At 42.1% G+C, this 115,343-nt stretch carries 119 protein-coding genes and 1 pseudogene; 43 read left to right on the top strand and 77 right to left on the bottom strand.

Translation table 11 applies throughout. From position 1 onward, the window contains the following. Positions 1 to 319 precede the first annotated feature (319 nt). From rplQ to PSH48_RS15985, 18 genes are all read right to left on the bottom strand, one after another. Entirely contained in the window at positions 320 to 721 is a 402-nt protein-coding gene (gene rplQ / locus PSH48_RS16070) for a 50S ribosomal protein L17 (RefSeq protein ID WP_004589197.1), read from the bottom strand. A gap of 39 nt (positions 722 to 760) precedes the next feature. Beyond that, positions 761 to 1,747: a DNA-directed RNA polymerase subunit alpha gene (locus tag PSH48_RS16065; protein ID WP_004589198.1), complete on the bottom strand. Its 987-nt coding sequence runs from the start codon at positions 1,745 to 1,747 to the stop codon at positions 761 to 763. Between the two features lie 24 nt (positions 1,748 to 1,771). Beyond that, entirely contained in the window at positions 1,772 to 2,392 is a 621-nt protein-coding gene (gene rpsD / locus PSH48_RS16060; protein ID WP_004589199.1) for a 30S ribosomal protein S4, read from the bottom strand. 21 nt (positions 2,393 to 2,413) lie between these two features. Then, positions 2,414 to 2,800, bottom strand: a complete 387-nt coding sequence (gene rpsK / locus PSH48_RS16055) for a 30S ribosomal protein S11 (RefSeq protein WP_002959471.1) — start codon at positions 2,798 to 2,800, stop codon at positions 2,414 to 2,416. Positions 2,801 to 2,812: 12 nt separating this feature from the next. Further along, positions 2,813 to 3,169 (bottom strand): 30S ribosomal protein S13, encoded by a 357-nt coding sequence (rpsM, locus tag PSH48_RS16050; protein WP_004589200.1) that lies wholly within the window; start codon positions 3,167 to 3,169, stop codon positions 2,813 to 2,815. Between the two features lie 125 nt (positions 3,170 to 3,294). Next, on the bottom strand, positions 3,295 to 3,408 hold the full coding sequence (rpmJ, locus tag PSH48_RS16045; protein ID WP_002959476.1) for a 50S ribosomal protein L36: 114 nt from the start codon (positions 3,406 to 3,408) through the stop codon (positions 3,295 to 3,297). A 22-nt stretch (positions 3,409 to 3,430) separates the two neighbouring features. Further along, positions 3,431 to 4,759, bottom strand: coding sequence for a preprotein translocase subunit SecY (secY, locus tag PSH48_RS16040; RefSeq protein ID WP_004589201.1), 1,329 nt, complete (start codon positions 4,757 to 4,759; stop codon positions 3,431 to 3,433). Between the two features lie 10 nt (positions 4,760 to 4,769). Continuing rightward, positions 4,770 to 5,204, bottom strand: a complete 435-nt coding sequence (gene rplO / locus PSH48_RS16035; protein ID WP_004589202.1) for a 50S ribosomal protein L15 — start codon at positions 5,202 to 5,204, stop codon at positions 4,770 to 4,772. A 4-nt stretch (positions 5,205 to 5,208) separates the two neighbouring features. After that, entirely contained in the window at positions 5,209 to 5,391 is a 183-nt protein-coding gene (gene rpmD, locus PSH48_RS16030; protein WP_004589203.1) for a 50S ribosomal protein L30, read from the bottom strand. A 2-nt stretch (positions 5,392 to 5,393) separates the two neighbouring features. Next, positions 5,394 to 5,900: a 30S ribosomal protein S5 gene (rpsE, locus tag PSH48_RS16025; protein WP_004589204.1), complete on the bottom strand. Its 507-nt coding sequence runs from the start codon at positions 5,898 to 5,900 to the stop codon at positions 5,394 to 5,396. A 9-nt stretch (positions 5,901 to 5,909) separates the two neighbouring features. After that, positions 5,910 to 6,260, bottom strand: a complete 351-nt coding sequence (gene rplR / locus PSH48_RS16020; RefSeq protein WP_004589205.1) for a 50S ribosomal protein L18 — start codon at positions 6,258 to 6,260, stop codon at positions 5,910 to 5,912. Positions 6,261 to 6,269: 9 nt separating this feature from the next. After that, entirely contained in the window at positions 6,270 to 6,803 is a 534-nt protein-coding gene (rplF, locus tag PSH48_RS16015; RefSeq protein ID WP_004589206.1) for a 50S ribosomal protein L6, read from the bottom strand. A gap of 13 nt (positions 6,804 to 6,816) precedes the next feature. Next, positions 6,817 to 7,209: a 30S ribosomal protein S8 gene (rpsH, locus tag PSH48_RS16010; protein WP_004589207.1), complete on the bottom strand. Its 393-nt coding sequence runs from the start codon at positions 7,207 to 7,209 to the stop codon at positions 6,817 to 6,819. A gap of 21 nt (positions 7,210 to 7,230) precedes the next feature. Beyond that, positions 7,231 to 7,536 (bottom strand): 30S ribosomal protein S14, encoded by a 306-nt coding sequence (gene rpsN / locus PSH48_RS16005; protein WP_004589208.1) that lies wholly within the window; start codon positions 7,534 to 7,536, stop codon positions 7,231 to 7,233. 10 nt (positions 7,537 to 7,546) lie between these two features. Next, positions 7,547 to 8,086 (bottom strand): 50S ribosomal protein L5, encoded by a 540-nt coding sequence (gene rplE, locus PSH48_RS16000; RefSeq protein ID WP_004589209.1) that lies wholly within the window; start codon positions 8,084 to 8,086, stop codon positions 7,547 to 7,549. Between the two features lie 16 nt (positions 8,087 to 8,102). Next, positions 8,103 to 8,417 (bottom strand): 50S ribosomal protein L24, encoded by a 315-nt coding sequence (rplX, locus tag PSH48_RS15995; protein ID WP_004589210.1) that lies wholly within the window; start codon positions 8,415 to 8,417, stop codon positions 8,103 to 8,105. Between the two features lie 10 nt (positions 8,418 to 8,427). Beyond that, a complete protein-coding gene (gene rplN, locus PSH48_RS15990) occupies positions 8,428 to 8,796 on the bottom strand; it encodes a 50S ribosomal protein L14 (protein ID WP_004589211.1) in 369 nt (122 codons plus the stop codon). 276 nt (positions 8,797 to 9,072) lie between these two features. After that, positions 9,073 to 11,043, bottom strand: a complete 1,971-nt coding sequence (locus PSH48_RS15985) for an AsmA family protein (RefSeq protein WP_273611868.1) — start codon at positions 11,041 to 11,043, stop codon at positions 9,073 to 9,075. A 230-nt stretch (positions 11,044 to 11,273) separates the two neighbouring features. Here PSH48_RS15985 and PSH48_RS15980 point away from each other — a divergent pair, with 230 nt between their 5' ends. The 4 genes from PSH48_RS15980 to PSH48_RS15965 all read left to right on the top strand — a co-directional run bounded on the left by PSH48_RS15980 (position 11,274) and on the right by PSH48_RS15965 (position 14,175). Beyond that, positions 11,274 to 11,693, top strand: coding sequence for a hypothetical protein (locus tag PSH48_RS15980; RefSeq protein ID WP_058403570.1), 420 nt, complete (start codon positions 11,274 to 11,276; stop codon positions 11,691 to 11,693). 8 nt (positions 11,694 to 11,701) lie between these two features. Further along, positions 11,702 to 11,902, top strand: a complete 201-nt coding sequence (locus PSH48_RS15975) for a helix-turn-helix transcriptional regulator (RefSeq protein WP_273608131.1) — start codon at positions 11,702 to 11,704, stop codon at positions 11,900 to 11,902. Positions 11,903 to 12,047: 145 nt separating this feature from the next. Beyond that, on the top strand, positions 12,048 to 13,211 hold the full coding sequence (locus PSH48_RS15970; protein ID WP_273611867.1) for a hypothetical protein: 1,164 nt from the start codon (positions 12,048 to 12,050) through the stop codon (positions 13,209 to 13,211). 277 nt (positions 13,212 to 13,488) lie between these two features. Beyond that, positions 13,489 to 14,175 (top strand): TorF family putative porin, encoded by a 687-nt coding sequence (locus tag PSH48_RS15965; RefSeq protein WP_004589216.1) that lies wholly within the window; start codon positions 13,489 to 13,491, stop codon positions 14,173 to 14,175. A 278-nt stretch (positions 14,176 to 14,453) separates the two neighbouring features. Here the strand turns inward: PSH48_RS15965 and PSH48_RS15960 are convergent, their stop codons facing one another. Beyond that, a complete protein-coding gene (locus PSH48_RS15960) occupies positions 14,454 to 18,032 on the bottom strand; it encodes an ABC transporter permease/M1 family aminopeptidase (RefSeq protein WP_273611866.1) in 3,579 nt (1,192 codons plus the stop codon). Positions 18,033 to 18,041: 9 nt separating this feature from the next. After that, positions 18,042 to 18,923, bottom strand: coding sequence for an ABC transporter ATP-binding protein (locus PSH48_RS15955; protein WP_029773142.1), 882 nt, complete (start codon positions 18,921 to 18,923; stop codon positions 18,042 to 18,044). 185 nt (positions 18,924 to 19,108) lie between these two features. Here PSH48_RS15955 and PSH48_RS15950 point away from each other — a divergent pair, with 185 nt between their 5' ends. Continuing rightward, on the top strand, positions 19,109 to 19,786 hold the full coding sequence (locus tag PSH48_RS15950) for a nitroreductase family protein (RefSeq protein ID WP_029773143.1): 678 nt from the start codon (positions 19,109 to 19,111) through the stop codon (positions 19,784 to 19,786). A 6-nt stretch (positions 19,787 to 19,792) separates the two neighbouring features. Here PSH48_RS15950 and PSH48_RS15945 read toward each other — a convergent pair whose 3' ends face one another. Continuing rightward, positions 19,793 to 20,101 carry an ArsR/SmtB family transcription factor gene (locus PSH48_RS15945; RefSeq protein WP_004589220.1) on the bottom strand — a complete coding sequence of 103 codons (309 nt, stop codon included), beginning with the start codon at positions 20,099 to 20,101 and terminating at the stop codon, positions 19,793 to 19,795. A 99-nt stretch (positions 20,102 to 20,200) separates the two neighbouring features. Here PSH48_RS15945 and PSH48_RS15940 point away from each other — a divergent pair, with 99 nt between their 5' ends. From PSH48_RS15940 to PSH48_RS15930, 3 genes are all read left to right on the top strand, one after another. Beyond that, the gene (locus tag PSH48_RS15940; protein WP_004589221.1) at positions 20,201 to 20,389 is read left to right on the top strand and encodes a YgaP family membrane protein; all 189 of its coding nucleotides are present in this window, start codon (positions 20,201 to 20,203) and stop codon (positions 20,387 to 20,389) included. Next, a complete protein-coding gene (locus PSH48_RS15935; RefSeq protein ID WP_004589222.1) occupies positions 20,389 to 20,733 on the top strand; it encodes a rhodanese-like domain-containing protein in 345 nt (114 codons plus the stop codon). Before PSH48_RS15940 ends, PSH48_RS15935 begins: the two co-directional genes overlap by 1 nt. A 66-nt stretch (positions 20,734 to 20,799) precedes the next feature. After that, positions 20,800 to 22,578, top strand: coding sequence for an alkaline phosphatase D family protein (locus PSH48_RS15930; protein ID WP_273611865.1), 1,779 nt, complete (start codon positions 20,800 to 20,802; stop codon positions 22,576 to 22,578). On the opposite strand, the gene PSH48_RS15925 is transcribed toward PSH48_RS15930, so the two are convergent. Next, positions 22,575 to 23,114, bottom strand: a complete 540-nt coding sequence (locus PSH48_RS15925) for a PH domain-containing protein (protein WP_273611864.1) — start codon at positions 23,112 to 23,114, stop codon at positions 22,575 to 22,577. The two genes, PSH48_RS15930 and PSH48_RS15925, sit on opposite strands and share 4 nt — an antisense overlap. A 227-nt stretch (positions 23,115 to 23,341) precedes the next feature. Between PSH48_RS15925 and PSH48_RS15920 the strand changes: the two genes are divergently transcribed. Next, positions 23,342 to 24,091, top strand: a complete 750-nt coding sequence (locus tag PSH48_RS15920; RefSeq protein WP_273611863.1) for a MipA/OmpV family protein — start codon at positions 23,342 to 23,344, stop codon at positions 24,089 to 24,091. Between the two features lie 88 nt (positions 24,092 to 24,179). Here the strand turns inward: PSH48_RS15920 and PSH48_RS15915 are convergent, their stop codons facing one another. The 5 genes from PSH48_RS15915 to PSH48_RS15895 all read right to left on the bottom strand — a co-directional run bounded on the left by PSH48_RS15915 (position 24,180) and on the right by PSH48_RS15895 (position 32,926). Next, positions 24,180 to 28,484 carry an alpha-1,6-glucosidase domain-containing protein gene (locus tag PSH48_RS15915; protein WP_273611862.1) on the bottom strand — a complete coding sequence of 1,435 codons (4,305 nt, stop codon included), beginning with the start codon at positions 28,482 to 28,484 and terminating at the stop codon, positions 24,180 to 24,182. A 22-nt stretch (positions 28,485 to 28,506) separates the two neighbouring features. After that, the gene (locus PSH48_RS15910; RefSeq protein WP_273611861.1) at positions 28,507 to 31,380 is read right to left on the bottom strand and encodes a TonB-dependent receptor; all 2,874 of its coding nucleotides are present in this window, start codon (positions 31,378 to 31,380) and stop codon (positions 28,507 to 28,509) included. A gap of 166 nt (positions 31,381 to 31,546) precedes the next feature. After that, the gene (locus PSH48_RS15905; protein WP_273611860.1) at positions 31,547 to 32,164 is read right to left on the bottom strand and encodes a LysE family translocator; all 618 of its coding nucleotides are present in this window, start codon (positions 32,162 to 32,164) and stop codon (positions 31,547 to 31,549) included. Then, positions 32,165 to 32,347, bottom strand: a complete 183-nt coding sequence (locus tag PSH48_RS15900) for a hypothetical protein (protein WP_273611859.1) — start codon at positions 32,345 to 32,347, stop codon at positions 32,165 to 32,167. Between the two features lie 180 nt (positions 32,348 to 32,527). Continuing rightward, entirely contained in the window at positions 32,528 to 32,926 is a 399-nt protein-coding gene (locus PSH48_RS15895) for a DUF3224 domain-containing protein (RefSeq protein ID WP_029773150.1), read from the bottom strand. A gap of 91 nt (positions 32,927 to 33,017) precedes the next feature. On the opposite strand from PSH48_RS15895, the gene PSH48_RS15890 reads away from it, so the two are divergent. Further along, positions 33,018 to 34,796: an ABC transporter transmembrane domain-containing protein gene (locus PSH48_RS15890; protein ID WP_273611858.1), complete on the top strand. Its 1,779-nt coding sequence runs from the start codon at positions 33,018 to 33,020 to the stop codon at positions 34,794 to 34,796. On the opposite strand, the gene PSH48_RS15885 is transcribed toward PSH48_RS15890, so the two are convergent. Continuing rightward, the gene (locus PSH48_RS15885) at positions 34,793 to 35,425 is read right to left on the bottom strand and encodes an OmpA family protein (RefSeq protein WP_004587548.1); all 633 of its coding nucleotides are present in this window, start codon (positions 35,423 to 35,425) and stop codon (positions 34,793 to 34,795) included. The genes PSH48_RS15890 and PSH48_RS15885 overlap by 4 nt on opposite strands. A 215-nt stretch (positions 35,426 to 35,640) precedes the next feature. On the opposite strand from PSH48_RS15885, the gene chrA reads away from it, so the two are divergent. Next, the gene (gene chrA / locus PSH48_RS15880) at positions 35,641 to 36,795 is read left to right on the top strand and encodes a chromate efflux transporter (RefSeq protein WP_273611869.1); all 1,155 of its coding nucleotides are present in this window, start codon (positions 35,641 to 35,643) and stop codon (positions 36,793 to 36,795) included. Here the strand turns inward: chrA and PSH48_RS15875 are convergent. From PSH48_RS15875 to speA, 4 genes are all read right to left on the bottom strand, one after another. Next, positions 36,755 to 38,011 (bottom strand): mechanosensitive ion channel family protein, encoded by a 1,257-nt coding sequence (locus PSH48_RS15875; RefSeq protein WP_029773670.1) that lies wholly within the window; start codon positions 38,009 to 38,011, stop codon positions 36,755 to 36,757. The genes chrA and PSH48_RS15875 overlap by 41 nt on opposite strands. After that, on the bottom strand, positions 38,008 to 38,928 hold the full coding sequence (locus PSH48_RS15870) for an acetyltransferase (protein WP_273611857.1): 921 nt from the start codon (positions 38,926 to 38,928) through the stop codon (positions 38,008 to 38,010). The genes PSH48_RS15875 and PSH48_RS15870 overlap by 4 nt, the downstream gene beginning before the upstream one ends. A gap of 28 nt (positions 38,929 to 38,956) precedes the next feature. Next, entirely contained in the window at positions 38,957 to 39,835 is an 879-nt protein-coding gene (locus tag PSH48_RS15865; protein ID WP_064384605.1) for an acyltransferase, read from the bottom strand. Between the two features lie 64 nt (positions 39,836 to 39,899). Beyond that, positions 39,900 to 41,780, bottom strand: coding sequence for a biosynthetic arginine decarboxylase (speA, locus tag PSH48_RS15860; RefSeq protein WP_029773672.1), 1,881 nt, complete (start codon positions 41,778 to 41,780; stop codon positions 39,900 to 39,902). 197 nt (positions 41,781 to 41,977) lie between these two features. On the opposite strand from speA, the gene speE reads away from it, so the two are divergent. Further along, positions 41,978 to 42,841 carry a polyamine aminopropyltransferase gene (speE, locus tag PSH48_RS15855; RefSeq protein WP_054983340.1) on the top strand — a complete coding sequence of 288 codons (864 nt, stop codon included), beginning with the start codon at positions 41,978 to 41,980 and terminating at the stop codon, positions 42,839 to 42,841. Between the two features lie 54 nt (positions 42,842 to 42,895). Here speE and PSH48_RS15850 read toward each other — a convergent pair whose 3' ends face one another. Together PSH48_RS15850 and PSH48_RS15845 are read right to left on the bottom strand one after the other, a co-directional pair. Then, positions 42,896 to 44,122: a hypothetical protein gene (locus PSH48_RS15850; protein WP_273606540.1), complete on the bottom strand. Its 1,227-nt coding sequence runs from the start codon at positions 44,120 to 44,122 to the stop codon at positions 42,896 to 42,898. Next, a complete protein-coding gene (locus PSH48_RS15845; protein ID WP_273606541.1) occupies positions 44,112 to 44,735 on the bottom strand; it encodes a methylamine utilization protein in 624 nt (207 codons plus the stop codon). The genes PSH48_RS15850 and PSH48_RS15845 overlap by 11 nt, the downstream gene beginning before the upstream one ends. Before the next feature lie 159 nt (positions 44,736 to 44,894). On the opposite strand from PSH48_RS15845, the gene PSH48_RS15840 reads away from it, so the two are divergent. Next, on the top strand, positions 44,895 to 46,937 hold the full coding sequence (locus PSH48_RS15840) for a glycoside hydrolase family 97 protein (protein WP_273606542.1): 2,043 nt from the start codon (positions 44,895 to 44,897) through the stop codon (positions 46,935 to 46,937). A 45-nt stretch (positions 46,938 to 46,982) separates the two neighbouring features. Here the strand turns inward: PSH48_RS15840 and envZ are convergent, their stop codons facing one another. Beyond that, entirely contained in the window at positions 46,983 to 48,299 is a 1,317-nt protein-coding gene (envZ, locus tag PSH48_RS15835) for a two-component system sensor histidine kinase EnvZ (protein ID WP_273606543.1), read from the bottom strand. 5 nt (positions 48,300 to 48,304) lie between these two features. Then, complete coding sequence (ompR, locus tag PSH48_RS15830; protein ID WP_004587537.1) at positions 48,305 to 49,024, bottom strand: osmolarity response regulator transcription factor OmpR; 720 nt, start codon at positions 49,022 to 49,024, stop codon at positions 48,305 to 48,307. 450 nt (positions 49,025 to 49,474) lie between these two features. Between ompR and greB the strand changes: the two genes are divergently transcribed. The 4 genes from greB to PSH48_RS15810 all read left to right on the top strand — a co-directional run bounded on the left by greB (position 49,475) and on the right by PSH48_RS15810 (position 53,557). Continuing rightward, entirely contained in the window at positions 49,475 to 49,948 is a 474-nt protein-coding gene (gene greB, locus PSH48_RS15825) for a transcription elongation factor GreB (RefSeq protein WP_004588245.1), read from the top strand. A 132-nt stretch (positions 49,949 to 50,080) separates the two neighbouring features. Next, entirely contained in the window at positions 50,081 to 50,392 is a 312-nt protein-coding gene (locus PSH48_RS15820; protein ID WP_029774183.1) for a hypothetical protein, read from the top strand. 50 nt (positions 50,393 to 50,442) lie between these two features. Next, complete coding sequence (locus tag PSH48_RS15815) at positions 50,443 to 51,024, top strand: CBS domain-containing protein (protein WP_004588243.1); 582 nt, start codon at positions 50,443 to 50,445, stop codon at positions 51,022 to 51,024. A gap of 211 nt (positions 51,025 to 51,235) precedes the next feature. Beyond that, positions 51,236 to 53,557 (top strand): Tex family protein, encoded by a 2,322-nt coding sequence (locus PSH48_RS15810; protein ID WP_054983335.1) that lies wholly within the window; start codon positions 51,236 to 51,238, stop codon positions 53,555 to 53,557. 83 nt (positions 53,558 to 53,640) lie between these two features. Here PSH48_RS15810 and PSH48_RS15805 read toward each other — a convergent pair whose 3' ends face one another. From PSH48_RS15805 to bioH, 3 genes are all read right to left on the bottom strand, one after another. Next, complete coding sequence (locus tag PSH48_RS15805) at positions 53,641 to 54,501, bottom strand: putative metalloprotease CJM1_0395 family protein (protein WP_273611856.1); 861 nt, start codon at positions 54,499 to 54,501, stop codon at positions 53,641 to 53,643. Positions 54,502 to 54,506: 5 nt separating this feature from the next. Further along, a complete protein-coding gene (locus PSH48_RS15800) occupies positions 54,507 to 54,815 on the bottom strand; it encodes a hypothetical protein (protein ID WP_004588240.1) in 309 nt (102 codons plus the stop codon). A gap of 88 nt (positions 54,816 to 54,903) precedes the next feature. Then, entirely contained in the window at positions 54,904 to 55,641 is a 738-nt protein-coding gene (gene bioH / locus PSH48_RS15795) for a pimeloyl-ACP methyl ester esterase BioH (protein WP_273611855.1), read from the bottom strand. Positions 55,642 to 55,714: 73 nt separating this feature from the next. On the opposite strand from bioH, the gene PSH48_RS15790 reads away from it, so the two are divergent. Beyond that, positions 55,715 to 56,392: a ComF family protein gene (locus tag PSH48_RS15790; RefSeq protein ID WP_273611854.1), complete on the top strand. Its 678-nt coding sequence runs from the start codon at positions 55,715 to 55,717 to the stop codon at positions 56,390 to 56,392. Positions 56,393 to 56,400: 8 nt separating this feature from the next. On the opposite strand, the gene PSH48_RS15785 is transcribed toward PSH48_RS15790, so the two are convergent. Beyond that, a complete protein-coding gene (locus PSH48_RS15785) occupies positions 56,401 to 58,956 on the bottom strand; it encodes a M14 metallopeptidase family protein (RefSeq protein WP_273611853.1) in 2,556 nt (851 codons plus the stop codon). Between the two features lie 146 nt (positions 58,957 to 59,102). On the opposite strand from PSH48_RS15785, the gene nfuA reads away from it, so the two are divergent. Next, positions 59,103 to 59,678: a Fe-S biogenesis protein NfuA gene (nfuA, locus tag PSH48_RS15780; RefSeq protein WP_096042447.1), complete on the top strand. Its 576-nt coding sequence runs from the start codon at positions 59,103 to 59,105 to the stop codon at positions 59,676 to 59,678. Between the two features lie 6 nt (positions 59,679 to 59,684). Then, entirely contained in the window at positions 59,685 to 59,954 is a 270-nt protein-coding gene (locus tag PSH48_RS15775; protein ID WP_024033900.1) for a hypothetical protein, read from the top strand. A gap of 9 nt (positions 59,955 to 59,963) precedes the next feature. Here PSH48_RS15775 and PSH48_RS15770 read toward each other — a convergent pair whose 3' ends face one another. Beyond that, positions 59,964 to 61,235, bottom strand: a complete 1,272-nt coding sequence (locus tag PSH48_RS15770; RefSeq protein ID WP_273611852.1) for an MATE family efflux transporter — start codon at positions 61,233 to 61,235, stop codon at positions 59,964 to 59,966. A 42-nt stretch (positions 61,236 to 61,277) separates the two neighbouring features. Between PSH48_RS15770 and PSH48_RS15765 the strand changes: the two genes are divergently transcribed. Then, positions 61,278 to 62,303, top strand: a complete 1,026-nt coding sequence (locus PSH48_RS15765; RefSeq protein ID WP_273611851.1) for a polysaccharide deacetylase family protein — start codon at positions 61,278 to 61,280, stop codon at positions 62,301 to 62,303. A gap of 3 nt (positions 62,304 to 62,306) precedes the next feature. Here the strand turns inward: PSH48_RS15765 and PSH48_RS15760 are convergent, their stop codons facing one another. From PSH48_RS15760 to PSH48_RS15700, 13 genes are all read right to left on the bottom strand, one after another. Then, positions 62,307 to 63,338, bottom strand: coding sequence for a protein-glutamate methylesterase/protein-glutamine glutaminase (locus tag PSH48_RS15760; protein ID WP_273611850.1), 1,032 nt, complete (start codon positions 63,336 to 63,338; stop codon positions 62,307 to 62,309). An 8-nt stretch (positions 63,339 to 63,346) separates the two neighbouring features. Further along, on the bottom strand, positions 63,347 to 63,970 hold the full coding sequence (gene cheD, locus PSH48_RS15755; protein WP_029774194.1) for a chemoreceptor glutamine deamidase CheD: 624 nt from the start codon (positions 63,968 to 63,970) through the stop codon (positions 63,347 to 63,349). Continuing rightward, the gene (locus tag PSH48_RS15750) at positions 63,954 to 64,784 is read right to left on the bottom strand and encodes a CheR family methyltransferase (protein ID WP_096740413.1); all 831 of its coding nucleotides are present in this window, start codon (positions 64,782 to 64,784) and stop codon (positions 63,954 to 63,956) included. The genes cheD and PSH48_RS15750 overlap by 17 nt, the downstream gene beginning before the upstream one ends. A gap of 60 nt (positions 64,785 to 64,844) precedes the next feature. Then, positions 64,845 to 67,550 carry a methyl-accepting chemotaxis protein gene (locus tag PSH48_RS15745; protein ID WP_273611849.1) on the bottom strand — a complete coding sequence of 902 codons (2,706 nt, stop codon included), beginning with the start codon at positions 67,548 to 67,550 and terminating at the stop codon, positions 64,845 to 64,847. A 48-nt stretch (positions 67,551 to 67,598) separates the two neighbouring features. After that, positions 67,599 to 68,084: a chemotaxis protein CheW gene (locus PSH48_RS15740; RefSeq protein ID WP_004588228.1), complete on the bottom strand. Its 486-nt coding sequence runs from the start codon at positions 68,082 to 68,084 to the stop codon at positions 67,599 to 67,601. Continuing rightward, positions 68,081 to 70,168 carry a chemotaxis protein CheA gene (locus PSH48_RS15735; RefSeq protein ID WP_273611848.1) on the bottom strand — a complete coding sequence of 696 codons (2,088 nt, stop codon included), beginning with the start codon at positions 70,166 to 70,168 and terminating at the stop codon, positions 68,081 to 68,083. The genes PSH48_RS15740 and PSH48_RS15735 overlap by 4 nt, the downstream gene beginning before the upstream one ends. 14 nt (positions 70,169 to 70,182) lie before the next feature. Then, a complete protein-coding gene (locus PSH48_RS15730) occupies positions 70,183 to 70,545 on the bottom strand; it encodes a response regulator (RefSeq protein ID WP_029773320.1) in 363 nt (120 codons plus the stop codon). Between the two features lie 8 nt (positions 70,546 to 70,553). Next, entirely contained in the window at positions 70,554 to 70,826 is a 273-nt protein-coding gene (locus tag PSH48_RS15725; RefSeq protein WP_004588224.1) for an STAS domain-containing protein, read from the bottom strand. A gap of 163 nt (positions 70,827 to 70,989) precedes the next feature. Beyond that, positions 70,990 to 71,607, bottom strand: a complete 618-nt coding sequence (locus PSH48_RS15720) for an SCO family protein (RefSeq protein ID WP_248443682.1) — start codon at positions 71,605 to 71,607, stop codon at positions 70,990 to 70,992. Continuing rightward, positions 71,604 to 72,533 (bottom strand): heme o synthase, encoded by a 930-nt coding sequence (cyoE, locus tag PSH48_RS15715; protein ID WP_024033912.1) that lies wholly within the window; start codon positions 72,531 to 72,533, stop codon positions 71,604 to 71,606. Before cyoE ends, PSH48_RS15720 begins: the two co-directional genes overlap by 4 nt. Before the next feature lie 12 nt (positions 72,534 to 72,545). Beyond that, the gene (locus PSH48_RS15710; protein WP_126008517.1) at positions 72,546 to 73,535 is read right to left on the bottom strand and encodes a COX15/CtaA family protein; all 990 of its coding nucleotides are present in this window, start codon (positions 73,533 to 73,535) and stop codon (positions 72,546 to 72,548) included. Positions 73,536 to 73,565: 30 nt separating this feature from the next. Then, entirely contained in the window at positions 73,566 to 74,060 is a 495-nt protein-coding gene (locus PSH48_RS15705) for a hypothetical protein (RefSeq protein ID WP_055255278.1), read from the bottom strand. Beyond that, on the bottom strand, positions 74,050 to 74,790 hold the full coding sequence (locus PSH48_RS15700; protein WP_273611847.1) for an SURF1 family protein: 741 nt from the start codon (positions 74,788 to 74,790) through the stop codon (positions 74,050 to 74,052). Before PSH48_RS15700 ends, PSH48_RS15705 begins: the two co-directional genes overlap by 11 nt. Before the next feature lie 14 nt (positions 74,791 to 74,804). Between PSH48_RS15700 and PSH48_RS21200 the strand changes: the two genes are divergently transcribed. Then, complete coding sequence (locus PSH48_RS21200; protein ID WP_085065488.1) at positions 74,805 to 75,116, top strand: DUF2909 domain-containing protein; 312 nt, start codon at positions 74,805 to 74,807, stop codon at positions 75,114 to 75,116. On the opposite strand, the gene PSH48_RS15690 is transcribed toward PSH48_RS21200, so the two are convergent. The 5 genes from PSH48_RS15690 to lexA form a co-directional block, all read right to left on the bottom strand. Further along, the gene (locus PSH48_RS15690; protein WP_004588217.1) at positions 75,016 to 75,891 is read right to left on the bottom strand and encodes a cytochrome c oxidase subunit 3; all 876 of its coding nucleotides are present in this window, start codon (positions 75,889 to 75,891) and stop codon (positions 75,016 to 75,018) included. The two genes, PSH48_RS21200 and PSH48_RS15690, sit on opposite strands and share 101 nt — an antisense overlap. A gap of 35 nt (positions 75,892 to 75,926) precedes the next feature. Then, positions 75,927 to 76,457, bottom strand: coding sequence for a cytochrome c oxidase assembly protein (locus PSH48_RS15685; RefSeq protein ID WP_004588216.1), 531 nt, complete (start codon positions 76,455 to 76,457; stop codon positions 75,927 to 75,929). Continuing rightward, the gene (gene ctaD / locus PSH48_RS15680) at positions 76,457 to 78,049 is read right to left on the bottom strand and encodes a cytochrome c oxidase subunit I (RefSeq protein ID WP_273611846.1); all 1,593 of its coding nucleotides are present in this window, start codon (positions 78,047 to 78,049) and stop codon (positions 76,457 to 76,459) included. The genes PSH48_RS15685 and ctaD overlap by 1 nt, the downstream gene beginning before the upstream one ends. Continuing rightward, positions 78,049 to 79,185, bottom strand: coding sequence for a cytochrome c oxidase subunit II (gene coxB, locus PSH48_RS15675; protein WP_004588214.1), 1,137 nt, complete (start codon positions 79,183 to 79,185; stop codon positions 78,049 to 78,051). Before coxB ends, ctaD begins: the two co-directional genes overlap by 1 nt. A 472-nt stretch (positions 79,186 to 79,657) precedes the next feature. After that, entirely contained in the window at positions 79,658 to 80,275 is a 618-nt protein-coding gene (gene lexA, locus PSH48_RS15670; protein ID WP_004588213.1) for a transcriptional repressor LexA, read from the bottom strand. A 177-nt stretch (positions 80,276 to 80,452) separates the two neighbouring features. Between lexA and PSH48_RS15665 the strand changes: the two genes are divergently transcribed. Further along, positions 80,453 to 80,893 carry a PaaI family thioesterase gene (locus tag PSH48_RS15665; protein ID WP_004589367.1) on the top strand — a complete coding sequence of 147 codons (441 nt, stop codon included), beginning with the start codon at positions 80,453 to 80,455 and terminating at the stop codon, positions 80,891 to 80,893. A 10-nt stretch (positions 80,894 to 80,903) separates the two neighbouring features. Here the strand turns inward: PSH48_RS15665 and PSH48_RS15660 are convergent, their stop codons facing one another. Continuing rightward, positions 80,904 to 81,284 carry a hypothetical protein gene (locus PSH48_RS15660; RefSeq protein WP_004589368.1) on the bottom strand — a complete coding sequence of 127 codons (381 nt, stop codon included), beginning with the start codon at positions 81,282 to 81,284 and terminating at the stop codon, positions 80,904 to 80,906. 231 nt (positions 81,285 to 81,515) lie between these two features. Here PSH48_RS15660 and PSH48_RS15655 point away from each other — a divergent pair, with 231 nt between their 5' ends. Further along, positions 81,516 to 81,767, top strand: a complete 252-nt coding sequence (locus PSH48_RS15655) for a DUF7218 family protein (RefSeq protein ID WP_029773325.1) — start codon at positions 81,516 to 81,518, stop codon at positions 81,765 to 81,767. Positions 81,768 to 81,910: 143 nt separating this feature from the next. Continuing rightward, a complete protein-coding gene (locus PSH48_RS15650; RefSeq protein ID WP_273611845.1) occupies positions 81,911 to 82,627 on the top strand; it encodes a hypothetical protein in 717 nt (238 codons plus the stop codon). Here the strand turns inward: PSH48_RS15650 and PSH48_RS15645 are convergent. Further along, on the bottom strand, positions 82,602 to 82,952 hold the full coding sequence (locus tag PSH48_RS15645; protein ID WP_054983318.1) for a VOC family protein: 351 nt from the start codon (positions 82,950 to 82,952) through the stop codon (positions 82,602 to 82,604). The genes PSH48_RS15650 and PSH48_RS15645 overlap by 26 nt on opposite strands. 126 nt (positions 82,953 to 83,078) lie before the next feature. On the opposite strand from PSH48_RS15645, the gene PSH48_RS15640 reads away from it, so the two are divergent. The 3 genes from PSH48_RS15640 (at position 83,079) to PSH48_RS15630 (ending at position 85,834) form a co-directional block, all read left to right on the top strand. Next, positions 83,079 to 83,738 carry an endonuclease gene (locus tag PSH48_RS15640; protein WP_273611844.1) on the top strand — a complete coding sequence of 220 codons (660 nt, stop codon included), beginning with the start codon at positions 83,079 to 83,081 and terminating at the stop codon, positions 83,736 to 83,738. 108 nt (positions 83,739 to 83,846) lie between these two features. Continuing rightward, positions 83,847 to 85,466 carry a S41 family peptidase gene (locus tag PSH48_RS15635; protein WP_273611843.1) on the top strand — a complete coding sequence of 540 codons (1,620 nt, stop codon included), beginning with the start codon at positions 83,847 to 83,849 and terminating at the stop codon, positions 85,464 to 85,466. Next, positions 85,466 to 85,834, top strand: a complete 369-nt coding sequence (locus PSH48_RS15630) for a hypothetical protein (RefSeq protein ID WP_273611842.1) — start codon at positions 85,466 to 85,468, stop codon at positions 85,832 to 85,834. The genes PSH48_RS15635 and PSH48_RS15630 overlap by 1 nt, the downstream gene beginning before the upstream one ends. A 60-nt stretch (positions 85,835 to 85,894) precedes the next feature. On the opposite strand, the gene hmpA is transcribed toward PSH48_RS15630, so the two are convergent. From hmpA to PSH48_RS15615, 3 genes are read right to left on the bottom strand one after another with little or no spacing between them, the layout of a single operon-like run. Beyond that, entirely contained in the window at positions 85,895 to 87,076 is a 1,182-nt protein-coding gene (gene hmpA, locus PSH48_RS15625) for an NO-inducible flavohemoprotein (protein WP_337946970.1), read from the bottom strand. A 20-nt stretch (positions 87,077 to 87,096) separates the two neighbouring features. Next, entirely contained in the window at positions 87,097 to 88,329 is a 1,233-nt protein-coding gene (locus PSH48_RS15620; protein ID WP_273611841.1) for an NnrS family protein, read from the bottom strand. Then, complete coding sequence (locus tag PSH48_RS15615; RefSeq protein WP_055255306.1) at positions 88,329 to 88,598, bottom strand: hypothetical protein; 270 nt, start codon at positions 88,596 to 88,598, stop codon at positions 88,329 to 88,331. The genes PSH48_RS15620 and PSH48_RS15615 overlap by 1 nt, the downstream gene beginning before the upstream one ends. 160 nt (positions 88,599 to 88,758) lie before the next feature. On the opposite strand from PSH48_RS15615, the gene norR reads away from it, so the two are divergent. Next, positions 88,759 to 90,315, top strand: a complete 1,557-nt coding sequence (norR, locus tag PSH48_RS15610) for a nitric oxide reductase transcriptional regulator NorR (RefSeq protein ID WP_273611840.1) — start codon at positions 88,759 to 88,761, stop codon at positions 90,313 to 90,315. Here norR and PSH48_RS15605 read toward each other — a convergent pair. After that, on the bottom strand, positions 90,308 to 91,207 hold the full coding sequence (locus PSH48_RS15605; protein ID WP_004589379.1) for a LysR family transcriptional regulator: 900 nt from the start codon (positions 91,205 to 91,207) through the stop codon (positions 90,308 to 90,310). The two genes, norR and PSH48_RS15605, sit on opposite strands and share 8 nt — an antisense overlap. A gap of 117 nt (positions 91,208 to 91,324) precedes the next feature. On the opposite strand from PSH48_RS15605, the gene PSH48_RS15600 reads away from it, so the two are divergent. Next, on the top strand, positions 91,325 to 91,891 hold the full coding sequence (locus PSH48_RS15600; RefSeq protein WP_029773331.1) for an NADPH-dependent FMN reductase: 567 nt from the start codon (positions 91,325 to 91,327) through the stop codon (positions 91,889 to 91,891). Between the two features lie 3 nt (positions 91,892 to 91,894). On the opposite strand, the gene PSH48_RS15595 is transcribed toward PSH48_RS15600, so the two are convergent. Next, entirely contained in the window at positions 91,895 to 92,338 is a 444-nt protein-coding gene (locus PSH48_RS15595; protein WP_024033928.1) for a tellurite resistance TerB family protein, read from the bottom strand. Positions 92,339 to 92,436: 98 nt separating this feature from the next. Here PSH48_RS15595 and PSH48_RS15590 point away from each other — a divergent pair, with 98 nt between their 5' ends. Then, on the top strand, positions 92,437 to 92,811 hold the full coding sequence (locus tag PSH48_RS15590; RefSeq protein WP_004589382.1) for a hypothetical protein: 375 nt from the start codon (positions 92,437 to 92,439) through the stop codon (positions 92,809 to 92,811). Position 92,812: 1 nt separating this feature from the next. Here the strand turns inward: PSH48_RS15590 and PSH48_RS15585 are convergent, their stop codons facing one another. Together PSH48_RS15585 and PSH48_RS15580 are read right to left on the bottom strand one after the other, a co-directional pair. Next, positions 92,813 to 93,406, bottom strand: coding sequence for a hypothetical protein (locus tag PSH48_RS15585; protein WP_029773333.1), 594 nt, complete (start codon positions 93,404 to 93,406; stop codon positions 92,813 to 92,815). 43 nt (positions 93,407 to 93,449) lie between these two features. Continuing rightward, the gene (locus PSH48_RS15580; protein ID WP_029773334.1) at positions 93,450 to 94,436 is read right to left on the bottom strand and encodes a hypothetical protein; all 987 of its coding nucleotides are present in this window, start codon (positions 94,434 to 94,436) and stop codon (positions 93,450 to 93,452) included. A 341-nt stretch (positions 94,437 to 94,777) separates the two neighbouring features. On the opposite strand from PSH48_RS15580, the gene PSH48_RS15575 reads away from it, so the two are divergent. Then, a complete protein-coding gene (locus PSH48_RS15575) occupies positions 94,778 to 96,289 on the top strand; it encodes a DUF3360 family protein (protein WP_273611839.1) in 1,512 nt (503 codons plus the stop codon). A gap of 84 nt (positions 96,290 to 96,373) precedes the next feature. Here PSH48_RS15575 and leuD read toward each other — a convergent pair whose 3' ends face one another. From leuD to fabR, 5 genes are all read right to left on the bottom strand, one after another. After that, on the bottom strand, positions 96,374 to 96,973 hold the full coding sequence (gene leuD, locus PSH48_RS15570; RefSeq protein WP_004589386.1) for a 3-isopropylmalate dehydratase small subunit: 600 nt from the start codon (positions 96,971 to 96,973) through the stop codon (positions 96,374 to 96,376). After that, complete coding sequence (leuC, locus tag PSH48_RS15565; protein WP_273611838.1) at positions 96,973 to 98,373, bottom strand: 3-isopropylmalate dehydratase large subunit; 1,401 nt, start codon at positions 98,371 to 98,373, stop codon at positions 96,973 to 96,975. Before leuC ends, leuD begins: the two co-directional genes overlap by 1 nt. 55 nt (positions 98,374 to 98,428) lie before the next feature. Further along, entirely contained in the window at positions 98,429 to 99,505 is a 1,077-nt protein-coding gene (gene leuB / locus PSH48_RS15560; protein WP_273611837.1) for a 3-isopropylmalate dehydrogenase, read from the bottom strand. After that, on the bottom strand, positions 99,502 to 101,055 hold the full coding sequence (gene leuA / locus PSH48_RS15555; protein ID WP_273606567.1) for a 2-isopropylmalate synthase: 1,554 nt from the start codon (positions 101,053 to 101,055) through the stop codon (positions 99,502 to 99,504). Before leuA ends, leuB begins: the two co-directional genes overlap by 4 nt. A gap of 402 nt (positions 101,056 to 101,457) precedes the next feature. Further along, complete coding sequence (gene fabR / locus PSH48_RS15550) at positions 101,458 to 102,078, bottom strand: HTH-type transcriptional repressor FabR (protein ID WP_004589390.1); 621 nt, start codon at positions 102,076 to 102,078, stop codon at positions 101,458 to 101,460. A gap of 127 nt (positions 102,079 to 102,205) precedes the next feature. Here fabR and PSH48_RS15545 point away from each other — a divergent pair, with 127 nt between their 5' ends. Together PSH48_RS15545 and sthA are read left to right on the top strand one after the other, a co-directional pair. Continuing rightward, entirely contained in the window at positions 102,206 to 103,339 is a 1,134-nt protein-coding gene (locus tag PSH48_RS15545) for an acyl-CoA desaturase (protein WP_054983308.1), read from the top strand. Between the two features lie 13 nt (positions 103,340 to 103,352). Beyond that, positions 103,353 to 104,783: a Si-specific NAD(P)(+) transhydrogenase gene (sthA, locus tag PSH48_RS15540; RefSeq protein WP_029774151.1), complete on the top strand. Its 1,431-nt coding sequence runs from the start codon at positions 103,353 to 103,355 to the stop codon at positions 104,781 to 104,783. Positions 104,784 to 104,851: 68 nt separating this feature from the next. Here sthA and hemE read toward each other — a convergent pair whose 3' ends face one another. Further along, complete coding sequence (hemE, locus tag PSH48_RS15535) at positions 104,852 to 105,916, bottom strand: uroporphyrinogen decarboxylase (RefSeq protein WP_024033935.1); 1,065 nt, start codon at positions 105,914 to 105,916, stop codon at positions 104,852 to 104,854. 524 nt (positions 105,917 to 106,440) lie between these two features. Here hemE and PSH48_RS15530 point away from each other — a divergent pair. Continuing rightward, a complete protein-coding gene (locus tag PSH48_RS15530) occupies positions 106,441 to 106,911 on the top strand; it encodes an Rsd/AlgQ family anti-sigma factor (RefSeq protein WP_004589394.1) in 471 nt (156 codons plus the stop codon). 58 nt (positions 106,912 to 106,969) lie between these two features. Here PSH48_RS15530 and fkpA read toward each other — a convergent pair whose 3' ends face one another. Next, complete coding sequence (gene fkpA / locus PSH48_RS15525) at positions 106,970 to 107,716, bottom strand: FKBP-type peptidyl-prolyl cis-trans isomerase (RefSeq protein ID WP_004589617.1); 747 nt, start codon at positions 107,714 to 107,716, stop codon at positions 106,970 to 106,972. Between the two features lie 204 nt (positions 107,717 to 107,920). Here fkpA and PSH48_RS15520 point away from each other — a divergent pair, with 204 nt between their 5' ends. Next, positions 107,921 to 108,919, top strand: a complete 999-nt coding sequence (locus PSH48_RS15520; protein ID WP_273611836.1) for a WD40 repeat domain-containing protein — start codon at positions 107,921 to 107,923, stop codon at positions 108,917 to 108,919. Continuing rightward, on the top strand, positions 108,906 to 109,118 hold the full coding sequence (locus tag PSH48_RS15515) for a SlyX family protein (RefSeq protein ID WP_004589619.1): 213 nt from the start codon (positions 108,906 to 108,908) through the stop codon (positions 109,116 to 109,118). Before PSH48_RS15520 ends, PSH48_RS15515 begins: the two co-directional genes overlap by 14 nt. A 24-nt stretch (positions 109,119 to 109,142) precedes the next feature. Here the strand turns inward: PSH48_RS15515 and PSH48_RS15510 are convergent, their stop codons facing one another. Further along, positions 109,143 to 109,346 (bottom strand): YheV family putative zinc ribbon protein, encoded by a 204-nt coding sequence (locus tag PSH48_RS15510; protein ID WP_004589620.1) that lies wholly within the window; start codon positions 109,344 to 109,346, stop codon positions 109,143 to 109,145. A gap of 132 nt (positions 109,347 to 109,478) precedes the next feature. On the opposite strand from PSH48_RS15510, the gene PSH48_RS15505 reads away from it, so the two are divergent. From PSH48_RS15505 to PSH48_RS15480, 6 genes are all read left to right on the top strand, one after another. Continuing rightward, positions 109,479 to 111,401, top strand: coding sequence for an ATP-binding cassette domain-containing protein (locus PSH48_RS15505; protein ID WP_273611835.1), 1,923 nt, complete (start codon positions 109,479 to 109,481; stop codon positions 111,399 to 111,401). Then, positions 111,385 to 111,807: a TIGR02444 family protein gene (locus PSH48_RS15500; protein WP_273611834.1), complete on the top strand. Its 423-nt coding sequence runs from the start codon at positions 111,385 to 111,387 to the stop codon at positions 111,805 to 111,807. The genes PSH48_RS15505 and PSH48_RS15500 overlap by 17 nt, the downstream gene beginning before the upstream one ends. Before the next feature lie 380 nt (positions 111,808 to 112,187). Further along, positions 112,188 to 112,334: a hypothetical protein gene (locus tag PSH48_RS15495; protein WP_004589623.1), complete on the top strand. Its 147-nt coding sequence runs from the start codon at positions 112,188 to 112,190 to the stop codon at positions 112,332 to 112,334. A 111-nt stretch (positions 112,335 to 112,445) separates the two neighbouring features. Next, complete coding sequence (locus PSH48_RS15490; protein WP_273611833.1) at positions 112,446 to 113,438, top strand: hydrolase; 993 nt, start codon at positions 112,446 to 112,448, stop codon at positions 113,436 to 113,438. Continuing rightward, the gene (locus tag PSH48_RS15485; RefSeq protein ID WP_004589625.1) at positions 113,435 to 113,689 is read left to right on the top strand and encodes a YheU family protein; all 255 of its coding nucleotides are present in this window, start codon (positions 113,435 to 113,437) and stop codon (positions 113,687 to 113,689) included. Before PSH48_RS15490 ends, PSH48_RS15485 begins: the two co-directional genes overlap by 4 nt. A 64-nt stretch (positions 113,690 to 113,753) precedes the next feature. Beyond that, positions 113,754 to 114,950 carry a dipeptidase gene (locus PSH48_RS15480; protein ID WP_273611831.1) on the top strand — a complete coding sequence of 399 codons (1,197 nt, stop codon included), beginning with the start codon at positions 113,754 to 113,756 and terminating at the stop codon, positions 114,948 to 114,950. A 238-nt stretch (positions 114,951 to 115,188) separates the two neighbouring features. On the opposite strand, the pseudogene PSH48_RS15475 reads toward PSH48_RS15480, so the two are convergent. Beyond that, positions 115,189 to 115,343 (bottom strand): annotated as a pseudogene (locus PSH48_RS15475) (elongation factor Tu); the annotation flags it as partial.

Below are 115,343 nucleotides of genomic sequence, written 5' to 3'. Positions count from 1 at the left end.
AGTAAAAATTATATATCTCTGTTTGATTGGCCGATTTGCTTTATCATTATCCAAATTACATTGTACATCTACAGCCTGGGGTATGTTTTACAAACCTTATACACTCGACTTATAGGGTTACCGCTTAATTAAGCTTTTTGAGAGTGCAGGCTTTATAACTACATTGGTTTAACAGAATGAAGGTAATAGGTAATAGGTAATAGGTAATAGGTAATAGGTAATAGGTAATAGGTAATAGGTAATTATTTGGAGGGATGTCAAATTTTAGGCATTAAAAAGCCGAGCATTAAGCTCGGCTTTTTGGTGTCTCTTTAAAGACTTACTCTGCAGACTGCGCGTCTTCTTGAACTTCTTCGTTAGTCGCTGGGCGACCTACTAGTTCAATATAAGCCATTGGTGCATTATCACCAGCACGGAAGCCACACTTAAGAATACGAGTGTAACCACCTGGACGGTCTGTATTACGAGGACCGATTTCGCTGAACAATTTACCAACTACTTCATTATCACGCGTGCGAGCAAACGCTAAACGGCGATTTGCTACACTGTCAGTCTTAGCCAGTGTGATTAAAGGTTCAATTACACGGCGTAACTCTTTCGCTTTAGGCAAAGTAGTTTTGATGATTTCATGTTTCACCAAAGAACCTGCCATATTGCTGAACATCGCTTTACGATGGCTACTGTTACGGTTTAATTGACGACCACTCTTACGATGGCGCATGACCCTATCCTTCTAACTAAACTAATATAGTGATTTAGATTATTCAGCTAGGCTTGCAGGCGGCCAATTTTCTAGGCGCATGCCTAGAGAAAGACCACGTGAAGCTAGCACGTCTTTTATTTCAGTTAGAGACTTCTTGCCTAGGTTAGGCGTTTTAAGAAGCTCAACTTCAGTGCGCTGAACTAAATCACCGATATATTGAATTTGCTCGGCTTTCAAACAGTTTGCTGAACGTACTGTTAGTTCAAGATCATCAACTGGACGAAGTAGAATAGGATCGAATTCTGGCTTCTCTTCTTTCTCTTCTGGCTCAGTTACATCACGTAAATCTACGAATGCATCTAATTGCTCAGCTAAGATAGTAGACGCACGGCGGATCGCTTCTTCAGGATCTAAAGTGCCGTTTGTTTCCATATCAATGATTAACTTGTCTAAGTCTGTACGTTGCTCAACACGGGCTGATTCAACCGAGTACGCAATACGTTCAACTGGGCTGAATGATGCATCAAGCAGCAATCGACCAATTGGACGCTCATCGTCATCAGAGGATAAACGACTAGATGCCGGCACATAACCACGACCACGCTCAACACGAATACGCATGCTGATCTCGCTGCTATCTGTCGTTAAATGACAAATAACGTGATCTGGATTAGCAATTGTTACATCGCCATCGTGCTGAATATCAGCCGCAGTCACAGGGCCTACACCAGATTTAGTCAGGGTCAGAAAAACTTCATCTTTGCCTTCTAACGTTACTGCTAGACCTTTTAGGTTTAGTAGTATTTCAATGATGTCTTCTTGTACGCCTTCTTTCGCGCTGTACTCATGCAATACACCGTCGATTTCAACTTCAGTTACTGCACATCCAGGCATAGATGATAACAGTATACGGCGTAAGGCATTACCCAGAGTATGGCCAAAGCCACGCTCTAGTGGTTCTAAAACTACTTTAGAACGCGTTGGGTTGATAGCGTCGATATCGACTAACCTTGGTTTTAGAAATTCTGTAACAGAACCCTGCATTTTATCCTCTCTTAACTCTTAACTTTACTTAGAGTAAAGTTCGACGATTAGTTGTTCATTAATGTCCGCAGACAGATCTGAACGCTCAGGTAGGCGCTTAAAGCTACCTTCCAATTTCTTACCGTCAACTTCAACCCAAGTCGGCTTTTCACGTTGCTCAGCCAACTCTAGAGCAGCGATGATACGTGCTTGTGTTTTAGACTTCTCACGGATTACTACAGTATCTTCTGGAGCAATTACGTATGAAGGAATGTTCACAACACGACCATTAACTAAAATCGCTTTGTGGCTTACTAACTGACGTGCTTCAGCGCGTGTGCTAGCAAAACCCATGCGATATACAACATTGTCTAAACGTTGCTCTAAAAGCTGTAACAAGTTTTCACCTGTATTACCTTTAAGGCGAGCAGCTTCTTTGTAGTAATTACGGAATTGCTTTTCTAATACACCGTAGATACGACGTACTTTTTGCTTTTCACGTAATTGTAAACCGTAATCAGATAAGCGACCTTTACGAGCGCCGTGCTGACCAGGTGCAGTCTCAAGTTTACACTTAGAGTCGATAGCTCTTACGCCGCTCTTAAGGAACAGGTCAGTACCTTCACGACGACTCAGCTTGAGCTTAGGGCCCAAATATCTTGCCATGTTATTTCTCCTAACCTATTGTTAAACGCGACGTTTCTTCGGTGGACGACAACCATTGTGTGGTATTGGCGTCACGTCAGTAATGTTGGTGATACGGTAACCAGCAGCATTCAAAGCACGTACAGCAGATTCACGACCTGGACCTGGACCTTTAATGAAAACTTCTAGATTTTTTAAACCGTATTCTTGAGCAGCAGTACCTGCACGCTCTGCAGCAACCTGAGCAGCAAATGGTGTAGATTTACGTGAACCACGGAAACCTGAACCACCGGCAGTAGCCCATGATAGTGCATTACCTTGACGGTCGGTAATTGTTACAATAGTGTTGTTGAAAGACGCATGAACATGAGCCATACCATCAGCAACTTGCTTTTTAACCTTTTTACGACGAATTGGTGTCTTAGCCATAATACTATCCCCTTATCGCTTAATAGGCTTACGAGGACCCTTACGGGTACGCGCGTTAGTCTTTGTTCTTTGACCACGTAGTGGTAAAGAGCGACGGTGACGTAGGCCACGGAAACAACCAAGGTCCATAAGGCGCTTGATATTTAGAGTAACTTCACGACGAAGGTCACCTTCTACAGTGTACTTGCCAACTGCATCACGCAGTACGTCAAGAGTTTCGTCTGAAAGTTCACCGATTTTTGTGGTCTCGGCGATACCAGTCGCTTCTAAGATAGCCTTAGAGCGAGTCTTACCTATGCCATAAATAGCTGTTAAACCAATAACTGCATGTTTATGATCAGGGACGTTAATGCCAGCGATACGGGCCACTAACACATCTCCTATATTTGAATTTGGTAATCAAAAGTTTGAAAAGCCCGTAAGGATACTCAAACGAAGACCAAATCACAACTAAAAACACAGGCCGAGAAATCTCAGCCTGCACGACTGTTTACTTAGCCTTGCCTTTGCTTATGCTTAGGCTCACTGCAAATTACGCGTACTACACCAGCACGTTTAATAACTTTACAGTTACGGCATATTTTCTTAACGGAAGCACGTACTTTCATTGCTCAACTCCGTAAACTGACCTTATCGGCCGTAGCCTTTAAGGTTCGCTTTTTTCAGCACAGAATCATACTGATGTGACATCAGGTGAGTCTGTACTTGTGCCATAAAGTCCATGATTACTACAACGATAATCAAAATTGATGTACCGCCGAAATAGAATGGCGTTTGCCATGCCATAGTCATGAATTCGGGCACCAGACAGATAAAGGTTATATACAAAGCACCTGCCAATGTCAGGCGTGTCATCACTTTATCAATGTATTTAGATGTCTGCTCACCTGGACGAATACCTGGGATAAATGCGCCAGATTTCTTCAGGTTGTCTGCTGTCTCACGCGGGTTAAAAACCAACGCTGTGTAGAAAAAGCAGAAGAAGATGATAGCTGCTGCTAGCACCATCGCATACAAAGGCTGACCTGGAGTCAACGTTGTTGCAATAGCTTGTAGCACATCAGCGACCGGACCTTCACCCTGGCCGAACCAGCTTGCAATTGTACCAGGGAACAGAATTATACTGCTAGCGAAGATTGGTGGAATAACACCCGCCATGTTTACTTTTAGTGGTAAATGCGTGCTTTGAGCAGCAAATACTTGACGACCTTGTTGGCGTTTAGCGTAGTTAACAACGATACGACGTTGTCCACGTTCGAAAAACACTACAAGATAAGTAACAGCGAATACTATAACCGCAACCATCAACAGTACAAAAACATTCAAATCACCTTGGCGCGCCATTTCGGCTGTCGAACCAATAGCAGACGGCAGGTTAGCTACAATACCAACAAATATTAGAACTGAGATACCGTTACCGATACCGCGTTCTGTTATTTGTTCGCCCAACCACATTAGGAACATAGTACCAGTTACTAAACTCACCACTGCGGTGAAATAGAAACCGAGACCCGGGTTAACAACTAACCCTTCCATCATGCCCGGTAAGCTAGTTGCAATACCGATTGATTGGATAGTAGCAAGCACAAGCGTGCCATAGCGTGTGTACTGGCTAATTTTTTTACGCCCTTGCTCACCTTCTTTCTTAAGCTCTATAAACGGAGGATACATATGCGTTAATAGTTGCGTAATAATCGAAGCCGAGATATACGGCATAATACCCAGTGCTAACACTGAAGCTCGCTCAAGCGCACCACCGCTAAACATGTTGAACATCTCAACAATGGTGCCCTTTTGTTGCTCGAAGAAATCGGCAAGTACAGCGGCGTCAATCCCAGGGATTGGCACAAATGAACCTAGACGGTAAATAATGATAGCACCTAAAACAAATAGTAATCGACGCTTCAATTCCGAAAGTCCACTTTGTGCACTTTGTGTATCTTGACCTGGTTTAGCCATTAGTACTTCCTTAGTCTTCTACCTTGCCTCCGGCAGCTTCAATAGCTTCGCGAGCACCTTTAGAAGCCTTAAGGCCTTTAACGGTAACAGCGCGTGAAACTTCGCCAGATTTAACAACTTTAACGAACAGAACGTTCTTTTTAACTAGACCAGCTGCTTGTAACGCGTTTAGGTCTACCACATCGCCTTCAACTTTAGCGATTTCAAAAAGGTTTACTTCTGCAGATACTAACGATTTGCGTGAAGTGAAACCAAATTTAGGTAGACGACGTTGCATAGGCATTTGACCGCCTTCAAAACCAACGCGTACTTTACCGCCAGAACGTGATTTTTGACCTTTGTGACCACGGCCACCAGTCTTACCAAGACCAGAACCGATACCACGACCAACACGTTTTGGAGCAGTTTTAGAACCTGCAGCAGGTGAAAGTGTATTCAAATGCATGAAATTAACCCTCTACCTTAACCATGTAAGAAACTCGGTTGATCATACCACGCACACATGCTGTGTCTTCTAACTCAACAGTGTGGTTGATACGACGTAAACCAAGACCGCGTAATGTAGCTTTATGCTTCGGTAAACGACCGATAGAGCTCTTTACTTGTGTTACTTTTACAGTTTTATTTGCCATGGTTACCCCAGAATTTCGTCTACGCGCAGACCACGTTTAGCAGCGATTGACTCAGGAGAATTCATGTTCTCTAGAGCTTGAATCGTTGCACGTACTACGTTGATCGGGTTGGTAGAACCGTAACATTTAGAAAGTACGTTCTGCACACCAGTAACTTCTAGTACTGCACGCATAGCACCACCTGCGATGATACCAGTACCTTCAGATGCTGGTTTCATGAACACTTGTGAGCCAGCATGACGTCCTTTAACAGGATGCTGTAATGTGTTGCCATTTAGGTCTACATTGATCATGTTGCGACGTGCTTTTTCCATTGCTTTTTGAATAGCAGCTGGAACTTCACGAGCTTTACCATAACCAAAACCTACTTTACCTGCGCCATCACCAACTACAGTTAGTGCAGTGAAGCTAAAGATACGACCACCTTTAACTACTTTAGACACACGGTTTACCGCGATTAGCTTTTCAGCTAAATCAGGCTGTTGTTGCTTTGCTTCTACGTTAGCCATTGTCTACTCCTAGAATTGCAAACCGGCTTCACGCGCAGCATCAGCTAGCGCCTTCACACGGCCGTGATATTTAAAGCCACTGCGATCAAAAGCAATCTTTTCGATGCCTTTGTCAGCCGCACGTTCTGCAACCGCTTTACCAACTGCTTGTGCAGCTGAAACGTTGCCTGTGCCTTTAACTGTTTCGCTAATAGCTTTCTCAACAGTAGAAGCAGCAGCCAGTACAGTACCCTCAGCATTAACTACTTGAGCGTAAATGTGACGTGGCGTGCGGTGGATAACAAGACGCGTTGTGCCTTGTTCAATATAATTTCTACGAGTGCGTTTAGCACGACGTAGACGAGCTGTTTTTTTATCCATCGTCTTACCTTACTTCTTCTTAGCCTCTTTACGGCGTACATTCTCATCTGAATAACGAACACCTTTACCTTTATAAGGCTCAGGTTTACGGTATGCACGAATGTTAGCAGCTGTTTGACCAACTAACTGCTTATCTACGCCCTTAACTAGAACTTCTGTTTGGCTTGGAGTTTCAATCGTAATTCCCTCAGGAACTTCGAAATTAACTGGGTGCGAGAAACCAAGTGTTAAGTCTAAAACTTTACCCTTAGCTGCAGCACGGTAACCAACACCTACTAACTGAAGTTTCTTCTCGTAACCTTCATGCGTACCAACAACCATGTTGTTGATTAGAGCGCGAGCAGTACCTGCTTGAGCCCATGCATTAGCTACGCCTTCACGAGGTAAAGTTGTAATAACGTTGTCGTTAACTTGTACTTCAACAGCGTTGTTGATAGTACGAGTAAGTTCACCGTTTTTGCCTTTAACTGTGATGTCCTGGCCTTTTAATGTAACTTCTACACCGGCAGGAACATTGATTGGTGCCTTTGCTATGCGAGACATAGTTCCCCTCCGATTAAGCTACAAAGCCAATGATTTCACCACCAACACCAGCACTACGTGCTGCGCGGTCTGTCATTAGGCCTTTAGAAGTTGATACGATAGCGATACCAAGACCACCCATTACCTTCGGTAATTCGTCACGTTTCTTATAGATACGTAGACCAGGGCGGCTAACACGCTGGATATTTTCAATTACAGCTTTGCCTTCGAAGTATTTCAACTCGATAGAAAGCTCAGGTTTCGCTTCGCTGTTTACAGCGAAATCTGCGATGTAACCTTCGTCTTTTAATACTTTAGCTACTGCTACTTTCAGCTTTGAAGTTGGCATCGTTACAGATACTTTCTTCGCTGATTGACCGTTACGGATACGTGTAAACAAATCCGCGATAGGATCTTGCAAGCTCATAGTCTTACTCCCGTGATACTATTACCAGCTAGCCTTTTTAAGGCCAGGAATTTCACCGCGCATAGCTGCTTCGCGAACTTTAATACGGCTCATGCCGAATTTGCGAAGGAAACCATGTGGGCGGCCCGTAATGTTACAACGATTACGTTGACGTGCAGGGCTAGAATCACGTGGTAAAGCTTGAAGCTTAAGTACCGCGTCCCAACGATCATCTTCAGATGCGTTAACATCGCTGATGATAGCTTTTAGTGCTGCACGCTTTTCAGCGTACTGAGCAACTAGTTTAGTGCGCTTTGCTTCGCGCGCTTTCATAGAATTCTTTGCCATAACCCTACCCTTATTTCTTGAATGGGAAGTTAAACGCTTCTAACAACGCACGGCCTTCCTCATCAGATTTCGCAGAAGTTGTGATTGTGATATCCATACCGCGTACACGGTCTACTTTATCGTAATCAATTTCTGGGAAGATGATTTGTTCACGTACGCCCATGCTGTAGTTACCACGTCCATCAAAAGACTTAGCACTCACACCACGGAAGTCACGGATACGTGGGATAGCGATTGATACCAAACGCTCAAAAAAGTCCCACATACGCTCGCCGCGTAAGGTTACTTTACAGCCTATTGGGTAGCCTTCACGCACTTTGAAGCCAGCAACAGATTTGCGTGCTTTAGTGATTAAAGGTTTCTGACCAGCGATAGCTTCTAGATCCGCAACAGCGTTATCTAAAATCTTCTTGTCAGCTAGGGCTTCGCCCACGCCCATATTTAATGTGATCTTTTCGATCTGAGGGACTTGCATGACAGAGCTGAAACCAAACTTCTCTTGAAGCTCAGCAACTACTTTGTCTTTATATACTTCATGCAGTTTCGCCATCATTCTACTCCAACTATTAGATAGTTTTACCAGTAGATTTAAAGATACGTAATTTCTTACCATCTTCAATCTTGAAACCTACACGATCTGCTTTACTCGTTTCCGAGTTGTAGATCGCAACGTTTGATACGTCGATAGACGCTTCTTTCTCAACAATGCCGCCAGCTTGGTTCAATTGTGGAACCGGCTTTTGGTGTTTCTTGATTAAGTTAATGCCTTCGACAAATACTCGACCAGACTCGGTAACAACTGAAAGCACTTTGCCGCGCTTACCTTTGTCTTTACCTGCTAGTACGATTACTTCGTCATCACGACGGATTTTTGCTGCCATGATAGACTCCTTACAGTACTTCTGGGGCTAGTGAAACAATTTTCATGAACTTATCATTACGAAGTTCACGAGTCACAGGGCCGAAGATACGAGTACCAATTGGCTGCAAGTTATCATTTAAGATAACAGCCGCATTGCTATCGAAACGGATCAGAGAACCGTCCGGACGACGAACGCCTTTTTTGGTACGCACAACTACCGCGTTTTTAACATCACCTTTCTTCACTTTACCGCGAGGAATAGCTTCTTTCACAGAAACTTTAATGATATCGCCAACTGCCGCATAGCGACGGTGTGAACCACCAAGGACTTTTATACACTGCACTTTGCGAGCGCCGCTGTTATCAGCAACTTCCAGCTGAGTTTGCATTTGGATCATGTTAATGACCTCCGGTGTAGTAATTACAACTTGCCTTAAATTTGTTTAAAATCAAGGCACTTCGATTAAATCCCACTCAAAAAACAACAGAGTTGTCTCTTAAGGGCGGGCAATTGTACCAGCATTGGCTAGTGAGTGGTAGGTTATTTTTTAATTAATTTAAGGGAAGGACAGATTAAAACTGAGTAAAAACCGCTATGTAGCTATTTTACAAGTGGTTATAAAACAATCAAGGCGCAAATAGCGCCTTAATTATTCATTAGTGGGGTTTAATAGTTAGCCAAATAAACCTTTTAGTTTATCTTTAACTTTGTCCTTGGCTTTTTCTTTTGCTTTCTCTTTGGCGTCATCGAGCTTTTGCTTTGCTTCATCTCTAAGCGCGTTGCTTACATCTAGCTTAAAGCCAACGTCATGAAATGGGCCTTCTATACGCAGTGGGATTTTAAAGCCTGTACTATCATCTGTAGTGCCTTGCCCTTCAATCGAATCAACAATGCCGGTCACTAAGCGATAATCAACATTGGTTTTAGGCAAATCTACATCGCCCTCACCTGTAATACGAATAAGTGGGCTCATCAGCGATAGGTCGTTATTATGGCCCACGCCATTAGTAAAGTTAAAGCTACCGGTGAGCGCAGAAAAATCTGTTTGCTCTGATTCTTCAAAGCCTGTATCAAGCCCTTCACTCACAGCACCAAGATTACCCGTAATAAGCTCTTTGCCTTTGCGAACCATCTCAGCCACGTTTGCGCCTTTAACAGCACCATCGGCAAATTCAAAGCTAACCTTACCATTTAATGCATTAATGAAGGTTTTTTGACTTTGCCCAGTTGTGGTTAAATTCCAATTTAATGACCCTTTACCCATAAGCTTATCAAAGCCAGCTGCATCAGTGAGTAACGGTTGTGCGTCTATGTCGGCTAAATCAAAATTTGTGCTTATTTTATACGGCGTTTGCTGCGCATTTATGTTGATAACCCCTTTACCAGTGCCCTCATATGCTTTAAAGCTATCTAAGCTTAATTTAGCAACGCTGTTATTTAAATCGACTGTAAATTGATTAGCACCTAGCTCAATATCGTTAGCTTTTAAACCGCTTGAGCGAATAACTACATTAGCATTAAGTGCATTTAATGCGCTTAAATCAATTTTAGTATCGTCCCAAACAATCGGCTGCGCGGCTTTAGGTTCTTCGCTTTGCGGCGCTTGCTGCTTAGCGACTACCTCCGGTAAGTAGGGATTCAAATCAAGCATACCTAGGTCTATATCAGCATTAACCGCTAGTTTATTTCCTAAGTTTACTTCACTTTTTCCTTTAATCTCTAATTCATCTAGGGTAGCAATCAGCTCTTCTAAGTTAAACGTATCATCTATAAGATGCATTTTACCGTTTACACTAAACGCATTAAATGCATTTTCTTTAGCGTTTAAGTCTACCCCTTGCCAAGTTGCTAGCTCTTTAACAGAGTCGCCACTTAGCGCTAACTCGCCTTTTATATCTTTACCTTGGCGAGCAATACTGCCGTTAAAAGTAAGATCGACCAAGCTAGAGTCTACGCTTTGAGTAACCTCAAACGTCGCCCCTTCAATTGCTTTTGCCGGCGTATCAAGTTTTACATCAAGCTCAAAGCGCTCTTGCATATATGTAATGCCGCCTTTGATCTCTAGTGTCTTACGTAGTGAAGGAAGTAAAATAGCCAATTCCAAGTCACTAATTTGCTGTTTAGCGCCTGTTTGCCCATCTAGGTAAGTAAACGTACCACCGTAAATAGCCACTTCACCTAACTCTATATCAAAGTTCTCTGGTAGTTTAACAGCCTTACCTGATTGAGTTTGCTCTTGCGACTGCTCTGCTACAGCATCAAACAACTGCCAGTTAGCTTTACCGTTTTTATCAGTTTCTAATAAAATATTGGGCTCGTTAATAACAAACTTATCAAGTTTGAATTCGCCGCCAAATAACGATAACCATGGTATATGCACAGCTAATTGCTCCATACTTGCCATGTCGTCGCGCGAGCCTGTCTGCATGTTTGCAAAGTGCACATCGTTAAGCTCTAACTTTAATGCAGGAAATACACTAAGCGTTTTATCACCTTTAATAGTAAGTGTGCGCCCTGTTGTTTTTTCAACCTGCTCAGATACTTTATTAAAAATAGTATCGGTTGGAATTAAAAACGGAGCGGCAATAATTAACGCAATACAAAGTAAGAGTATTACACCAACAATTTTGAGTAAGGTCTTCATGATCATCCTTTCAAACGTGCAAATAATGTTCTTATCATAGCGAGTGTTAGCTTTAAAATCATTGTCGTTGTGATAAAAAAGCACTTTATTAAATATTACCGTCTTATCCTGAATCGCCCCTGAAACATTTTGATACCTTTAGGTTACAAAAAAATAGTGACACTGTGAAACCTATAGGTTACATTGATACCTGTAGGTTACATAATGTAAATTTTAAAAGGAAATGAGATATGTCGAATCATGATATTAAAAATGAAGAAAAGTTTATGGGCCAAAATGCTTGGTTCTCATTATTCATGGGAGTCACTTTATTAATCATCAGTGTTTACCCACTGCTTACTCAAACATCAGCCCCACTATTGTTTTTTGGCACTGCTGCCTTTTTAGGTTCATTCTGTATGTTTGTGATCAGAGGCGGGTTTACATGGAAAATGAAATACCACCTTACCTACAAAGATGAGTACTTAAACACTATCGACACTATTGCCTATAAACATGTAGTTCTTGGTTTACTTTTTAGTATGGGTGGCGTGTATTTATTCTCAGATGATTTGGCTTTAGAAGTGTCTCACACCATGATGGCCTCGTTTTACCTTGCTGTAATGTGTTTAATATACGGCGTATCAATTCTTTGGCAAAGCAAAGATTAGGAGCAAAAGTGCAAAATCAAATTGCAAAATACCGTAAAGAAGCAGGCCTTTCGCAGCAAGAGTTAGCAGATCTAATTGCAGTTTCACGTAAAACTATAAGTACTGTGGAAACGGCAAGGTTTACTCCTTCGGTAATAATTGCGCTTAAAATAGCGAGGCACTTTAATACTTCTGTTGAAAGCTTGTTTACGCTGCAAGAGCATGATTAAACCTCGGCAATCATGGTGCTTATATTAAGCATCATGATTGCATCCCTTGAATTGTTAGGTATGATGCACGGCCCTGTTGCTATTGGCGTATTTGCGCTAAAATAAAGCAGCTAAAAAATGTATCTACTCGGAGACTCTACAAGGCATGAAAAAACTGCTAATTTCACCGTCAAAAATGGCGCTAGGCGAACAAGAAAGTCAAATTTACCAAAACATCTTGAAGCAAGCTTCAGAACTAAGCCTAAACCTAATGGCCGTGAAAGTAGAAAACCACCCAGAGGATTTTTTAGGCTGGTGTTATGAGCTGCTAAGTGCAAGTAAAGACCGTATAAATTACGATTTACTAGAGCCACAACAACTGCCAGTTTTAAAAAAGCTGCACGACCAGCTAACCTCAGCAATTAGCTTTTTACAGCTTAAAACACTACGTGTAGCACCTTGGCCTGTTATTAGTATGTTTGTAGAGCAACATAAAAAACTTATTGCACTGGACGAACAGCTTCGCCTTACCACGTATTTGCACAGCATTCGTGAGCAAGCACTAAAAGATATGATCCCAGAGGATTTACTGGCATTTAGTGGTAAACACACTGCCACGCTCGACCCAAGCACCTATAACTTTGATGTTGAATGGTTCGCATCAACAAAAAGTGCAAAGGGTTTTCATCAAATGCTAGCCGACTTGCCTGGCGCGTTTGACGATGCACTTGCTAACATCCCGCTTGAAGGTGATGTGAGCGAAGCTGATTACCAACAGTTTGTTGTTGCTTATTTACTTGCCTTTAACGGTAGCGATGAAAAACCAACCCTTGCTCCTGCTACACGTTTATTAGCAATGCGCCGCCCAGATGTATTTACGCCAATTAGTAATAGCCGTCTTGATGCATTATGCGCAGCTTTAGGTATTACAAAATTAAACAATCGCGACTTTGAGCGCTACTGGCAAGATATAGTACAAAGCATTCATGCTATGTCGTGGTTTAAAATGGCTAAAGGCAGCAATGAACTAGAAGAGCAACTAGTTAGTATAAAAGCGTTATTACCGTGCTTTTTTTACTATGCAGATGCCAGCACGGCCGACAACTCAAATTATATTAAGCTATTAAATAAACCTAAACGCAGCACAACAAGTGCAGGAAAACCACAGCGCAGAGGTAAAGAGTCAGCCGAAATACTTGTAGACCGTGCACTTGCAGCCGATGACATTCCCGAGCATATTCGTAGCAAACGCGACTCTATTATTAGCGAAGTACAAAAAGGCCGCGGAGTAAACGAAACAATTAGTCTTATGCGCACTATATTTGGCTAAATCTACCTAACCTAACTGTATTTTTCTGGTGCATTTAGGTTAATTTATGCACCAGCAGTGTGCGTTTTTTAATTAACCTCCTCAATCATTCCCTCTTCTAGAACTTCTCAACATATTGTTTTATAAAAGTAAAAAAACAGTTTTATAGAAATTATTTTAAGCTGGCACATACAGTGCAATTGCATTCCCAGTTAAACAATAAAACACCGCCAGTCAAAGGGTTGCCAATAAGAGAATAAAAACCTAGGCGATAAAAATCATATAACGGGAAATGGACATGCTAAAACTAAAAAAAACCATCGCAATTAGCGCAATAGCTTTATTAGGTGCTACATCTTTAACATCAACAGCCGTACATGCAGAAGTAACAGCAAACGCAGCGGCTACGTCTAACTACTTATGGCGTGGTCAAGAGCAAACTGGGGGCGATGCTGCTATTTCTGGCGGTATTGATTACGCTGACGAGTCAGGCTTTTATGTAGGTACCTGGGCATCAAATGCTTCATGGGCCGATGAAATGACTTACGAGCTTGATGTTTACGCGGGTTTTGGTGGCGATATTAACGACACATTTAGCTACGATGTAGGTTACATTTATTACGCTTACCCAGATGCAGCTTCTGAGGCAGATGCTGATTTCTCTGAAATTTACGGTAGCATCAGCGCAGAAGGTTTCACCTTTGGCGCTGCAATCCTTGCCACTTCAGCGGCAGATGGCGATGGCACCGACTTTGGCGATTCATTATACCTAAATGCCGATTACAGCTTTGCTGTTGGCAGCAATGGTACTGAGGTTGCGCTGCACTTAGGTCACTACTCTGGCGACTTTATAGGCGATGATAATATTATTGATTACGGTATCTCTGTATCAAAAGATGGTTTTACTTTTGGCGTATCTGACACCGACATGGATGAGTCAGATGTTAAAGTTTACGTAGGCTACGCTGTAGACTTTACGCTTTAAAACAAAATGTGTTACTTGCTGCAACACTAAGGGCCTTTTGGCCCTTTTCTCGTTTAGGGCACCTAAATACTCACGGCGCCTTTTAATTTTAGCTACTAAAGCACTTTGCTATATAACCCACTTCGGTTAATCGCCGAGCTTCTCGCTGCTATTACCCCTTTTTACCAATATGCTAATTCGCTTTATTAAGCTTTATTGCGCATTTGTATTAGTAATTCGCTAAAACAAAAAAGGCCGCATTAAATGCGGCCTTTCAGTTAATTACTAATCGTTAATCGTTAAAACTTAGCTAGGTTGTTTTTACTGTCTTTATCTACAAGCTTAATGTACGGGTCAACCCCTGCGTACACTGGCTTTTCTTTTACTTTTAGCTCAATAGCATTAGTACCAGAGACTATTTGATGCTTTTGCGAGTAAATAACAAAGTCTTCAGCGAGAAGGTTTTCAGGATCATCGCTAAATAATGCAATATCAATTAGCTCATCGAGTGGTTGCTCGGTTTCTTCACCTTGTCCATCGGCATGCTGCTTAGTTGCTTCAACGTTCAGTGTTACTGTATAAAAACCTTCGCTATCAACATCATCTGTAACCGACACTGCTTTCATTTCAAGCTCATAAAGCGTTATATATTTAAACTGATCATCAATAAAACGTTGTTCAGCTTGTGTTGCATCTCGCTTTAAATAGCTAAGTAAATCAAGCGTAGTTGGGTATGGGGTTGATTGGTATTTAAACTCATTCAAAAACGCTTTAAGTGCTGCATTTAAGCGCTCTTCCCCTAATCGGTCATAAATCGCCATCATCGCAACTGAGCCTTTATTGTAATGAAGATATTGTTGAGACTGCGTTTTATACAGCGGCATTTCTTCAAAAGCTTCGCCTGTGCGGCCCATTAAGTATCTATCTAACTCGTACTTTAAAAATTTACGTAGCTTCTCGGCGCCAAAGCGTTTTTTTAGCACCATAAGCGCACTGTATTGGGAGAGCGATTCAGAAATAACGGCGCTGCCTTCTACATTAGCCCCAGATACTTGATGCCCCCACCATTGGTGTGCAACTTCATGTGCGGTTACATAGTAAGGTAGGTCAACTTTACTCTCATCTCTTAAGTCTGTAATAAAGCCAATACTTTCTGAGTAAGGTACCGTATTGGCAAAACTTTGCGCAAACGAGCGATACTTAGGAAACTCAATAATACGAAGCTGCTTATGCTGATATGGCCCAAATGCTTGAGTGTAGTAATCTATTGAGTCTTGTACTGACTCAATCATACGGTCAACATTCCATGCATGATCTTTGTGGTAGTACACCTCAATATTTACACCGTTATGTTCAACCTTTTTGCTTTCAAGCTCCGCCGAAAGAACAGAATAAAAGTTTATAATAGGGGAATCCATTTCATAAACAAAAGTACGTCGTCCGTCTTTTACACTCTCACTTTTTAAGTAACCGGGTGTAATAGCAAATTGTGACTCATCGGTGGTCACCGTTGCCTTGTAGTTTATAAAGCCATTAGCAGGCCCAAACTCATTTTGCGTATAATAGCGGCTGTCTTCTAGTTTATGTGCACGTTCAAGCTCGGGTAAATCGTGCTTACGGCGCTCATACTTATCCGCAATTTGAAAATACTTTTGATAACCAAAATTTGGTAATAATTCTCCATTATTTACAAATGTACCATTGTGCACGAGTTGAGTATCAGAGCCTCTATCAACAAAACCGTCGTGTTCACGAGTAACAGAAAGCTCACCTTCGCGTACTTCATTAGGCATTAGCGGTTGTTCAAACTCAAACCATACCATGCCAAAATCGGTTAAACGCTCAACTATTTTTCCGCCCGCCATTTTTACATCCCAGCTTTTAGATTGGCTAGGCTCGTTAATTAACACACGGGTTATTGGCTCGTTTGCGGTATTGGTAAACTTAATTTTAGCCACGGCGTTTAAAGCACGCTTTTTAGGATAAATATCAATGTGTAAATCAACATCAGTTATTATAGGCAGCGGTAAGTCTTTGTATTGTGAGAACTCTTGCTCATACCTTACTTGTAGCGCTTCGTTATCATCACTTGTTACAAACTCGTTGATTACACGGGTGTTGTAATAAATGTTATAACCCGCGCCCACAAATACCAATAAACTTATAACGGCTGCAACCTGGCCTTTTAAAGACATGTTGTAACGCACTAAAGATAAACGCGTACGCAATGTTTGCGATGGACCACGGTGCCATAAAGCAAAGCCTACAATAGCTAAAAACACACTCAATGCACCCCAATATAGGGTATACCAATGCGCGCCTTGTAAAAAATGCCCGTAACCGTTTATGTCTGAATACGGTACGCTGCTGCTTTGTGAAAAATGGTACATATGATGCTCAAACCCGTAAGCACCCATTACCATTTGAGCAATGTAATACAGAATAAATAAACCCATACCTATGTATTTATTAGGGCTAATTATTTGTAAAAAGAACGCCAAAATAGCCATCATAATTAAAGGCAATAATGTAAGGTAACCCAACCTAAATAAGTACTGGCCAAGCTCTAAGTTAAATTGCCCCTTAAATAGTTGCACCGCAATGGTAAACATCATACCTACTAAATAAAGGCCACAAACCGCAGTGATTAGCGCAATAATTTTAGATACCCAAAACACACTGTTATGCACCGGGTAGCTGTCAACAATATCGCCCATACCACTGTGGCGTTCTCGCCAAACCAGCTCTGCGCTGTAATAAGCAATAATAATAAACATAAATATAGCGGAGGCGTTTTGAATAATGCCCACCATGTTTTGTGTGAGCGGCCAATCTGTTGTGCCATATGCGCCAATAGGCGCAAAAAGTGGTGCGAGTAATGTAATAATACTGACACCCGCTAAAATCATAAAAGGAGCACTTAATATAACCTGCTTAAGCTCAAATAAGCTGCGCATTACTAATTGCGATTGCGTATTGACCCCTTTTGACTTGTAATTTTTAGCGCTGCTAATAAGTGCTGCTTGTTTGTTTTTTACAAACGTAGAAACAGCAAATTGCTTTTTTTGCTTTTTAGTGACTACGCGATTACCTAACTTTCCGAGGCCAAAAAACATCGCTAAACTTAGTGCTACCCATAAAATACGGTTAATTAAAAAATCGCCCGAAAGCGTTAACACTTCAGTATTTTTATCACTTACAGTCCAGTAACGGGTTAAGTCAATTAATGAACCAGTGCCAAATGGGTCTGCGTAAACAACAATATTTCTAAACGCTAAATCGTCAAAATAGATACTCGCCAATTGGTAGCTTATATAGATCACCACGGCCGTTACATATACCGCCATCATGGTTTTAAAATAAACCGCCACACTATTAAAAATAGCACTGAGCACCAATAAGCTTGGCACCGCTAAATATAAAAAAGGCGCAGCGTAATATATAAACTTATTAGGGCCTACTAGCTCACTATCAAGCCAGCCAACCAACAAGCCAAACTGAGACCCCAAAAATACGCCTAGTGGCACGCTTAAAAACACGATAAGTACAACTAAGTAAGAACCAAAAAAACGCCCTGATTGATAAGCAAGCGGGTTAACGGGCTTACTAAACACCAGCTCATCCATTTTGGTCTCGCTGTTGCGAATCGCTGAGCTTGCAACAAAGTTAACCACTAAAAACATAGCAAGCGTACAAAAGGTAACCGTTAAAACCATAATGGTATAAGGCGAGTTCATATGAACATTAGCCCCACCTAGCGGAAACTTACTACTGGAGCTTATAAAAAACGCCATAAAAAAGAAGATTAATGAGGTCACATAAAACGAAGGCTGGCGCACAAAATAGCGCAGCTCAAACGCGAGCATATTAAAAAACATAGCGCCCCCTTATGCTACTTGGCTGTTACGATGATTAAGCAACGTAGAAAAATACACATCTTCTAGGTTTGCACTGCTGAGCTCAAAACCTTCAGGGGCTTCATTGGCTAATACATGTAATATGGTTTGCCCAGCAAATAAGCGTTTTGAAATAACAGGCAGTTGCGGCTCAAGCTCTAGTGCTTCTTCTTGGCTCATGGCTTTGCGCCAAATTTGGCCTTGGAGTTTATCGGTAAGGGCAATGGGGTTACCCTCTAATAATATTTTTCCGCCTGCCAGTACGGCCATGTTTGGGCACAGCTCTGCCACATCTTCAACAATGTGGGTCGATAATATAACGACTTTTTGCTCGCCTAAGCTTACTAGCAAGTTATGAAAACGATTTCGCTCTTCAGGATCTAACCCTGCTGTTGGTTCATCAACAATTAGTAAATCAGGGTCACCTAGTAAGGCTTGTGCAATACCAAAACGCTGGCGCATACCGCCCGAAAAGCCACTTACGGCTTTTGAGCGATGTTGATATAAATTAGTATGTGCAAGCAAGCCTTCTACCGACTCTTTACGCTCGCCTTTGTTATGAATGCCCTTTAAAACAGCCATGTGGTCCAGCAAGTCGTAAGCACTAACACGTGGGTATACACCAAAATCTTGCGGTAGATAACCTAAACGTTGGCGCAGAGCCTGTGGGTCTTTAAAAACATCAATACCATCAAAAGTAATTGAACCCGAATCGGCAGATTGCAACGTAGAAATAGTACGCATTAGTGATGATTTACCGGCGCCATTTGGCCCTAGCAGCCCAAACATTCCTTTTCCTATAGATAAATCAACACCTTGTAGTGCATGTACGCCATTATCGTAGGTTTTAGATAACCCTGTTATTGATAGCATTTTTACTTCCTTGAATTTTAATAGTTTTTTTATTGCGCTTTTTATACCACATTAAAAAAAGGAACATAAGTTACACCATGGTTAATTTTGTAACAATAAATAAACACGATAGGTAATAATACTTGCCTCGCATTTATTCAGTCGGTATAAAAACCACACACACACTTTATAAGAAGCGTAAAGCCATGCAAAAACATCAAAGCCAACCACTAAACGACTTTATAGAATACCCTCACGATGAAATGCTAAAACGCGCAACCGAATTTTTACAAACCAGCCAGCGCCGCCATAGTATTCGCAGCTTTAGCGACCGACCTGTGCCTAAAAATATAATTGAAGCCTGTATTAAAGCAGCAGGTACCGCGCCAAGTGGAGCGAATCATCAGCCGTGGCATTTTGTAGCTATAAACAGTAGCGATGTAAAAAAACAAATAAGAGAGGCCGCTGAAAAACTAGAGCGCTCTTTTTATGAAGGCAGAGCAGGAGAAGAGTGGCTTGATGCGCTAAAACCATTAGGTACCGACGCCAATAAACCCTATTTAGAGCATGCGCCTTGGCTTATTGCAGTGTTTAGTCAAAAAAAAGGCGGTGTGAATACGGATGATAAAAACACCAATTATTATGTGCACGAATCAGTAGGGCTGGCTACTGGGTTTTTAATACAAGCCCTGCACCGCTGTGGCTTAGCTACGCTTACCCATACACCTAAACCAATGAGTTTTTTAACCGACATTTGTAAGCGCGACAAAGACAACGAACGTCCTTACATGTTACTTATTGCGGGCTACCCAAGTGACGATGCAACTGTACCTGCCCATGCACTTGATAAAAAGTCGCTTGATGAGATTGCCACTTTTATTTAAAGCAACTTACTCAGCGGTACTTTGCTTACAAAACCATTCGTATAGTAACGTAATAATCGACTCAACCTTTGGGTCGATTAACGAATAATAAATTGTGTGTCCCTCACGGCGAGTTGCCACTAGCTGGGCGTTACGTAAACTCGCCAAATGCTGAGACAAAGCAGACTGTGCCAACGGAACATTTTGATTTAACTCACCCACACTTTGTTCACCTTGCAATAAACTACATAAAATCATTAAACGGTTTTTATTTGCCATTAATTTTAAAAATTGCTCTGCCTGCTGAGCGTTTTCTGCAAGTTGTTCAATATTCATTGTGATACTTAATTATTTTGCGTGTTTTAATTATAGACTTTTACATTAGTAAGTTCTAATATAATTAACATTAGAAAAAACTAATATTAAGGTCAATTCATGAAAATAAGTGACGCCATACTCTTAATTGGCGGAAGTGCCGTTACAATTTCTGTGCTTTTAAGCTACTTTGTTGATAGTAACTTTCAATTTTTAACGTTATTTATTGGTATTAACTTAGTGCAATCCGCCTACACTAAATGGTGCCCATTAATGACTTTTTTGCGCAAAAGAGGATTTACAGACTAATGCTTACTTCAATTCCTGATTTACTAAAAATTATCACACCTAACCAACGCCGTATTGATGCAGCGCAAGCTAAGCAAGAGTTAGAACAAAATAAAGGTTTACTTATTGATGTACGCGAACCCGCTGAGCATGCCAATGTAGCTGCGGTAGGGGCAATAAATATTCCACGCGGATTACTCGAAATGAAGCTAATGGAAATAGAAAAAGACGCTGCACGCCCTATTTACTTACATTGTGCCAGCGGTGCCCGCGCCACTTTAGGTGCAGAAGCGCTAACCCGCGTAGGCTACGAAAACGTTACTGTTATTACGTGTAATGCAACGCAAGTAAGTGAAGTTTTTTAATTGCTTCACAAAAAAGTAACCTAAATTGCCTACACTTTGCTTTTTACACTTTACAGGTACAAAGCAATGGCATTTACACGGAGAAGTTTTTTAAAAGCATCGGCAGCAGGATTTGGCGCTGCCGTATTATCACTTGGTTTAACAGGTTGTCGTTTTGACGATGATGACGACACTCCCGTTAGCTTTGACCACGGCGTTGCCAGCGGCGACCCGCTAAGCGATAGCTTAATTATTTGGACCCGTGTAACCCCACTCGATGTAACAACTAAATCGTTAAAAGTACAATGGCAAGCCGCCACCGACCAAAGCTTTACAAATATTGTTCACGATGGTGAAGCACATATCGGTGATACCACCGACTTTACTCTTAAAGTTGATTTACAAGGGCTTGATGCCAATACCGTATATTACTATCGCTTTAATGCACACGGAAAAACCTCCCCTATCGGACAAGGTAAAACGCTTCCTGTCGGTGCGGTTGATCAGGTGAAATTAGCCGTTGTATCGTGCGCAAATTACCCTGCCGGGTATTTTCATGTGTATGGCGAAATTGCTAAGCAAAGCGATTTAGATGCGGTACTGCACTTAGGTGATTACATATACGAATACAGCAATACGGGTTATGCAACCGAAGACGCCGCACAGCTAGACCGACTGCTACCATTAGATAACAGCAGCGAAATTATCGCACTGACCGATTATAGAAAACGCTATGCAAATTATCGCCTCGATGCCGATTTACAAGCAGCCCATAGCCACTGTGCATTTATAACAGTGTGGGACGACCACGAAATCACCAACGACACATGGCGCGAAGGCGCAGAAAACCATAACGAAGGTGAAGGCGAATTTAGCCAACGTAAACTCAATGCACTACAAGCCTACTTTGAGTGGATGCCAATTCGTAATGTAGCCGACAAAGAACGTATTTACCGACGCTTTGAGTTTGGTAATTTAGTCTCTTTATACATGCTAGATACCCGTGTATTAGCGCGTGATGAGCAGCTTAACTATAGTGATTTTGATCTTACCTCCCCTGCAGGGCAAAGCGCATTTGCTGCAGCAATAGGCGCAACAGACCGTGCATTATTAGGCAGTGAACAACTTACATGGCTTAGTGATGCCATCACTACCTCAAGCACACAGTGGCAAGTATTAGGGCAACAAGTGCTAATGACAAAAATGCACTTACCAGTAGAGGTCATGTTACTACTTGCTAGCTTACAAAGTGCTCAGGCAAACGGAGGCGATCCAAGTGAATTGCTCGCACAGGCCAATGTATTATTTGCAGAGCTGGCGCAAATTAAAGGCCGTGTATTAGCGGGCGACCCAAGTGTAACCGAGGCAGAGCTTGCCCGTGTTCAAACCACCATACCGTATAACCTTGATGCCTGGGATGGCTACGCCTACGAGCGAGAAGTATTATTAGGCACCGCTATTGCAGCACAAAAAAACTTAGTAGTTTTAGCCGGAGATACTCATAACGGCTGGGCGGGACAGCTTAAAACTGATGCCAGTAACCCTATTGCAGCCTCACAAAATGCTGGGGTGGAATTTGCAACGGCATCGGTTTCATCACCAGGGCTTGAAGAATATTTAGCGCTAAACACACAAGATGCACAAACCGTAGCGCAAATAGAGCAAGTAATTGCCTTATTAGTTGATGACCTTGCTTATAATAATTTAGTGGAGCGCGGCTATTTAACCGTTACATTTACACCTGCAAAAGCCAGTGCTAAGTGGAATTATATAAGTACAATTAAAGCGCGCGAATATCAGGTTGTTGAAAGCCGTACCAAAGAGCTAAGTATGCTGGCAGGTCAGGCTCAATTACAAAACGCTTAACGCTTCGCCTCTAAAGCTGCCAAACGCGTATCTATGCGCTCTACTACCTCAACTAAGCGAGCAAGTAATGCTTGGTTGAGGTGATCTTCAGCAAGCTCCTGTGTTTTAGGGGTTTGCGCAGCTAAGTTATCTTTTTGCTCAAGTATGGCTTCTCTAAACTCACTGGCATTTTCAACACCAAGTAATGACACCAATGCACCATGACCCGACTGCCCTGCAGTTTCAAAGCTTAACCGGTATAACCCAAAAAAGCGCATAAGCGGCCCTTGGTTCAGCCCCACATCGGTTATTTTTTCAAGTGGTATAGATTTTTCTTCTTTAAATAAAATGCCGCGTTTAACAACCAGCTTTTGCGTGAGTAATTGCGCCGACATAGCGGCCAATATTTTACCTGCCACCAGCCATACAACAAATAACACCACAGGTATAAGTGGAATGGTCACTAATGCAACGGCACTAAAAAAGCATGCCATGGTCATCCAGTATTGCTTCACTTTGGGATCAAAGCTGGCACTTTTTAAAATAGGGTTGCTCATTGGTTTATCCTCATTCCCATTTTATTAATCTAATCAAACGTATGCCTTTATTAAACTTATGTGATCAACGTCTTCAATGCAATTTAGCCACTTACATTCAGATAAACTTTCATACACTCTCTTACAAACGCCAATCAAAAATATAGCTACACTAAAGCCTAATAGCGTTGCGGCACACTTTACTTATCGCAAACAATTTTCACTTTTTACTTAACACCAAGGCTCCTATGAACACTTATATACAAAACTCACTCCGGTTATTAGTTGGCACACTTGCACTTGGCAGTATTACTGCGCAAGCTGAGTCGCAGTTTTCATTAGGGGGCGGTGTCATTTCTACCAGCTCACCTTATGCGGGTACCGACAGTGAAACGCTATTTTTACCTATCATTACTTACGAAGGCGAAAGACTTAGTTTTAAAGGTTTGTCGCTTGATTATAAATTAGTGGAGCAGCAAGGTTTTAATTGGTCATTAGTTTTAGAGCCAGGTGATAACTTTGATACCTCAGATTCAGACTTTGCAGCCATAAAAGCCTTAGACGATAGAAAGCTATCACTCTACGCTGGTACGCAGGTTAGTTACACTGCAAGCTTTGGTAAAATAAGCGCCAGTGCTACTCATGATGTAATAGGCCACGGCGATGGCGCTAAATTTAAAACCAATTACAGTTACCCTATTAAGTTATCTAAACAACTAATGCTCGTTCCTTCTGTAGGCGTTGAGCTAAATAGCAGTGATGTATCTAACTATTATTATGGTGTAGCACAGGGCGAATCTACCACCTATGCGCCTTACGAACTTGGTTCTACGGTTAACTACAATGCGGGTTTATTTTTAATATATTACATTAATAGAAACTGGAACGTAAATGCCATGGTTAACTATAAGCAGCTCGATTCTGATATTGAAGACTCACCCATTATTGATACCGATAACACCACGACTGTGATGATGTCGGTTAACTATCGTTTTTAACCCCCCCCTTTTGTTGGGTATTAATTAGGCATTAAAAAAGCCGAGCATACAGGGCTATGCTCGGCTTAGGTTTGGGAAAATATAACTGCTACTGCTTGTTGATAAGTATGCTTACATTTTCTCTATCTGGGCCTATTACATTAAACGTGTAGGTACCTTGTTCGGTAATATTCAGTGTTATGTTGGCACCTACCGCTTCAAGTGGTGTTAGTTCATCAATTACCACTACCGGCGTATCGCCTGCTCCACCGTAATCCACTGTGCTCCAATCTTCAGACGCTACTTTAAATTCGTAGTCGCCCACTTCTAATTCAATAGAAGCAGAGTAAATTGCATCACCCTCGTACATAAGCGGGTTATCAGTACTCCAGTCATTTAAGCTGCCGCGAATAAATACCGGTGTTTGTGCAAACATTTCGCCGTTGAGCACTTTTAGCGTTACGTTATTTAAATCACTGGCGTCAAATATAAACTGGTATTCACCTTCCTCAGCAATGTCTATGGTCATATTCGCGCCCGCAACCGACAACTGCTCAGCAGTGCCAACCATTACGCTGGCATCACCCTCAGCCGAGCCATAATCAACCGTGCTCCAATCTTCTGACGCTACTTTAAATTCATAGCTTGTAGCGCTCAGTGTTTTAGTAAAGGTGTAAATGCCTTTACCTTTATAACTTAGCTCATCGGTTACTCCCCAATCATTAAGCGTACCGCGCACATAAATAGCAGTGCCTACAAATGGCTCTTCGTTGTATAAAGTAAGCGTTGGATTTTCTGGGTTTGAAGCATCAAGCGAAAATACATAGGTTGCATCAATGGCAGCGCTGAAGGTCATGTTTGCACCTGAGCGCGTTAATGGCTCACTTTGATTTTCAACTACCTCTTTATCAGCGTCAGTAAGCGCACCAAAATCAACTGTAGACCAATCTTCTGAGGCAATTTTAAATTCGTAGTCGCCAGCGCTTAGCGCAATTGCTATACGGTATTCACCCTCGCCAATATATTCAAATGCATCACGTGTGCCCCAGTCATTTAAAGTTCCGCGCACAAACACAGCGGTGCTGCCATAAGGTACTACATCAGGCGCGCCTACGGTCGCATTTGCACTTAAACCAACACCTTGGCTCTCACCTTGGTTTTTAGTAAAAACAGCTAGTGTGTAAGGCGGTACAGTAAATGTGCCTTCGTTATCGCCTTGGGCAAAATTGGCGCTGGCCATGCTTGCATCAACACTGTTTTTTAATACGTCGTGTAATTCAAAACCCGCTGCCGTGGCAATAGTATGGCTAAGGGTTTGCTCGGTTGCGTTAATCACCACTACAAGCGCATCAAATGCTGGGTCTAAGTCTGTTAATCCTTCGCCATCATCAATGTTCATTACAATTAAGCCATGTTGCTGCGCTTTACCTACGTTATGAAAACCCACTCGCTCAATGACATCTTGCTCTGTGGTTAATCTAAATAGTGGGCTGCTGCTACGTATTTGTAAAAACTCGTTAAATACATCGCCTGCATAAGCTATGTCTTGCGGCATTGCCTGTGCATCTGGATTAGCAGATATAGGCATAATTTCAGACCATTTTTCTTGGTTCTTCTCTGCGTTTGGTAAACCAATGTTCCAGTTATTATTCTCTTTGGTTAAATCAACAGCATTAAACCAATCACCGGCATTATAGCTATCACGATCCATTGACTTAGAACGCAGTAAATCAGCGCCTAATTGCATAAAAGGAATGCCTTGGCTCATAAGTGGAATAGATAATGCCATGTTGTGCGCGCGCACACGTTGCTCAATACTCATGCTTGATGCATGTTTGTATTGCAACTGATCCCACAGTGTTTCGTTATCGTGTTTTGATACGTAATGAATGCTATCGGCAGGGTCTAGTGCATACGCCGTTGGCTGAGTATTCCAAGTAAAGCTATTACCTTTAGATGAATTACCTTTAAAGTCTTTTAGAATGTAATTTTGTAAGTTGCCCGCCAGCGATAACCGTAACGTGTCTTGTTCGGCTAGGTTGCCATCTGTCGGGTTATTGCTAAACATTGCACCACCACGCACGGCTTCACGAATACGGTCATTAAATGTACCCACCTCTGAGCCTGCCATATCAGCCTGTTTAGCTTGTGTAAATAAACGATTGTTAGCTACTTCACCAAAATCCCAGCCTTCACCGTAAAAATAGTTATCTGGGTCAACTGCTTGCACGGCTTCACGCGCAGCTAATATTGATGATTTAGGCATATGCCCCATAACATCAAATCTAAAACTGTCGTAGCCAAATTCACGCGCTAAAATAACTAATGAATCAGTAACAAACTTATCCATCATTACATGCTCTGTAGCTGTATTTTCACAACATGTTGAGCGCTCTATTTCACCACTTACTTCGTTATAGCGATGGTAATAACCCGGTACAAGCTTATCAAATACCGACTTGTCCCAAATACCCGATGATGTTGTGTGGTTATAAACCACATCCAGTACAACACGAAGTCCTACTTCTTGCAGTGATTGCACCATAGCGCGGGTTTCTTTAACGCGGGCAATGCCCTCTGGGCTTGAGGCATACGAGCCTTCAGGCGCTATAAAGTAATGCGGATCGTAACCCCAGTTAAAGCCGTCTAAATCACGCATCGCACTGGCTAATGCTTGTGCATCATCTGAGCCAGGGAGGTAACTTTGCATAATATCGACAATGGTGCTGTTTTTATCTTCGATTTTACATGCATCAGCTTCATCGTTAATACGCTCACATAATTTACCTAAGGTGTCTGTAATTTCCACACGCTGTGAGGCATCCTCTTCAATGGTGCCAATATCAGTCACTGGCAGTAAATGAAAGTGTGTTAAGCCTTTATCTGCTAATTGCTTAAGGTGCTGCATTGGCACGCTTTCAAGTTCAGTGAATGCAAGGTATTTACCGCGGTTTGCTTCGCTTACTGACTGATCACGCACACTAAAATCACGTACGTGGCCTTCATAAATAACCGCATCTTCTGGGCTAGTAATAGTAGGCACGATACGCTCATCCCAGCCTTCTGGTTTAGTGTCATCATCGGCTAAATTAATCAGCTGGCTGTATAAACCATTGGTAGATACATTGAGTGAGTAAGGGTCTGTACTCCAAAGCGACTCTATTTGCTGAGTCAGTGGGTGGTAAACATCAAAATTAAAGCGGTAGTAATGGCGGTCGTATTGCATATCTAAACTTGCTTGCCAAATACCTGTCTGTGTATTTAATGTCATTGGTATAGAGTGCACTTGTGTTTTTGCATCATCAAACACGTTTAGCACCATGTTATTAGCAGTGGGTGCCCACACAGTTACATCAATCGCGTTATTGCCATAAGTTACGCCAAGTACAGCTTCGTTAGCGTCGTCTTCGCCTTGTGTGTAAAGGGCATCGAGTGCTTTAGCGGTTTGCACATAGCTTGCTTCTAGCAGCTTACCTTCACTATCGTAACCGGCAATAACAAGCTGCGACTTTATAAGCGCTTTAGCCGTGTTTGTATCCCAACTTCCTTCGTAAGCGTTCCAAGTGGTTAAATGCGGTACTTTTGCCGCTTGCTCATCAGTTAAACTGCTTGATTGCAGCGTAACAGTATCGCCGTTTAAACCAGTATCAATATCCACTTCAAGCTGAGCCGTAGCTGATGAATGCAACTTAATTAGGCTTGTAAGCTCGTTACTTGGTTTATACAAAATAGTATTTAAATCAATCCAATGCGCTGAAGCACCTGTTATAGCAACTGCGCGTTCGCCCAAACTTAAAATAGGGTATTCAAACACCGAAGGCTCACCATGAATGGTAAAGTTCATACGTTGAAAGGTTTCATCGTCTTGCATCAGCGGCATAGTTAAATCCACATCACCAAACGCTTTACCTGACCCTTCTGTACCAATATGAATAATAAAATTGGCACATTCGTTATAACCCTCTTTAAGATTAATTATCCAATACGCACCGTAGTTAGGGTCAATACCATCGTACTCGTGGCCGTTAGCCCAATCGCTGGTATCAAATGGCGGTGCATAAGCATCGCATACCTCGTTATTCCACGAATGTAATCGGTAGCCTTCGTAGTTATCATCGGCTAAGCGGTTGTAAAATAAAACCGCCTCTCCTTCCCCTGCAAATACCACAGGGTCTGGCAGGGTTGGGTCGGCGCCAACCACACAGCTTTCGTTATTTTCATCAGGTACTGTCGGTGCAGGGCATGATATAGGTTCGGGATCGACACATTGTGTCCCCGCTTCATTAGGGACTTGTGGCACATTACAGGTAAGTAATGGTTCACCAGATTCAACTTCATCTGTTCCACCACACGCTGCTAATAGCATTAACGCTAACGTTATTAGCAAATATTTAGGCATAGTTATAATTTTCATTTTTAAACGCTCCGTTTGCTAATTAATGACTGTATGTAAAACCAAGGTAGAACTGACGACCAAAGTACTGAGTCGTCCCTGTTCGTTGCTCTGAGCCAAAGTAACTTTGGGTTGGTTCATCGGTTAAGTTATTAACTTGCAAAAGCATTGTTAGCGAGTCGCTAAAGCGATAAGAGGTTTGAAAGTCGACTACGGTTTCGGCATCAAAATTAACTACTTGCTCGTTAATGGCAACCTGCTCCGATACAAATTCATCGCGGTAACGCACATTAAGGCGGGTTTCAAAATCGTCTAAAGCATAAAACACTGTGGCATTAAGCACGTTATTAGACAGCCCAGGTAAAGATTGCGCTAATGTATCGCCCCCTAAACTGGTAATCGATTCAATTTCACTTTCTGTGTATGAGTAACTTGCGTTAGCGCCTAAGCCATTAAATGGCGAAGGTAAAAAGCTAAACACTTGCGTATACGCAAGCTCTAGCCCTCTAATGTAGCCACCTTCACCGTTATTAACTGCCGTGGTGTAAATACCGTTAGTTGTGGCAACTTGCTCGCCACTAACGGGGTCTTCTATAAAATCAGGAACGTTAAAGCCGTTGCCTTTAAAGTCGAAGTTTTCGATTGATAAGGTTTCAACAAACGAGTCTATATTTTTATAAAATAACGCCGCAGCGATAGTGCCGTTACCTTCTTCAAAATAATATTCGTAAGATAAGTCGTATTGGTCGGCATAAAAGGGTTTTAAAAATGGGTTATTAGTACTTGAACCATTAATAATCCCATCATCACTCACATTTGCACTGGCATCGCCCGCTAAGCGGTTAATTGGCGCACGCGACATTACTTTAGCCGCAGCAAAGCGTACAAGTGAATTATCGTTAAGTTGCAGGTTTAAATTTAATGATGGTAAGTAGTCGGTGTATTTAGTGCCTAATACATTAGGTGCGTATAAATTATTTACAATGCCGTTCTCATCAACAATATTTTGCGCACCTAAGCGTGCATCGCCTGCTACGTTCTCTAGTACCGTTGCAGATTGGTCGGTTTCGATACGGCGTATACCCACATTACCCGATAGGTCAAGGCCGGCAATTTGCGTGTTAATGTTTACCATAACGTACGCGGCTAGCACATCTTCAAACACCGAGCCGCTTTGCAGCACTGACCACGAATAGTTAGTTGTGTAACCTTGCGCGTCGTCTACGCCATCGGCATTGCCCCATGTTTGAACGGGTTCTGGCGTACCATCTGGAAACCATGCGTTAAGTGCTTTATCTAAATCAATGGCTAAATACGATGGGAAATAACTAAACTCGCCCTGCCAGTCAACCACTGACGCCATATCGTCGGTTAAACGTAAAGGGGGTTGCGTTGCTGAAAACGCCCCGTCGTTACCGTACTCAAATACCGAGCGTTTACGGCTGTACTCTCTATCTGAGTAGCGCGCACCAAATTCTACTGAGCTAAAAATATCGCTTTCTAGCTCGTATTTAAAATCGAGTCTAAATGCCGTTACTTCATCTTCTGTTTGATCTGGGTAAATACCATATTTGCTGACCATTACACGGTCTATATCACTAAAGGCGGGCGCCTGATTAAACCCAACGTCAGGTAAATTTAAGCCATTTAATTGATAGTTAATTGCTACGTTGTTATCAAATACTGGCGTTTCTGCATTGGCATCTTCAGCTACTAAACTCCACAGTAAGCCATTTCTAAAATTACTTTTTGCGCGAGAAAGCGACACATCGGCATTTACGTTTAGTCTATCGGTTACCTGCCAATCGGCATTCACGCCAAAGCTGTCTACTTCGTCAAAGTCTTGGTTGTCGTCGTTCACTATTTCAACGCGGGTATAACTTTGCGAAGTGCGGTTAACCGCTGCGCCTATTACGGCATTACCATCAAGCTGAGCGTTAGCATATGCAGCTGTTGGCCCGCCTAATTTAACCCTCAGGCCGCGAGCAAATGACTCTTTATCAAAGCGCGATAAAAACGCATCACCTTTTAATGTAAAGTTATCTACCGGCGCCCACTCTATAGCTGCTAAGTAACCATTACGGGTTTCTTCGCCGCCTAAATGCTGTAGCTCAAAGCCTTCGCTAATGTATTCGTTTTCTGGGTTAGCTAAAGGGCCATTGGTGTCGTTAGCTGCGCCATCAACGTCTTTTGTGTCGTTGTACGCAAGGCCAATAAACTGCGTTGCTACACTTGGCTGAAACAAACGCGCATAGCCTAGCGCTACGCCTAACGTGTCGTCTAGGTATTTGCCTTGATACGAAAAACTAATCCGGTCGCCAAATTCTGTGGCATCCGATACCTCTGAGGCGCGGTCGTTATACATACCACGCACATTAGCTACAAATTTATGCGTTTGATCATTATTAAGTGGACTGGCGGTTTCAAGCTCTACGGTACCGGCCACGCCACCTTCAATAAGCGATGCCTTTGGCGATTTGTATACCGCCGCAGAGCTAATTAATTCTGACGGATATTGGTCAAACTCAATACTGCGGCTGCCACTTGTAGATACTTGCTCGCGGCCATTAAGTGTTGAAAATACAAACCCGCCCGACAGCCCGCGTATATTAATTTGCGCCGCTTGCCCACCCGTTCGCACCGCTGAAATACCAGGTAATCGTGTAAGTGCATCGGCCATTGAAATATCAGGCAGTGCCCCTAAATCATCGGCAGAAATTTGTTCTGACACCGTATCGCTAAAACGCTTTTGATTTAAAGATTGAATTAAACTGCGACTAAAGCCTCGCACTTCAATAATTTCTAAATCTTCAGCTTGTGTGCTGGGTGATTGATTTGTTAAGTCTTCGTTTGCAGCCAATGCACTATTAGCGGCAAATAAAGCCAGCATAAGTGCACTTAGTTTAAACTTGTCCATGTGTGTGAACCTTTGAGTTATTGTTGTCAGGTGTTGCTGTATTGTTTAAAACACAACCAGCAAATTGTAACCAAAAGGTAAAATTAATGTGATGAATACGTATGCAGGGCATGAGGGTTAGGCTGCAGGGGCATATAGGCACGCGCCTCTGTATCGGGAACGCGCTTTAAAGGCTTAGCACCACTTTTATCGCAAGGGCAATAAATACGACTCCCAGTATTTTATCAAGCCACGGACTTTGCTTGGTAAAGCCAAAGCGATTTTTTGAAACCTCTGTCAGCAACGCCACCAGCAAATACCAGCCGGTATCAATTACAAACACGGTTAAACACATAATTATGCCCACGCTTAAAGTTAGTAGCTGAGGGTCAATAAACTGCGAGAACAAGGCTAAAAAGAAAATAGCGAGCTTGGGGTTCAAAAAGGCAATAGCAAAGCCATCTTGTAAAGCTTGGCCAGCACTTACTTCACTTTTTTGTACTTCAAGTTCGTTATTGCTCGGTTTTGCTAGCAATATTTTTATACCTAAATACGCCAAATAAGCTGCGCCTGAATACACTAATATTTGATAAACAGTCGGAAACTGCATCATTAAAGCGCCTAGCCCTAATAACGATGCACCTGCGTATAACCCAACACCGGTACCATGGCTGAGCGCGGCAAGCATTCCGTTTTTCATACTGCCGTTAAGTGAGTGCTTTAAAACCACCGCTAAACTTGGCCCTGGCGACATTGCACCCATCATACAAATAGCCGCTAGGCTTAACCATACTGTAAATGTCATTTAAAGCTCGTCAGTTTCAATAAATAATGTATAACCATGCACTTGCCCATAAAAACCGGTTATTGGCACTGCGTTTATTACTTTCCAGCCATCTTGATTTAATTCCTGTATGCGGTCATTCAGTGCGGCTATATCTACGCCCCCCAAAAAACGAGTCTTTCTAAATTCGATTACTTTTTGCATTTTAATCCTTGTGTATCTTATACCAATTCGCTTATTTAAGTGATCTTTTTTGAGGACGGAAAAACGTGTTGATAGCTAGGCAAAAAATTCGCTATTTAGTTGTTCTAAATTAGAATTTTTTAACGCAGGTAGCGACACGTTTAGGCCCGCAAAATGATTAAGTAATATTGCGGATTGGTATTATAAGGTGTATTCAAAATCGTAGTAGTGAATCCCTTGCTCAATACGTATTTTCATACTGCCCGTTAACCCTTCTAGCTCATGAGTGCCTGAATCGGGAATTACATTTAAAATTAGGCTGTCTTGGCCTTTATCCATAGTACCAAAATGCTGTAATACAAAGCTGCCTTGTTTACCTTCAAGCTCGCCTATTACTTGCTCTATGGCAACATAACCGGCACTGCCTTGTGTAGGAGTCATGGCGCTTAGCATTTCGCCTTGGCTGGTGGCATTTAAGCTACCTTTAAATGTTTTATCTATCGACATACGCCCTAAATTAACGCCGTTTTGGCCGCTTGCGTAGCCTTCTATTGGGGCCAGATTTACATTAAATTCTCCACTTACGGTTGCAGTAGTCATAACGTTTCCTTATTGATGCTAATGTTTAAAAGTATTGATTTTTATTATCTTAGTGCCATATCTATACCTTAACCTTTAAAAAGAATCCACTATGTCAAAAACAAGCCCTAAGCCCGAAAAAGCCGCTTTTAGTAGTTTATTACCTATTTTTGCGTTTATTAAACCGTATAAATGGATGGTAGTGGCCGCACTTGGCGCCCTTTTAGTCACCGCTGGTGTTAACTTATCATTAGGCCAAGGGGTTAAGTTTGTCATAGATCATGGCTTTATTGCTGGCTCCCAAGCGCAGCTACAACAAGCTGTATTAGTGCTTATTGGTTTAATTAGTTTATTGGCCGTGGGCACCTTTAGCCGCTTTTATTTAATGTCGTGGATTGGCGAACGAGTCAGTAACGATATTCGCAAAGCGGTGTTTAATCGCATTGTTACCTTGCACCCAAGTTACTTTGAAGAAAACCGCAGTGGCGAGCTTATGTCGCGCTTAACAACCGACACCACCTTGCTGCAATCGATTATTGGCTCTTCCTTTTCTATGGCGCTGCGCAGTGCATTAATGTTAGTGGGTGGCTTGGTAATGCTATTAGTGACTAACTTAAAGCTTACGCTCGTAGTGGTTGCGTGTGTGCCGCTAGTATTAGTGCCGATGATGGTATTTGGCAAAAAGGTTCGCAAACTTGCAAGTTCTAGCCAAGATGCAATAGCCGATATAAGCACCTATGCCGGCGAGATCATTCAAAATATTAAAGTAGTACAAAGCTATAGCCACGAACAGCGTGAACAACACGCCTTTGCACTTGAAACAGAAAAAGCCTTTAACGTTGCCAAAAGCCGTATTAAACAGCGCTCTTTTTTAATTGCTGCGGTAATATTTTTAACCTTTAGTGCGATTAGCGTAATGCTCTGGGTAGGCGGTAGTGATGTACTGGCAGGCACCATGACAGGTGGCGAGCTAGGTGCATTTGTGTTTTACGCCATTATGGTGGCCATGTCGGTGGCTACCGTAGCCGAGGTTTACGGCGAGCTACAACGAGCTGCTGGGGCGGCAGCGCGCCTACTTGAATTACTGGCCGTTAAAAGTGAAATAGAAAACCCTGTCACTCCACAAGACGAAAAGCTATTAATAAAGACTGACAGCCCCGCCATTGCACTTGAAAATATTAGCTTTAACTACCCATCTCGCCCCGATGTAAGCGCACTTAACAAAATAAGTTTAACAATAGAGCAAGGTAAAACAGTGGCTATTGTAGGCCCCTCTGGCGCAGGTAAAACGACGTTATTTGAATTACTACAGCGCTTTTACGACCCTGCTCACGGCGCGATTAAATTTCATGATGTAAATATTAAAGACATATCGCTTACCACCCTGAGGGACAAAATGGGCATGGTGGCACAAAACCCTATTTTATTTAGCTCAGACGTAATGCATAACATTCGTTACGGCAACCCAAACGCCACTGACGAGCAAGTATATACGGCCGCAAAACATGCTCATGCCGATGAATTTATTAAGCAATTACCGCAAGGTTATAACAGCTTTTTAGGTGAGCAAGGCGTAAGGCTATCGGGTGGTCAAAAGCAGCGTATTGTATTGGCACGCGCTATTTTAAAAGACCCAGAAATACTGCTTTTAGATGAAGCCACCAGTGCACTCGATGCGCAAAGTGAGCACCACGTACAAGCCGCGCTTGAGCATTTAATGCAAAATAGAACAACGTTAATTATTGCCCATAGGCTGGCCACGGTTAAACATGCCGATGTGATTGTAGTAATGGAAAATGGAGAAATAAAAGCAACAGGGAGCCACCAGCAATTGCTAGCAAGCTCCCCTTTGTATCAGCGTCTTTGTGAATTGCAGTTCAACAAAAACTAACCTTCTGTGTTTGGCACTATTTGAATTTCTACACGGCGGTTTTGAGCTCGGCCGTTAGCGCTATCGTTAGTGGCTATTGGGCGGGTTTCGCCGTAGCCTGTAGTGCTAATACGTGCAGCCATAATTTGCTGGTTCACTAAGTAATTTTTAACGCTTTGTGCGCGCTCGCGCGACAGGTTCATATTGTAGCTGTCTTTACCTGTGCTATCTGTGTGACCTTCCACGCTTAGGTAGGTTTTTTCGTATTTGTTCATTACTTTAGCAATGGCGTTTAGAGTATCGTTAAAACCTGATGAAATATAAGATTGGTCTGTCGCAAAGGTAATATTAGATGGCATAACTAAACGTAAGTTATCGCCCTCACGTACAACTTCAACCCCTGAGCCTGCTAGTTCATCACGAAACGCTTCTTCTTGCTTATCCATGTAATCACCTACAGCAGCACCCGCTAGTGCGCCAATAGCAGCACCAATAAAGATACGCTTGTCTTTATGATTACCCGTTGCTTTACCTAATACGCCACCTGCGGCTGCACCAATTGCGGCGCCCTTGCCTGTGTTGTTCATTTCGCAACCACTTAGCAATACAGCTACTACGGTTACGCTTAAAAGTGATTTAGTTAAAGTCATGTGATGTCCTATTCATTAAGAATTATAAAGCGAGTATGCAAATACATGTATGAACAAACTATGAAGAGCATGTTAAAAGCAGTTCGCTTTATACCAATCCACTTAATTAAGTGGATTGGTATTATTTGTAGATTACGAATTAATGTATGCATTTAATAAAAGTGTCATACTCCTTTGTGACAATTTAATGAACTTTAAAAAAGGATATGAGCTTAATGTTAGTCGCTATTTTTAGACAGTTTTTTTTACTTGGCTGCATGAGTTTTGGTGGCCCTGCTGCCCATTTAGGCTATTTTAAACGCCACTTTGTAGACACATTAAACTGGTTAAGCGATACCCGCTACGCGCAGCTTATTAGTTTAAGCCAAGCGCTGCCCGGGCCAGGTTCAAGTCAAGTGGGCTTTGCAATTGGTGTTGAGCGGGCGGGGGTTATTGGTGGCATTACCGCATTTATCGCTTTTACCTTACCGTCTTTTTTAATCATGTTGTTATTAGCGGTAAGCGCGCATCAGTTTGATGCTGTTTACTTTGCTATTATTGCGGGCTTAAAACTGTTTGCGGTTGTTATTGTGGCCGATGCAACACTCACTATGGCAAAAAGCTTTTGTACCAGCGCTGCGCTCAAGCTTATCGCAGTAATGAGTACCTTGGCTTTATTACTATTTCCTTTACTTAGCACGCAAATAGCTATTTTAGTGAGTGCCGCTGCTATAGGCGCAATTTGGCCTCTGTTACAACTCAACACCCAGACTGAGCCTAAAGCAGATACTAAAAGCGCGTTTAGGTCGCTCCCTTTAGGCTTATTTGTATTACTACTCGCTATTAGCTTTATACCTTTAGGTGATGACCTTGCTTTGTTTGCTCCTTTTTACCAAGCGGGCGCTATGGTGTTTGGGGGCGGGCACGTGGTATTGCCTGTATTGCAAGCTGGCGTACCAGCGCTAAGTAACGATCAATTTTTAAGTGCGTATGCCAGTGCTCAAGCTATCCCTGGCCCCATGTTTACAATAGCCACTTACTTAGGCGCGCAACTCACTTCAGAGCAACCCTTAATAGGGGCCATAGCTGCAACCCTACTTATTTTTACTCCGGGTTTTTTATTAATGCTGGCGTTTCAAAAAAGCTGGTTAAACCTGGCAAGTAAACCTCGCTTTGCAAGCTCTATTGCGGCGCTTAACGCTGCCGTAGTTGGCTTTTTAGCGGCGGCTTTGTACTCACCTATTTGGACATCAGCCGTTCACAACCTATGGCAGGTTGCACTGGTTATTGCCGCTTTTGCATGGCTAAGAATGAAAAAGCCACCTATTTGGTGGCTATTAGCTTTATTTATTAGTGTGGGCCTTGTTCAGCACTATTTGCCATTACTTTAAAGGTCGGCTTATCGGTTTGCTGTGCATTAGGCGGGCTTAATTGCCCGCTAACACTTTGATACGCTCTAAGGCCAAATACTGGCAACACTGCCAATAAGTGATCCATAATTTCAGCTTGTAAATGCTCGTAAGATATCCAGCGTTTGTCTTCACTAAAGCAATAAAACTCAATCGGTAAGCCGTGGTTCATTGGTTGTAGCTCACGCACCATAAGCGTCAGTGAGGTATTTATTCTGTTATGCTGCTTTAAATAGCCCTCGGCGTAGCGGCGAAACAAGCCTAAGTTAGAGACCGGATCAGGCAGCGAGGCAACACGTATATATTCGTGCAGTGGTATAGCTGCATCTATTTGTTTTCTAAATTCGTCACTTACTAAGCATATGCTGTGCATATCAATATTAAGCGAGCGCTTAATACGTCGCCCGCCAGACTCTTGCATTCCTCGCCAGTTTTTGAACGACCCTGCTACCAGCATATAAGTAGGAATAGTCGTAATGGTGTTATCCCAGTTACGCACTTTTACGGTGTTTAGCCCTAAGTCTATTACTTCACCGTCGGCGCCGTAGTTTTCTACTTGAATCCAATCGCCGTAAGTAACTAATCGGTTTGCCGCAATTTGAATACTGGCTACAAAGCCTAAAATAGTGTCTTTAAAAACCAATAAAGTAACAGCGGCTATCGCACCAAAACCCGACAAAATATAGGTAGGCGATTTTTCAAGCACAATGCTGACTATTAAAATTGCACACACAATAAAGGTGATCAGCTTAACAACTTGTAATAAGCCCTGAATTGGCACTTCGCGGGCAAAATCTAGCTGGTTATAAATAGCGCCGGCAATGCTTACAATGCTGCTAAAAATAAAGCCTACATGAATAATTAATATACCTTGGCCAATGGTTTTTAGTATTTCGGCACTAAGCTCATTAACAGGGTAAACGCTGTCGAAGGTTGCTAAAAAAAGCACGCTACATAGCATACCGGCTATGCGCTTATTAAGTTTTGTGAGCAACGGAGAAAGTAACCCTATGCGCTCTGGAGATAACTTAGTCACCACTTTTTGAATGCCTGGCAGCATTAATCGGCGTGTAAATAAATACACCACTAACAACGAAAATACACCAATAGAGGCTGCAGTAATTGCACTTAAAAAATCTGCGTCGGGTACTTTTTCAAACCAAGGAGCGATTAGCTCCTGCAGGTGGGTATTGGTCATAGTGTTTCTATTTCCTTACAAATGGGTGGCTCAGGTAAATCGTGTTGGGCATAAATGCTGGCAAGTTGCGCGTCTTTAGCAACCCATAGCTCATTAACGTACTTTTGAAAGTGGCTTCTAAATGCTTTGTCGTGTTGGTAACTACCTAACATTTGCTGGTTTATAGCAACCACATCAATAGAAACATAAATTGAATCAAGCTCGCCCTTTAAAATATTACGACAAACATGGCTTGTGCTGCCGCTGTACACCACACTGGTATTTAGCATGGCGTCAAATTGCTCGCCAAGTACCTCAAGTGCAAAGGCAATCCCGCCCGCTTTGGGCTTGAGTAAATGTTTAAACGGGCTTTGCTGGCTTGCATGCTTTGCGTGCGTGTAGCGGGTGCCTTCAACAAAATTAATTATGGTGGTGGGATTATTCCTAAAATTACGACAGCTTTGCTTGGTACGCTCAACATCTAGCCCTTTAAGCTTGGGGTTTTTAGCAAGCTGCGCTTTAGTTACGCGCTTCATAAAAGGCATGCCCATAGCCCATGCGCCAGAGCCAATAAATGGCACATACTTTAATTCGTCTTTTAAAAAAAACTTTGGTGCTGGTAATACATTAATTGAGCTAAGCACCACAATATCTAACCAGCTCATGTGGTTACAAATTAGTAAGTACCAACTTTTTGAATTTACATCGCCGTTTATGTTTACTTTTATGTTGGCGCAGCCCAGCCACAAACCAAACCGATTGCCATTACACCAGCCTCGGTACACGCTATGCAGTATGGTGTTAATTATAGAAAAAGGCAGGGCAAGCTTTATTAACCCTAGCATTAATACTAAGGTGCCAAAAATGATTACATTTGAAAAAATCACGCAGCCTACAATTAAGCCATTGAGCCAATTTGGTAACCACTTTTTTAGCATAATTGTAAGCCCATTTTTTATTACCTTATTATTTATGGTTTTGTTCGAGCTGCAAAAGCGTGTGCTCTTTTTCTTCCCATAAACGATTTAATTCACTTTGAAAGCCAACTCTAAACTCAGAGTCGCCAGTGTAATCACCAATCAACTCCTCGCTTACTGGGCGAATGTCTACATGCACATTAATTTGCTTCACTTTGCCGCCGGCAAAGTCCATAAACGTAGGGATGCCATCGGGGTAATGAATGGTCACATTAACCACTTTAGAGATTTGCTCACCCATGGCTTGCATTACAAATGCGATCCCGCCTGCTTTTGGCTTTAATAAATGCGGAAAAGGGCTATTTTGGCGAGCATGTTTTTGTGTTGTAAAACGTGTACCTTCTACAAAATTAACAATGCTTACTGGCATTTCTTTAAATTTTTCACAGGCTTTGCGGGTTGTTTCTATGTCTTTACCACGTAGCTTTGGGTTCTTTTTTAGCTGTGCTTTACTGGTACGGGTCATAAATGGAAAGTCGAGCGCCCACCAGCACACACCTAAAATTGGCACGTAAATAAGCTCTTTTTTTAAAAAAAAGTTTAAAAAAGGTATTTTTCGATTAAATACACGCTGCAGCACTAATATATCTACCCAGCTTTGATGATTAGCAATTACTAAGTACCAGTCTTTTAATTTGGTTTCTTCAAGGCCGGTAACGTTAATTTTTGTTGGCGTGAATAAGCGTTGGTTAATGCTATTAACCGACACCCAAATAGTGGCACACTGTTTAGCAACCCAGCTTAAAAGCTTTTGCATAGGCTTGATAGGGATTAATTTTAATAGCCCACAAACAAAAATAGGCACAAACCAAATAAGTGTGTTGATTGTATAAAGCATAATACTTAATACACTGCGGATTACTGACATCTATTTACTTTCCTTTAAACAATGCGCGCCAAACAGCGACGCTTTTAATTCTGAGAGTGTACGGTTAATCTTCGAAGTAAGTATAACCTTCAAGCCCGGCATTAAGCTCGGCTAAATACCCTGCTTTACACTGCTCAGACACTGCTAGCTTGTTGACCAATAATTCAAAGTTTTGTGCCAAAATGGCGCTATCATAGTCAACAAACTTTAATACATCCTTAACGCTATCACCTTTAATGGCATTGGTTAATACATAACCGTCGTCGTTAAGCTCTACATGCACTGAGTCGGTGTCGCCAAATAAGTTATGTAAATCACCTAAAATTTCTTGGTAAGCCCCCACCATAAACATGGCTATATGGTATTGCTCGCCATGTTGGTACTCAGGTATAGGTAAACTGGTTTCTATGCCCGCGCCTTCTACGTACTCACGAATTTGCCCATCTGAGTCACAGGTAATATCTTGAATAATAGCGCGCTGGGTAAGCGGTTTATCTAAATTTTCGATAGGCATAACCGGAAACAACTGCTCAATGCCCCATACATCAGGTAACGACTGAAACAGTGAAAAGTTAACAAATAGCTTATCGGCTAGCTTTTCGTGTAAATCGTCAAGCACCTCACGGTGCGCACGCGCGTTATTGCTAAGGGATGCGCGTACTCGGTGCAAAATAGTAAAGTATAATTGCTCTATTTTCGCCCACTCTAGCATGCTTACTAACCCATGCACGTATTGGTCGTGCGCTTCGCTAAATAAGTGCATCGCATCGTGGTAAATCTCTAGCGCCATACGCGGGTTTAAACGCTGTAAACACTGCCACATTTCATCAAGCACTAGCGCACTGTTTTTAAGTGGCGGTTCTGGGTTTGGATGATTTGGCGCTTTTTCTACGTCTATTACATCGGTAATTAACACCGCGTGGTGCGCTGTTAAAGCACGCCCTGATTCGGTGATAATGGCTGGGTGCGTAAGTTGATGTTGGTCGCACACCTCAGCAAAAGCATTAACCACATTACGTGCGTATTCTTCAACGGTGTAGTTCATCGAGCAAGCACTGCGTGAGCCTGAGCCTTCGTAGTCAACCCCTAAGCCACCGCCTACATCAACTGTATTAAGCGGCACTCCTAGCTGGGTAAGTTCAGCAAAGTGGCGCGCGCATTCACGCAGGGCGCGGTGTATGTCGCGTATATTGGCAATTTGAGAGCCAATATGAAAATGCACCATTTGCATTAGATGCAATTTATTATGCTTTTTAAGCACCTCAACAGCACTAAGCACTTGGCCTGCAGTTAAGCCAAATTTGCCTTTTTCGCCACCGGTATTTTGCCACTTACCTTTGCCTACTGAGTTTAAGCGAATACGTATCCCAATGGCAGGCTCTATGCCTAGGTTATCTATTTCTTCAAGTAAGGTCGTCAGCTCTGAGAGTTTTTCGACGACTATTTTAACGCTGTGCCCCATGGCTTGACCAATACAGGCTAAACGTAAAAATTCACTGTCTTTATAGCCATTGCACACAATAGTAATGGGTTTATCGGCTACCCCTAAAATTGCCATAAGCTCAGGTTTTGAACCGGCCTCTAGGCCAACTAAACCACTTGGGTGCGCCAATAGTTTACTGACCACCGAGCGTTGCTGATTTACTTTTATAGGGTATACACACGTGTACTTGCCTTGGTACTCGCGGCTGCTGCGCGCTAAGGTAAATGCATGGGTGAGTGTATCTACTCTATTTTTTAAAATATCGGTAAAGCGCACCAACACCGGCAATGTTAAACCTTGCTGCTTAAATTGCTCTGTGAGCTGCGTTAAAGAAATCGCATTTTTAGATTGGTCACCATCTGGGTAGGCAACCAGCTCGCCTTGTGCGTTAATATCAAAATAGCCATCGCTCCAATGAGCAACATTATATGTAGCGCGTGCTGTTTCTAAACCCCAAGTCATGGCAACTCTTCTTTAATCAATTAGCTATAAAGGCGCATTTTAATACGTCACTACCCCCTACGCTAACAAAAATTGAACTTTAACTCGATACTGGCTAACTTTATTGGCAAAGCAGTTAAAATTTCATTGAGCAAAACGCGAAGCACTGGCAGAATTGCCCCTTTTTCATACTCAACTTAAAAAGTGTAAAAGCAACTATGGCAAATTTAGATCAAAGTAAGTGGTTTACAGAAATTAGCGACCGCGATGGCAGCGCATTTTCATTACGTATTAACAAAAAGTTGGATGAAAAACAGTCTCCTTTTCAAAAGGTAGAAATGTTCGAAACCACAGACTTTGGTAATTTAATGATCATCGATGGCTGTACTATGGTAACTACCCGCGAAAACTTTTTTTACCATGAGATGATTAGCCACCCTGCACTTTTAGCGCACCCAAATCCTAAAAACGTGGTAATTATTGGCGGCGGCGATTGCGGTACATTACGTGAAGTTTTAAAACACCCAGGTGTAGAAACCGTAACGCAAATAGATATAGACGAAGTAGTCACGCAAATGTCGTTAAAATACTTCCCAGAGCTTTGTGAGTCTAACAACGATGCACGCGCAACTGTTATGTTTGATGATGGTATAAAATACATGCGTGACGCTGCGGGCGAGTCTATTGATGTTGTTATTGTTGATGGTACAGACCCAGTAGGCCCAGGCGAGGGATTATTTAACCACGCGTTTTACACTAGCTGCTTAAATGCATTACGCCCTGGTGGTATTTTAGTGCAGCAAAGCGAATCGCCATTAATGCATATGCCACTGCTAGTAGAAATGCGCGAGGCCATGCTAAGTGTGGGCTTTAACGACTTGCAAACACTGCCATTTCCACAGCCAATTTACCCAAGCGGTTTATGGTCAGTAACGCTTGCTCGTAAATCACAAGCATTTAATGGCTTTAGAGAAGCCGATGCCGAGCAAGTTGCACAACAAAGCGAATACTACAACAGCGGTATTCATCACGGCGCACTTGCTACACCGAACTTTATGAAACGCGCATTTGATAAAAAATAATTCACACTTTTTTTGAAACTAAAAGGGAGCTTTAAAAGCTCCCTTTTTTGTACTTTAAAAGCGCCATTGAGCGTTGAGCATAATTTGCTGCTGCGATATTCGCTGAGCAAACCCACTACCCGGCCTATTTTGTACAAAGCTATGCAGCGCCGAGCCTTCAACACCTATTTGTAGCGTATCGGTTAATTGGTAACGCCACGTAGCTGTTAAGCCTTCGCCGTGGCTGGCGTTAGGGTCAAACGCGGTGGTGTCATCGTCATCTACTTTAAAATAATCATACCTAAGCGATAACCTATGCTTACCCGCTTTATGGCTGAGCATTAAATAATGGCTATAAAAACGGTTATAAATAAGCTTATTAGCCCCCATTTCGGTTTTACCATCGAGTAGCTGGGCAATCAAACGGGTTTTACCTGTAAATTTATATAACCACGCTAAGCTGCTAAAGCGAGTATGCCAAGCATACTGCCCTGTTGTGCGATTAAAAATGCTGGGATCGGCGTTATTATCGTAATAATAAAACCTAAACTGCGAGCGTTTTAAATAATCCCAATGCACACCGGCATAGTAGCCAAAGCGGCCATCTACTTCTTCAAAAGGCAGCACTTGGTTAGCTTGCCAACGTAATTCGTCACTATTTAATGCCGCAATAGGTGCAAATTGTACACTTTCGTTAAATGTTGTTTGCCTGTCGTGCAGCGCAAAGCCGCGCCAAGATAGCAACGTCCCTGTTGGGTCGTTCCCTTTATAAATAGCAGCGCTCACACTAAAGCTATGCTTAGAATTAAAACGTTTACCTGGGCGCTTAATGCTAAGCTCACCACCTATGGTGCGAAGCTCTTCGCCAAGCCAACTGTTTATGGCCGAATTAGTATAATTGTAAGGCGAGGTCCAGCCTATATCGGGGTTTTCTAGCGACATACTAGGGTAAAACCCACCAAGCTTTACATGCCATTTATAACGGCTGTTTACTAACGGCTGATACTGTAAATACGCTTGGCTTAAACCTAATGTGGTTTTCGGCTCTTGATTAGCATTAACAACGGCATGTGCGCTCCACGCACTACTTAAATCGGCCTTAAAGTCTATAATTCCTTGCGATAACAAAATGCTATCACTGCTATCTCCATGGCGATATAAACCAATACCGCCATCTTGAAAGCTTTGTGTGTCGTCGCTTGCAACCGCACGTACCTGAATAAGCCCTTTAACCTGCGAAAAAGCCGGTAGGCTCATAAAAACTAAGCCAAGTAATACTGTATTTTTGCGCTTAATAGTCATCAAATTCATCCGTAGCAAAGTCTATTTGCTCGGCTATGGCCTGCTTTACGGTGTAGTGTAAAGGTGACTCGCTTACATTAACGCTGTGGGTTTCTACGTTGCTTATATCGCTAAAGCCAGAATGCCATACACTCATGCTGTATTGCCCATTAGGGGCAGTTAAATTAACCATACCGTTGTCGTCGGTAATTGCAAAAACGGTGCTATCAACCACCACAATATAGCCCAGCATCCAGTCATGAATATTACAGCCAAGCTCAACCACCCCAGTTTGATCAAACGTTATGGGGGCTTTAGGTTGCTCTTTGTAAAGTTTCAACTCAAAGGTTTTAGCTTTAGAAAACGAATAAACGTGGTGCATGATAGAGTCGGCATTAGGAAACTCTACCTTTGCATTTTGCGGAACAACTAACGTACGCGGCGTAAACTCGCGGTTTTGTTGGCTCATTGCGTAGGTTTTACTTGCTTGATTGCCGGCCTGAATTGATGCCCCGCTTAGCCACACTACCGCATTTGCTAAAGGCTGATTATTGGCATTTTTTATAGTTATTGTTGTTGCTGCTGCGCAAGTACTCATACATAGCAGTAACACACTTAGTAAGGGTTTTATCATGGGGCTAATCGCTATTATCAATTTGTTTACATTATAGACCGATTAAACCGTTAAATTCTTTCTATTTTTTAAAACATTGAATACGTATGTAGACAGTCGTATTAACAACTCACTGCCATTATCCTTAAAGGTCACCACCGACTCATCAAAGGACACACAATGAGAACATCCGCACTTTTACTACTGGCGTTTGCTGGCAATAGCTTTGCACAAACCGCTGTAGTTGAATCACCAAACTCACAAATAAAAGTGACTATTTCAGATGAAAATAGCACACCCAGCTACGCTATTAGCTTTAAAAACAAACCAGCTATAAACGCATCGCGCCTGGGTTTTGAATTTAAAACCCAAGCCGCATTTAGCGATGGTTTTAAAATTACCCATGTTAAGCAGCAAAGCGTAAATACCCAGTGGCAACAGCCTTGGGGCGAGCGACAAACGGTTACTGATAAACACAACGAAGTTGCGGTTACATTTACAAAAAACGAGCCTAATGGTGCAACCTATACAGTGCGCTTTAGAGCTTTTGATAGTGGCGTTGGGTTTAGATACGAAGTACCAAAACAAGCAGGCTTTGAGCAAACACACATTACCAAAGAGCTCACCGAATTTGCCATTAACAATAACAACAATGCCACCGCCTGGTGGATCCCCGCTCGCGGCTGGAACCGATACGAATACGTTTACAACACCACCGCATTAAATGACGTCCCCCTTGCACACACGCCGTTTACCTTAAAAACCAATGACGGTACCCATATAAGCATTCATGAAGCAGCCTTAGTTGATTACGCAGGCATGGTGCTTAATCAACGCCGCCCAGGCACTTTTAATGCCGATTTAACACCGTGGTCAGACGGCATTGCCGTTAAAAAACAAGGTGCATTTAATACCCCTTGGCGCACCATTCAAATTGCCGACAGCGCGGTAGGCTTAGTCAATTCAGACATAATATTAAATTTAAACGAGCCTAATAAACTAGGCGATGTGTCGTGGGTAAAACCTGGCAAATACGTGGGTATTTGGTGGGGCATGCATATAAACACGCAAACCTGGGGCAGCGGCGAAAAACACGGCGCCACTACACAAACCACTAAGTACTACATGGACTTTGCCGCAGAATATGGCTTTGATGGCGTACTAGTAGAAGGCTGGAACATAGGCTGGGATGGTGACTGGTTTTTTAATGGCGATGTATTTAGTTTTACACAACCCTACGACGACTTTGATATAGCGGCCCTTACTCAATACGGCAAACAAAAAGGCGTGCAGTTAATTGGCCACCACGAAACATCGGGTAATGTAAGTAACTATCGCGACCAAATGGAGGATGCCTTTGCCCTTTACGAAAAATCAAACGTAAGCCAAGTTAAAACGGGCTATGTAGCGGATGGCGGTAACATAAAACGCATAGACGAAAACGGCATTGCCCGTCATGAGTGGCACGACGGCCAATTTATGGTTAACGAGTACCTTTACAACGTAAAGCTGGCTGCTAAACATAAAATTAGTATTAACACCCACGAGCCAATAAAAGACACCGGCCTGCGTCGTACCTACCCAAATTGGATTGCCCGCGAAGGGGCACGCGGCCAAGAGTTTAATGCATGGGGCACGCCGCCCAACCCACCAGAGCACATTCCTATGCTGGCGTTTACCCGAATGCTGGCAGGGCCTATGGACTTTACCCCTGGTATTTTTGATATGGGCTTTAATGGCTTAGGCGATGATACAAACCGCCCACAAACAACGCTTGCCAAGCAGCTTGCACTTTATGTTGTGCTGTATAGCCCGATTCAAATGGCCGCCGACTTACCTAAAAACTATTTAGCCAAGCCTGATGCATTTCAATTTATTCAAGACGTACCAACCGATTGGCAGCAAAGTATTGCGCTTGATGGCGAAGTGGGCGACTTTATTGTTTTTGCCCGTAAAGAGCGCAAACGCGATAAATACTCAGGAAACGATTGGTACTTAGGCGCCGTAACCGACGAGAAAGCCCGAACTATTGAGGTAAAACTCGACTTTTTAGAAAAGGGTAAAAAGTTTGAAGCGCACATATACCAAGACGGTAAAAGCGCTGAATGGAAAAACAATCCGTACGATTTAGATATCGAAAAGCGCGTAGTTAGCGCAAACGATAAGCTAACTTTAAAACTAGCAACAAGTGGTGGTACAGCAATCCGCTTTAAAGCACTTTAAGTTTTAATACTATTAACGTTATGGAAATAGCCAACTCTGCACAGCTTACTGTGCAGAGTTTTGTATTTTTATAGGTAAATAAATTTGTGCACTTAGGCCGCCTTCTGGGCGGTTTTTTAGCTTAACTTTACCATCGTGCATATCAATAATACGCTTAATAATGGCAAGGCCTAAACCACTCCCCTCACTACCACGCGCAGTGTCACCTTGTTTAAAAGGCTCAAACACCGATTCTAGTTCGCTTTCTGGTATACCGGGGCCGCTATCGTTTACCGCTATCACAACGTATTTTTTGTTTGAATTAAAGTAGCTTAATACTTCTATATCGCCATCTGAATAACGCAGCGCGTTTTCAATCATGTTAGTAATTACACGCTTAATAGCCACACTACTTAACGGAACAAGCCCCACGCTGGGGTTGCCTTTAAAGGTAATAACGCGTTGCTGTTTAAGCTCACAATTAACCACTTCAGTCACTAGCGCGTTTATATCTTCGCAAGCAAGCTCATCTGTTTTGTGGTGGCGTAAATACTCAATAAATTGATCGATAATGCCATTCATATCTTCAATATCGTAAATAATGCCTTCGCGAAGGTAGTCATCTTCATCGTTCATCATTTCGGTGGCAAGGCGGATACGAGTAAGCGGAGTGCGTAAATCGTGAGAAACACCAGCCATGAGTAAACGGCGATCGTTTTCAAGAGCGGCAATACCCCGCGACATTTGGTTAAATGCACGGGTAACTTCTATAACTTCACTGGAGCCTTCTTCTTCAAGCTTGCTACTAAAATCGCCCTTACCCACTTTCACGGCTGCTTGCTGCAACGCCTTTAATGGGCGGTTTAAGTGCCGAGCAAATAGCCAGCCGCCTAACACACTTAAAAAACCAATACTTGATAAGTAAAACGTTAAAAATTCAAGGTTGTTTTCTTGATACCCGCTAAGCGGTACTTTTACCCAATAACCGGGTGCTTGCGGCGCTTCTACCCAATAAATCAGCGGGTCGGTTTGACTAATACGCACCCGAGCAGAACCATTTAATTGCTCAGACATACTACGCGACAGCATCGAGTATTCTCGGGTTTGACCCAGCCCTTGGCGCATTGCCTCGCGCTGCGTCATCACTTCTATACCTGTAATTTCAAAAAACTTTTCAGATACTTCGTCGTTGATTTCTACGCCGTCTTCCCAGTCTATAAATACCGTTTTAATTTGCTTAGCGAGCATTAAATTTACTTGCTCTATGGTTGGTTTTACAACGTAAAAGCTCACCGTTACATACGACACTATTTGGTTAATTAGCAGTAAAGCGGCCACTAAAAATACAGTTTGTCCAAACGCACTACGCGGAAAAAATCCCATATAAACTACTTATCACCGTCAGGAACAAACACATAACCCAAACCCCATACAGTTTGAATATAGCGCGGATTGGCAGCATCTACTTCTATCATGCGGCGCAGTCGCGATACTTGCACATCAATACTGCGCTCAAGCGCACTGTAATCTCGCCCTCGAGCAAGGTTCATTAGTTTATCGCGGCTCAGTGGCTCGCGCGGGTGTGATACAAGCGCTTTAAGTACGGCAAATTCACCGCTGGTGAGTGAAATAGTTTTATCGCCCTCGCTCATTTCGCGCGTGGCTAAATTAAGCGTAAATTGCCCAAAGGCTATTAAGTTTTCTTCTGCTGCGGGTGCGCCCGGTACTTCTTTGGCGCGGCGGCGTAAAATAGCTTTTATGCGAGCCAGTAATTCGCGCGGGTTAAACGGTTTCGGGATGTAGTCGTCTGCGCCTAGTTCAAGGCCTATAATACGGTCGACCTCATCGCCTTTTGCTGTCAGCATCACAATAGGGATTTCGTTTTCTTTTTGGCGTAGCCGGCGGCAAATAGATAAACCATCTTCGCCTGGTAGCATTAGATCAAGCACCATTAAGTGAAAGTTTTCTCGCTCAATGAGTCTATCCATTTGCTCTGAGTTTGCGGCGGTTCTAACAATAAAGCCTTGCTCTACTAAATAGCGCTCTAGTAAGCTGCGCAGGCGCATATCGTCATCTACAACTAATACTTTTGTGGTTTCGTGTCCCATTGCGTGTTTCTTATTTTTATTTCCAATTAATAGTTAATATAAATGAAAAACTTAATAATCAAAATCTAATTGCGCGCTTAGATTGTTACTGAACATTTCAAAGTTATAATATTAGGGCGTGTTGACCTTTGCGGATTGAAATTTGTTCAATCTAGGGGCGATTAAATTGCGGCGCGAGCTTTATAACCTAGTGGGCTAAGTAAAAACCGAGTAACAAAGAGTTTATCGCCCCTAGGCAGAACCCGAAGGGCAGCGCATGTTTGGCATTTATGCTGCGTTATCACCTATTTATGGGGAATAACCACACTTCATAGGCTCTGCCTTGCCTAAAAACCAAACATACTGCTGCAAATTCGACCATCAAAGAACAACACGCCCTAAAGTTTACACTCGACAAATTTTAGCAATTTTAATAACGTGCACAGCATTAGAGTTAATGAATAAAAGCCCATGAAAACAAATTTAATAACCCGCGAAGGTTACTTACAATTACAGCAAGAGCACGACCATTTATGGAACGTTAAACGCCCTGAAGTCACTAAAATAGTGAGCTGGGCGGCAAGCCTTGGCGATCGCTCAGAAAATGCAGACTATCAATATAATAAACGCTTACTGCGCCAAATTGATCGTCGTGTTCGGTATTTGCGCAAACGCTTACCCGATTTAAAAGTTATTGATTACTCACCGCAGCAAGACGGTAAAGTATTTTTTGGCGCATGGGTAGAAATAGAAAACGAGCAAGGCGAGGTTAAAAAATTTAGAATTGTAGGGCCTGATGAAATATACGACCGTAAAGACTACATATCAATTGACTCACCTATGGCGCGCGCCCTGATAAAAAAACAAGTAGACGATGATTTTGAGGTACCTACACCGCAAGGTAAAAAAGAATGGTATGTAAATAGTATTGAATATCAAAAATAGTCCCCCATAACATTATTAATAAATAACTACTTTGATTCAGATCAGGTAAATTTTTTATTGTGTAATATATCTCATTAGGATATATATTGGTTTAGCAGGTTTATCTTTAACCTGATTTTTAAGGTAGTGGCTATGTCAAACTTAGTACAGCGCATATGTAGTAATGCCGTATTGTTTGCACTTTTAATGAGTGTGAGTTTGACTCTGCATGCCAATACCACCGAAGTAAGTATAGATAACGCCAGTGTATCTAATCATTTTATTGCTTGTGAATTTCCTGACCAAGCAACCCCCGACATTGACTTAGATTCTCATGTTAATGCATTTGCTATTAGGTTGTTTCAACCGCTACCTAATGCTGTTTCATCTTTTTACCAAAGTACAAACCTATACCGTCCTTTTAGTACGGCATATCAACGTGGTCCACCTAGCTATTTAATTTAATTCACAATTTTACTTTTTGATTAAATTTTATAACTAATAAGGTGACTACTATGTCTAACTTTAAAGAATTACGTACCCAAAATATTTCTCATGGCGTTATTGCAAGCACGTTTGAAGATCAACAAGCCACTATTGATTTAACATCTCCGGCTTTAACCGTAATCAATAACTTTACCCAAAAAACGCCAATTCGCGCTCAATACGACACTCCTATCAGCGAGGCGCTTAAACAAGTACTAGCAGAGCATTCTGACTATGTATTGGTGACTGATGATGCGCAAAAATTAATTGGTATTGTTTCAAGTGCCGACCTACAAAGCGCTAAAATTACGGCCATTGCACAGCGTTTAAATACCAGCCGCAATGAAGTGAGCTTACGCTACATTATGACACCTATTAGCCAACTTAATGGCGTAAGTATGCAAAGCCTAAGCTATGCAAGTATTGGCGATGCACTACAAACAATGGAGCATCAAGGCAGCATGTTTTTATTAGCAACAACCACTAATAACGAAATATGCGGGTTAATTTCGGCGCGTCAAATAGCTAAAACGTTACACATTCCAGTGCATATTACCCCTATTGCTCACACGTTTAGTGATGTTTTAGAAAGCGTAGAGCACCCTCACTAAAGCGCGCTTTTACGCTTTGTAAGCTCAGCCAAGCCAACCATCTTAAAGCAAGCAAAATTGCTTGCTTTAAGAGCTTTTTATTACAACCTGCTGTGATATTATTCAACTAATAAATACCTACCAAACTCATTAAATAGCAACTTTAATAAGCTGGGTATAACAGTACCAGAGGGATTTTCTGGTTTTATTTTTTGTATTAAAAGGTTTATGCATGAGCGATATCTCTGCACGTTTAGCCACTGAGCTAAATGCACAACAGCAACAAGTTGTTGCTGCTACAAAATTACTTGATGAAGGCGCAACGGTTCCTTTTATTGCGCGTTACCGTAAAGAAATTACCGGTGGATTAGACGACACGCAATTACGCCTTTTAGAGCAACGTTTGTCGTACTTGCGCGAGCTTGAAGAGCGCCGCAGCTTTATTTTATCAACCATCGAATCGCAAAATAAATTAACGCCAGCACTGAGTGCCGATATAACCAGCGCACAAAGTAAAACTGAGCTTGAAGATTTATACCTTCCTTATAAAGCTAAGCGTCGTACCAAAGGGCAAATAGCCATTGAAGCAGGCCTTGAGCCACTTGCCGATGCGCTATTTAACGACGCAAACTTAGAGCCAGAGCAACAAGCGCAGCAGTTTATAAATGCCGACAAAGGTATTGCTGATACCAAAGCAGCCCTTGATGGCGCTAAATTTATTTTAATGGAACGCTTTGCAGAAGATGCCAAGTTATTAGCTAAATTTAGAAGCCACATTAGCCAACACGGCGCTATACAAAGCACACTTATTGACGGCCAAGAGCAAGCCGGTAGCAAATACCGCGACTACTTTGACCATCAAGAACCTCTTAAAAAGGTCCCTTCTCACCGCGCACTTGCTATGTTGCGCGCGCGTAACGAAGGTATTTTGCAGCTGAGTATTAACCCAGAGCCAAGCAGCGAAAATGCAGCCCAGCTATGCGCGCAAATGATTGCTGATCACTACCGCTTAGATGTGAAATATAAAGCAGCTAGCGCATGGCTATTAAGTGTTGTGCAGTGGGCATGGAAAATAAAGCTTGGCCTACACCTAGAAAATGAATTTTTAGCAGCCATGCGAGAAAAAGCCGAAACCGGCGCTATAGATGTATTTGCTAAAAACTTAAAAGACTTACTTATGGCCGCCCCTGCTGGGCCGCGTACCACGCTTGGTCTAGATCCTGGTTTGCGAACTGGCTGTAAGATTGCCGTAGTTGATGGCACAGGTAAATTGCTTACAACCCAAACTATTTTCCCTCACGCACCACAAAATCACTGGGAAAAATCGTTACGTACATTAGAGCAACTATGTCGCCAGCATAAAGTAGAACTTATTGCGATTGGTAACGGAACCGCATCACGCGAGTCTGACAAGCTAGTAGGCGAACTTATTAAGGCCAATGCTGAGCTTAAATTAAACAAAATTATGGTAAGCGAAGCCGGCGCGTCTGTTTACTCTGCGTCTGAATTTGCAGCGAATGAATTTCCTAACTTAGATGTGTCTTTACGTGGCGCGGTATCTATTGCGCGTCGCCTGCAGGACCCACTTGCCGAGCTTGTTAAAATTGAGCCAAAATCAATTGGTGTAGGCCAATACCAGCACGATGTATCGCAAAGCCAATTAGGCCAAACACTGACCGCAGTAGTAGAAGACTGTGTAAACTCAGTGGGTGTTGATTTAAATATGGCCTCGGTGCCGCTTCTTACTCGCGTATCGGGGTTAAATAAAACCTTAGCGCAAAATATAGTAAATTACCGCGACACTAACGGCACGTTTACTAAGCGTAGCGAACTTAAAAAAGTTGAGCGTTTAGGACCAAAGGCGTTTGAACAAGCAGCAGGCTTTTTGCGTATTAATCAGGGTAAAGACCCACTTGATAACTCATCAGTTCACCCTGAGGCTTATCCTGTTGTTAAACTTATTTGTGAGCGTAACAACCTTGATGTAAATAGCTTAATAGGCAATAGCGAGTTTTTAAATAAGCTGGTTGCTAATGACTACACCGACGAGAAGTTTGGTTTACCTACCGTTACCGACATCATTAAAGAGCTAGATAAGCCTGGGCGCGATCCTCGTCCTGAGTTTAAAACTGCTGAATTTAAAGCCGGTGTAGAAAAAATCACAGACCTAAAACCCGGTATGATTTTAGAAGGTGTGGTTTCTAACGTTGCTAATTTTGGTGCGTTTGTTGATGTAGGTGTTCACCAAGATGGCCTAGTGCATATTTCGGCAATTACTAATAAGTTTATCTCTGATCCGCGCGAAGTAGTAAAAGCCGGTGACATTGTAAAAGTAAAAGTGGTTGAGGTAGATGCCCCACGTAAACGCATTAGCTTTACTATGCGCTTAGATGATGAAATAGACACAAGCAATAAACCCGCTGCCGCGCCGCAAAAGCAACGCAGTAATCAGGGCCAGCAACCGCGTGCAGCAAAACCAAAGCGCGATAACGGTAACGCCATGATGGGTAATGCCTTTGCCGATGCATTTGCTAATGCAAAAGTAAAAAAATAATACCCTTTTGCTTCATTAAGTGATGACTCCTTAAACTAAAAAGCCGCTCATTGAGCGGCTTTTTTAATTATGCTTAGCTGGTTTTAACCAAATGCAGAAAAACCACTCTCGTTTTGGGGTGAGCTAGTCACTTGATAAAAATTAGCAATACGACCAGCTCGTGCGTCTACTTCTGGGTCGCGTGATTGCTCGGTATTAGTATCGCTTTGAGACTCAGCGGTACTGGTTTCGTTTATTGATAACGCACTTTGTGGCTCTTGTGCTTGCGCTTCATCGTCAGCAGGGGCTGATAATTCAGCTTGCGCTGCGGCCATTTTTTGGGTTGCATCAGCGGCAATGGCTCTATCGGCACTAGAAGGTTCAGCAGGGGCAAGTGCGGCTGCACGTACCGTTTGCATTTTATCTATAGTGGCTTGCGGATCGCCGGGGATTTCAGATACATCAATTTGTACCTCACCGCCAACAGCGTAATTAGTGCCATCTGGTCCACGTTGGTATTCATAACTTGGTGAACCTGCATACTGCCCACCCACCGATGCATGAGCTTGTTCGTGCACACGCACTTCAGTATCGCGCGCTTTAAGCTCTTCAATTTGCTGCTGTTCTAATTCTAGCTGTTGCTGATCTTGCTCTTCTTCGGGGGTGTCTTCGCTTGCTTGTTGGTTTTGTTGCTGTTCGCTATCTGAATCTTCGCTGCCTTGCTGACGCTGCTCAACAGCTTGCTCATCACTGAGTTTACCGGTTGCATCATAGGTGGCGGCTTCTGCACTGCTTGGCAGTTTTGCTTTATCAGCATCGCTTTGTGCTTTGGTTTCGGTATTACTGGCGCTATTGGGTGCAGGGGCAGGAATAACTTCGCGCAGTTGGTTGTCACGCCGAGCGGTTTCAGTATAAACATTGGCGGTGTTTATATTGATAGACGGAAATGGCGTGACAATATTCATAACGTTTAAACTTTAATATCGATTAGCGTACCAAGCACTTCATCTGCAGTTTGAATAGATTGCGTGTTTGCCTTGGCATTAAACTCTTCAACTTTTAAATTAACAAGCGCTTCGTCAACCCGAGCTGGCTGTGCAACAGGCGCTGTTACAGCCTCTTCAGGTCGCGCAGCTGTTAACTGGCGCTGTTGGGCTAGTTGCGTATCGTCTTGCTCTTCAATGGTGGCACGGTTTATCTCTGCGCTTGCTCGTTCTATACCTTGGCTTGCACGATTAAACCCTTCTACACCACTATTAAATACTGAACCAATAGCCATGCTGTACCTCCAAAAATAAATATTGTTTAATTATCGCTCACTTCATGGGCAAAATAAAGCTTTAAACAGTACCTTTCTTTAGGCTATTTTAAAGCATTGATTTAACGGCAGATAAAAACTCTTTTTTATGAGAAATAAACGGTGCATGGGAGGCTTTATCTAGTACTTCGTATTCAAACTCAGTATTTAGTGCTGCCATTTTATTAATTGCTTTGTAAGGTACCAGCGCATCTAAACGGCCAAATATCGCTTTTACAGGCACTGGGCAATGCGCAAATACGTTGCGTAAATCATCATTTTGTAAAATATTTAAACCCGCACTTAACGCCTCACTTTTAGGCGCGCTGTACTGATTTAGCAAGTGCTTTAGCTGCTTTATATCATCGCGTGCCGACTCACTACCCATGGCCTGAATAGCTAAAAAGCGCTCTATGGTTTTTTCTCGCTGATTAACTAATTGCTCTTTAAATTGCTCAAGCACGCTGGCTTTTATTCCAGGCCAATCATCTGCCTCGGCAAAAAAAGGGCTTGAGGCAACTAAAATTACTTTTGATACTTTATTTGGCCAATGTTTAGCAATATAAAGTGCAAACAATCCTCCTAGCGACCAGCCCATTACAATAGAGCCAGGGCTAAGTTGCTCGCTTACGATTTCAGCTGCATCGTGTAAATTATAAGGGCTTGGGCAGCTATTGCTGTTGCCAAAGCCAGGCAGGTCAATGCTGCGCACCGAGCCACTGTATAAAAACGTTAACTCTGGCTGCACTAATTGCCATACGCCTTGGTTCATGCCCCAACCATGTAATAAAACTAACTCGCTTTGCATATTTGCCTAACCTTAACCAAACTTAGCCACATCATAACGCTTACATTGACGAAAGCAACGCAAGGAGCAGCCAATGCAACACTCATTTTTTAATTGGTTATTTCCCTCTTATTGCGTGCAATGTCAGGGAGTTGTTAGTGCTCAAGAGGGGTTGTGCGACTATTGCTTAACGGATTTAAGCGTGTTTGATTTAAATAAACACAGTAATTTATTGCACCGCCCGGATATTGTAGAAATGTTTCCGCATTGCGAATTTGATAAGCTCTTTGCCTGTGCTTTTTATCAGCCCCCTTTTGAGCATTGGCTTAAACGGCTCAAATTTAATAATCAAATTCACTATAAAAAAGCGCTGCAACAAGTAATTAAACGCCAACTATCGGTGTTTTTTGAAAATTTAACTACCCAGCCCGACATAGCTATTATCTTACCTTTGCACCGAGGACGCTTTTTAACGCGCGGGTTTAATCAGGTAAGCCAAGTGTGGCAACCGTGTTTGGCAAAACATATTTGTATAAGTAATGCGCTAATACGCAATAAAACCACGCAAGCACAGTCACAATTATCTAGATCCAAGCGGATTAAAAATGTAAAAAATGCCTTTGTATGTACACAAGATATGAGCGGTAAAACGGTGGTTATTGTAGATGATGTAATGACCACAGGCGCCACGCTCAACGCGGCTACCCGGGTATTAAAGCAAGCGGGCGCTAAACAAGTCTGGGCTTTTGCTACGTGTTTAACGCCACTTTAAAGGTGTAGTTAATCACCTCTTACTCTAAATGTGTGGCCAAAAAATAAAGCATTACTGAGTAATCGGCTTGTGCCGTACCAGTATCCTCTAAATACAGGGTTATCTGTCATCGCAATAACACTGCCACGCCCGTATGAGTGGGCCATCATGGCTGCTGCACCGGCAATTTGCTGCTCATTTACGCCATCGGTAAACCCTGCTAATAGTGGTTTTTGCGGGTAAGTGAGTATGTTTACAAACGGGGCGGATGATTTTTCTAATAACCAGGTACTATTTTTAAATACAGGCAGCGTTTCACGATTAAGCGAAAACGTTAGTGGATGCGTGGTGTCTACATCGGTATTAAAAATAGCGCCGGCTATACGTTGTCGCCCAGCTAAATGATCTTTATCTGCGTAATTTAGCCCTTGAGTATTAAAAGCGCTGGCTACATCTTGCCTAGATAAATAATTAGCCTTAAGTAATTGCTGATCAGCTAAAAATTTAGCGCCGCCTTTGTGGCCCCAAATTACGCCGCCTTTTCTTACCCAGCTTTTAATGGCAACTTTATCACTATCGGGTAAGCCCGAATAATTACCATTAGCTAGTACAATGTGGCTGTAATTATTTAAATCTAGGCTACCTAAACGCTCCATTTCTACTATGGTCGGAGAAATACCGACAAAGCGGTCAAGGTAATACCATACTTCACCCGCCTCGTATTGGCTTACGCCTTTACCGCCCACAAGCAGTACTTTTGGCTCGTTTAATACCGCCATAGTGCGCGACCCTAAATCGGCGCCTTTCCCTGTAAGGCCAGTGGTAATAGGCTTTATCGCAATACCAAACTGGGTTTGAGCATCGTTTAAAATAGCCACCCAATCAGGGTTTGTTTGCAGCCCTGCGGGGACAATAATGCTGCCAGGTGCAAAGTCTATTTCGGTGGTGCTGCTTTTAGCTGTTAAGGCGCTTAACGCGACACGCGCTTTAATGCCTTGCTTTAGCAAGCTATTTAGCATTTTAGGCGCTAAGTAATCGTCCCAGGCAAAGCCAAATGCATAGCTTTGCTTTAACGCAACAAATGATGGTTTAACTGCTTTTTGCCACGCAGTGCTGGCTACTTCTAAGCCCCAACTACTTTTTACTTGTGCAAACTCTAAATTAAAAGCGTGGGCGAGTGTCCAGCCCGATACATCATAAAATGTGTTATCGGCAAAACTTTTTTGCTCACTAAAAATAGCTTTTACTAAACGAAACTGTGGCTGAGCTAACGGCACAAAATAACTCTGGGTGCTAAAGTTTTTGCCATTGGCTTTTAGCGCTTTTGTAAGTGGATAGGCGTTAATTTGATGCTGCTTTAACAGGTTTAAAAATAGTTTAATCCGGGTGTTGTCTTTAGCACCCTCAACCACATAGCCTTCAAAACTTTCATCATGTGCTAAATCAACTGCTTGGTTATAAAATTTAGCCTGATAGGTTAATAGCGCCTGACGGTTATCTACCGCTGCTTTAAAGGTTGATAGGCTTGTTAATAACTGATTTTTAATAGTAAAAGGAAACGTAAGCGTACCATTTATGGTTTCTTGTACATGCCCACGTGAGCTGGCTTGCTCAAATAAAATACCTATACCGCCGTTTACATCGGGGTAGGTTGAACCCTTGCCGTAATAAAAGTCGTCAAAGCTTTCTTCGGTAAAATAAAGGGCATTATTTTTATCTAAAGTTTTAGCATGGTAATTGGCTATGGCTTTAGTAAGCGTTACGTTTTCATCTGGGGTAATTGGGTGCTTGCGACTGGCAATGCCAGGTTGAAAAAAGTAGCTGCTGTTTGGCCCCATCTCATGAAAGTCGGTAAGAATATTTGGCTTCCATTGATGAAATTTAGCAATGCGTGCACGCGACTCTGGGTGTTGTAGTAATAACCAATCGCGGTTTAAATCAAACCAATAGTGATTTGTACGGCTACTTGGCCAGCTTTCTACGTGTTCACGCGTTTTAGGGTCGCTTGATAAGTTCATCCCCCGATTACTATTAGCCCAATTAGCAAAGCGAGCCAAGCCATCAGGGTTAAGTGTAGGGTCGAGCAAAATAACGGTATTATTTAATAGTTTCTCTATTTCTGGGCCTTGCGCTGCAGCAAGGTAATACGCAACCAATAAAGCGGCATTGCTGCCTGATGACTCATTGCCATGCACACTGTATCCCATCCAAACTACAGCAGGCTCATTTTGTGTGTTTTTAGCTTGCTCACTGTTTGTTAAACGGGCTAAGTGCGCTTGGCGAATTTGCTCTAAGTTAGCTAGTTTTTCAGCGCTGCTAATACTTAGCATCACAAGCGGACGTTGCTCGTGTGTGCGCCCTATTACTTCAAAATTTATACGATTACTTTTTTGCGCTAGAATTTCCATGTAACGCACCAGTTGGTCGTGCCTTACATGCCACTCACCTACTTCGTAACCAAGTACGTCTTGTGGGGTGGGTATTGTTTTATCAAACTCTACATCTTGTTCAAAATAATACGAAAGTGGTTTTGCCATACTTGAAAAGCTAAGCATTGCCACCATTATAGTTACTATCCAGCGCATATAAATCACTCTAAAAATGTTTGTTATTTGCACGCTAGCATTGCTTAAAATAGATGCCAACTTTTTACGCTCAACACTAGCCGCAACACGATGAGCGGAGTATGATATGCAGTATCCGAGTAATTTAGTCAAGTATAGACGGTTTTATGATTTCTATTTCCGAAACAGCACAAGCGCATTTTGCTAAACTTTTAGCAGATCAAGCACAACAAACTAATATTCGTGTGTTTGTTGTAAACCCTGGTACATCACAAGCGGAATGTGGTGTTTCTTATTGCCCAGAAGACGCCGTAGAAGACAGCGATATTCGTCTTAACTTTAATGGTTTTGATGCCGTAGTAGATACAGAAAGCGCTCCTTTTTTAGAAGAAGCTGAAATTGATTTTGTTACCGACAAAATGGGCACTCAGTTAACTTTAAAAGCGCCTAATGCAAAGGCACGTAAACTAGGCGATAACGCATCGCTAAATGAGCGTGTTCAACACATGCTAGAAACCGAAGTAAACCCACAGCTAGCTAACCACGGTGGCCAAGTAAGCCTAGTTGAAGTAACCGCTGAAGGTATTGCAGTACTTCAATTTGGTGGTGGTTGTAATGGCTGTTCTATGATCGATGTAACGCTTAAAGAAGGCATCGAGAAAGAAATGATTGCAAAGTTTGATGAAATCACCGGTGTTGCCGACATTACCGAGCACCAAGCGGGCGATCACTCTTATTACTAAGCAATAATGTTAAAGCCGCTTATTTATCGCTTAGGGAGTAACCCTAAGTTGAGTTTAACGCGCTTTTTTCGCGGCTTAGCACTGTTTGTGCTAGCCGTGATATTTATTGCCCTTGGCTACTACATCCACTTTAGTTTACAAATTATAGGTGTAGTTATTTTAATCCCGGCATTATTTTTTGCTGCATGGGGTTATAGCGGTATTTTTGCCAATCGTTTCTCGCAAGTTTTAAAAGATATGGGGCCAAAAGATCACGACCCCGACCTATGGAAATGACACGTTCGCTTAATCTAGCAGCTGATTAGTTGCTTTTAACTGCAAATACTTAATAATTAACGTAACGCCGCGCATAAGCATAAAGCAACTCATAGCCAGCCATAACGCATTATTTTGCCACTCTATAAACACCCAAAACACCCCAAAAAAGCCAACAGCAGCAGAAAGAATCATACTGTTACGCATATTTTTTGCCCGTGTAAGCCCTACAAATACGCCATCAAACAAAAAGCAGCTCATTGCTAACATAGGCAATAATATTACCCACGGTAAGTAATTTGTCGCAGCTTCTATTACCTCGGGTACATTGGTTAAAAGCTTAATAATAGCGCTGCCAAATACAGCAAAAAATACGCTGTATAACACGCCAAAAAGCATCCCCCAAAACACACTTATTTTTACCCACAATCTAATGTTATTAACGCTTCGCTGGCCTTTAGCTTGACCAACTTTGGCTTCGCTTGCATAGGCTATTCCATCAAGCGCAAAGCTTACTAACATTAAAAAGTTAAGTAACACGGCATTCGCTGCAAGCGTTGTTTCGCCTATGCGGGCGCCATAAAAGGTCATAAAGCTAAAGCATAATTGCAAAATTAAAGAGCGAATAAATATATCTCTATTTAAACTAAGTAGCTCTGCCATTTTGCTAACACTGAGCCAGTTGGGCACGCTTAGCTCCACGCCTTGCTTTTTAGCGAGCTTAATCACTAGTAGCAACGCAAAAGCCAACGCGCTGTAATCTGCAATTAACGACGCCCACGCTGCTCCCGCTACTGCCCAGTCTAAATACACCACAAAATATATATCGAGCACTATGTTGGTAATATTGGTCACTAACAGCAAGTAAAATGGCCCTCGCCCATAATGTACGCCAAGCATCCAGCCAAGCAGCACTAAATTACAAAGTGCGGCAGGGGCACTAAATATACGAATACTAAAATACTGATATGCTTGAGCAAGAACCTCGCTATTTGCGCCTGATAAAAATGCAATGGCTTGTTTTATCAAGGGCGATAAGGCAATAAGCGCTAACGCCACACATACGGCAAGTAATAAGCTGCGTTTTAAAAGCGCTGCTAACTGTGTTAAGTTATTTTGCCCGTATGCTTGGGCCACTAACCCTGTGGTGCTCATACGTAAAAAACCGGCGAGCCAAAATAAAATAGAAATAACAGCTGAGCCAAGTGCGATGCCCGCTAAGTAATGTGCGCTACCTAAGTGGCCAATAGCAGCGGTATCAACAATTCCTAACAGTGGGACAGTAATATTTGATAATATCATTGGACCCGCTAGCAACAGCAAGCTTTTATGGTGTGCCTTATTATGTTTAAGAAATTGTTTCATTTAGTTTTAATTACTCTCATTTGTTTATCAGTACGTGCTCATGCGGCGGTTATTTTACAGTATCACCATGTAAGCGAAACCCTTCCGGCTGTGACCAGTGTAAGCGCAAATACGTTTACCAAGCATTTGAGCTACTTAAAAGAGCATAATTTTAATGTTATTGCACTAAATGAGCTAATAAGCGCTATACAACAAGGCAAAACCTTACCTGAGAAAACAGTCGCTATCACCTTTGACGATGGTTACAACAATAACTACGAACAAGCAGCGCCTATTTTAGAAAAATTTGGTTACCCCTATACTATTTTTGTAAACCCGACCCTTATTGATGAAGGTAAAGGCTACGTAATGGGGTGGGATAAATTAAAAGAGCTCGCAAGCAAAGGGGCGTTAATTGCCAATCACACTGCCCAGCATGACTACCTGCATATTAAGCTAAAAAATGAGAGCGATGCACAGTGGCAAGCACGTATTAAACAAGATATTTTGCATTCTCAACAGCGTATTAAAGAAGAAATAGGCCACGATTATAAATACCTAGCGTACCCGTATGGTGAGTTTAATAACAAACTACAAGCGCTTGTAAAAGAGCTTGGCTTTATTGGCATTGGTCAGCACTCTGGCGCTGTAAATAAAAACGCTAACTTTACCCGCTTACCGCGTTTTCCAGCCTCCGGCTTTTACAGTAAATTAGATACGTTAATTACAAAATTAAACTCTCGGGCATTTAGTATTAAAACCCTAGATTACCAAGACAGTGTAACCTCACAAAACCCACCAACGCTCAGCATTGAGTTTGAAATGGGTGATTTTCATAAAAGTCAGTTTGCGTGTTATGTCTCAAGTGTTGGGCAGGCTAAGTTAACTTGGATAAACGACACAACTGTAAAAATTGACTCACCAAAGGCGCTAAATAAAGGCCGTTCACGCTTTAATTGTACCGCCCCTTCTATTGATCACCCTGGTAGTTACTATTGGTTTTCGCAGCCGTGGGTTATTCAGTAGCAATTACACCTTTATAGCCTGATGCAATAAGCGCTGGGTTACTTTATCAAGTGCAACAATTTCGTGGACGGCACCTAAATCAACCGCCGCTTTGGGCATTCCCCACACCACAGAAGAGAACTCATCCTGTGCAATGGTGTAACCACCCGCTTGTTTAATACTAAGCAAGCCCTTTGCTCCATCGCTCCCCATACCGGTTAGTAGCGCTGCCACAATGTTTTTTGCACCGCACTCAAGTAACGAGTTAAATAATACATCTACCGCCGGTTTATGGCGGTTAACAGGCTCAGAATCATCAAGCTCGCAATATAAACTTGCCCCTCTTTTTTTTATGCTTAAGTGCAAACCTCCTGGGGCTATATAAGCCCATCCCGCAGTGAGCTTGTCGCCGTGCTGCGCTTCTTTTACGTTAATTGCACAGGTGCGGTCCATACGCTGGGCAAACGAGGTACTAAATACCGGAGGAATATGCTGGGTAATCACAATCGCAGGGCAATTGGTCGGCATTTTTATAAGCACTTCTTTTATTGCTTCTGTACCCCCTGTTGAAGCCCCTATCGCTATTACCTTGTTTAATAAAAATTGTGCATTGCTAGGTAAAGGCTCGCTCACTGTGCTTACCTTTTTAAAACTTCTTACCCTTGCACCTGCTGCCACGCGCACTTTTTGCTGCACAACATATGCATATTGACTCATTTGCTGCTTAACATTCACAGTTGGCTTGGCAATAAAATCCACTGCACCAAGCTCAAGCGCTTCTAAGGTGATAGGCGAGCCTTGCTGGGTTAGTGTAGAAATCATCACAACGGGCATAGGTCTTAAGCGCATTAGGTTTCTTAAAAAGCTAATGCCGTCCATTTTTGGCATTTCTACATCGAGGGTAAGCACATCTGGATTGAGCAATTTAATCATTTCTCGTGCTTGATAAGGGTCTTCAGCACAGCCAACAACCTCGATATCGCTAGCCTGAGATAATATTTCGCTCAGCAAACGCCTTATCAGTGGTGAATCATCTATTATCAGAACTTTAACCATTACGGCTCCTAAAACAGCTCTATGTTAGTCTCGGTGGCTTTATCTTGTTGCTTAAGGTTTTGCAGGTAGCGCACTTCGCGTTTTTCAATTGTGTTATTGTGCAAATTCTTCAGCTTTTTTACGTGGACTTTGCCCGTATGCGGATGAAAAAAAATTTTTCGAGGCCACGGCCCCCCCATATCTTGTGCAACAAGATTGAGCGACTCTTCCTGAATATACGCATTGGCAAAGCTAATATTACCTATCCCTATGTCGGTCATTGCGCTAATTATTTTGCCGCCACCAAAGAGTTTTATTTTTAAATTTTTTCGCGCAGCACCACCTTTGAGTACTTCGTTGATCAGGTATTCCATTGCCCAATTCCCGTAGCGGCAGCTCAAACTATGGGCACTGTTTAATTCTAGGCCTTTTTTTACCGGCAACATAAAATGATTTACGCCACCTATACCGGCTTTTTCATCGTAAACACACGCGGCTATGCACGACCCAAGCACTGTAGAAATAAGCTCATCATTTTTTGAGACATAAAATTCGCCAGGTAATATTTTTGCCACCACGCTTGTACGCCCTGCATCCCAGTAGCGTTTTATATGTTCAAACCCTGGGAGCACCGGCCTAAACTGTGCGTGCATTGTGTTGCTTTTGATACATGGTTTTCCCTAAATTTTTAAACTCAGAATGCTCTTTGCCCATACTCTCTGAGTGCCCTAAAAACAAATAACCGTCACGATTAAGTGCATTTGCATAACGTTTAAATAAGGTGTCTTTTGTTTCTTTATCAAAATAAATAACCACGTTACGACATAAAATTAAGTCAAACTGCCCTTTCATGGGCCATTCTTGTAAAAGGTTAAGGCGTTTAAAAAAAATGTGCTTATTTAACTGTGGTTTTACTTTATATGTTTGCCCATCTTTGCTTTTTAAAAACCACTTTTTAAGTACATTGTTTTCTAAGCCATTTACATTAGCCGCGGTATAAATACCCGCTTGTGCTTTGGCTAATACATTAGAATCTAAATCGGTTGCTAAAATTTTTACATCCCAAGAACTTGGGAATAAATCGGCAAGGGTTATTGCTAAGCTATAAGGCTCTTCGCCTGTAGAACAACCCGCTGACCATACGCGTACTCGTTTTGTTACTTTGTTACTGCTAAGTAACTGCGGCACTATGGTGTTTTTTAAAAACTCAAAGTGGTGGGGTTCTCTAAAAAAGGAGGTTAAGTTAGTGGTAATAGCATTAATAAATGCGTCAAACTCAGCTTCTTTATTATTGTCTAAGTACTCTAAGTATTGAGAAAAGTTTTTAAGTTTATGCTCTCTTACCCTTCTTGCTAAGCGGGAATACACCATTTCGCGTTTATGATCGCCAAGCACAATTCCGCACGCGTTATAAACTAAAGTGGCAATGTCTTTAAAATCTTTATCGGTACATAAAAATTCTTTCATTGTCATACCATCCCTTGTAAAGCAGGCTTGCTAGGGTATTAACTAGCAAGCCAATAATGACTAAAACTCTTCCCATTCATCTGCTGAGTCTATAAAGTTTTCGCCTTTGGGTTGGGTATTTTTTAAATAGCCACTAGGTTGGCGCGCAGGGGGCACTGAGCGTTCAAAGTGCGTATTTGGCAATGTGTTTATGCCTTGCTGCCCGAGTGAAAAAAAGTGCAATAACTGACGCATCTCGTTTGCTTGCTCAGCCATTGACTCGCCCGCCGCAGACGCTTCTTCTACAAGTGCCGCATTTTGCTGGGTCATTTCATCCATTTGGGCAACCGCTTTATTAACTTGCTCAATGCCTGCGCTTTGCTCTTCAGAGGCCTCGGTTATATCCGAAATCATTTGCGTAACACGTTGTACGCTTGAAACAATTTCTCTGAGTGTTTCGCCCGACTCATTTACAAGCACTGAGCCATCGGTCACTTTTGCAACGCTGTCTCTAATAAGCTCTTTAATTTCTTTGGCTGCTCCAGCTGAGCGCTGCGCTAAGTTACGCACCTCACCAGCAACAACGGCAAAGCCACGGCCTTGCTCACCCGCTCTAGCTGCTTCAACGGCGGCGTTAAGTGCCAGTAAATTAGTTTGAAAGGCAATTTCATCAATCACGCCAATAATGTCTGCAATTTTTTTACTCGACTCGTTAATGGCCGACATACTCGTTACAGCTCTATTAACTACTTCACCACCTTGAATTGCTTTCTCGCAAGTTTCTTCGGCTAAATCGTTAGCGACTTTTGCGTTATCTGCATTTTGCCTTACAGTACTGGTCATTTCTTCCATACTTGAGGCGGTTTCTTCAAGTGATGAAGCTTGTTCTTCGGTACGCTGACTTAAATCGGCGTTGCCTTGCGAAATTTCCTCTGCGCCACTGGCTACTAACGTGGCCGATGAGTTAATTCGGTTAATCACATCGGTCAATTTATCTGCTGTGGTATTAGCATCTTGCTTGAGCTTATCGAACGAGCCTTGATACTCTTTTTCTATGCGTTTTGATAGGTCGCCATTGGCCATTGCATCAAGCATTTGCGCGGTATCACTAACGGCATCATCCACAATTTCAACTAAGCTGTTTAAGCCCTGCGCTAAGCGTAAGAAAAAGCCTTCTTTACCTTTTTCATCTACTCGGGTTTCTAAATCGCCATTACCTGCATCGCTGACTAATTGTGCAATTTCTTTTTCTATTGCAACTTCGCCCGTTCTATCTTCCCACTCAACTACGGTGCCTATGCGTTCTTGTTCTGGTGTAAAAATAGGGTTTGCAACTAAACCAAAGGTACGCCCGCCTACTTTTATTTCGGCTCGGTAAGTTGTTGTAAGCTTAGCTAGTAGGTTTTGTTGATGAGCCGGATTTTTATGGAATATATCAATGTTTTGCTGCATTAAATTGGTGCTATCAAAGTTTGGCAGCTCCTTTTTCAAATCATCTTCAGCAATATTCATCATCGATTTAACCGCGTTGTTCATGTATACAATTACATTTGAAGCATCGGCTATCATGGTGTTTGTTGCTACGGTATCAAGGGCTTGTTTTACTCGTAAGTTTTCTTGTGCTTCAGCACGTTCTTGCTCTGCTTTTGCTACGCTATCGGTAATATCTTCCCACTCAACAATGGTGCCTAAATGCTTACCTTCATGGTTTATCCACGGTGTAGCAATTAAACTAAAAATAAGCCCCGCTAAACGTAACTCAGTTTTATAAGGTTGTTTTAAGTTTTTTAATAGTTCGCGTTGATGAGCTGGGTGCTTATGAAAATCATCAACACACGTGCCTATTAAATTATCAACAGAAAAACTAGGTAGCACACCTTGCAACTCAGTTTCTCGCGCTTTGAGCATTAACTTAACCTGATCGTTTACAAATACAATATTTAGGTCTTTATCGGCAATCATCACATTGGCTTGGCAAACAGTTAACGCACTTGCTAAATCGGCAGCCTTTTTAGACTCGCGCTCTAGCTGTTTTTGCGCGGTGATATCACTGGCGTATTTAATAACTTTATAAGGCTTGCCGTTTAAATCAAAAATAGGGTTATAAGAGGCTTGAATCCATATTTCTTGCCCTTGTTTGCCTATTCGCATGTACTCGCCCGAGTCGTACTCACCTCGTCCTAACTTATCCCAAAATTGTTTATACTCGTTTGTTTTAGCGTATTCTGGGTCGACAAATAATTTATGATGCTGGCCTTTTATTTCGCTAAGTTGATAGCCTAAACCATTTAAAAAATTGTCATTGGCAGTAATAATTGTGCCATCAAGATTAAACTCAATCACCGCCTGAGATTTACTAATTGCCTCAAGTTGGCCTTGCGCTTCAGCGGCCTGTTTCTTTTGTTCGGTAATGTCGGTAGCAAATTTAATTACTTTTAGCACTTGCCCTTGGCTATCAATAATTGGGTTATAGGTAGCTTGGATCCATACTTCTCGCCCTCCATTAGCAAGACGCTTAAACTCATTAGAAATAAACTCACCACCGCGCAAGCGTTGCCAAAAACTTTTATACTCGCTGCTTTGTGCTTCGTCTGGTTCAACAAACATAGAGTGGTGCTGCCCTTGCACTTCCTCTAAACGGTATCCCATTGCATTTAAAAAGTTTGAATTAGCCGTAATTATTCTGCCACTGGGTTCAAACTCAATAACCGCTAATGATTTATTTAATGCATTAACGATTAAGTCATTACTTGATTCTGACTGCTTCGGATTACTAAACCATCCCATGCCCATCACCACCTTTATGTTTGTTTTTGTTGCTACATAGCGCTGTGGCTATATATCCATTGTTCTTTGTAAATCTATCAACGAGACCATTTTTTCGCCCACGTTCACCAACCCTGCGACATATTCACAATTACTCGAATCAGACAGGCTAGGGACGGGCTTGGCGTCTTGCTCTGCAATGCTGTAAACATCTGAAACCGCATCTACTGCGATGCCCATTATTTTTGAATCATTTTCAAAAATAACTTTTACAACAATAACAACCGTTAATGGTCCATATTCAGTGCTTGGCAAGCCAAAACGTAAGCGTAAATCTATTATTGGCACTATGGTGCCGCGAAGGTTTATCACTCCTTTAACAAAATCCGGCGCGTTGGGTAGTACGGTAATTTCTTCCCAGCTCCTGATCTCTTGCACGGTTAATATATCTACGCCGTATTCTTCGCCAGCCATAATAAAGGTTAAAAACTGCTTAACGCCTTGCTGTTGCCCTAAATCAATTTTGTTGTTTAGCTCGCTTTGCTCACTAATCATGAAGCCTCCAGAGGTGTTTTAGATTCTATGATTAGCTCTTGGCTACCTGGTTTTTTAAGCCCTGATAATTTTATTAAGCCGCTAATATCAACAATTAACGATACACGCCCGTCGCCTAAAATAGTTGCTCCAGACACCCCATCTACTTTTTGGTAATTGGCCTCTAAACTTTTTATGACTACCTGCTGCTGCGAAAGTAAGTCATCAACCAGCAAACCCACTTTTTGGTTGTCGGTTTCAACAACCACCAGCAAGGTTTTGTCTAATGACTCTATGGCGTTTTGATGATTAAAAATTTGATATAAGCGTAAAATAGGAATGTATTCGTCACGCAGCCTTAGTACATCTAAGTCTTTACCCACTCGGCTTACTTTAGTGATATCAATCTGTAGTGATTCAACAATAGAAATAAGTGGAATAATATAAGTATGCTGGGCAACTTTAACTAATTGACCATCTAAAATGGCAAGCGTAAGGGGCAGCCTAATTGTAAAGGTAGAGCCAACGCCAGGCGCTGATGAAACCTCAACCGAGCCATTTAAAGATTGAATATTGCGCTTAACAACATCCATTCCTACACCACGCCCAGATAAGTCGCTAACCGCATCGGCGGTAGAAAAGCCGGGCATAAAAATAAGCTCGTTAATTTCATCATCTGTTAAATTACAATCAGCGGTGATCAGCTCATTAGCAATGGCTTTTTCTTTAATTTTTTGCGTATTTAAGCCTTGCCCATCGTCCATTATTTCTATCACGATATTGCCGCCTTGATGAAAGGCATTTAAGGTCACGGTGCCCACTGGGTCTTTACCTGCGGCAACCCGCTGTTCAATTGTTTCAAGGCCATGGTCGAGCGAATTTCTAACAAGGTGCACCATAGGGTCAGATATTTTTTCCATTACCGTTTTATCTAGCTCGGTTTGCTCACCTAATAATTTTAACTCCACCTGTTTATTTAGTTTTTGCGCTATATCGCGCACTAAACGCGGAAACCGGCTAAATACAAAGTTAATCGGTAACATACGAATACGCATAACATTTTCTTGCAGGTCTCGTGTATTGTGCGCCAGTTGTGCCAAACCTTCTTGTAATGACGTAATGGTTGATTCGCTAATTTCTTGCTCGCTCAACTGATTTAACATGGCTTGTGTTATCACCAGCTCACCAACCATATTTATTAACGAGTCTACTTTGTCTATTCCTACTCTTATGGAGGTAGACTCTGGTGCTGATGTTGGCTTTTTATCGGCTGTGGGTTTGCTTTTAGGTTTGTCGGGTGCTTTTTTAGCATCGCTAATAGACTGTGTTTGAGCTGTGTTGTCGCTGCTCTTTTCATCAGCGTTTGCGGTGTGAGACGAGTCTTCATCAAATAACCCGCCACAGAGCTCTATTTTTATATCGGCATCATCTTCTACCCATTCAAATACCTCTTTAATGGCGGCTTCTTTTTCGCTGGTATTTAAAAAAAAGCGCCAGTGTAAGTAGCACTCGTCACTGCTTAAATCTTTAATATCTGGGATATCGTCTAAAAAGGCCTGTGTTTCAAGCTCGCCGAGTTCAGCTAATTCGCTGATCATAAATAAAGGCTCGTTGCCTGTTTTAAAAAGGTGATGATGCGGTTTAAAATCAATTTGAAAGGTATTTACCTCAGCAGCAGCCGTTACTTCGCTTGCCTCACTTGGGGCTGAATCGGCTTGCATTTCCAGTACAATTTCAAACTGTTTTTTTAAGGTTGTAGCGTGTGATAAATCAGGCTCTTGCTCTGCTTGCAGCTCACCGAGCAACCCACGCAAGCAATCAACAGCTTTAAGCAATAAATTAACGTGCTCGGTGGTGAGTTCGCGCTCACCTTGGCGTATTTGATCCAGTAGGGTTTCTAGCACATGGGTAAACTCAGCAACAGAGTTAAAGCCAAAGGTGCCACTGCCCCCTTTAATTGAGTGCGCAGCTCTAAAAATAGTATTTATTGTTTCTAAGTCTTCTTCGCCGGGCTCTAAATTTAATAGCTCGGCCTCCATTGTATCTAGGCCTTCAAAACTTTCTTCAAAGAACACTTCAAAAAATTGACTTAAATCTATACTCACGCCGCACTCCTCAGTTAACGAATTACTTTTTTAAGTACCGCTAGTAACTGATCCGGGTTGAAAGGCTTTACAATCCAGCCTGTTGCGCCAGCTGCTTTACCTTCTACTTTTTTATCTAATCCTGACTCTGTGGTTAGCATAAGTAGCGGCGTAAATTTGTAATCAGGAAGGCCTCTGAGCTCTCTGATAAGCGTAATGCCATCCATAATGGGCATATTTACATCTGAAATTACCGCATCAAAACTTTGCTGCTTGGCAATCGCGAGGGCTTCGCTGCCATCTTTTGCTTCTGTAACATCAAACCCTGCGGTTTTAAGCGTAAAGCTCACCATTTGACGCATTGACGCAGAATCATCAACCGCTAAAATTTTCTTCATATAAACCTCTAACCTTTACTTTCAAGTGTTAAATATTGACTTAAGCCAAGTTGATTAATGGCGTTTTGAAGTGCATCACTGCTGCCTACCCATACAATTTTATGGTGTATGGTAAGTAGGTGTTTTTGTAAGGCACACAAAAGTTGAATTGACGCGGTATCGGCTGAAACAACCTCACTGACATCTAAACAAATATCGTTGTTGCTATTGAGTTCTTGTAATAAATCTTGGTGAAGAGTCTCTACTTGCATAATCGCAAGTTCGCTTGGAAGTTTTAGCATTTTTTCAGGACTTTCCCTGTCAATTCAATTCATAACAAAAGCTTAGCCTTAGTTATTAAAATTGCCATAAAAGGCTCAAAAAAATTAATAAAACTTTTAAAAGTGGCGCTAAAAAGCAAAAAAGGAGCCTAAGCTCCTTTTAAAATGCGTGAAAAGTTTAAAACTAGTTTTTATAGTAATCCGCTATTTGTTTAAATTCGCTAATAAGTTGAGTGGTATTAATAAGGGGCACATTTCCTTGTTGGAATTCAGGCTTAAATATGGCTCTTACCGCTCCATTTGCATCAACTAAAGCCACCGAAGCACTATGATCGACCGCATATTCTGATTCTTGCGAGTCACTAATGGCATAAATTAGACCAAGCTCTCTAACCACCGGGAATAGGTTTTTGTGCTCACCCGAAACAGCTAAAAAGTCAGGGTTAAAATAATCAATATACGCTTTGCGTTTTTCCGGCGTATCGCGTTGAGGGTCTACCGACATAAACCAAATTTGCAGTGGGTATTCGTTATGTAACTTTTTATACACGCTGTTTAGTTTAGCAAGCGTTAATGGGCAAATATCTGGACAACTGGTATAGCCTAAAAACACTAAGTTCCACTGCCCCAAAAATTGCGCTTTGGTGACTAACTCACCGTTTTGGTCGTTAAGTGTAAAATCAGAAAGAGGCTTTGCTTGCTCATACACTAAGGCTTGCACATCGGGTGCACTATTTTGCTCTGAGCAAGCGACTAATAAAAACGAAAAAATTACAACTAAGCTAATCCGTAACTGCTTCATAAAGGGAGCCATTTATCTATAAATAAGATCACGAAGAGTACCATTAAATGCACAATTGAAAAGCGAAATAAGTCCATTGCGGTGTCATCGCTAGGGGCTAATTTAAGCTTAACCGCTTTATACAAAAAGAGTGCATTGAGCACACATGCGCCGACTAAATAAATGCCGCCCGACATACCAATTAAATAAGGTAATACACATACAAGCGCCAGTAATATGGTGTAAGCCACAACACACGTTTTACAAAAGTCGATACCGTGAGTTACTGGCAACATAGGAATTTTAGCGCGTTCGTAATCGCTTTTGCGTGCTATTGCCAGTGCCCAAAAATGCGGTGGGGTCCACGTAAATATAATCATTACTAGTAACCATGGCGCGGCTGCCATTTGATTGGTTTCAGAAACCCAACCCAATAAAGGCGGCATTGCGCCAGCTAAGCCACCAATTACAATGTTTTGCGGTGTGGCACGCTTTAAAAAAGAGGTATAAATAAAAGCGTACCCAACTAATGCAAACAAAGTAAGTACGGCTGTTAGGGTGTTTGCCCAAAGCATTAGCATTATAAAACCAGCAACCCCTATCACGCCTGCAAAGCTTAGCGCATGGGTTTTACTAAGCCGGCCTTTGGCTACAGGGCGGTGGCGTGTACGCGCCATTTTTGTATCTATTTCGCTATCAACAACATGATTTATTACCGCCGCAGCGCCAGAGAGCAAACCAATGCCTAATAAACTAATAAATTGCACTGCAATGCCTCGCCCTACATCAGGCGCCAGTGCCAAGCCAACCCAGGCAGTAAGTACCAACATAGCCACTACTTTAAACTTGCTAATAGCTAAGTAATCTTGCAGTAAATTATAAGCACGTTGAATAAAAGGGTGTGCGCTAATAACCTGTAGTTCTTTTTTGTCGAGTGTGAGTGCCATAATTATTCCCCTTTAAGTGCGTGCTTTTAGGTAGTAACACAACCTAACCATAGTCAATAACAAGATAGCTGCCATTAAATTGTGCGCCAGCGCCACTCCAAGCGGAAAGTGCCAATGCACCACTGCAAGCCCCAAACTAATTTGGCAAAGTAGCGCAACAAGCACGCTGACAGTACAGTGTTTTATTTTTGCAGATTGCGCCTGACTGTATATACGCCACATAATTAGCGCCAACACAACACATGTAACTAGCGCCCAAATTCTGTGTAGTAAATGAATAGACATACGCGCCTGTTGCGATAGCACTCCGTACTCATAATTACTGTGCTCAAGCGGCAGCTGAAACACACTACTGAGTGAAAATGGCTGCGCATAACTACACAGCGGTAAGCCATTACAGTGTGGCGCTGCATAATTTGCTGCAAGCCATCCTCCTAATGCAATTTGAATAACCAACACAGCCAATGCAACTAAGCTCAATGAAAAATAGCCTTTAGCGCTACTATCTCCGCCCTCTATGGGTTTAGTAGTTAAACGTAGATATAAAAGAGTGATTAGCGATAAAATACTAAATCCCCCCAGCAAATGCCCCATTACAATAAGCGGTTGTAAGTTCATAGTAACGGTCCACATACCCAGCGCAGCCTGAAATATAACTAACAATAATAAGGCTAGCGGTAATTTAACCGGCGTGTTTGAGTAATGGCGCTTTACAAAAGCCAATACAAATAGCGCTAAAATAAGCAGCCCCAGCGCGCCTGCAAAGTAACGGTGGATCATTTCTTTCCACGCTTTGGCGGTTTCAAACATCATATCTGGATAACTTTGGGTAGCCAGTGCGATATCGGCTTCATGCTTTGGTACAGTTAAAAAGCCATAGCAACCGGGCCAATCAGGGCAACCAAGACCTGCGTCACTTAAACGTGTATAAGCACCTAGCCCTACTACTAACAGCGCAAGTAACCCCGTTGCAAGTACCCAGTTTTTATAATTTTTATACATAGGAATCTCCCATTAACAATGCGCTATTAATTAGCTTGAACGAGAATAATTAAGCAGTTTTTTTAAGTCTTTTAATAAACCTTTTTGCACTAAACGGTTTTCTTGTGGCTGCTCTTTAAACGGATACTCAAGCACCACTAACCCCATATGATCGATTAAATATAAGCTAGCGGGCTGCAAATTTTGTTGCGCGTTAAAGGTTTTCCAAGGAATGTTTTTAACTTTAGGCGCCCCCATTACAGCCATATCAACCTTGCCCTGATTTTTTCCTAAGGCGATATATAAGTTATCAAGCGCATTGAGCTGCTCATTGCACGAAGCATTACATTTATTGGAGTAATTAAGCGCAATTGTCCATTGCTTAGGGTTGTGCTGCTGCCAGTTTTCAAGCTTTACTTCGCGCTGTAAAAACTCGCCATTATTGGTAATTGCGCTCGGCAACCAGTCTAGTTTTAGCGCACCGTATGCAAGTACTAGCGGTACAGCGCAACATACAACAAACAAAACTAAGGGGTTATTTTTCATTGTTAGTCCTCTTTTTACTGGCAAAAATGGCCACCACTACACAGGCTAAGGCTATTAAAAACCATTGCACTGCATACGCTTGGTGCTTTTGCGGACTCATCACCACCGCTTTATAATGCGGTATAGCTAGCGCATCTCCTGCACCTTGACGATAAGCCATAAAATTAAATAACGATTGATTACTCTGCTCACTTAGCTTTTGTAAATCTATTGATTGAATTCGTTTTTGAAGGTCTTGTTTTGTCGCATTGGTTTGTAAGTTAAAGCTCGTTAAATTTCGCTCTTTTATCTGCGCTTTAAACGTAATATTACGTTTAGGAAGTTGGATGTTAGGTAATTCGCTGCGTGAAATAGGCGCTTTTACCCACCCTAAATTAACGAGTAAAGCGTCACTTGCTTGGCTTGGCTTAAATAAAACCAATAAATCGTAACCGACTTGCCCTTGGTAAACTTGGTTATCTAAAAGCCAGTATTGCTGATTTATTATTTTTCCGACAAGCTCAACCACTACACCTGTTTTATTCCACTTTGTAGGCATTTCCTGTAATTGCTGCCAGCTCATTACGCCTTGGGTTTGCATGTTAGCTATAGCTGTTAGCTGTTGCTGCTTTTGCTCAGCCCTTGCTAATTGCCAATACCCTAAACGTACACATACCAGCACCACAGCTACCACAACGCAAAGTGCGATAAATGAGCTAAGCTTTTGTTTACGCCTTAAAATTAACTGCATAAAGGGTCAACCCAGTGATTATTAAAATTATTATTGTGCTGCTGTTACTATTTATACTTTTCAACTTGTTTAGAGCGCTATTTATTATGGTGACCGATAAATCTGGCGGTCGGCCTATGTCGCATTTTTTAGGCCGTCGCGTGCTGTTTTCTGTGGTGGTTTTGGTGATGGTGATAGCCGCTGTAAAACTTGGTTTTATAAAGGCTAATCACTCACCATTAGCCGTTACAACACATACACAAAAACAAATAAACACAGCCACACCACATCAACAAAATGCCAGTACCAAGCCGCTGCTTGAAACGCAAAATGTTTATCTTTCGTAAAGTGGCCTTTTAAAATACGCACAAATACAACAAACAAAATGATGGCGCCAAGGGTCACATGCATGCCATGAAAACCTGTCAGCAAAAAGAATGTATTCCCGTAAATGCCTGCATCTAGTGTTAAGTTTAAGTCGTTGTAGGCATAAATATATTCTTCTACCTGCAATGCTAAAAAGCACACACCCAATAAAATGGTTGCCCCTAGCATCACCTTTAGCGGTTTACGTTTATTGTTTTCAATGGCTACGTGAGCAAAGTGCAAAGTAACCGAAGACGCTAATAAAATAAGCGTATTAATAAGGGGTAAGCCTTGCCACCCCATAGCTTGCGTGGTTTCACCTGCTGGTGTGGTTAGTAGTGGCCATACGGCCTCAAAGGTCGGCCAAAGCACCTCGTTGGTCATCGCATTATTCCCAGCGCCGCCAAGCCAAGGCACCGACAGTATGCGGGCGTAAAATAATGCGCCAAAAAAGGCCATAAAAAACATAACTTCAGAGAATATAAACCAGCTCATTCCTTGTCGAAATGAGCGGTCCATTTGCGCTGAATATAAGCCCTGATCAGACTCGCTAATTACATTTTTAAACCAGCTAAAAATCATATACAGCAGCACTGCAATGCCTGCATATAGCAAGTACACACCGCTGCCCCCTTCACTTTCTAAGTTCATGACTGTTAAAGCTGCACCCACTGCAATAAAAAATAACGCCACCGCGCCCACTATGGGCCACGGGCTTTGCTCGGGTACGTAGTAGTTTTCATAATCTTGATTCATGTTACTTGCTCCTAGTTTTACACTAGACATGCAGGCTAGTTATTACTTGCTACTAGCTGCTCACTAATATCAAATACGGTGTACGATAAAGTTAGCTCTTCTACATCGCTCGGCAGTGCAGTATCAACATAAAAAAGCAGCTTAAACTCAAGCTCTTCACCCGCTTTTAGGGGTTGTTGATCAAAGCAAAAGCACGCTATTTTATGTAAGTACTTGGCTGCCTTTCCGGGCGATACAGAAGGCACCGCTTGCATTACTTTATCGATATCACTGGTGTTTTTTGCGCTAAACATTACCTCACGCATGGCACCTGGTTTCACATCAACACTGTATTCTTTAGATTTAACAATAAACGGCGCACCACTTTGCGCATGGGTTGTAAAGCTCACACCTATTTCTCGATTTTGTGCAACCTGTGTACTTTGTTTAGCTTGTTCAAGCGACGGCTTGCCATTAAGCCCAGTTATGTCGCAGAACACGTCATATAAGGGCACTAAGGCAAATGCAAAAGCAAACATACCTATACAAATAAGAATTAGGCGCTTTAATAGCGGTGCATGTGTCATTATTTAATTTCCGGCGGCGTAGAAAAAGTATGATACGGCGCAGGAGAGTCCACTTCCCACTCTAAACCTTCAGCACCATCCCATACTTTTGCAGGGACTTTATCGCCCCCTCGGGCACATTTAATTACCACCGCCACAAAGAGTAACTGCGATAAACCAAAGGCAAACCCACCTATGCTTATGATTGCGTTAAAATCAGCAAACTGCAGGGCGTAATCGGGAATACGGCGCGGCATGCCTGCCAGCCCTACAAAATGCATAGGGAAAAACAATACATTTACGCTTACCAGCGACAACCAAAAGTGCCACTTAGCCAAGGCAATGTTGTACATGTTGCCCGTCCACTTAGGCAGCCAATAATAAGCCCCCGCCATAATCGAAAATATTGCCCCCGTAACTAACACGTAATGAAAGTGCGCCACCACAAAGTAAGTATCGTGATACTGAAAATCAGCAGGGGTTATAGCCAACATCAGCCCCGAAAAGCCCCCTAAAGTAAACAGCACAATAAAGGCAATACTAAATAGCATAGGCACTTCAAAACTTATTGACCCTCGCCACATAGTGGCTACCCAGTTAAATACTTTTACCCCTGTAGGCACCGATATCAGCATGGTCGCGTACATAAAAAATAGCTCGCCAGCAACGGGCATACCGGTCGTAAACATATGATGCGCCCACACTATAAAGCTCAGTAATGCGATAGAGGAGGTTGCGTAAACCATTGAGGCATAACCAAATAGTTTTTTACGTGAGAATGTAGGCACTATGGTCGAAATAATACCAAAAGCGGGTAAAATCATGATGTACACTTCGGGATGGCCAAAAAACCAAAATATGTGCTGAAACATCACCGGGTCGCCGCCGCCTGCCGCATCAAAAAAGCTGGTTCCAAAGTATTTATCGGTGAGCACCATAGTGACCGCTCCGGCCAATACGGGCATAACAGCAATTAATAAAAATGCGGTTATTAGCCATGTCCAAACAAATAATGGTAGCTTCATCCATGTCATGCCTGGGGCACGTAAATTAACAATGGTCACAATAACGTTTATTGCGCCCATAATTGAGCTAATCCCCATAATGTGCACTGCAAACACAAACATTGCGGTGTTGTCGTTACTGTACGTTGTTGAAAGCGGCGCATAGAACGTCCAGCCAAATGCGGGGCCGCCTCCAGGCATTAATAACGATGCCAATAAAATTAAAAAAGCGAAGGGTAAAATCCAAAAGCTCCAGTTGTTCATTCTGGGCAGTGCCATATCTGGCGCGCCAATCATAAGCGGTACCATCCAGTTAGCAAGTCCCGTAAAGGCTGGCATTACAGCACCAAACACCATAATTAAACCGTGTACTGTGGTCATTTGGTTAAAAAAGTGTGGGTCTACCAATTGTAATCCTGGCTGAAATAACTCAGCCCGAATAACCATGGCCATTGCACCACCAATTAAAAACATAGTCAGCGAAAAAATTAAGTACATGCTGCCAATATCTTTATGGTTTGTTGTGTATAACCAACGTTTAAAACCTTTGGCTGGGTGATGGCCGTGGTGAGCGTTATTGGCGTTAGGTTGTTCTACTATGCTACTCATTAGTTCGCCTCCGCATCAAGTGCTGCCTGAATTTCACTAGGTTGGATGACATCACCCGTTTCATTACCCCACGCATTACGTTTATAGGTAATTACCGCTGCAAGTTGTTTAATTGAGAGCTGCTTTGCAAATGCCTGCATTGCAGTTCCTGGGCGGCCATGAATCACTACATCAATGTGATCTTTTATATCACCCAAAACAATGGGGCTGCCTTTTAACGCAGGAAATACGCCCGGTAAACCCATACCAGTAGGTTGATGACACGCAGCGCAACTTGCCATATACACTTGCTCACCTAGTGTCATTAGCTCTTCTTTAGGAATTGTTGTCTCAAGCAATGCTGCATCAGCAAGTGCGGCTTTTTGCTTAGCTTGCTTAGCATCTGCAAGCCATGCGTTAAAGTCCTCTTGCGATTTAGCTTCAACCACCACGGGCATAAAACCATGATCTTTACCGCACAGCTCTGCACACTGTCCCCGGTAAATACCTTCTTCGTTAATGTTGGTCCACGTTTCGTTGATAAACCCCGGGTTGGCATCTTTTTTAACGGCAAAATCGGGGACCCACCAAGAGTGAATAACATCATCAGAGGTCATTAAAAAACGCACCTTTTGATTAATTGGCAGTACTAAAGGTTTATCAACCTCAAGTAAGTAATTAGGGTTTTTATTAGCAAGGTTGGCTATTTCGTCTTGAGGGGTAGATAAAATAGAGTAAAACTCTACGTCTTCGCCCATATATTCATAATGCCACTTCCACTGTGACCCTGTAATTTTAATGGTTAAGTCGGCCTTACTGGCATCTTCCATCGCAATGAGGGTTTTAGTGGCAGGGATTGCCATGGCAATTAAAATAACAAACGGAATGGCAGTCCAAAGAATTTCTACTTTGGTACTTTCATGAAATTGGGCAGGAACTGCCCCTTTAGATTTACGGTGATGAATCAGTGCCCAAAACATTATTGCGAACACTATCACCCCAATCACACAACATATTAAAAATATGGTCATGTGTAGCTGATATACATTATTACTTATATCGGTTACGCCCTTGCGCATATTGTATTGGCTATTAGCCAGCACTTGCTGCGGGAACATAATCAACACAAGCCACAAGGTAGAGGTCAGTTTACCCATGTGACGGCTCCTTTGATGCTATTGCGAATGCAAAGCGAAGAGGCATACGGCTTAAACGCCAATTCGTTATTTTTATTTTTTAACCAATCTTATTTTTGATTGGTATCGCTAGGACAACAAAAGGTTTGTGTATATTGTGTGTTCTCATAACTAAAAAGCTGTGAGTTATTGTTAGTCCAGCACATTAATGATTAGCTAAAAAACGTACAACAAGCAAGTTTTAGTATAAAAAACAATCAAGTGATATTTTAGTATTGACTAAATGACGGCGTATTAAATTGTTATTTAACAGCCAAGATACGAGCAAAATTAAGGGATGTAACACGCTTAGGAAGATAAAAGTATGAGTGAAAAAAAGTTTACAGCCTAAATAATTTTAGGGCGTTTTGAGACGGTGGAAGGTTTGTTTTTAAAACAAAAATGCACACTAAAAAGTGCGCATTTATAAATATTAATTAAAAATAGTTAAAAATTACATCCAATCGGCATTTCTTATTACGCCAACGGCTAACCCTTCAATATTAAACGATTCGTTTTCAAGGTCTACTTCAATTGGCGTAAACTCTTCGTTTTCGGCGTGTAATAATACTTTTCGGCCTGCTTTTTCTAGGCGTTTTACGGTTACGTCTTCATCTACTCGTGCAACCACAACTTGGCCGTTTTCTGCTGTTTGAGTACGGTGTACGGCAAGCAAGTCACCATCCATAATACCTATATCTTTCATACTCATGCCGTTAACACGCAGTAAAAAGTCGGCGGCTGGTTTAAACATGAGTGGGTCTATTTTACAGTGACTCTCAACATGTTCTTGCGCCAAAATAGGCGAACCCGCTGCAACTCTACCTATTAATGGCAGACCTAGTTGCTCTGGCTCTTCTTCTTCAACCAATTGAATACCACGGCTTGCGCCTGGTTTCATTTTAATAACACCTTTTTTGGCAAGCGCTTTTAAGTGCTCTTCTGCAGCATTGGCACTTTTAAAACCGAGTGTTTGCGCAATTTCGGCACGTGTAGGAGGCATACCAGTGTCTTTAATAAAAACTTTTATTAGTTCGAGTATTTGAGCTTGGCGTTTAGTTAATGGTCGCATACAACTGGTTTTCCATACAGTACATTTAACTGTGAGTATATACAGTTAAATAAAAATCGCAAATTTAAATTGTGCTTTAAAATAGCTAAATACACCGCGCCTGGATAAATTTTAGGTAATTGCAGACGTTCAGTATTTAAAATGCTATAAATTTGCTTTCAATATAAAGGAGTAATTATGAGTATTTGGCATCAACCCATCACATTAGAGCTTTGCAAACAGTTAGATGAGGGAATAAACGGCCAAGGCACGCTGATGAAAACCATGGGCATAGAAATAACCGAAATAGGAGATGATTACCTAGTGGCTACCATGCCTGCTATTCCTGAGCATCATAATCCTATTGGTATGGTACATGGTGGCGCAAATGTGGTACTTGCTGAAACCGTAGCAAGCTACGCCGCTAACTTTGTAGTGGACTTTACAAAATTTTATTGTGTTGGACAGGAAATTAGCGCCAGCCACTTAAAGGCCTCTCGAAATGGCACTTTAACCGCCGTTACTCGTGCATTTCATATTGGTAAGCGCAGTTCTGTATGGGAAATAAAAATAACCAATAGCCGCGGCGAGCTTTGCTGCGTATCAAAAATGACCGCAGCGGTTGTCGAGCGCAAATAGTTAACTATGGCTACTTTTCGATAGGGTAAATCGTTATTTCCATACCAGCGCCAATGGCAGATATACGTAGTAGTGTATCTGCATGTAGAGCTTGGTTAAAACACTTAGGTGACGTGCCCGACTCAAAGCCTATATCAAACGTTCTGCGCGAACAGCTTAGCCACTGCTTAAGCGCATTACGTGAACACGACTCTATTAATTCACATAAGTGGTTGATTGCTTTGTCTGGCGTGGTTATATCACCTGAGGCTTCAATACGCGCCAATTGACGATATTCGTCTTTGTCATAATGCAAAACCATCGCGTTTTTCTTTAAGTCTGCCACTAGGGCGCTAATATCTTGTTTAGACTCAAGCTCTAGATCTACATTTAAAAATTGAATTTCCGACATTGTCTGCTTTTTACCCTCTTATAGTTTCATCGCAAACTTTAACGCAGTTTTACTTTTATACCAAATCAACTAAGCGCTAAACATGGCTTTATTAATAGAAAATACCTGTTTAAACGCCATTGGCATCTAATTTGCCTTATAAAACGGGTTAGGCTAGTTACGCTTAATTTTACCGTTTATGTATGAAAGTTATACACACACTGCGTAATTAAACGCTTCAGGAGGACAATTATGGTAGATCATGGCCCGCAAATTAAAAACGACGATCAATACGATGCGCTTCGAGATGAAGGCATGAGCAAACAAAAAGCTGCGCGCATTGCTAATAGCAATACTCATAAAACCGCTGTTAAAGGCGGCAAAGCCTCAAAGTATGAGCAGCGCACTAAAAAGCAGCTGTACAATAAAGCTAAAGAGCTCGGCATTAGCGGCCGCTCAAAAATGAGCAAACAAGGGCTAATAAATGCCTTACGTGAGCATTAAACACAGCCTCACTGATTTTTTACCGCTCCTTTTTATTATTTTTATAAAGTTAGAGTAAGCTTATGAATAACTGCGACAAAATGCCGCAGTAAAAGCATGGGCTGCTGTAATACACTAACGCTAAAAATAATAAGAAGCACAAAATGAGAAAACAACTATTTAAGCGCGCTCGAAAACTACATAAGTGGCTAGGCTATTTACTTGCCTTACAAATTTTAGCTTGGCTTTTAGGCGGCTTAGTAATGAGCGCGATACCACTTGAATACGTACACGGTAAGCACCTTGCTAAGCGCACACTTACAAACCCATTTACTCAAGCAGACTACCCCACATCACTCGATAATATTACTGCCCAAGTGCCTAACCCCATGCAAATAGTATTTGAGCACTTTTTAACGACCCCGCTTATTACTGTTATTAATACTGACGAGCAGCAGAGCTTTAATGGTTTAACGGGGCGCCCTTTTCAGCCACCCACTAAAATACAAATTACCGCTAATGCACAAGCGCATTTACTCATCGACGCTAAGCCAATTAACACAACGCTTTTAAAACAAGGCACTCGAGAGGTGGGATACAAAACAAATGTGTGGCAAGTACAATTTAACGACACCTTTAATACCACGCTGTATTTAAATGCAATTAACGGCAAAGTTATCACCGTTCGCAGCACACTATGGCGCATATTCGACTTTTTTTGGATGCTACACATAATGGATTACGACGAGCGTGAAGATTTTAACAACCCGCTTCTCATCAGTTTTGCAGCCACCAGCGTACTATTTTGTTTATGCGGTATTATTTTATTAATACAAAACGTTAGGCTAAAAAAACTTACACGTGTTGGTCAATCAAAATAGGGTTGCCGTCTGGGTCGGTAATAATAAAACTTTTATCACCCACAGGTTCAACCTGGATATGAGCGTTTTGAAAATATTCGCTAAGCGCATCAACATCCTTAAACTCTGTAACGGTTTGTGCGTTTTGATCCCAGCCAGGATTGAAGGTCAGCATGTTTTTATCAAACATACCCGAGAACAAGCCAATTAAATGCTCACCGTTTTTCATCACTAGCCAGTTTTGCTCTATCTCACCTGCAAACTCGCTAAAGCCCAGCTTTTCGTAAAACGCTTTTGAGGCTCTAATATCTTTAACCGTTAAACTTATTGAAAAAGCACCTAGCATAGTCATCTCCTCGCTATTTTTTATATCAGTATAGAGTGTACTAAGCATAGCGGATTAAAATTTGTTCAGGCTTTATCTTTTAGCAGCAAAACTTTAGACTAGCGCCTCCTGTAGTTCACGTATGTGATGGATATGCTTAAATTTATTTTGGCCTTTGTGGCTTGTTGTATTTGTTTTTCTGCATCGAGTGAAGAATTTACCCGTTTTTCAACGGCTAAAAGGCACTTAATTAAAACCCTACCCGAAAACGCCAAAAGCCTTTACTGCGGCTGCGACATTAAAAAACAAGGTAAAAAGCTAATCCCCGATCCTAGCAACTGTGGTTATATTCCGCGTAATACGTTAACTTCCTCTGGCAAGGTTAATGTACGTGCGCTGCGTATAGAGTGGGAGCATATAGTGCCGGCGTGGGAATTTGGTCACCAGTTACAATGCTGGCAAAACGGTGGTCGTAAAAACTGTCGCAAGGTCAGTGCTAAATTTAGAAAAATGGAAGCCGATATAAACAATTTAGCCCCTGCTATTGGCGAAATTAACGCAGATCGATCTAACTATCGCTTTGGTATGCTTAGCGAAAACGCTACCCAATATGGCCGCTGCCAAGTAAAGGTTAATTTTAAACAACGCGTTGTAGAGCCTCCTTTTTATGCCCGTAAGCGCATTGCCGACACCTACGCTTATATGCAAAAAACATACGGCTTAAAAATATCAGCTAAACAACAAAAGCTATTTTATGCTTGGCAAAAACAAGCATTTGCAGATAAAAACAGCGCAAGTAAGCTGTAGTACACCTAAATGTATACACTCATTTACATAATTTAGGGGCTAATACGTTGAATAAATGGGCGGGTGTTGTAGTATTTTAAACAACTTATTTACAAAAAGTAGTTTTGTATGTTTAAAAACAATAAAGCAACACTCGCTATTATTGCTGCACTTTCAAGCCTAACGCTTGTGGGCTGTGGCGGTGGTAGCAGCATGAATGAAACGCCCGACCCAGTCGTCACACCTCCTGCAAGCACAGCCCCAACTTGGACGGCAGGTGTATTTGAGCCATCGGAGGAGTTAAAAAACTTTTGCGAAAACCCACGCACAGGTAACGATCCGTTTAATAATAATGAGCCCTACCCTGACCAAGCCGGTTCGGCCCTTTACGAAAAGCTTTGGCTTCGCTCGTGGAGTGACGAAACCTACCTTTGGTATGATGAAATAGCCGATAACGACCCTGAAAACTTTGCTACAGTGGCCGATTATTTTGCCCAACTAAAAACCGAAGAACTAACCGATTCTGGCGCTAAAAAAGATAATTTTCATTTTTCAGAGCCTTCTGAGGACTACTTCCAAGAAGCGCAATCAGGTGTAACCTCAGGCTATGGTATAAATTGGGCATTTATTGGCGACCCAGCTGATAGAATTTTACGTGTTGCCTACCTAGAAGACGACTCACCAGCAAGCCAAATTGGTTTTCAACGTGGCGATACCGTACTTGAAGTTGATGGCGTAAGCATTAATACCAGCACACAAGCAGGCGTAGATACCTTAAACGAAGGCTTATTTAGCCCCACTAATGGCGACTCGCACACCATCGTGGTGCGCAGTAACGATGGCGCTGAAAAAACCTTTAACGTAACTGCCGGCAACATAGAGCAAACACCTGTACAAAACGTAAAAACCATTACCACTGCAAATGGCACTAGCGTAGGGTACATGCAGTTTAATAGCCATATAGGTATTGCCCAAGAAGGCTTAATTGCTGCCGTTAATAAATTTAAAACCGATAACGTAGAAGAGCTTGTTATCGACTTTAGATATAACGGAGGCGGTTTATTAGCGCTTTCTTCGCAGCTGGCTTACATGGTGGCGGGCAGCGCCAACATTCAAAACCGTATTTATTACCAAACTCAGCAAAACGATAAACAACCGGTAGAGTCGCCTTTTCCGTTTATAGATGAAGAAATTGATTACTCAACTTTTTTTAGCACTGGCGAAAGCCTCCCCGATTTAAACCTATCTAAGGTGTATGTGCTTAGTACATCGGGTACGTGTTCAGCCTCAGAAGCCTTTATTAATGGCTTAAAAGGCATTGACGCCGAAGTAGTGCTCATTGGCGACACAACCTGCGGTAAACCATACGGTTTTACCCCAACACATAACTGTGGCACCACCTATTACACCATTCAATTTAGCGGTATTAACAGTAAAGGGTTTGGTGAATATGCAGCAGGCTTTACGCCAACGCCTACACCGCAGTTTGATGCTGATGTAAAAGGCTGTGTAGTCAGTGACGACTTTGATAATCAATTAGGCGATCCAAACGAAGGGATACTCTCTACTGCGCTTTATCATATTGATAATAACGGCACGTGCCCTGTTAGCACCGCCTCTGCGAGTATTAAAAAGCAAGTACAAAGCGCTGCTGGCGATAGCAAGCAGCTATTACCTTTAAACGCACCTAATAACGTTAACCGTGGCAATATGGATTTAACCTGGCCTACGTTAAATAAGGATAAGTAATGGCTAAACTACTGGCAATATTAACCTTATTATTTATTGGAGGATGTAACAGTATGAGTAATGCCACTGCTAAGCCTGCACTACTTACCGAGGTAAACCCAGGCGTTATAGCCACGCTCCAGCAAGCGATTATAAAAGCAAAGGGCGGCACACTAGTTACACTGGCCGACACCGTTTTTACTAAACGCAGCGAGCTATTATTAAGCCATGGAAATAGTAAAGGCTCAAATGGTATGCCCATAATGGGCGCGCATAATATCAAGCCAGAAAAGTTTGTTTTACAAATAATTGCCGAGCAGTGCGTGCTTTATTATCCTAAAAAAGATATGTCTATTGAGCTTAAAAACGTAAGTTGTAAAGCACAATAAAATACTATTAAAAAGGCACACAGCATTTATGCTGTGTGCCTTTATCGTTTTTCTCTTGGTTTATAAGTCTTGATGCGGACCAAACACTTCGTAATGAATATGCTCGTTTTGAACGCCTAGTGCCAGTAACTGGCTTTTCACAAACGCCATAAACCCAGCGGGGCCGCATAAGTAAAAATCGCCATTTTTAAGAGGTAACTGTGTTTTTATGGCAGTTAAGTCCATTAACCCTGTAAAATCAGCCCCTTCACTACTTTGATTAAACCACGTAATAGTTTGCAAGCTGTTATAAGCCGTACTTAATTCATTTAAATAGTGTGCAAATGAGTGCTGCTGCGTATTTTCGCACGCATGTAAATACATAATATTTTGCCTAGGGTTATCGCTTAATAGCGTTTCGAGCATCGCAAGCATTGGGGTTTGCCCTACACCTGCTGAAATAAGTACCGCTGGTTTTTTACTATTTCGTAAAAAGAAATCTCCTGCAGGCGGGTACAGTTCAACTACGTCGCCTTGAGCTAGTGAGTGTAAATAATTAGACACCATGCCAGGCTTTGGCTGTAGCTCTTTTTTAACACTAATACGGTAGTTTTTACCATTGGCTTTTTGTGAAATAGAATACTGGCGAATTTCTTCATATTCAGCGCCCTCTGGTTTAACTTTAATCCCTAAATACTGGCCTGGTTTATGGGTAATCACCGCTTTGCCATCTATAGGCGTTAGCGTAAAACTTGTTACGAGTGCTGATTCAACTTGCTTGTTGGTTATTTCAAATTGGCGAGTACCCACCCAACCGCCGTGTTTATTTTTACTGTGCTCATATAAAGCCTCTTCTTCGGTTATACAAATATCAGCAAGCAGTGCGTAAGCTTCACGCCAAGCGTATTCTACATCCGGCGTAAACTGCTCTGGTATTAGCTCTTTTAAGGTGCCAATTAAGTGAGCACCAACAATGGGGTAGTGCTCTGGTAAAATATTTAAACTGGTGTGTTTATGGTTAATGCGCGCTAATGCCTCTTTTAACACCGCTAAGTTATCAATGTTTTGAGCGTATGCCGCTAAGGCGTTAAACAAAGCAAATTGCTGGCGCCCGGTGTTTTGGTTGGTCATATTAAAAATATTTTTAAGCTCTGGGTTATGGCTAAATAGTCGCTTATAAAAATGATCGGTCACAACCGTGCCGGCTTGCGCTAATAACGGAACAGTGCTTTTAACAATCTCAATGGTTTTATCAGATAACATAATGTAGTCCTGTAGGTAAACTAACCACGGCGCCCATCAACACGACGGCGCGTTAATATAGGTGTGCAGTAAATTAAAAATAACAAAAAAGCCACTAACCACAGAAAGGCACTGATCTGCCAAGCAAAGTGTGGCGCAATAATTAAGGGGAGTATGGAGCGAGTAATAGCTGCCACCAGCACAAGCGCAAAAGCAACAGATATATATTTAGGTGTATAAAGCGTACGCCCTGTATGCCCTAGCGATACACGGGTCATCATGGCTAAAATCATCATCCCTATTGTGCCAATAGTGATAAGGTGGAGCGCATCTTTAAAATGTATTTCGCTTGTGTAAAAGCTCAGTGCAATCATCATTAAGCCAGCACCTAAAGCAAAATAAGAAAAATGCAAAGACCACAATAAAGGCACTTTTAGCACGTTTGCATGCCACCAAAGCTTTGCGCGAATTAAGTGAAGCACAGCCACTATTGCAACAATGAATGCAGGGCTAATTGAGCTTAAAAATAATTTACTGATAAAAAATAAAGTAATTGCCAATATTGATAAATACAGCAGCGCTTTATCAATTTTAGGACTGTGTACTTGCTCGCTAAGCGCTAAGCCTTTAGCTGTAAAAAAAGGAATAACCCGCCCTGCTACAATGCCGACCAGTAAACTGACAACCAGTACCGCAGTATCAACCACAGCTAATGCAAGCTGCATGTTGTTATTTAAAACAAGGAGTAAATAAAGAGTATTAAGGGCGCACAACACGCTTAAAATAACTAAAAACGGGTAATTATTTTTACTACGTGCTGTTAATAGCATATTAGCCAGCGCCGTAATTGCCCCAAGCCACCATGCTAGCTGTAGCAAAGTAACAAGCCATAAATTAGCATTAGCAAAATCAGCCAGCTTTATAAAAAATGCTAAACGAGCACTTATCCATACAAAAGTAAGTAGCATAAGTGCTTTGCCACTTATACTTTCAACGCCTGTCCAAGTTTGTGCCGCCGTAAGTAAAAAACCGCCTGCTACCACTCCTGCAAAGCCAAATAGCATTTCGTGCGCGTGCCAAAGTGTGGCTGGCATGGTTAAGTGCCAACTAGCATAGCCCGTTAAAATAAGTAACCAATACCCTATCGAAAAAAATGCCAGCAAACCGCCTGCTAAAAAGTAGGGTCTAAATGCAAGCATCCATAACGGCCATTTTGTTACGTGATGAATAGCTATGTGCGCTGGCATTGGCTCTGTTAAATTTAGTGGGCGCATTAGCGTACTTCCTGCCCTAAACCATGTTGCGCAACACAACGCAGCACATAACTAACTTTTAAAATAGCTGCCACTACAATCGTACTAATGTGCGCTGATATTTGTACCTGCATCGAAAAGTGCTCTGCGTACGGGTAACTAATTAAAATGCTCACAACCATACAAATAGCGCTAAGCCCTAATACTGTATTAGCAGTAAATAATAGCGATTTAAAAAATGCGCCTAACTCAACCTGGTTGTTTACATTATTTAGTGTAAGTGTGTTCATAACTACCTCAGCAACCATTAACGTTACTTAGCTATTACACATAGTGTGCCAATAAAATAAAACACTAATATTCAGTAAGTTAAATATAAATACTTTACAAATTGAGTCTTTATGACACACTCTAATTTAAATCATAAAAACACGAACAGGTCATTTTAACATGAACCAGCAATTCAACCTTACCCAAGTGGCTTTAGAGCTTGCCCAAAGCACGCTGCACGAGCACAGCTTTGATCGGTTATTGGCAACGGTTGAACGTGTAATACCTAGCGATGCCAGTGCATTACTTGTTGTGCAGGGCGAGCAACTTAAGCCCTTAGCCATCAAAGGTCTTATGCCCGACAGCCTTGGCAGGCGCTTTAAAATAGCAGAGCACCCACGATTAGCGGCCATTTGTAGTGCAAGCCACGCATTACAGTTTGCACACGACTGCCCCCTGCCCGACCCATACGACGGCCTACTGCTGGCCAAAACGGGCGATATTCCTGTGCATGCTTGCTTAGGCTTACCCCTTTACGATAAAAGCACTTTGCTAGGCGTGCTTACATTCGATAGCTTAAACGCAAATGCCTTTAGCAGTATTAGTGCAGATACACTCAGCACCTTACAAACACTGTGCAGTGCGCATTTTAAAACAGCCCTAGAGCTTGCCCATTACAAACACCATGCTCAGCATTCAAACGCCCTTATACAAGCGCTAACGCGTGATGCACTTACTCGCGATGGCGGCGAAATTATTGGCCAAAGCCCTGTAATGCAAACGCTAAAAAATGAAATAAAACTCGTTGCGGCCTCTAATTTTAGTGTATTGGTGTTAGGAGAGACGGGCGTAGGGAAAGAGCTAGTAGCGCGTAATATTCACTTAAATTCTGCCCGAAAAGATCAACCGCTGATTCACTTAAATTGTGCCTCACTCCCCGAAAATCTTGCAGAGAGTGAGTTTTTTGGCCACGCCAAAGGCTCATTTACTGGCGCACAAAATGCCCGCCAAGGTAAGTTTCAGTTAGCTGATGGTGGCACGTTATTTTTAGACGAAATTGGCGAGCTACCATTGGCTATGCAAAGCAAATTATTGCGTGTGTTGCAAAGTGGTGAAATACAAACAGTAGGAGAAGACACGCCAAAATATGTGGATGTAAGGGTAATAGCAGCCACTAATCGTGATTTAAAACATGAGGTAGTACAAGGTCGCTTTAGAGCCGATTTATATCACCGGCTAAGTGTTTACCCTATTACCGTGCCGCCACTTAATAAACGCGAGCACGACATAACTTTACTGGCTGGTTATTTTATTGAACAAACTGCCCGTAAATTAGGTATTAAACAATTAAAGCTAAGCACTGAAGCGCAAGTATTGCTCAACCAATACAGTTGGCCTGGTAATGTACGGGAGCTTGAACATGTTATTAGCCGCAGCGCATTAAAGGCTAAACAAAGCCAGTGGCAAAACCCAATAATAACAATTACAAGCGAGCACTGCGATTTAGCCCAACAACCAAACAACAACGCGCACGTTAGCACGCCAATTACCGCCCACATTGCTCATCATCAGCCCTTAAAACGGGCCGTTGAATCTTTGCAATTTACGGTTATTACCGAGCAATTAAAACAGCATAATTATAATTGGGCAGCTACTGCACGAACCCTTGAACTCGACAGAGCCAACCTAGTTAGGCTTGCCAAACGCTTAGGCATTAAAGTTAAAAAAACTATTTAACGTGTGGCATGTTACTAAAGTAGGTTTTTAATAACGCAGCAAAGGCTTGCACTTTGGCCGTGCGGTGTACTAAATGGTGAGTAACCAACCAAGAGTCAAACTCCCAATGTAATTTGTCGTGCAATATAGGCACTACGTCGGGGTTATTTTCTATCGCGCTTTGATGCAACCCCCCTATGCCTAAACCTTTAATAACCGCGCGCGCCGCTTCTGAGGTTTCTGATACTCTTAATTTAATTTGCGACTGAGGAATAAACTCATCAACCCAGCTAAAGTACGGTACCCGCGCATTAAACCCCGCAATACCCGATATAAAATTATGCTGCTTTAAGTCATCTAAGGTTTTTGGCATGCCGTGTTTAGCAATATAACGTTTGTGGGCATATAGGCCGGCCGATAGCTTAGCTAAGTGCTGCGCTATATAGTCGCCTTCATCAGGTTTAGGGCCTACACGTATTGCTATATGAGCTTGTCCGTGGTCAAGCCTTAGGCGCTTTTGCTCTAAAATCACTTCTAGCTGCACTTGCGGATGCAATGTTTGAAACTGCTCACACACGTTGCTTAGCATATCCATAAAACCACTCACGGTAGTCAGTAACAAGCTCCCTCTGAGCTCACTATCGGCTGCGGCAATGGCGTTATGTAAACCTTCAAGTGAGTTATCTATTGCTTGAGCGGTTTCAAATAATTTTGCCCCGCTTTCGGTTACTTTATATCCGCGCGCATGGCGATGAAATAACCGTACATTTAAGTTTTTCTCTAAGTTATTTATGCGTCTCAATACTGTGCTATGGTGCACACTTAATGCCTCTGCTGCGGCGGTCAAAGTACCTAGTCTTGCCACTTCAAAGGCAACTTTTACGTCTTGCCAGTCGTCAAATTTTATTGCCACGCTACCCGCCTTCTACTTATGTGCATATACGCACATAAGTGTTGCGTTTATTCGGGTTTTCTACAAGCAAAAATTTGCTACATTAGTGTCATACCCAACCAATAAAAGGTCTAAATTATGTCAGCACCAAAAATTATCGCGCTCGCGGGTAGCCTGCGTAAAGATAGCTTTAACCAAAAACTTATTAACGAAGCAGCTCGTTTTGCTCTGCAAACCGGTGCTGAAGTGGAAGTAATTACACTCGCCGAGTTAAATTTGCCATTATTTAGCGAAGACATTGAAGCGCAAGGCACACCCACCGATGCACAACTATTAAAAGATAAACTGCGTAATGCTGATGGTATTTTACTAGCAAGCCCAGAGTACAACGGCTCAATTACTGCTGCACTTAAAAATGCAATTGATTGGGCATCGCGAACTGAGCAAGGCGCAGTACCCGCATTTCGCAACAAGGTAGTGGCGTTATTTGCTACATCACCGGGCGGTTTGGGTGGGCTGCGCGGCTTAAACCATGTACGCGATATTTTAAGCGGGATTGGCTCGTTAGTACTTGCCGATCAGCTCGCTATCCCATCAGCATTTACTGTATTTGACGAAGACGGAAAAATTAGCGACCCTACCACAGCAGAAAAAGTGAGCGTATTAACGCAGCAGCTCGTTTCTGTTGCTAGTAAATTAAGCTAATTTTTACGATTGTGTCGCTGCTAATTTAGCAGCGATAAAATCGGTGTGCGCTACATATAAAAGCCCAGCCACTTTGCGTATTACATACTCTTCTTGGGGATCTATCTCTCCATCGGCATACGCCAATCGCCATAATAGCTCAATTATTTCAATGCGCTGCGCCGCACTGCAATGATCGTTAATCTGCTTAGAAAATTGAAAGTAATCAATAGCCCCGTCTAAGCTACCAGCGGCATTGTTGGTGAGCTCATCAACTTCCGATTCTGTTAAATTAAAGTATTTTTTTAAGGTTACAGTCAGGGTGTGTTGTTCATTATGGTCGAGCTTAGAATCAGCACGCATTACTTCAATAAGCAGCGCAGCAACCGCTGTTTTTAGATCATGCTGCTCTATGCTTGGCTGTTGCTCGTCAAAAGCGGCAAACAGTTGTTTTATTTGTTTGAACATCACATATTCTCTTTTTGGGTGTTAGACTTAACTTAAATACATCGCACTTAATGCTTTATTAATGGGTATTAAGTTCGCAAATTAAAGGATACATTTTTATGAAAGGCTTATACACACCGCATTTAGTTGTTGGCGCTGCATTGCTAGCCTTTTCTGGTATAGGGAGCGCCTTTGCAGAAGTGGGCGAAAAAGAAAAGTCATACGACTTTGATAACAAAGTACATTATTACCAAACCAAAATTGGTGAAGACAACTATAAAATAGAAATACAATCAGACGATTACAAACACTTTGCTAATCAAAGTATGTTTTTATTGCGCCACGCAGACAGATTATGCCGCGGCAGAACCTTTATGTTAAAAGTGCTTGAAGGCGTGCAAGAGTACGAACGTTTTCCTACTAAACCACGCGCTTATCAACCACCATTAAACGTTTTACTACAATGTGACGCACCCGAGAAAAAAGAAAAATAGTTTATTTTTCGTAGCCCCACGGCGCTGCTGGTGGAGTAATTGGTTTAGTTAAATCAAAGTCCACCTTAAACTCGCGCCCTTGGCGAATTAACCGATACGTAAAAACCTCAGGATAAATATACATTTGCCATGTATTACCTGCCGACTGCGCTATCCCTTGTGCTACAAATAACTCTTTAGAATATTGATCGGCCGGGAAAGACTGCATTTGTGCAAAACCCGCATCAAGAGTATGACCGCCATACATAGTTGAGGCATCGTCGCTGCCATCTTCATGGCGATGATCGTGCTTTAAGCTCAAACCACTGCCCGTTTTAGTAATGATCCATGTACGCGATGCATCATCTCCCACATGAAATGGTACTTGCAGCTCGCTATCAGTACATTTGCGTACATGCATGATTAGTTTTTTATTCTCAAATGAGCTTGGGCCTTTTGCGTTATCTACGCTTACTTTGCCCTCAAACGCTTTACCACAATGCGCAGCTATATTATTAAAAAATGCATCGTGTGTTGGTATAGATACCAAAGGCGCAGGACGCGCGATAGCCGCTGATGAGGCAAGTAATAACGTTGCTGCCGTTAATAATTTCATAAAGTACTCTTATAATAGTTTTTTAATACCATAGCGGTTTAAGTTAATAATGGGAAATAGCTGCGACAAGTGGCTTTTCTGCTCTGTTTTTCATTAATGTTAAAAGTGAATAATGGAAGTCTTGAAAAATCACCTCACCCCATATTCGCGAATAAACACCAAAATTTGTATTATCTTGCACAGTCGTTTTTAAAGTTAAAATAGTATTGCCGCTTTTATCTTCACTTAACGCATACCCACCATAAAGAGGTGAAAAGTATTCGCCGCCTAGTTTTACGTGTTTATCGAGTGCATCATCGGGAATAGCATCAGGGTCTATCTCAAATCTATAAAGCATCTGTTTATTTGGCTGCCAATCCGTAATCACTTCTTTAAATGCAACTCCTTTTTGCCATTTACTCGTTCTAACAGCCCCAACCCCCGTAGCATTCATATTTGCCTCTAAAGGTTTAGGTACACCTATTAATTGGGTAAGCGAAAATGGCAATTCTTGTGGCTCTATGGTGCTTACATTAGCAAGCTGCTGCCATACACGATTTATAGGCGCTTCAATAACTATAGAGTTGGTGACTTCGTACGTTTTTGATAAGTGTAAATAATTTACCTCAATAGGTGAGAGCAATACAGGAAGCAAAGCTATTGAAAGTAAAGGCCTGTTAGCGTTTTTTGTTTGGCGGTTTTTAATAAAGCCTGCCAGTAAACCACCCATACTTGCAAAGAGCATAAAGGCAGGCAAAGCCATTGCCACACAAATACTGCCTTCAAGCAGTGTAATAACGCTTACAAGTAAAAAAACAAAAATTGGCTGCCAAGCAATTGTCACCATTTGCCTTTTAGTTAATGTATTTGAGCTTTTAAATTCAAAATGAATACGAATATAGCCAATTGCAACGGGCACTAAAAACATAAATGAAATAGATACAAGGCTACTTAAATTATAAGTATCAAGCAGCTCTACAAACAGCCGCATAAATATGCCGTAAAGCGTACCAAGTAAAATACCAATTGATTTAGGAGATTGAATTTGCATTGAATTTCTTATTATTTGAGTAACCATTGAACCTAGCAGATGTGCTATTTCAGTTCAATTAAAATACATAAACCACTACTTAGACTAAAGGATAACAGCCTTGTTTTTACAATGTTTCACCAAATTAGAACACATAAAAAAACAAATCAACACACTGATTTTAAACAAAATATACTTTACATTTAAGAATGCCAACACAATGATTTAGCATAAAATAAAGCCATACACGACCTTTTGCCTATACATTCCTGAGTAAAAGCTGATCTACTCTGCTCCTTCACTATTCATTTGCTTTAACAAAAGCCGTATTAATAAATAAGCAACGAGTAACAGGAGGGACTATGTCAGTAACCCCAAAGGGTAACGAGCCAGAAAAAACAAGCGCACCGCACGTAGATGATGCCAACAGCTATCAAAATAAGCATAAAGCTAGTTCAGAGTTTAATACCCGCGACGAATACCTAGAGCACGAGCTGCAAATTATGCAGCCTAAACGCTGGCGGCCTAATTTACCATTTAGAGACTACCGCTTTGAATTTGAAGACACGATTCCTGCCATGGCGGGCACCATTGGTAAAGTTGTTATGGTGGGGGCTATTGCCGCTACTTTTGCAGCGCCACTAGGTTTAAGTGATGCGTTTGTTTTAGAAAACGTACGCTATGAATTACTCATTGTTTCTATTTTTATTATTTTGTTTTCGGGCTTTATTTTACCCACGGCTAACTTAGCCGGTACTCACGGCCCACTTATTCCTCTTATTCCTATAGTGGTTGCCGCTGGCGGCCATCCTATGGCGTTTGGCTTGCTCATTGGTGCGTTTGGCTTTATTTTAGCGATAACCAAAGGAGGGAGTTTACTGGCAAGCTTAACCAGTAAAGGAGTGTGCGGGGGCTTAATTATATATTTAGGCTTTATTGGTACTATCTCGCAGGTTAAAAAGTTGTTTGCATGGGCTGAGGCCATTGATATGGCACACATTGCATTTATTGTTATTTTGGCCACCATTTTATTGTATGCGTTACTTGAGCATTTTAAAAAGCGCTGGCTAGCTGTACCACTTAGCTGCCTTATTGGCGGTGTGGTTGCATTTGCACTCGGTGCCCCATTTGAATTTCATACCGCACCAGGCTTACCAAATATGAACCCAGCTTATTGGTGGGGCGAAAACACAGGTTGGATGCTTGGCCTACCAACGCTTGAAAGCTTTGTGGTTGTGCTGCCATTTGCGGTATTGGCTGTAGCTATGTGGTCACCGGATTTTTTAGGGCATCAAGTTTTTCAAAAAATTAGTTACCCACAACGTACTGAAAAAGTACAAATGAACATAGACGATACCATGCTAAGCGCATCAGTTAGACAAACCTTTGGCTCACTGGCCGGTGGTGCTAACTTTACCTCATCGTGGGGGACTTACATTGTACCTGCTGCTATTGCTAAACGCCCTATTCCGGCGGGCGCCATTTTAACAGCCGTATTTTGTATTATTGCGGGTTTATGGGGCTACCCAATGGATTTAGCCATTTGGCAACCCGTGCTATGTGTTGCACTTATTGTTGGTGTTTTTATTCCGCTGCTTGAGGCCGGTATGGAAATGACACGCGAAGGTAAAACAACGCAATCGGCTGCTATTGTCGTATTTGCGTCAAGCTTGGTTAACCCTGCTTTTGGTTGGTCACTGACTATGCTGCTTGATAACTTAGGCTTAATTGGCTGTAAAGAGCGCAGCGCTAATTTAACTAAAATGAGCCGCTGGGTTATTCCGCTCATTATGTTTGTGGTTTTAACTACCGTTATGGCTATTGTTGGTATGCTGCCAGGTATACCTGCGCTAATGGCTGATTTTAGACATTAATAACTAAAAGCCTTTAGGACATAAAAAAGCGCGGCTGATATACTCAGCCGCGCTTTGTTTTCATATGTAATTAATTGCTTATCGTTACTGCCAAGGGCGCTCAGCAGCAAGTTGTTTTTCAAACGCATCAATTTGTGGATTTAGCGTTTCGGTCACACCAATAAAATCTAAGCCGCTTAATAAACGCTCTTTTACGTCTTTACGAATATCAAAACTAATTGGCGCAAATTTATCGCTTGTTAGTGTTTGGTTTTCAAGATCGATTTGAATGTTTATATCGTCGTGCTGCTCGCTAAGTACAAACAATTGCTCAAGCGTGTCGGCTGGTAGCGCAATGGCTAGCATTTGGTTGTTACCACAGTTATTAAAGAAAATATCAGCAAAGCTTTCCGCTAAAATCACTTCAAAACCATATTGCTTAAGCGCCCACGGTGCATGCTCACGTGATGATCCACAACCAAAGTTGTCGCGCGTTAATAATATTTGCGCGCCTTGGTAGCACGGGCGATTTAAAATAAAATCAGGGTTTGGTTCGCCGTTTTCTAGGTAACGCCAATCGTAAAACAGTGCTGCATCAAAGCCATCTCGGCTAGTAGATGTTAAAAACTGCTTAGGAATGATTTGGTCTGTATCTACATTGTTTTTATCAAGTGGGGCCATTAAGCCACTAAAAAATACGCTCATTAGGCTTCTCCTCTAATATCAACAAAGTGACCATGTATTGCAGCAGCGGCTGCCATTGCAGGGCTAACTAAATGCGTACGCCCGCCACGACCTTGGCGGCCTTCAAAGTTACGGTTAGACGTAGATGCACAGCGCTTACCCGCTTCTAAACGGTCGTCGTTCATTGCTAAACACATTGAACAGCCCGGCTCGCGCCATTCAAAGCCTGCCGCTTTAAAAATATCGGCTAAACCTTCGTCTTCTGCTTGTTTTTTAACAAGGCCAGAGCCCGGTACAATAAGTGCTTCAATGCCAGCTACAACTTGCTTACCTTCAACAATTTTTGCCGCTGCACGTAAATCTTCAATACGGCTATTAGTACACGAACCAATAAATACCGTATCTACTTTTGCGCTTGATAATTTATCGCCCGCTTTTAAGTCCATGTATTTAAGTGCACTGCGTATAGCATCGGCTTTAATTAAATCAGGTTCTTGATCTGGATCAGGTATGCACTCATCAACGCCAATGACTTGCTCTGGGCTTGTGCCCCAGGTAATTTGTGGCTGAATGTCGTCAGCTTCAAGCTCAACACTCAAGTCAAACTCAGCGCCTTCATCTGTTTTTAAGGTTTCCCAGTACTTAACTGCGGCGTCAAAGTCAGTGCCTTTAGGCGCAAATGGGCGACCTTTTAAGTAATCATATGTAATTTGATCTGATGCTATTAAACCCGCTTTAGCACCCATTTCAATGCTCATGTTACATAGCGTCATACGTGCTTCCATTGAAAGTGCTTCAATGCCTTCACCACAAAATTCAGCAACATAACCTGTGCCACCGGCTGTACCTAACTTACCAATAACCGCCATAATTAAATCTTTAGAGGTTACCGTTGGGCGAAGCACGCCGTTAATTTGAATTTTTAACGACTTTGCCTTTTTTTGCTGCAGTGTTTGCGTAGCTAATACGTGCTCAACCTCAGACGTACCAATACCGTGTGCTAATGCGCCAAAGGCACCATGCGTAGAGGTATGGCTATCACCACATACAATGGTAGTGCCAGGCAGTGTAATACCTTGTTCAGGCCCCATTACATGCACAATACCTTGGTTAATTGAGTTTAAGTCGTAAAGTACAATGCCAAACTCTTTACAGTTTGCATCTAGTGCCATTAACTGGTTTTTAGATACTTCGCTTGCGGCATCAAGCGATCGGCTTTTAGTCGATACGTTATGATCCATCGTTGCAAAGGTTTTTTCTGGGCAACGTACTTTACGGTTTTTTTCACGTAGGCCTGCAAAGGCCTGCGGTGATGTAACCTCATGCACTAAATGGCGGTCAATATAAAGTAAATCAGTTTGCTCGTTTATGCTGGCAACGGTATGTGCTTGCCAAATTTTGTCGTATAACGTTTGGGCCACTTGCTAATTCCCTACTCTGTTAAGTCGCAGCATAACGGTGCTGCGGCTTTAATAATTAAATACGTGAAACGATGGCTGCTGCCACATCGCTTGTGCTGTATCCACCTTGTGGGTAGATATCTGGCGTACCAACGCCTGCTTCTACGGCTTCGGCTACGGCTTTTTCAATGGTGCGCGCTGCTTCGTCTTGCCCTAGTGAGTAACGTAGCATAAGTGCGGCACTTAAAATTTGTGCAATCGGGTTTGCAACGCCTTTGCCTGCAATATCAGGAGCAGAGCCACCGGCTGGTTCATACAAACCAAAGCCCGATTGATTCAAGCTTGCCGATGGTAATAAGCCCATAGAGCCTGTGATCATCGCACACTCATCTGACAAAATATCACCAAATAAGTTATCGCAAAGTAGTACGTCAAACTGGCTAGGCTGTTTTACTAACTGCATAGCTGCGTTATCTACGTATATGTAATCTAGGCTTACTTCTGGGTAGTCTTTGCTTACTTCGGTAACGACTTCACGCCATAATACGCTTGATGCAAGTACGTTGGCTTTATCTACCGAGGTAACATGGTTACTACGTAATTTTGCTGCTTCAAAGGCAAAGCGGGCAATGCGTTCAATTTCTTTACGTGAGTATGTTTGAGTATCGAATGCGGCTTCTTCAGCACCCTCTCCACTTCGGCCTTTTTTACCAAAGTAAATGCCGCCTGTAAGCTCGCGCACACATAAAATATCAAAGCCTTTTTCGCTAATATCTGCACGTAATGGCGATGCTGCACTAAGTGCGGGTAAAAGTTGTGCTGGGCGTAAGTTACAAAACAAACCAAAATGCTTACGAAGCGGTAAAAGCGATGCACGCTCAGGTTGCTCGTTTGGTGGTAGGTTTTCCCATTTTGGGCCACCTACTGAGCCAAATAAAATGGCATCGGCGTTTTCACACGCGCTTAGCGTTTTTGGTGGTAATGCTTCACCAAATTCGTCAATGGCTGCGCCACCAATAGCATGATGCTGACGGTTCAGGGTAAAACCAAACTTATTGCTTACAGCATCAAGCACTTGCTCTGCTGCTGCCATTACTTCTGGGCCAATACCGTCGCCAGCTAATACTGCAACGCTGTAGTTTGTTTTACTCATCCTACTTTCCTTTGTTGTTTTAAATCAGACACTTTTTGTGCACGATAAATTAAGTTGTAAACACGGATCATGGCGCGTACCGATGCCTCTACCACATCCGCAGCAATACCCGCACCGTGATAAGGGCGGCCATCGTATTTAGCAATAATATTTACTTGACCAAGCGAGCTTGCGCCTTGGCCAGTGGCTTCTAAGTTGTATTCAATCATTTCAACGCTCATACCAGTTAAGCGCTCAATTGCCGCAAACGAGGCCTCAACAGGGCCATTACCTGTGGCAGCTTCTTGTTTTGCTTCGCCATCAATTAACATCCCAATGGTAGAGCTGGCTACCGACTGCGAGTTAGACGCTGAGTTTACAAACTCTAATTGGTATTTTTCGTCTTTGTCGTTAATTTGATTAAAGTAAATCATGGCTTCAAGGTCGTAATCGTATACGGTGCCTTTTTGATCAGCTAATGCTAAAAAGCTCTCGTATAAGCTGTCCATGTCGTAATCAGCTTTTTGGTAACCTAACTCTTCTAAGCGGTGCTCAATAACATGACGACCCGAACGCGAAGTCATATTTAATTGGTTATTTGGCACACCTACGCTTTCTGGCGACATAATTTCGTAAGTATTTTGGGCTTTTAATACGCCATCTTGGTGAATGCCCGAGCTATGTGCAAAAGCGTTTTCGCCCACAATGGCTTTATTTGGCTGAACCGGCATATTACAAATTTTTGCCACTTGGCGAGATGCGCGATAAATTTCTTCGCTTTTAATATCGGTATGTACGTTTAAGTGGTCTTTACGCATTTTCATGATCATCGCCACTTCTTCAAGCGAGCAGTTACCCGCACGCTCACCAATACCATTTATTGTACATTCAATTTGGCGAGCTCCTGCTTGTACAGCGGCTACCGAGTTAGCTACAGCTAAACCTAAATCGTTATGACAATGCACGCTTAAGCGTGCTTTATCAATATTTGGCACGTTATTCATTAAGTGGCGAATCATTGCAGCGTATTCGTCTGGTGTTACAAAGCCAACCGTATCTGGCAAGTTAATAGTAGAGGCACCCGCATTAATTGCCTGCTCAACAATTTTACATAAATCCCAATGCGGCGTACGCCCTGCATCTTCACACGAAAACTCAACATCATCTGTGTAGTTACGCGCTAATTTAATGGATTTAACCGCCATGGCCGTTGCATCATCTAGGCTCATGCGTAATTTGTGTTCAAGGTGCAAAGGGCTTGTGGCAATAAAAGTATGAATACGACTTTGCTGTGCTGTGCGAAGTGCTTCGCCACAGGCTTCAATGTCTTTAGCAACAGAGCGTGCTAAACCACAAATAATCGGGCCTTTTACTTCGGTTGCAATACGTTGCACCGAGCGAAAATCAGCAGGGCTTGAAACCGGAAAACCCACTTCCATCACATCAACATTCAAGCGGCTAATAGTATGCGCTAACTGAATTTTATCGTCTTCTGTAAGGCTTGCTTTAAGTGCCTGCTCGCCATCACGTAAGGTGGTATCAAAAATCCATACTTTATCTTTGTCTTGCATAACTGCCCCTCATTCCTCTATTACCCAAATTTCAATTTATCCCAGCCGCGAGATAAAAAAAACCCCGCAATTGCGGGGTTTTTAATGTTTAACTCGATGCAAACACACTAATCCCCGCTCACTGACCATAGCAGTAAGAGGTTAAGTTTTAGTGTAATTAAACGAATATTTTGCATCTTGTTTCTTGTGTGTGTTCAGTGAGGCCTATTTTTAACATTACAAAGCTGTTGGTGCAAGCATAAATATTCCAAACAAGGGAATAAAAACCCTACATCAAAGAAATTTATATACCTAAAAATAGCATATTCAGGTTTTATAAATCACACGAATAGACTTTTTAGCTTAAATTAATGTGTTGAGTAAACTTGCGTGCTTAGATTAACTTATTGCTAATTTTTTAAGCTAAACCTGATTATTTGTTTCACGTATATAATGACCTGCACCGCGGGTAATATAACGTAGCTGCCAAATAACCCGCTCAATGAGTTCTTCGCGTTGTTGACCTTCTATATCGAGTGCTTCAGCGCCGGCATTAAATACCAGTGTTACCATGGCTTCGGCCTGAATATAAGCGTGGATTGAATCGCACTTGGTTTCGCTTTCTAAATAATGCGCAAGTTCTAAAATAAAGTGTTTTACCTCACGCGCTACGGCGGCTCTAAAGGCTTTTGAGGTGCCAGAACGTTCGCGCAGCAGTAATCTAAATTGGTTGCTTGAGTTATCAATAAACTCCATAAAGGTAACAACCGAAGTATTTATTACGCTGCCGCCACTGGCTATACGTCTGCGGGCTTGGCGCATAAGTTGGCGAAGGGTCAAGCCTGCTTCGTCGACCATGGTTAAACCTAGCTCGTTCATATCTTTAAAGTGGCGATAAAAAGAGGTGGGGGCAATACCGGCTTCGCGGGCCACTTCGCGTAAGCTTAAATTAGAAAAACTATGATCAGCACTAAGCTGATTAAATGCCGCCTCAATTAAGGCTTGTCGTGTTTTTTGTTTCTGTTGTGCTCTAACACCCGACATCCACAGCTCCCTGAGTAATTTTATATGAAGTTTTAATGATAATTAGCCGAATTGTCTAGTCTAATACTTGACGCCAAGAGATTGAAACACTATTTTAGCTTACAGTTGTACGCTGAGAGTAAAAACGATGAATAAACCACCGATTATTTGGACAAACGTCCTATTTTTTAGCCTAACCTTTTTGGCGGCTGTCACACTTGTACCTTGGTACGGCATTAGTTACGGATTTACCAGCGCGCATTGGATTGCATTTGTAGGCTGTATGTTTTACGCAGGCCTATCTATCACTGCCGGATACCACCGATTATGGGCGCACAAAGCCTATAACGTACACCCTGCAATAGAATTTATTTTTGCTCTTGGTGGCGCATTTGCTTTGCAAAACAGCGCGTTGCACTGGAGTAGCGATCACCGTATACACCACGGCCAAGTAGATGACCCAGTAAAAGACCCTTACGCCGCAACTAACGGCTTTTGGTACAGCCATATTGGCTGGATGCTACGTGATTACCAAGGCGATAGTTATAACGATTACAGTAATTGTCGCGATTTACAGCGCAATAAAATTGTTATGTGGCAGCATAAACACTACTTAAAGCTTGTTATAGCCATGAATGTCGGTTTACCGCTTGTGCTTGGTTTATTAGTAGGCGATGTGTGGGGTATGCTACTACTTGCAGGTTTATTACGCTTAGTATTGAGCCAGCACTTTACCTTTTTCATTAATTCATTGGCTCATATTTGGGGCTCACGCCCATACACTGAGAAAAACACTGCACGCGATAATGGCTTTTTAGCGCTATTTACTTATGGCGAGGGTTACCATAACTTTCACCATATTTTTGCAAGCGATTACCGTAACGGTATTAAGTGGTTTCATTACGACCCAACTAAATGGATGATTCGCTCTTTAGCAGCACTCGGTTTAGCCAGTAAATTAAAGCGCACCCCGGTTGAGCGCATAGAAAAAGCCAAAGCCGAAACGCTAATGAGTAAAACGCAAACGCGCCTTTCAAAATTGCCTTTAGCGCAAGATAAGCTTACATTATTACAACAAGAGTACGATTTACTGCTGAAAAAGCTGCAAAATTACTGTTCACTACAAAAACAAGTGTTAGAAGCTAAAAAAAATAACATGGCAAAGCAGTGTGAACAATCAGCATTAATGACACAATACCATGAGCTGGAAGCCGCCTGGGAAAATCAAAAGCAGGCATGGCTAGCACTTAATGCGAGGTTATTAAAAGCCTCTTTTAATTAATTTAGGAGTGGCTGTGGCCAAACAACCAGAACAAAAAAAAGCACCCGTAGTTTACCAATATGACGCAATAATTATTGGTACGGGCCCTGGCGGTGAAGGCACCGCCATGAACCTATCTAAAAACGATAAAAAAGTAGCGGTTATTGAGCGCCAACAAGCTGTTGGCGGTGGCTGTGTACATTGGGGAACAATTCCTTCAAAAGCATTACGCCACTCGGTTAGCCGCTATATTGAATACAAAGCAAACCCACTTTTTAATGTTGGCGAGCGCCCTAGCCGCTTAACGTTTCCTGATATTTTAAGCCATGCAAGTTCTGTTATTTCTAAGCAGTCAAACTTACGTAGCAGCTTTTACGACCGTAACCGCATTCATATGTACCAAGGCGATGCGAGCTTTGTAGATAAACACACGGTTGAAATTAAGCGCCTTGATGGCTCAGCAGAGCGTATTACCGCTAAAACCATTGTAATTGCTACTGGCTCGCGCCCATACCGCCCACCTGAGGTCGACTTTAGCCATTCACGTATTTACGACAGCGATACTATTTTAGGCCTAGAGCACGACCCACAACGTGTACTTATATACGGTGCGGGTGTTATTGGCTGTGAATACGCTTCAATCTTTAAAGGCTTAGGCGCTAAGGTAGATTTAGTAAACACACGCGACCGCTTATTAGCCTTTATGGATGCAGAAATTTCTGACGCTCTTAGCTACCACTTTTGGAATAGCGGTATTGTTATTCGTCATAACGAAGAGTTTGACCGTATAGAAACGCGCTCAGATTGTGTTGTAATGCATTTAAAATCGGGCAAGCGTGTAAAAGCCGACTGTATTTTATTTGCTAACGGGCGCACAGGTAATACCGATACGCTAAACCTTGAAGCTATTGGTTTAAAAGCCGATGGTCGAGGCCAACTTAAAGTCAACGAAATGTACCAAACTGAGGTAGATAACGTTTACGCAGTAGGTGATGTAATTGGCTACCCAAGCTTAGCGAGTGCAGCATTTGATCAAGGCCGTATAGCTGCCGATGCTATTGCCTGCGGTAATTGCGAAGATAAGCTAATTATAGATATACCGGCCGGTATTTATACCATTCCTGAAATGAGTTCGGTAGGTAAAACAGAGCAACAGCTAACCGCTGCAAAAGTACCGTATGAAGTTGGTCGTGCTCAGTTTAAGCACTTAGCTCGTGCGCAAATTGCGGGTACAGAAGTTGGTAGTTTAAAAATATTGTTTCACAGTGAAACCAAAGAAGTACTTGGCGTGCATTGCTTTGGTGAGCGTGCCTCAGAAATTGTTCACATTGGCCAAGCCATTATGGAACAAAAAGGGGCAGGCAACACCGTTGACTACTTTGTAAATACCACATTTAACTACCCAACGATGGCAGAAGCCTACCGTGTTGCGGCGTTAAATGGATTAAATAGGTTATTTACTTAACCCGATTACTACACAGCAAAAAGCCCGCTAATTAGCGGGCTTTTTAATAGCTATTAATACTACGGTTGTTATTTGTGGTATTGCGCGCTTAGCTCATGTACTGCATTGATAAATACACCGGCGTTTTCTGGGTCTACATCTGGTGTAATACCGTGGCCTAGGTTAAATACGTGGCCATCACCTGTGCCAAAGTCTTCTAAAATAGTGCCTACTTCCTGGCGGATACGATCAGGCGTACCGTGAAGCATTGACGGGTCCATATTCCCTTGCAATGCAACTTTATCGCCTACACGGCGTTTAGCGTCGCCAATATTAATAGTCCAATCAAGACCTACTGCATCACAGCCTGTTGCTGCAATTGCTTCAATCCACTGACCACCATTTTTGGTAAATAGCGTTACCGGCACTTTACGGCCGTCGTATTCGCGAATTAAACCATCAACAATTTTATGCATGTATTGCAGTGAGAATTCGTTGTAATCGCGCGGGCTTAATACGCCGCCCCACGAGTCAAAAACCATTAACGATTGCGCACCGGCTTTTACTTGTGCGTTTAAGTAATCAATGACTGAATCAGCTAGTTTATCTAGTAGTAAATGTAGTGTTTGCGGCTCTGCAAACGCCATTTTTTTTATTTTACCAAATACTTTACTGCTTCCACCTTCAACCATGTAAGTTGCTAGTGTCCACGGTGAACCCGAAAAACCAATTAGTGGCACTTCGCCTTTAAGTTCACGGCGAATAGTACTTACTGCGTTCATTACATAGCCAAGCTCGTCAGTTGGGTCTAGCTTAGGAATCTTTTTAACATCAGCAAGTGACGAAATAGGGTTTTCAAATTTAGGGCCTTCACCGGTTTCAAAGTACAAACCTAAACCCATAGCATCGGGAATAGTTAAAATGTCACTAAATAAAATAGCAGCATCTAACGGGTAACGGCGAAGTGGTTGTAGTGTTACTTCACATGCAAGCTCAGCATTACGGCACAGGCTCATAAAATCGCCCGCTTGTGCACGTGTAGCACGGTACTCTGGTAAATAGCGTCCTGCTTGGCGCATCATCCATACCGGTGTTACATCAACGGGTTGTTTTGCAAGTGCACGTAAATAACGGTCGTTTTTTAATTCGCTCATAGCGTAAATAATCCTGAGGCTTATAGAAATTGTTCAAGATTGTACCACCATATTCTCCGGCTCTCTATCGCTAAGCTCGTAAAACATGTGTTACAGCTAACAGAACCTAGTTTGTTGCTTATTTAGTCACATTTGAGTATTAAATAACCAAAAAGAACTAACAATAAAAACTTTTTGTTAATATGTTTGCAACATAACAAAAACCTTGGTATTGTTTGTCCCGCGTTAACAAGAACAATAATAAAAATCTTAAACAACAATAACAAAAATATTTATAATAAAAATAACAAAAATCTTCTATAACAATAAGAAAGCTTGTATTAACAGGCCAAAACAAGAAATTAAGCCACCTTAACCGGTGGTTTTTTCTTGCCTGCAATAAAATAATAATTTACCTACAATAAATACACACATGCACCAGCTCATACCTTTTACTTGTTGATATACACTTAAATAAAATATATCTTGATGTATAAGAAAGTTTAAATTTAACCATAAAAGTGACCCAGCTTAGGAGAACAGTAATGCTGACGCGCGTAGAGAAAGCTCAACAAAAATGGGGTGGTAGCCATACTGTCATTGATAAATGGTTAAACGAGCGCCAAGAGTTAATTGTACTTTATTGTAAAATGGCTGGGTTTTCGCCATACGACAAAAAAGATCACGCCTTACCAGAGCCAGAACAAATTCAATCATTTTGCCAAATTTTAATGGATTACTTATCTGCCGGCCATTTTGAAGTGTACGATGACATTGCAAAAGCCTGCGAAAGCAAGGGCCTTGAAAGCCAAGAGCTGGCAAATACAATTTACCCGCGCATTTCTAGCACAACAGATATTGCTTTAGACTTTAACGATAAATACGCAGAAGTAGATAAAGAGGACTTATTAGCTGAGTTTGATAACGATTTGTCGGTACTTGGCGAAACGTTAGAAGCGCGTTTTGAACTAGAAGATGAGCTAATAGATAATTTGTTTTCTAACCACACAGATTAATAAAATAGCCAACAAAAAAGGGACCGTTATGGTCCCTTTTTGCGTTATAAGCTACCGCTTATTGCGCAGGTGCTTCGTCATCTTGTATTTCAAGTAGTTCTACTTCAAAAACAAGCGTTGAGTTAGCTGGAATTTTACCTAGGTCACGATCGCCGTAAGCAAGTTCAGAAGGAATAGTGAACTTGTACTTAGACCCTACTGACATAAGCTGTAAACCTTCAGTCCAACCCGCAATTACACGGTTAAGAGGGAAAGTAGTTGGCTCGTTACGCGCATAAGAGCTATCAAACTCTGTGCCGTCTAATAAAGTACCTTTGTAATGTACTTTAACTACGTCTGTTGCTGCTGGCTTTTCGCCTTCGCCTTCGCTAAGTACTTCGTACTGTAGACCTGACTCAGTTACTGTTACGCCTTCTTTTTTAGCATTTTCTTCTAGGTATTTTTTACCTGCTTCTTTGCTTTTTTCAGACTCAACTTTAGCTTTAGCTTCTTGCTTTGCACGCACTGATGTATCTAGCTCAGTTAGCACTTCACGGATTTTTTCTTCATCGATTTTTGCATTACCAGCAAGCGCGTCTTCAAAACCACGAATTAATAGTGCTTGGTCTAGTTCAATACCAATCTCTGATTTATCAGCTAGGTCTTTATTTAAAAAGTTACCTACTGATGCACCAATACCGTATGCTTGTTGCTGCTCTACAGTGTCTAATTTAACTTCAGCTTGTTCTTGTTTTGCTTCTTGATTACAAGCTGTAAGCGCTAAAACCGACGCTGCAATCAATGACAATCTAATCGTCTTTTTCATTTTAAATCTCCGACACACTTTGCAGTTGTCATTTATTGTATTATTACTAGTTAAAGATTAACGGCCTACATGATAGGCTGCTTGTTTAATAACTAACTAAATTAAAACCTAACCTATTATAGTGATTAGACAAACACCCTAGGCCTTCAACGTGACCTAGTCTAACCTCTCAGTCACTAAGAGTTAAGAGGAAATACCTGTAATATGTCGATATTTCGTACTTTTTTAATCGCTTTTAGCTGTTTATTAGCCCTAGCTTGTAGCGATCAAAAACAGCAAGCTGCACAACGCTTTGAACACGCAGCACAGGGTGCGTTTTCCTCGGCAGTATCTAACGATGGTAAATACAGCCTAGTCTCCTCCATTCACCATGGGGTCGCCCTGTGGGATAATCAACAGCAGGTGCTAAAATATCAATGGTTTCAACAGCAATCACAAGAAAGCCTAGTGTATGCTGTGGCTATTGCCTTTGATAATAGCGTGGCCGTTACCGCAGAAAAAACCACCTTTGCCGTGTGGGATATTAGCAACGGCGAAAACCGCGGCTATTATAAAATTCAACAAGCCACTATTCGCGATATTGCGATAAGTAACCAAGGCCGCAGTGTTTTATACGGCAGAAGCGACGGCGTAGTGGTATTTTTAAACCTAGAAACCGGACGCCGCATTGAGTTTTTAGGCCACCAAGACAAAGTAAACACCGTTGATTTATCGCCTAATGGGCGCTATGCCTTAAGCGGCTCAAATGATTACGTTGCTTATTTTTGGGATACACGTACAGGGCAAGTAATTCATCGCTTTAATCACCCGACGCGTGTTACCCAAGTAACCCTAGACCCACAAGGTCGCTACGCATTTACCGCAGATAGTATGAAGCAAGCACATGTATGGAAGCTGACTACAGGTGATCTTGTGAGTAAACTGGCGTATATTGCGCGTCAGAAAATTTTTACTGCGGTACGCTTTAACGAACAAGGCACATTGCTGGCCACAGGCTCGCCCAATAAGCGCGTTGACTTATGGCAGTTACCCAGCGGAGAAAAAATTCAAACTTGGCAAGTCACACCACGTGAAGGCAGTAAGCCTAAATCGGCTGTGGTGCTAGATGTAACGTTTATAGATAACGGCAAGTCGTTGTTAACCGAGAGCTCGAGCGGAATTGCAGAGCACTTTACAATACGAGAAGCAAATGAACACAATTGAAAATCGTTTAATGGAGCTTGAGGCAAAAGTTGCTTTTCAAGACGAAACAATAGAAATATTAAATGACGAGCTAAAAGCACACCAACAGCAGCTTGCAAAAATGAAGCGCCAAACTGAGTTACTAGCAGAAAAACTTAAAGAAGCGCAGCAGCCGTCGCTAATGTCGCAAATGCAAGAGCCGCCTCCGCCACATTACTAAGGTGGGTAAAAAATAAAAACCGGGTTAATCGCCCGGTTTAAATACACCAATTACTTGTTCAAATTGGCGAGTAGATGCCTGAACAGCGTTATCGGGTTGCGCCATTTTGTGGCCACACTCTACACACTCTACTTTTTCAACATCATGTTCTCTGTATAGCATCATGGTATCCATGGCTTTACACTCAGGGCACGATGCACCAGCAATAAATCGCTTCTTTTGTCTCACAACATTTTTCCTGTGGTTTGAACTGCACATATTTTATCGTATAACTTCCTATGTTGATACGCTTGATAAGAGCAATACGTTCTATGGTATGATAGCGCCAACTTAACCAGGGCACAGTAAAGTAACGCATTCATGATCCAAATCTCAGAAATAGAACTACTTCGTGGCGGAAAAGCCTTATTAAAAAATGCCTCGGCTACTTTATTTCCTCAGCACAAAGTGGGCTTAGTTGGCGCTAATGGCTGTGGTAAATCTACCTTATTTAGTTTATTAAAATCTGAGCTGCAACTCGATGCGGGTGATTGCAATATACCGAAAGATTGGTCTATTGCTTCTGTAAAACAAGAAACCCCAGCCCTTGAAATAAGCGCCATTGATTATGTACTTCAAGGTCACCCTGAATACTATGCGTTGCGTATTGCCCTGCGTGAAGCTGAGCAAACAAACGATGGTGACACCCAAGCCAAAGTACATATTCAGCTTGAAAATATTAAAGGCTACAGCATAGAGTCAAAAGCGGGCGAATTACTGCACGGCTTAGGCTTTGCTAATCACCAAATAGAAAACCCTGTAAGCGCGTTTTCTGGTGGTTGGCGTATGCGTTTAAACCTTGCACAAGCACTTATTCGCGATGCCGACTTACTATTACTCGATGAGCCTACCAACCACCTTGATTTAGATGCCGTTTACTGGCTTGAGCGCTTTTTACGCGCCTACACAGGCACCTTGGTACTTATATCTCATGACCGCGAGTTTTTAGACGCCGTGGTTGATCAAATTTGGCATGTCGATAAACAGCTTATTAATGTGTACAAAGGTAACTACTCACAGTTTGAACGCCAAAAAGCAGAGCGCTTGTTACAACAACAAGCAATGTTTGAAAAACAACAAGAGCAAATTGCCCATCTTGAGCAGTTTATAACTCGCTTTAAAGCCAAAGCCAGTAAGGCCAAACAGGCACAAAGCCGTGTAAAAGCACTCGAACGTATGGAAAAACTGGCACCTGCGCATGCCGACTCACCGTTTGACTTTGAATTTGCCGAGCCAACAGCCCTGCCTAACCCGCTAATGACCCTAGATAAAGCAAAAGCAGGTTATGGCGATGTTACTATTTTAAATAATATCGCGCTAAACCTAGTTCCTGGCAGTCGTATTGCGTTACTCGGTCGTAACGGCGCGGGTAAATCAACGCTTATTAAGCTATTAGCGGGCGAGCTTGAGCCGCAAGCAGGTAAAGTGGTTCAACACCATGGCTTAAATATTGGTTACTTTGCGCAGCACCAACTTGAATCGCTTGATTTAAAAGCAAGCGCAGTGACCCATATTCAACGTTTAAACCCACAGGCCACAGAGCAATCATTGCGTGACTTTTTAGGTGGTTTTGCATTTATTGGCGATAAAGCACTTGAACCCGTGGCGCCGTTTTCGGGCGGTGAAAAAGCCCGCTTAGTGCTAGCCATGTTGGTATATCAAAAACCCAATTTACTACTACTTGATGAGCCAACTAACCACCTTGATTTAGAAATGCGCCACGCGCTAGTAATGGCACTGCAAGGCTTTGAAGGCGCCATGGTTACCGTATCGCACGATCGCCATATGCTTAAAAACACCGCCGATGAATTTTATTTAGTCGATGATGGCAAAGTCACTCAGTTTGGTTACGATTTAGACGCGTATTACCAATGGTTACTCAATGCCAATAAAGAAGCCGCTAAAAGCCAGCAACCTGACGAGCCAAAAGCAAATCCAAGCGTTAACCGTAAAGAGCAAAAGCGCCTAGAAGCTGAGTTTAGAAAAGCCATTCAACCGCTTAAAAAGCAAATTGAAAAGCTTGAAAAGCAGCTCGATAAATTTACTGCAGAGCTTAGCGAAGTTGAAGTAGCCCTTGGCGACAACACACTCTACAACGACGATAACAAAGCCCAGTTAAAAGAGTTAATTGCTAAGCAAGCCATGCTTACCCCTAAAGTATACGACACTGAAGAAGAACTACTGATGGCGCTTGAAGAAATGGAAGAAAAAGAACAGGCCTTTGCCGATGAACTTGCTCAATAAAAACGACTTTTGGCAATTTGCCTGCGCTTTGTACGCAAAGCCAGAGCAACAACAAACCTTGCTGACACTGCAAAACCAGCAAGGTAAAAACGTTAATCTGTGCTTATTTTTACTGTACTTAGATTCACTTAAGCTAAGCATTAATGCCGAGCAGCTCAGTGCGTTAATAGCGTCTATTAATGAGTTTGATACGCAGGCACTTAAGCCACTGCGTGCAACGCGCAAGTATTTAAAAGCCAATCAAGAAAGTATCAGCAACTATGCAAAAATACGCCAAGAGCTATTAAGCGCCGAGTTAAAGCTTGAAAAGCAACAACAGCAAATACTGATTGATACAGCGAATAAACTTAGCTTTTTAGAAGCTGTAAAGCCAAACAATATTGAGCTGTATGTGAAAGCCACTTAGGCTGTCAGTTTTTACACCCTCTTCTAAATGCTCATTTTAAAGCCAATTAATCACAAAGAGGATTAGAGACGCTGCGCTTTTAGAGAAAAATAAAAGCCAAGCTAATATCACTAGAAATATAAGCCTAGCCGCTACTGGCTTGTCGCTATATTTTCTCATTTACTTCTCATTTTTTTCTCTTTGTGCAAAAAATCTTTAAGCCAATTGATTATTCAAAGCCTATAGGTGCAGGAGTAGGAACTGAATAACCCCAAAAACATGATCTACATCAACTTTACTTGGTTACTTTTTCCACGCAGGGAAATAGTTTGATCTCGATCACATTATGCTTTGCAAAGTCACTTTATGATGTCTCCATCAACTGAACGAGGAGATTAATCATGAACGTATTCTTTAGAGACTTTTTTAGCGACCCTGTTTTATTTATGTCTTTTGGGATTTTAGGCGTAGTGATTTCTCTTTGCCTATTTTACGCTTTTTACTTTATTAAAAAAATTAGCGAGGCTGAAGTTCCCGAGCATCATTAAGCACGACGCACAAAGCGCCTACTCAGGTTACTGATTAGGCGCTTTTTATTTTATAAAGCGAAAAATTTGGTACACTAACGCTTCGTTTTTTTCATAGTGCGTAGTACAAACATGATCAATAAGTTTAAACCAGCATGGTGGATGACCAATCGTCACGTTCAAACCATAATGCCGCGTTTTTTCCGTCCATTTCACAATACGTCCTACGAACTTGAGCAACTTGATACGCCCGACGGCGATTTTATTGAACTTGCATGGTCGCTGCCTCATAACGAAAACGCTCCCCTTGCTGTGGTTTTACATGGCCTTGAAGGCAACATAAATAGCTTTTATGCCAAAGGCATGATGAAAGCCTTAAAAAAGCAAGGCTATGCCGTAGTACTTATGCACTTTAGAAACTGCTCAAGTGAAGTTAACCGCTTACCGCGTGCTTATCATAGTGGCGATACCGCCGATTTAGCTTTTTTTATAAATCATTTAAGGGAGCAATTTCCCAGCCGCCCTATTATGGCTGTTGGTTTTTCGTTAGGGGGCAATGTACTGGCTAAATACCTAGGCGAAGAGCGCGAAAACTGCCCCTTAAGTGCTGCAGCCGTGGTCTCGGCTCCTTATGATTTATCATCATCAAGCGATGTTATTCGTAAAAGCTTAGGCAAAATTTATCAAAAATATTTGCTCGATAGAATGAAAAAATCAATGCAGCGTAAATTGCCACAAATTAAGCAGCAAATACCTATTACTTCTGAGCAGTTAATGAAAATTGACGATTTGCTAGAGTTTGATAATCAACTAACCGCTCCACTGCATGGCTTTGAAAACGCACACGATTACTATCGCCAAGCCAGCGCAATGCCCTACTTAAAACATATTGCGATTCCTACGTTAATAATTCATGCCCAAGACGACCCAATGTTGTCGATTAAAGCCGTGCCAAGTAGGCAAGATGTGAGTGAGCATGTTACCCTGAGCGTCTCTGAAAAAGGCGGCCACGTAGGGTTTATTAGCGGTAATAATCCGTTTAGGCCAGTATTTTGGCTTGAACAAGCCGTCCCTCATTATTTTGGCCAGCACGTCCCCACTAAAGCGAGCAGTAAGCAGTTATGATTATCCCTTTTGAACAACTTGATAAAGACACCCTCTACAACCTAATTGAAAGCTACGTGCTTCGTGAAGGCACCGATTATGGTGAGCAAGAAGTGAGTATTCAAAGTAAAGTAGCGCAGGTTAATCAGCAGCTTAGAAATGGTGAAGCGATGGTGTTTTTTTCTGAGCTACATGAGTCGGTCACTATTATCTCAAAAAATGAATTTAAAGCACTGCAAAGCGAAGAGCATGAAGCACAGTCGTTTGATTAACGCCTAACACTTGTAACTTTTGAGCTGAACGTACACAATGGCTTTTTACCCAAAGAGCCAAAACATGATAAAACTCAGCACTCTAGTGGTAGCCATATCACTAGCTTTAACACCACAAGCCTTTGCAGAGCAAGTAAAAAGCCCGTCAGACAAAGCAGTAAAACTAGCAAAAGACACTATTTTAATCGACACCCATATTGATGTACCTTATCGCATCCACGAAAAGTGGGTTGATGTAACTAAAGCCACCGAAGGCGGCGACTTTGACTACCCTCGCGCAGTACAAGGGGGGTTAAACGCCCCTTTTATGTCGATTTATATTCCTGCTCACTTAGAATTTGAAGGCAAAGGTAAAAGCTACCAGCTAGCCAATCAAATGATTGATAGCATGGAAGCCATTGCACAGCGCGCCCCTGAAAAATTTGCTATTGCTAGCTCAACAGCGGATATAGAAGCGCAATTTGAGCAAGGTAAACTGTCAATTGCTATGGGCATGGAAAATGGCTCGCCAATTGAAGGAAAAATAGAAAACCTTCAGCACTTTTTTGACCGTGGTGTACGCTACATCACGCTTGCCCACTCGCAAAGCAACCATATTTCTGACTCGTCATACGATATTCGCCGTAAATGGAAAGGTTTAAGCCCATTTGGTAAAAAGCTAATTACTGAAATGAACAACGTCGGTATGCTAATTGACGTATCACATATATCAGATGATGCGTTTTATCAGGTAATGGAGCTATCTAAAACGCCGGTTATTGCTTCACACTCATCACTGCGCAAATACACGCCAGGCTTTGAGCGTAATATGAATGATGACATGTTATTAGCGCTTAAAAAGAATGGCGGGGTTATTCAAATTAACTTTGGCTCAAGCTTTGTAACCTCTAAAGCCGGTGCGTGGTACAAAGACCTTAAAAGTACTAAAGAGACCGTTAAAAAAGAAGGCACTAAGCCAAGTAAAGACTTTGATGCAGCGTACCGCGCTAAAAACCCATTCCCGTTTGCAAGCCTTGAGCAAGTACTTGATCATATTGATCACGTTGTAGAGCTTATTGGCATTGATTACGTGGGCATTGGCTCTGACTACGATGGGGTTGGCGATTCGTTACCGATTGGCTTAAAGGATGTATCTAGCTACCCTAACCTAGTACAAGGCTTAATGGACAGAGGTTACAGCGATTCAGACATTAAAAAGATTTTAAGCGAAAATACGCTAAGGGTTTGGAAGCAAGCCGAAGCATATGCGAAAAAGCACTAAGCTGTAAGTTGTCAGTTGTCAGTTGTCAGTTGTCAGTTGTCAGTTGTCAGTTGTCAGTTGTCAAAAAATTTAATTAATAGCACGGCTTAAAGTCGTGCTTTTTTATGTGTTAAGTATAATTTAACACCAAGCGACTAATAGTTGATAGCTGATAGCTGAAAACTAAACACTTTTCTTCAGGCATTAAAAAAGGCCACCGAAGTGACCTCTTTTTAGTATTAATTAGCTAGGCTAATTATTACTCTACGATAGTTGCTACAACACCTGCACCTACAGTACGGCCACCTTCACGGATAGCGAAACGAAGACCTTCGTCCATCGCGATTGGCGCGATTAGAGTTACTGTCATCTTAACGTTATCACCAGGCATTACCATTTCTACGCCTTCTGGTA

It is taken from the genome of Pseudoalteromonas sp. Angola-4, from assembly GCF_028599265.1.
GTDB classification, from domain to species: Bacteria; Pseudomonadota; Gammaproteobacteria; order Enterobacterales; family Alteromonadaceae; genus Pseudoalteromonas; species Pseudoalteromonas atlantica.
The sequence above is the reverse complement of the archived record's forward strand: the minus strand, read 5'-3'. Positions and strand labels throughout refer to the sequence as shown.

Coding starts and splice junctions, on each gene's coding strand:
- rpsE (WP_004589204.1), bottom strand. CDS start 5,900: ATGGCTAACGTAGAAGCAAAGCAACAACAGCCTGATTTAGCTGAAAAG.
- PSH48_RS15485 (WP_004589625.1), top strand. CDS start 113,435: ATGATTATCCCTTTTGAACAACTTGATAAAGACACCCTCTACAACCTA.
- PSH48_RS15685 (WP_004588216.1), bottom strand. CDS start 76,457: ATGACACATGCACCGCTATTAAAGCGCCTAATTCTTATTTGTATAGGT.
- leuB (WP_273611837.1), bottom strand. CDS start 99,505: ATGAGTAAAACAAACTACAGCGTTGCAGTATTAGCTGGCGACGGTATT.
- PSH48_RS15810 (WP_054983335.1), top strand. CDS start 51,236: ATGAGCGATATCTCTGCACGTTTAGCCACTGAGCTAAATGCACAACAG.
- hemE (WP_024033935.1), bottom strand. CDS start 105,916: ATGAGCGAATTAAAAAACGACCGTTATTTACGTGCACTTGCAAAACAA.
- ompR (WP_004587537.1), bottom strand. CDS start 49,024: ATGGGACACGAAACCACAAAAGTATTAGTTGTAGATGACGATATGCGC.
- PSH48_RS15965 (WP_004589216.1), top strand. CDS start 13,489: ATGCTAAAACTAAAAAAAACCATCGCAATTAGCGCAATAGCTTTATTA.
- PSH48_RS15730 (WP_029773320.1), bottom strand. CDS start 70,545: ATGAAGAAAATTTTAGCGGTTGATGATTCTGCGTCAATGCGTCAAATG.
- bioH (WP_273611855.1), bottom strand. CDS start 55,641: ATGCAAAGCGAGTTAGTTTTATTACATGGTTGGGGCATGAACCAAGGC.
- lexA (WP_004588213.1), bottom strand. CDS start 80,275: ATGCGACCATTAACTAAACGCCAAGCTCAAATACTCGAACTAATAAAA.
- coxB (WP_004588214.1), bottom strand. CDS start 79,185: ATGGGTAAACTGACCTCTACCTTGTGGCTTGTGTTGATTATGTTCCCG.
- PSH48_RS15900 (WP_273611859.1), bottom strand. CDS start 32,347: ATGCAAAAAGTAATCGAATTTAGAAAGACTCGTTTTTTGGGGGGCGTA.
- PSH48_RS15925 (WP_273611864.1), bottom strand. CDS start 23,114: ATGAGCAACCCTATTTTAAAAAGTGCCAGCTTTGATCCCAAAGTGAAG.
- PSH48_RS15505 (WP_273611835.1), top strand. CDS start 109,479: ATGATCCAAATCTCAGAAATAGAACTACTTCGTGGCGGAAAAGCCTTA.
- PSH48_RS15650 (WP_273611845.1), top strand. CDS start 81,911: ATGAGAAAACAACTATTTAAGCGCGCTCGAAAACTACATAAGTGGCTA.
- PSH48_RS15765 (WP_273611851.1), top strand. CDS start 61,278: ATGTTTAAGAAATTGTTTCATTTAGTTTTAATTACTCTCATTTGTTTA.
- rplE (WP_004589209.1), bottom strand. CDS start 8,086: ATGGCGAAACTGCATGAAGTATATAAAGACAAAGTAGTTGCTGAGCTT.
- PSH48_RS15980 (WP_058403570.1), top strand. CDS start 11,274: ATGTCGAATCATGATATTAAAAATGAAGAAAAGTTTATGGGCCAAAAT.
- secY (WP_004589201.1), bottom strand. CDS start 4,759: ATGGCTAAACCAGGTCAAGATACACAAAGTGCACAAAGTGGACTTTCG.
- rpsK (WP_002959471.1), bottom strand. CDS start 2,800: ATGGCTAAGACACCAATTCGTCGTAAAAAGGTTAAAAAGCAAGTTGCT.
- cyoE (WP_024033912.1), bottom strand. CDS start 72,533: ATGGCACTCACACTCGACAAAAAAGAACTACAGGTTATTAGCGCACAC.
- PSH48_RS15490 (WP_273611833.1), top strand. CDS start 112,446: ATGATCAATAAGTTTAAACCAGCATGGTGGATGACCAATCGTCACGTT.
- PSH48_RS15935 (WP_004589222.1), top strand. CDS start 20,389: ATGCTTACTTCAATTCCTGATTTACTAAAAATTATCACACCTAACCAA.
- PSH48_RS15875 (WP_029773670.1), bottom strand. CDS start 38,011: ATGACCAATACCCACCTGCAGGAGCTAATCGCTCCTTGGTTTGAAAAA.
- PSH48_RS15760 (WP_273611850.1), bottom strand. CDS start 63,338: ATGGTTAAAGTTCTGATAATAGATGATTCACCACTGATAAGGCGTTTG.
- PSH48_RS15700 (WP_273611847.1), bottom strand. CDS start 74,790: ATGCAGTTAATTTTAAGGCGTAAACAAAAGCTTAGCTCATTTATCGCA.
- PSH48_RS15955 (WP_029773142.1), bottom strand. CDS start 18,923: ATGCTATCAATAACAGGGTTATCTAAAACCTACGATAATGGCGTACAT.
- PSH48_RS15820 (WP_029774183.1), top strand. CDS start 50,081: ATGTCAAACTTAGTACAGCGCATATGTAGTAATGCCGTATTGTTTGCA.
- PSH48_RS15985 (WP_273611868.1), bottom strand. CDS start 11,043: ATGAAGACCTTACTCAAAATTGTTGGTGTAATACTCTTACTTTGTATT.
- PSH48_RS15970 (WP_273611867.1), top strand. CDS start 12,048: ATGAAAAAACTGCTAATTTCACCGTCAAAAATGGCGCTAGGCGAACAA.
- rplN (WP_004589211.1), bottom strand. CDS start 8,796: ATGATCCAAATGCAAACTCAGCTGGAAGTTGCTGATAACAGCGGCGCT.
- rplF (WP_004589206.1), bottom strand. CDS start 6,803: ATGTCTCGCATAGCAAAGGCACCAATCAATGTTCCTGCCGGTGTAGAA.
- PSH48_RS15515 (WP_004589619.1), top strand. CDS start 108,906: ATGAACACAATTGAAAATCGTTTAATGGAGCTTGAGGCAAAAGTTGCT.
- PSH48_RS15665 (WP_004589367.1), top strand. CDS start 80,453: ATGAGTATTTGGCATCAACCCATCACATTAGAGCTTTGCAAACAGTTA.
- PSH48_RS15945 (WP_004589220.1), bottom strand. CDS start 20,101: ATGAATATTGAACAACTTGCAGAAAACGCTCAGCAGGCAGAGCAATTT.
- PSH48_RS15585 (WP_029773333.1), bottom strand. CDS start 93,406: ATGAAATTATTAACGGCAGCAACGTTATTACTTGCCTCATCAGCGGCT.
- PSH48_RS15575 (WP_273611839.1), top strand. CDS start 94,778: ATGTCAGTAACCCCAAAGGGTAACGAGCCAGAAAAAACAAGCGCACCG.
- PSH48_RS15630 (WP_273611842.1), top strand. CDS start 85,466: ATGGCTAAACTACTGGCAATATTAACCTTATTATTTATTGGAGGATGT.
- PSH48_RS15645 (WP_054983318.1), bottom strand. CDS start 82,952: ATGCTAGGTGCTTTTTCAATAAGTTTAACGGTTAAAGATATTAGAGCC.
- PSH48_RS15930 (WP_273611865.1), top strand. CDS start 20,800: ATGGCATTTACACGGAGAAGTTTTTTAAAAGCATCGGCAGCAGGATTT.
- cheD (WP_029774194.1), bottom strand. CDS start 63,970: ATGCACGCACAGTTTAGGCCGGTGCTCCCAGGGTTTGAACATATAAAA.
- PSH48_RS15865 (WP_064384605.1), bottom strand. CDS start 39,835: ATGTCAGTAATCCGCAGTGTATTAAGTATTATGCTTTATACAATCAAC.
- PSH48_RS15725 (WP_004588224.1), bottom strand. CDS start 70,826: ATGCTAAAACTTCCAAGCGAACTTGCGATTATGCAAGTAGAGACTCTT.
- PSH48_RS15815 (WP_004588243.1), top strand. CDS start 50,443: ATGTCTAACTTTAAAGAATTACGTACCCAAAATATTTCTCATGGCGTT.
- fabR (WP_004589390.1), bottom strand. CDS start 102,078: ATGTCGGGTGTTAGAGCACAACAGAAACAAAAAACACGACAAGCCTTA.
- PSH48_RS15640 (WP_273611844.1), top strand. CDS start 83,079: ATGGATATGCTTAAATTTATTTTGGCCTTTGTGGCTTGTTGTATTTGT.
- PSH48_RS15785 (WP_273611853.1), bottom strand. CDS start 58,956: ATGCGCTGGATAGTAACTATAATGGTGGCAATGCTTAGCTTTTCAAGT.
- PSH48_RS15920 (WP_273611863.1), top strand. CDS start 23,342: ATGAACACTTATATACAAAACTCACTCCGGTTATTAGTTGGCACACTT.
- PSH48_RS15770 (WP_273611852.1), bottom strand. CDS start 61,235: ATGATATTATCAAATATTACTGTCCCACTGTTAGGAATTGTTGATACC.
- PSH48_RS15790 (WP_273611854.1), top strand. CDS start 55,715: ATGCAACACTCATTTTTTAATTGGTTATTTCCCTCTTATTGCGTGCAA.
- hmpA (WP_337946970.1), bottom strand. CDS start 87,076: ATGTTATCTGATAAAACCATTGAGATTGTTAAAAGCACTGTTCCGTTA.
- PSH48_RS15910 (WP_273611861.1), bottom strand. CDS start 31,380: ATGGACAAGTTTAAACTAAGTGCACTTATGCTGGCTTTATTTGCCGCT.
- PSH48_RS15655 (WP_029773325.1), top strand. CDS start 81,516: ATGGTAGATCATGGCCCGCAAATTAAAAACGACGATCAATACGATGCG.
- rpsD (WP_004589199.1), bottom strand. CDS start 2,392: ATGGCAAGATATTTGGGCCCTAAGCTCAAGCTGAGTCGTCGTGAAGGT.
- PSH48_RS15845 (WP_273606541.1), bottom strand. CDS start 44,735: ATGATAAAACCCTTACTAAGTGTGTTACTGCTATGTATGAGTACTTGC.
- PSH48_RS15590 (WP_004589382.1), top strand. CDS start 92,437: ATGAAAGGCTTATACACACCGCATTTAGTTGTTGGCGCTGCATTGCTA.
- PSH48_RS15580 (WP_029773334.1), bottom strand. CDS start 94,436: ATGCAAATTCAATCTCCTAAATCAATTGGTATTTTACTTGGTACGCTT.
- rplO (WP_004589202.1), bottom strand. CDS start 5,204: ATGCATTTGAATACACTTTCACCTGCTGCAGGTTCTAAAACTGCTCCA.
- PSH48_RS15520 (WP_273611836.1), top strand. CDS start 107,921: ATGTCGATATTTCGTACTTTTTTAATCGCTTTTAGCTGTTTATTAGCC.
- PSH48_RS15710 (WP_126008517.1), bottom strand. CDS start 73,535: ATGTATAAAAATTATAAAAACTGGGTACTTGCAACGGGGTTACTTGCG.
- PSH48_RS15750 (WP_096740413.1), bottom strand. CDS start 64,784: ATGAAAGAATTTTTATGTACCGATAAAGATTTTAAAGACATTGCCACT.
- PSH48_RS15495 (WP_004589623.1), top strand. CDS start 112,188: ATGAACGTATTCTTTAGAGACTTTTTTAGCGACCCTGTTTTATTTATG.
- PSH48_RS15620 (WP_273611841.1), bottom strand. CDS start 88,329: ATGCGCCCACTAAATTTAACAGAGCCAATGCCAGCGCACATAGCTATT.
- rpsH (WP_004589207.1), bottom strand. CDS start 7,209: ATGAGCTTGCAAGATCCTATCGCGGATTTGTTTACACGTATCCGTAAC.
- PSH48_RS16065 (WP_004589198.1), bottom strand. CDS start 1,747: ATGCAGGGTTCTGTTACAGAATTTCTAAAACCAAGGTTAGTCGATATC.
- PSH48_RS15890 (WP_273611858.1), top strand. CDS start 33,018: ATGTCAAAAACAAGCCCTAAGCCCGAAAAAGCCGCTTTTAGTAGTTTA.
- rpmJ (WP_002959476.1), bottom strand. CDS start 3,408: ATGAAAGTACGTGCTTCCGTTAAGAAAATATGCCGTAACTGTAAAGTT.
- PSH48_RS15545 (WP_054983308.1), top strand. CDS start 102,206: ATGAATAAACCACCGATTATTTGGACAAACGTCCTATTTTTTAGCCTA.
- PSH48_RS15870 (WP_273611857.1), bottom strand. CDS start 38,928: ATGCTAAAAAAGTGGTTACCAAATTGGCTCAATGGCTTAATTGTAGGC.
- leuA (WP_273606567.1), bottom strand. CDS start 101,055: ATGCAAGACAAAGATAAAGTATGGATTTTTGATACCACCTTACGTGAT.
- PSH48_RS15800 (WP_004588240.1), bottom strand. CDS start 54,815: ATGGCTATTGGTTCAGTATTTAATAGTGGTGTAGAAGGGTTTAATCGT.
- PSH48_RS15660 (WP_004589368.1), bottom strand. CDS start 81,284: ATGTCGGAAATTCAATTTTTAAATGTAGATCTAGAGCTTGAGTCTAAA.
- envZ (WP_273606543.1), bottom strand. CDS start 48,299: ATGGGATTTTTTCCGCGTAGTGCGTTTGGACAAACTGTATTTTTAGTG.
- PSH48_RS15745 (WP_273611849.1), bottom strand. CDS start 67,550: ATGGGATGGTTTAGTAATCCGAAGCAGTCAGAATCAAGTAATGACTTA.
- PSH48_RS15915 (WP_273611862.1), bottom strand. CDS start 28,484: ATGAAAATTATAACTATGCCTAAATATTTGCTAATAACGTTAGCGTTA.
- PSH48_RS15950 (WP_029773143.1), top strand. CDS start 19,109: ATGCAAAAACATCAAAGCCAACCACTAAACGACTTTATAGAATACCCT.
- chrA (WP_273611869.1), top strand. CDS start 35,641: ATGTTAGTCGCTATTTTTAGACAGTTTTTTTTACTTGGCTGCATGAGT.
- ctaD (WP_273611846.1), bottom strand. CDS start 78,049: ATGAGTAGCATAGTAGAACAACCTAACGCCAATAACGCTCACCACGGC.
- PSH48_RS15805 (WP_273611856.1), bottom strand. CDS start 54,501: ATGAATATTGTCACGCCATTTCCGTCTATCAATATAAACACCGCCAAT.
- PSH48_RS15720 (WP_248443682.1), bottom strand. CDS start 71,607: ATGAAGCAGTTACGGATTAGCTTAGTTGTAATTTTTTCGTTTTTATTA.
- PSH48_RS15905 (WP_273611860.1), bottom strand. CDS start 32,164: ATGACATTTACAGTATGGTTAAGCCTAGCGGCTATTTGTATGATGGGT.
- nfuA (WP_096042447.1), top strand. CDS start 59,103: ATGATTTCTATTTCCGAAACAGCACAAGCGCATTTTGCTAAACTTTTA.
- PSH48_RS15960 (WP_273611866.1), bottom strand. CDS start 18,032: ATGTTTTTTAATATGCTCGCGTTTGAGCTGCGCTATTTTGTGCGCCAG.
- PSH48_RS15500 (WP_273611834.1), top strand. CDS start 111,385: ATGAACTTGCTCAATAAAAACGACTTTTGGCAATTTGCCTGCGCTTTG.
- PSH48_RS15940 (WP_004589221.1), top strand. CDS start 20,201: ATGAAAATAAGTGACGCCATACTCTTAATTGGCGGAAGTGCCGTTACA.
- leuD (WP_004589386.1), bottom strand. CDS start 96,973: ATGAGCGTATTTTTTAGTGGCTTAATGGCCCCACTTGATAAAAACAAT.
- rplQ (WP_004589197.1), bottom strand. CDS start 721: ATGCGCCATCGTAAGAGTGGTCGTCAATTAAACCGTAACAGTAGCCAT.
- PSH48_RS15600 (WP_029773331.1), top strand. CDS start 91,325: ATGTCAGCACCAAAAATTATCGCGCTCGCGGGTAGCCTGCGTAAAGAT.
- PSH48_RS15480 (WP_273611831.1), top strand. CDS start 113,754: ATGATAAAACTCAGCACTCTAGTGGTAGCCATATCACTAGCTTTAACA.
- norR (WP_273611840.1), top strand. CDS start 88,759: ATGAACCAGCAATTCAACCTTACCCAAGTGGCTTTAGAGCTTGCCCAA.
- speE (WP_054983340.1), top strand. CDS start 41,978: ATGGCAAATTTAGATCAAAGTAAGTGGTTTACAGAAATTAGCGACCGC.
- rpsN (WP_004589208.1), bottom strand. CDS start 7,536: ATGGCAAAGAATTCTATGAAAGCGCGCGAAGCAAAGCGCACTAAACTA.
- speA (WP_029773672.1), bottom strand. CDS start 41,780: ATGACTTGGGGTTTAGAAACAGCACGCGCTACATATAATGTTGCTCAT.
- PSH48_RS15635 (WP_273611843.1), top strand. CDS start 83,847: ATGTTTAAAAACAATAAAGCAACACTCGCTATTATTGCTGCACTTTCA.
- PSH48_RS15775 (WP_024033900.1), top strand. CDS start 59,685: ATGTTAAAGCCGCTTATTTATCGCTTAGGGAGTAACCCTAAGTTGAGT.
- PSH48_RS15850 (WP_273606540.1), bottom strand. CDS start 44,122: ATGACTATTAAGCGCAAAAATACAGTATTACTTGGCTTAGTTTTTATG.
- PSH48_RS15705 (WP_055255278.1), bottom strand. CDS start 74,060: ATGAAAAATAACCCCTTAGTTTTGTTTGTTGTATGTTGCGCTGTACCG.
- PSH48_RS15740 (WP_004588228.1), bottom strand. CDS start 68,084: ATGATTAGTGAGCAAAGCGAGCTAAACAACAAAATTGATTTAGGGCAA.
- PSH48_RS15615 (WP_055255306.1), bottom strand. CDS start 88,598: ATGAACACACTTACACTAAATAATGTAAACAACCAGGTTGAGTTAGGC.
- greB (WP_004588245.1), top strand. CDS start 49,475: ATGAAAACAAATTTAATAACCCGCGAAGGTTACTTACAATTACAGCAA.
- rplR (WP_004589205.1), bottom strand. CDS start 6,260: ATGGATAAAAAAACAGCTCGTCTACGTCGTGCTAAACGCACTCGTAGA.
- PSH48_RS15840 (WP_273606542.1), top strand. CDS start 44,895: ATGAGAACATCCGCACTTTTACTACTGGCGTTTGCTGGCAATAGCTTT.
- PSH48_RS15690 (WP_004588217.1), bottom strand. CDS start 75,891: ATGAATCAAGATTATGAAAACTACTACGTACCCGAGCAAAGCCCGTGG.
- PSH48_RS15895 (WP_029773150.1), bottom strand. CDS start 32,926: ATGACTACTGCAACCGTAAGTGGAGAATTTAATGTAAATCTGGCCCCA.
- PSH48_RS15595 (WP_024033928.1), bottom strand. CDS start 92,338: ATGTTCAAACAAATAAAACAACTGTTTGCCGCTTTTGACGAGCAACAG.
- fkpA (WP_004589617.1), bottom strand. CDS start 107,716: ATGAAAAAGACGATTAGATTGTCATTGATTGCAGCGTCGGTTTTAGCG.
- PSH48_RS15530 (WP_004589394.1), top strand. CDS start 106,441: ATGCTGACGCGCGTAGAGAAAGCTCAACAAAAATGGGGTGGTAGCCAT.
- rplX (WP_004589210.1), bottom strand. CDS start 8,417: ATGGCAGCAAAAATCCGTCGTGATGACGAAGTAATCGTACTAGCAGGT.
- rpmD (WP_004589203.1), bottom strand. CDS start 5,391: ATGGCAAATAAAACTGTAAAAGTAACACAAGTAAAGAGCTCTATCGGT.
- PSH48_RS15885 (WP_004587548.1), bottom strand. CDS start 35,425: ATGACTTTAACTAAATCACTTTTAAGCGTAACCGTAGTAGCTGTATTG.